Annotated in this window: 101 protein-coding genes, 2 tRNA genes and 1 pseudogene (1 of these 104 running past the window's edge); 57 read left to right on the forward strand and 47 right to left on the reverse strand. The window is 34.4% G+C overall.

Translation table 11 applies throughout. From position 1 onward, the window contains the following. Positions 1-258: 258 nt before the first annotated feature. From Q9Q97_RS15560 to Q9Q97_RS15580, 5 genes are all read right to left on the reverse strand, one after another. Positions 259-600 (reverse strand): cupin domain-containing protein, encoded by a 342-nt coding sequence (locus Q9Q97_RS15560; protein WP_306158702.1) that lies wholly within the window; start codon positions 598-600, stop codon positions 259-261. A gap of 2 nt (positions 601-602) precedes the next feature. Next, positions 603-1,508, reverse strand: coding sequence for a Zn-dependent protease (locus tag Q9Q97_RS15565; RefSeq protein ID WP_306158704.1), 906 nt, complete (start codon positions 1,506-1,508; stop codon positions 603-605). 9 nt (positions 1,509-1,517) lie between these two features. Further along, the gene (locus Q9Q97_RS15570; protein ID WP_306158706.1) at positions 1,518-2,390 is read right to left on the reverse strand and encodes a sugar phosphate isomerase/epimerase; all 873 of its coding nucleotides are present in this window, start codon (positions 2,388-2,390) and stop codon (positions 1,518-1,520) included. 31 nt (positions 2,391-2,421) lie between these two features. Continuing rightward, a complete protein-coding gene (locus Q9Q97_RS15575; RefSeq protein ID WP_306158708.1) occupies positions 2,422-2,958 on the reverse strand; it encodes an NADPH-dependent FMN reductase in 537 nt (178 codons plus the stop codon). 70 nt (positions 2,959-3,028) lie between these two features. Then, the gene (locus tag Q9Q97_RS15580) at positions 3,029-3,376 is read right to left on the reverse strand and encodes a hypothetical protein (RefSeq protein WP_306158710.1); all 348 of its coding nucleotides are present in this window, start codon (positions 3,374-3,376) and stop codon (positions 3,029-3,031) included. A gap of 182 nt (positions 3,377-3,558) precedes the next feature. Here Q9Q97_RS15580 and trmD point away from each other — a divergent pair, with 182 nt between their 5' ends. The 11 genes from trmD (at position 3,559) to rlmF (ending at position 15,305) form a co-directional block, all read left to right on the forward strand. Next, entirely contained in the window at positions 3,559-4,233 is a 675-nt protein-coding gene (trmD, locus tag Q9Q97_RS15585) for a tRNA (guanosine(37)-N1)-methyltransferase TrmD (RefSeq protein ID WP_306158925.1), read from the forward strand. 230 nt (positions 4,234-4,463) lie between these two features. Continuing rightward, positions 4,464-4,814, forward strand: coding sequence for a 50S ribosomal protein L19 (gene rplS / locus Q9Q97_RS15590; protein WP_306158712.1), 351 nt, complete (start codon positions 4,464-4,466; stop codon positions 4,812-4,814). Between the two features lie 271 nt (positions 4,815-5,085). After that, a complete protein-coding gene (locus tag Q9Q97_RS15595; RefSeq protein WP_306158714.1) occupies positions 5,086-5,853 on the forward strand; it encodes a hypothetical protein in 768 nt (255 codons plus the stop codon). Positions 5,854-6,170: 317 nt separating this feature from the next. Further along, positions 6,171-8,390, forward strand: a complete 2,220-nt coding sequence (locus Q9Q97_RS15600) for an NADP-dependent isocitrate dehydrogenase (RefSeq protein ID WP_306158715.1) — start codon at positions 6,171-6,173, stop codon at positions 8,388-8,390. 141 nt (positions 8,391-8,531) lie between these two features. Beyond that, a complete protein-coding gene (locus Q9Q97_RS15605; RefSeq protein ID WP_306158717.1) occupies positions 8,532-10,913 on the forward strand; it encodes a TonB-dependent receptor in 2,382 nt (793 codons plus the stop codon). A 29-nt stretch (positions 10,914-10,942) separates the two neighbouring features. After that, entirely contained in the window at positions 10,943-11,764 is an 822-nt protein-coding gene (locus tag Q9Q97_RS15610; protein ID WP_306158720.1) for a DUF4249 family protein, read from the forward strand. A gap of 2 nt (positions 11,765-11,766) precedes the next feature. Next, on the forward strand, positions 11,767-12,252 hold the full coding sequence (locus Q9Q97_RS15615) for a GyrI-like domain-containing protein (protein WP_306158721.1): 486 nt from the start codon (positions 11,767-11,769) through the stop codon (positions 12,250-12,252). Between the two features lie 15 nt (positions 12,253-12,267). After that, entirely contained in the window at positions 12,268-12,846 is a 579-nt protein-coding gene (locus tag Q9Q97_RS15620; RefSeq protein ID WP_306158723.1) for a hypothetical protein, read from the forward strand. Positions 12,847-12,858: 12 nt separating this feature from the next. Next, the gene (locus Q9Q97_RS15625) at positions 12,859-13,305 is read left to right on the forward strand and encodes a DinB family protein (protein WP_306158725.1); all 447 of its coding nucleotides are present in this window, start codon (positions 12,859-12,861) and stop codon (positions 13,303-13,305) included. 136 nt (positions 13,306-13,441) lie between these two features. After that, positions 13,442-14,104, forward strand: a complete 663-nt coding sequence (locus Q9Q97_RS15630; RefSeq protein WP_306158727.1) for a thiamine diphosphokinase — start codon at positions 13,442-13,444, stop codon at positions 14,102-14,104. Positions 14,105-14,354: 250 nt separating this feature from the next. Then, positions 14,355-15,305 (forward strand): 23S rRNA (adenine(1618)-N(6))-methyltransferase RlmF, encoded by a 951-nt coding sequence (rlmF, locus tag Q9Q97_RS15635; protein WP_306158729.1) that lies wholly within the window; start codon positions 14,355-14,357, stop codon positions 15,303-15,305. Between the two features lie 172 nt (positions 15,306-15,477). On the opposite strand, the gene Q9Q97_RS15640 is transcribed toward rlmF, so the two are convergent. Further along, complete coding sequence (locus Q9Q97_RS15640) at positions 15,478-15,603, reverse strand: hypothetical protein (RefSeq protein ID WP_306158731.1); 126 nt, start codon at positions 15,601-15,603, stop codon at positions 15,478-15,480. A gap of 15 nt (positions 15,604-15,618) precedes the next feature. Between Q9Q97_RS15640 and Q9Q97_RS15645 the strand changes: the two genes are divergently transcribed. The 3 genes from Q9Q97_RS15645 (at position 15,619) to uvrB (ending at position 19,265) form a co-directional block, all read left to right on the forward strand. Beyond that, on the forward strand, positions 15,619-15,849 hold the full coding sequence (locus tag Q9Q97_RS15645) for a uroporphyrinogen decarboxylase (protein WP_125721554.1): 231 nt from the start codon (positions 15,619-15,621) through the stop codon (positions 15,847-15,849). 90 nt (positions 15,850-15,939) lie between these two features. Further along, entirely contained in the window at positions 15,940-16,890 is a 951-nt protein-coding gene (locus Q9Q97_RS15650) for an alpha/beta fold hydrolase (RefSeq protein WP_306158733.1), read from the forward strand. A gap of 383 nt (positions 16,891-17,273) precedes the next feature. Beyond that, complete coding sequence (gene uvrB / locus Q9Q97_RS15655; RefSeq protein WP_306158735.1) at positions 17,274-19,265, forward strand: excinuclease ABC subunit UvrB; 1,992 nt, start codon at positions 17,274-17,276, stop codon at positions 19,263-19,265. Here the strand turns inward: uvrB and Q9Q97_RS15660 are convergent. Next, positions 19,262-19,663, reverse strand: coding sequence for a TerB family tellurite resistance protein (locus tag Q9Q97_RS15660; RefSeq protein WP_306158737.1), 402 nt, complete (start codon positions 19,661-19,663; stop codon positions 19,262-19,264). The two genes, uvrB and Q9Q97_RS15660, sit on opposite strands and share 4 nt — an antisense overlap. A gap of 57 nt (positions 19,664-19,720) precedes the next feature. Between Q9Q97_RS15660 and Q9Q97_RS15665 the strand changes: the two genes are divergently transcribed. From Q9Q97_RS15665 to Q9Q97_RS15680, 4 genes are all read left to right on the forward strand, one after another. Continuing rightward, entirely contained in the window at positions 19,721-20,518 is a 798-nt protein-coding gene (locus tag Q9Q97_RS15665) for an alpha/beta hydrolase (RefSeq protein WP_306158738.1), read from the forward strand. A 24-nt stretch (positions 20,519-20,542) separates the two neighbouring features. Next, entirely contained in the window at positions 20,543-21,553 is a 1,011-nt protein-coding gene (locus Q9Q97_RS15670) for a dipeptide epimerase (RefSeq protein WP_306158740.1), read from the forward strand. A 160-nt stretch (positions 21,554-21,713) separates the two neighbouring features. Continuing rightward, positions 21,714-22,733 (forward strand): aminotransferase class I/II-fold pyridoxal phosphate-dependent enzyme, encoded by a 1,020-nt coding sequence (locus Q9Q97_RS15675; protein WP_306158742.1) that lies wholly within the window; start codon positions 21,714-21,716, stop codon positions 22,731-22,733. Between the two features lie 233 nt (positions 22,734-22,966). Further along, positions 22,967-23,434, forward strand: coding sequence for a DUF1456 family protein (locus tag Q9Q97_RS15680; RefSeq protein ID WP_306158743.1), 468 nt, complete (start codon positions 22,967-22,969; stop codon positions 23,432-23,434). Positions 23,435-23,590: 156 nt separating this feature from the next. Here Q9Q97_RS15680 and Q9Q97_RS15685 read toward each other — a convergent pair whose 3' ends face one another. After that, positions 23,591-24,298, reverse strand: coding sequence for a LytTR family DNA-binding domain-containing protein (locus Q9Q97_RS15685; protein ID WP_306158745.1), 708 nt, complete (start codon positions 24,296-24,298; stop codon positions 23,591-23,593). 3 nt (positions 24,299-24,301) lie between these two features. Beyond that, positions 24,302-25,342 (reverse strand): sensor histidine kinase, encoded by a 1,041-nt coding sequence (locus Q9Q97_RS15690; RefSeq protein WP_306158746.1) that lies wholly within the window; start codon positions 25,340-25,342, stop codon positions 24,302-24,304. A 221-nt stretch (positions 25,343-25,563) separates the two neighbouring features. Between Q9Q97_RS15690 and Q9Q97_RS15695 the strand changes: the two genes are divergently transcribed. Beyond that, positions 25,564-26,361 carry a DUF5694 domain-containing protein gene (locus tag Q9Q97_RS15695; RefSeq protein ID WP_306158747.1) on the forward strand — a complete coding sequence of 266 codons (798 nt, stop codon included), beginning with the start codon at positions 25,564-25,566 and terminating at the stop codon, positions 26,359-26,361. 257 nt (positions 26,362-26,618) lie between these two features. On the opposite strand, the gene sucC is transcribed toward Q9Q97_RS15695, so the two are convergent. Beyond that, on the reverse strand, positions 26,619-27,812 hold the full coding sequence (gene sucC, locus Q9Q97_RS15700; RefSeq protein ID WP_306158749.1) for an ADP-forming succinate--CoA ligase subunit beta: 1,194 nt from the start codon (positions 27,810-27,812) through the stop codon (positions 26,619-26,621). Between the two features lie 415 nt (positions 27,813-28,227). Between sucC and gltB the strand changes: the two genes are divergently transcribed. The 13 genes from gltB (at position 28,228) to Q9Q97_RS15765 (ending at position 44,058) form a co-directional block, all read left to right on the forward strand. Further along, positions 28,228-32,745, forward strand: coding sequence for a glutamate synthase large subunit (gltB, locus tag Q9Q97_RS15705; RefSeq protein ID WP_306158751.1), 4,518 nt, complete (start codon positions 28,228-28,230; stop codon positions 32,743-32,745). Positions 32,746-32,867: 122 nt separating this feature from the next. Beyond that, positions 32,868-34,322 carry a glutamate synthase subunit beta gene (locus Q9Q97_RS15710; RefSeq protein WP_306158926.1) on the forward strand — a complete coding sequence of 485 codons (1,455 nt, stop codon included), beginning with the start codon at positions 32,868-32,870 and terminating at the stop codon, positions 34,320-34,322. 624 nt (positions 34,323-34,946) lie between these two features. After that, the gene (lysA, locus tag Q9Q97_RS15715) at positions 34,947-36,170 is read left to right on the forward strand and encodes a diaminopimelate decarboxylase (protein WP_306158754.1); all 1,224 of its coding nucleotides are present in this window, start codon (positions 34,947-34,949) and stop codon (positions 36,168-36,170) included. A 428-nt stretch (positions 36,171-36,598) separates the two neighbouring features. Continuing rightward, positions 36,599-37,051, forward strand: a complete 453-nt coding sequence (locus tag Q9Q97_RS15720) for a hypothetical protein (RefSeq protein WP_306158755.1) — start codon at positions 36,599-36,601, stop codon at positions 37,049-37,051. 15 nt (positions 37,052-37,066) lie between these two features. Continuing rightward, positions 37,067-37,603 (forward strand): hypothetical protein, encoded by a 537-nt coding sequence (locus Q9Q97_RS15725; RefSeq protein WP_306158757.1) that lies wholly within the window; start codon positions 37,067-37,069, stop codon positions 37,601-37,603. Positions 37,604-37,872: 269 nt separating this feature from the next. After that, a complete protein-coding gene (locus Q9Q97_RS15730) occupies positions 37,873-38,235 on the forward strand; it encodes a hypothetical protein (RefSeq protein ID WP_306158758.1) in 363 nt (120 codons plus the stop codon). Between the two features lie 229 nt (positions 38,236-38,464). Further along, positions 38,465-39,625 carry a DUF1624 domain-containing protein gene (locus Q9Q97_RS15735; protein WP_306158760.1) on the forward strand — a complete coding sequence of 387 codons (1,161 nt, stop codon included), beginning with the start codon at positions 38,465-38,467 and terminating at the stop codon, positions 39,623-39,625. An 80-nt stretch (positions 39,626-39,705) separates the two neighbouring features. Then, entirely contained in the window at positions 39,706-40,176 is a 471-nt protein-coding gene (locus Q9Q97_RS15740) for a DUF1572 domain-containing protein (protein WP_306158762.1), read from the forward strand. 225 nt (positions 40,177-40,401) lie between these two features. Next, positions 40,402-41,589: a hypothetical protein gene (locus tag Q9Q97_RS15745; protein ID WP_306158763.1), complete on the forward strand. Its 1,188-nt coding sequence runs from the start codon at positions 40,402-40,404 to the stop codon at positions 41,587-41,589. 154 nt (positions 41,590-41,743) lie between these two features. Continuing rightward, positions 41,744-42,070, forward strand: coding sequence for a helix-turn-helix transcriptional regulator (locus Q9Q97_RS15750; protein ID WP_306158766.1), 327 nt, complete (start codon positions 41,744-41,746; stop codon positions 42,068-42,070). Continuing rightward, a complete protein-coding gene (locus Q9Q97_RS15755) occupies positions 42,060-42,563 on the forward strand; it encodes an SRPBCC domain-containing protein (RefSeq protein ID WP_306158768.1) in 504 nt (167 codons plus the stop codon). Before Q9Q97_RS15750 ends, Q9Q97_RS15755 begins: the two co-directional genes overlap by 11 nt. Positions 42,564-42,592: 29 nt before the next feature. Further along, positions 42,593-43,093 carry an SRPBCC domain-containing protein gene (locus Q9Q97_RS15760; protein WP_306158770.1) on the forward strand — a complete coding sequence of 167 codons (501 nt, stop codon included), beginning with the start codon at positions 42,593-42,595 and terminating at the stop codon, positions 43,091-43,093. 95 nt (positions 43,094-43,188) lie between these two features. Then, entirely contained in the window at positions 43,189-44,058 is an 870-nt protein-coding gene (locus Q9Q97_RS15765) for an alpha/beta hydrolase (protein ID WP_306158772.1), read from the forward strand. Positions 44,059-44,142: 84 nt separating this feature from the next. On the opposite strand, the pseudogene Q9Q97_RS15770 reads toward Q9Q97_RS15765, so the two are convergent. The 3 genes and pseudogenes from Q9Q97_RS15770 to Q9Q97_RS15780 form a co-directional block, all read right to left on the reverse strand. After that, positions 44,143-45,677, reverse strand: a pseudogene (locus tag Q9Q97_RS15770) (YifB family Mg chelatase-like AAA ATPase). Between the two features lie 75 nt (positions 45,678-45,752). Then, entirely contained in the window at positions 45,753-46,163 is a 411-nt protein-coding gene (locus tag Q9Q97_RS15775) for a hypothetical protein (RefSeq protein ID WP_306158774.1), read from the reverse strand. A gap of 13 nt (positions 46,164-46,176) precedes the next feature. Further along, the gene (locus Q9Q97_RS15780; RefSeq protein ID WP_306158776.1) at positions 46,177-47,151 is read right to left on the reverse strand and encodes a Gfo/Idh/MocA family protein; all 975 of its coding nucleotides are present in this window, start codon (positions 47,149-47,151) and stop codon (positions 46,177-46,179) included. A 316-nt stretch (positions 47,152-47,467) separates the two neighbouring features. Between Q9Q97_RS15780 and Q9Q97_RS15785 the strand changes: the two genes are divergently transcribed. After that, on the forward strand, positions 47,468-48,784 hold the full coding sequence (locus Q9Q97_RS15785) for an ammonium transporter (protein WP_306158778.1): 1,317 nt from the start codon (positions 47,468-47,470) through the stop codon (positions 48,782-48,784). Between the two features lie 322 nt (positions 48,785-49,106). Here the strand turns inward: Q9Q97_RS15785 and Q9Q97_RS15790 are convergent, their stop codons facing one another. From Q9Q97_RS15790 to Q9Q97_RS15800, 3 genes are all read right to left on the reverse strand, one after another. Beyond that, positions 49,107-51,188, reverse strand: a complete 2,082-nt coding sequence (locus tag Q9Q97_RS15790; RefSeq protein WP_306158781.1) for a cytochrome c biogenesis protein CcdA — start codon at positions 51,186-51,188, stop codon at positions 49,107-49,109. Continuing rightward, the gene (tilS, locus tag Q9Q97_RS15795; protein WP_306158782.1) at positions 51,188-52,498 is read right to left on the reverse strand and encodes a tRNA lysidine(34) synthetase TilS; all 1,311 of its coding nucleotides are present in this window, start codon (positions 52,496-52,498) and stop codon (positions 51,188-51,190) included. The genes Q9Q97_RS15790 and tilS overlap by 1 nt, the downstream gene beginning before the upstream one ends. 278 nt (positions 52,499-52,776) lie before the next feature. After that, positions 52,777-54,063: an anthranilate synthase component I family protein gene (locus tag Q9Q97_RS15800; RefSeq protein WP_306158784.1), complete on the reverse strand. Its 1,287-nt coding sequence runs from the start codon at positions 54,061-54,063 to the stop codon at positions 52,777-52,779. Positions 54,064-54,362: 299 nt separating this feature from the next. On the opposite strand from Q9Q97_RS15800, the gene Q9Q97_RS15805 reads away from it, so the two are divergent. Further along, positions 54,363-54,737, forward strand: coding sequence for a DoxX family membrane protein (locus Q9Q97_RS15805; protein WP_306158786.1), 375 nt, complete (start codon positions 54,363-54,365; stop codon positions 54,735-54,737). A gap of 63 nt (positions 54,738-54,800) precedes the next feature. Here the strand turns inward: Q9Q97_RS15805 and Q9Q97_RS15810 are convergent, their stop codons facing one another. The 5 genes from Q9Q97_RS15810 to Q9Q97_RS15830 all read right to left on the reverse strand — a co-directional run bounded on the left by Q9Q97_RS15810 (position 54,801) and on the right by Q9Q97_RS15830 (position 58,591). Further along, the gene (locus Q9Q97_RS15810) at positions 54,801-55,343 is read right to left on the reverse strand and encodes a lipocalin family protein (protein ID WP_306158788.1); all 543 of its coding nucleotides are present in this window, start codon (positions 55,341-55,343) and stop codon (positions 54,801-54,803) included. A gap of 169 nt (positions 55,344-55,512) precedes the next feature. Next, the gene (gene lpdA / locus Q9Q97_RS15815; RefSeq protein ID WP_306158790.1) at positions 55,513-56,916 is read right to left on the reverse strand and encodes a dihydrolipoyl dehydrogenase; all 1,404 of its coding nucleotides are present in this window, start codon (positions 56,914-56,916) and stop codon (positions 55,513-55,515) included. 217 nt (positions 56,917-57,133) lie between these two features. Beyond that, positions 57,134-57,772, reverse strand: coding sequence for a hypothetical protein (locus tag Q9Q97_RS15820; RefSeq protein WP_306158792.1), 639 nt, complete (start codon positions 57,770-57,772; stop codon positions 57,134-57,136). Next, positions 57,765-57,914 carry a hypothetical protein gene (locus tag Q9Q97_RS15825; protein WP_306158794.1) on the reverse strand — a complete coding sequence of 50 codons (150 nt, stop codon included), beginning with the start codon at positions 57,912-57,914 and terminating at the stop codon, positions 57,765-57,767. The genes Q9Q97_RS15820 and Q9Q97_RS15825 overlap by 8 nt, the downstream gene beginning before the upstream one ends. Before the next feature lie 218 nt (positions 57,915-58,132). Further along, the gene (locus Q9Q97_RS15830; RefSeq protein ID WP_306158795.1) at positions 58,133-58,591 is read right to left on the reverse strand and encodes an Lrp/AsnC family transcriptional regulator; all 459 of its coding nucleotides are present in this window, start codon (positions 58,589-58,591) and stop codon (positions 58,133-58,135) included. A 475-nt stretch (positions 58,592-59,066) separates the two neighbouring features. On the opposite strand from Q9Q97_RS15830, the gene Q9Q97_RS15835 reads away from it, so the two are divergent. Continuing rightward, a complete protein-coding gene (locus Q9Q97_RS15835) occupies positions 59,067-60,293 on the forward strand; it encodes an aminotransferase class I/II-fold pyridoxal phosphate-dependent enzyme (protein WP_306158797.1) in 1,227 nt (408 codons plus the stop codon). 115 nt (positions 60,294-60,408) lie between these two features. On the opposite strand, the gene Q9Q97_RS15840 is transcribed toward Q9Q97_RS15835, so the two are convergent. Continuing rightward, positions 60,409-61,503 (reverse strand): DUF695 domain-containing protein, encoded by a 1,095-nt coding sequence (locus Q9Q97_RS15840; protein ID WP_306158799.1) that lies wholly within the window; start codon positions 61,501-61,503, stop codon positions 60,409-60,411. Between the two features lie 271 nt (positions 61,504-61,774). Continuing rightward, complete coding sequence (locus tag Q9Q97_RS15845; protein ID WP_306158801.1) at positions 61,775-63,709, reverse strand: amino acid permease; 1,935 nt, start codon at positions 63,707-63,709, stop codon at positions 61,775-61,777. Positions 63,710-64,701: 992 nt separating this feature from the next. Here Q9Q97_RS15845 and Q9Q97_RS15850 point away from each other — a divergent pair. Continuing rightward, the gene (locus Q9Q97_RS15850; protein ID WP_306158803.1) at positions 64,702-65,862 is read left to right on the forward strand and encodes a Gfo/Idh/MocA family protein; all 1,161 of its coding nucleotides are present in this window, start codon (positions 64,702-64,704) and stop codon (positions 65,860-65,862) included. A 351-nt stretch (positions 65,863-66,213) separates the two neighbouring features. Here Q9Q97_RS15850 and Q9Q97_RS15855 read toward each other — a convergent pair whose 3' ends face one another. After that, on the reverse strand, positions 66,214-69,123 hold the full coding sequence (locus Q9Q97_RS15855) for an FAD-binding and (Fe-S)-binding domain-containing protein (RefSeq protein ID WP_306158805.1): 2,910 nt from the start codon (positions 69,121-69,123) through the stop codon (positions 66,214-66,216). Positions 69,124-69,516: 393 nt separating this feature from the next. Between Q9Q97_RS15855 and Q9Q97_RS15860 the strand changes: the two genes are divergently transcribed. Further along, positions 69,517-70,329, forward strand: coding sequence for a mechanosensitive ion channel family protein (locus Q9Q97_RS15860; RefSeq protein WP_306158807.1), 813 nt, complete (start codon positions 69,517-69,519; stop codon positions 70,327-70,329). 258 nt (positions 70,330-70,587) lie between these two features. Here Q9Q97_RS15860 and Q9Q97_RS15865 read toward each other — a convergent pair whose 3' ends face one another. Together Q9Q97_RS15865 and Q9Q97_RS15870 are read right to left on the reverse strand one after the other, a co-directional pair. Further along, positions 70,588-71,136: a hypothetical protein gene (locus Q9Q97_RS15865; protein ID WP_306158809.1), complete on the reverse strand. Its 549-nt coding sequence runs from the start codon at positions 71,134-71,136 to the stop codon at positions 70,588-70,590. A gap of 13 nt (positions 71,137-71,149) precedes the next feature. After that, on the reverse strand, positions 71,150-71,590 hold the full coding sequence (locus Q9Q97_RS15870) for a hypothetical protein (protein WP_306158811.1): 441 nt from the start codon (positions 71,588-71,590) through the stop codon (positions 71,150-71,152). Between the two features lie 417 nt (positions 71,591-72,007). Between Q9Q97_RS15870 and Q9Q97_RS15875 the strand changes: the two genes are divergently transcribed. Next, a complete protein-coding gene (locus Q9Q97_RS15875) occupies positions 72,008-72,241 on the forward strand; it encodes a hypothetical protein (RefSeq protein ID WP_306158813.1) in 234 nt (77 codons plus the stop codon). A 106-nt stretch (positions 72,242-72,347) separates the two neighbouring features. Here Q9Q97_RS15875 and Q9Q97_RS15880 read toward each other — a convergent pair whose 3' ends face one another. From Q9Q97_RS15880 to Q9Q97_RS15890, 3 genes are all read right to left on the reverse strand, one after another. After that, the gene (locus Q9Q97_RS15880) at positions 72,348-72,806 is read right to left on the reverse strand and encodes a hypothetical protein (RefSeq protein WP_306158815.1); all 459 of its coding nucleotides are present in this window, start codon (positions 72,804-72,806) and stop codon (positions 72,348-72,350) included. A 95-nt stretch (positions 72,807-72,901) separates the two neighbouring features. Beyond that, positions 72,902-73,858 carry a DUF3137 domain-containing protein gene (locus tag Q9Q97_RS15885; protein ID WP_306158817.1) on the reverse strand — a complete coding sequence of 319 codons (957 nt, stop codon included), beginning with the start codon at positions 73,856-73,858 and terminating at the stop codon, positions 72,902-72,904. Continuing rightward, complete coding sequence (locus Q9Q97_RS15890; RefSeq protein WP_306158819.1) at positions 73,858-74,415, reverse strand: LemA family protein; 558 nt, start codon at positions 74,413-74,415, stop codon at positions 73,858-73,860. Before Q9Q97_RS15890 ends, Q9Q97_RS15885 begins: the two co-directional genes overlap by 1 nt. Positions 74,416-74,621: 206 nt before the next feature. On the opposite strand from Q9Q97_RS15890, the gene Q9Q97_RS15895 reads away from it, so the two are divergent. The 9 genes from Q9Q97_RS15895 (at position 74,622) to Q9Q97_RS15935 (ending at position 83,136) form a co-directional block, all read left to right on the forward strand. After that, positions 74,622-75,830, forward strand: a complete 1,209-nt coding sequence (locus Q9Q97_RS15895) for an anhydro-N-acetylmuramic acid kinase (protein WP_306158821.1) — start codon at positions 74,622-74,624, stop codon at positions 75,828-75,830. Positions 75,831-76,160: 330 nt separating this feature from the next. Further along, positions 76,161-77,732, forward strand: coding sequence for a glycoside hydrolase family 10 protein (locus Q9Q97_RS15900; protein ID WP_306158822.1), 1,572 nt, complete (start codon positions 76,161-76,163; stop codon positions 77,730-77,732). Further along, entirely contained in the window at positions 77,719-78,990 is a 1,272-nt protein-coding gene (locus Q9Q97_RS15905; protein WP_306158824.1) for an MFS transporter, read from the forward strand. Before Q9Q97_RS15900 ends, Q9Q97_RS15905 begins: the two co-directional genes overlap by 14 nt. A gap of 22 nt (positions 78,991-79,012) precedes the next feature. Further along, positions 79,013-79,354: a hypothetical protein gene (locus Q9Q97_RS15910; RefSeq protein WP_306158826.1), complete on the forward strand. Its 342-nt coding sequence runs from the start codon at positions 79,013-79,015 to the stop codon at positions 79,352-79,354. 138 nt (positions 79,355-79,492) lie between these two features. Then, positions 79,493-79,942: a GNAT family N-acetyltransferase gene (locus tag Q9Q97_RS15915; protein WP_306158828.1), complete on the forward strand. Its 450-nt coding sequence runs from the start codon at positions 79,493-79,495 to the stop codon at positions 79,940-79,942. 2 nt (positions 79,943-79,944) lie between these two features. Beyond that, on the forward strand, positions 79,945-81,558 hold the full coding sequence (locus tag Q9Q97_RS15920; protein ID WP_306158830.1) for a glycoside hydrolase family 3 protein: 1,614 nt from the start codon (positions 79,945-79,947) through the stop codon (positions 81,556-81,558). A 125-nt stretch (positions 81,559-81,683) separates the two neighbouring features. Beyond that, positions 81,684-82,322 (forward strand): peroxiredoxin, encoded by a 639-nt coding sequence (locus tag Q9Q97_RS15925; RefSeq protein WP_089054578.1) that lies wholly within the window; start codon positions 81,684-81,686, stop codon positions 82,320-82,322. A gap of 230 nt (positions 82,323-82,552) precedes the next feature. After that, positions 82,553-82,861, forward strand: coding sequence for a co-chaperone YbbN (locus Q9Q97_RS15930; protein WP_007805605.1), 309 nt, complete (start codon positions 82,553-82,555; stop codon positions 82,859-82,861). Between the two features lie 17 nt (positions 82,862-82,878). Then, complete coding sequence (locus Q9Q97_RS15935; RefSeq protein WP_008462029.1) at positions 82,879-83,136, forward strand: hypothetical protein; 258 nt, start codon at positions 82,879-82,881, stop codon at positions 83,134-83,136. A 550-nt stretch (positions 83,137-83,686) separates the two neighbouring features. Here the strand turns inward: Q9Q97_RS15935 and Q9Q97_RS15940 are convergent. Further along, a tRNA-Ser gene (locus Q9Q97_RS15940) sits at positions 83,687-83,771 on the reverse strand. A gap of 299 nt (positions 83,772-84,070) precedes the next feature. Between Q9Q97_RS15940 and Q9Q97_RS15945 the strand changes: the two genes are divergently transcribed. Continuing rightward, the gene (locus Q9Q97_RS15945; protein WP_306158928.1) at positions 84,071-84,268 is read left to right on the forward strand and encodes a YqaE/Pmp3 family membrane protein; all 198 of its coding nucleotides are present in this window, start codon (positions 84,071-84,073) and stop codon (positions 84,266-84,268) included. Positions 84,269-84,425: 157 nt separating this feature from the next. Here the strand turns inward: Q9Q97_RS15945 and Q9Q97_RS15950 are convergent. From Q9Q97_RS15950 to Q9Q97_RS16025, 16 genes are all read right to left on the reverse strand, one after another. After that, positions 84,426-84,510 (reverse strand) — tRNA-Ser (locus Q9Q97_RS15950). Positions 84,511-84,661: 151 nt separating this feature from the next. Beyond that, positions 84,662-85,060 carry an acyl-CoA thioesterase gene (locus Q9Q97_RS15955; protein ID WP_125721663.1) on the reverse strand — a complete coding sequence of 133 codons (399 nt, stop codon included), beginning with the start codon at positions 85,058-85,060 and terminating at the stop codon, positions 84,662-84,664. Position 85,061: 1 nt separating this feature from the next. After that, positions 85,062-86,195, reverse strand: a complete 1,134-nt coding sequence (gene ribB / locus Q9Q97_RS15960) for a 3,4-dihydroxy-2-butanone-4-phosphate synthase (RefSeq protein ID WP_306158852.1) — start codon at positions 86,193-86,195, stop codon at positions 85,062-85,064. Between the two features lie 5 nt (positions 86,196-86,200). After that, complete coding sequence (locus Q9Q97_RS15965) at positions 86,201-87,652, reverse strand: LptF/LptG family permease (protein ID WP_306158854.1); 1,452 nt, start codon at positions 87,650-87,652, stop codon at positions 86,201-86,203. A gap of 8 nt (positions 87,653-87,660) precedes the next feature. Beyond that, positions 87,661-88,353 carry an outer membrane lipoprotein carrier protein LolA gene (locus Q9Q97_RS15970; RefSeq protein ID WP_306158856.1) on the reverse strand — a complete coding sequence of 231 codons (693 nt, stop codon included), beginning with the start codon at positions 88,351-88,353 and terminating at the stop codon, positions 87,661-87,663. 7 nt (positions 88,354-88,360) lie between these two features. Continuing rightward, on the reverse strand, positions 88,361-90,817 hold the full coding sequence (locus Q9Q97_RS15975) for a DNA translocase FtsK (protein ID WP_306158858.1): 2,457 nt from the start codon (positions 90,815-90,817) through the stop codon (positions 88,361-88,363). Positions 90,818-90,835: 18 nt separating this feature from the next. Further along, positions 90,836-91,210, reverse strand: a complete 375-nt coding sequence (locus tag Q9Q97_RS15980; protein WP_125721653.1) for a diacylglycerol kinase family protein — start codon at positions 91,208-91,210, stop codon at positions 90,836-90,838. Positions 91,211-91,223: 13 nt separating this feature from the next. Then, positions 91,224-91,721 carry a thiol peroxidase gene (gene tpx, locus Q9Q97_RS15985; RefSeq protein ID WP_306158862.1) on the reverse strand — a complete coding sequence of 166 codons (498 nt, stop codon included), beginning with the start codon at positions 91,719-91,721 and terminating at the stop codon, positions 91,224-91,226. 260 nt (positions 91,722-91,981) lie between these two features. Continuing rightward, a complete protein-coding gene (locus Q9Q97_RS15990; RefSeq protein WP_306158865.1) occupies positions 91,982-92,881 on the reverse strand; it encodes an ROK family protein in 900 nt (299 codons plus the stop codon). A 22-nt stretch (positions 92,882-92,903) separates the two neighbouring features. Continuing rightward, positions 92,904-94,367 carry a glycoside hydrolase family 125 protein gene (locus Q9Q97_RS15995; protein ID WP_306158866.1) on the reverse strand — a complete coding sequence of 488 codons (1,464 nt, stop codon included), beginning with the start codon at positions 94,365-94,367 and terminating at the stop codon, positions 92,904-92,906. A 6-nt stretch (positions 94,368-94,373) separates the two neighbouring features. Beyond that, on the reverse strand, positions 94,374-96,656 hold the full coding sequence (locus tag Q9Q97_RS16000; RefSeq protein ID WP_306158868.1) for a GH92 family glycosyl hydrolase: 2,283 nt from the start codon (positions 96,654-96,656) through the stop codon (positions 94,374-94,376). Between the two features lie 144 nt (positions 96,657-96,800). Continuing rightward, the gene (locus Q9Q97_RS16005; RefSeq protein WP_306158870.1) at positions 96,801-99,068 is read right to left on the reverse strand and encodes a GH92 family glycosyl hydrolase; all 2,268 of its coding nucleotides are present in this window, start codon (positions 99,066-99,068) and stop codon (positions 96,801-96,803) included. Positions 99,069-99,432: 364 nt separating this feature from the next. Continuing rightward, positions 99,433-101,421 (reverse strand): glycoside hydrolase family 2 protein, encoded by a 1,989-nt coding sequence (locus Q9Q97_RS16010; protein WP_306158872.1) that lies wholly within the window; start codon positions 101,419-101,421, stop codon positions 99,433-99,435. A gap of 421 nt (positions 101,422-101,842) precedes the next feature. Continuing rightward, the gene (locus Q9Q97_RS16015; RefSeq protein ID WP_306158874.1) at positions 101,843-103,357 is read right to left on the reverse strand and encodes a SusD/RagB family nutrient-binding outer membrane lipoprotein; all 1,515 of its coding nucleotides are present in this window, start codon (positions 103,355-103,357) and stop codon (positions 101,843-101,845) included. A gap of 11 nt (positions 103,358-103,368) precedes the next feature. Beyond that, positions 103,369-106,461, reverse strand: coding sequence for a SusC/RagA family TonB-linked outer membrane protein (locus Q9Q97_RS16020; RefSeq protein WP_306158876.1), 3,093 nt, complete (start codon positions 106,459-106,461; stop codon positions 103,369-103,371). 200 nt (positions 106,462-106,661) lie between these two features. Beyond that, a complete protein-coding gene (locus Q9Q97_RS16025; RefSeq protein ID WP_306158878.1) occupies positions 106,662-107,672 on the reverse strand; it encodes a LacI family DNA-binding transcriptional regulator in 1,011 nt (336 codons plus the stop codon). Between the two features lie 652 nt (positions 107,673-108,324). Between Q9Q97_RS16025 and Q9Q97_RS16030 the strand changes: the two genes are divergently transcribed. Then, on the forward strand, positions 108,325-109,929 hold the full coding sequence (locus Q9Q97_RS16030; protein ID WP_306158880.1) for a class I SAM-dependent methyltransferase: 1,605 nt from the start codon (positions 108,325-108,327) through the stop codon (positions 109,927-109,929). A 64-nt stretch (positions 109,930-109,993) separates the two neighbouring features. On the opposite strand, the gene Q9Q97_RS16035 is transcribed toward Q9Q97_RS16030, so the two are convergent. Beyond that, positions 109,994-110,677 (reverse strand): S24 family peptidase, encoded by a 684-nt coding sequence (locus Q9Q97_RS16035; RefSeq protein ID WP_306158882.1) that lies wholly within the window; start codon positions 110,675-110,677, stop codon positions 109,994-109,996. Positions 110,678-110,977: 300 nt separating this feature from the next. Between Q9Q97_RS16035 and Q9Q97_RS16040 the strand changes: the two genes are divergently transcribed. From Q9Q97_RS16040 to Q9Q97_RS16075, 8 genes are all read left to right on the forward strand, one after another. After that, on the forward strand, positions 110,978-111,385 hold the full coding sequence (locus Q9Q97_RS16040; RefSeq protein ID WP_306158884.1) for a hypothetical protein: 408 nt from the start codon (positions 110,978-110,980) through the stop codon (positions 111,383-111,385). Positions 111,386-111,396: 11 nt separating this feature from the next. Beyond that, positions 111,397-112,107, forward strand: coding sequence for a DUF3164 family protein (locus Q9Q97_RS16045; protein WP_306158886.1), 711 nt, complete (start codon positions 111,397-111,399; stop codon positions 112,105-112,107). Between the two features lie 122 nt (positions 112,108-112,229). Beyond that, positions 112,230-112,430: a hypothetical protein gene (locus Q9Q97_RS16050; RefSeq protein ID WP_306158887.1), complete on the forward strand. Its 201-nt coding sequence runs from the start codon at positions 112,230-112,232 to the stop codon at positions 112,428-112,430. A gap of 404 nt (positions 112,431-112,834) precedes the next feature. Further along, positions 112,835-113,080, forward strand: coding sequence for a hypothetical protein (locus tag Q9Q97_RS16055; RefSeq protein WP_306158889.1), 246 nt, complete (start codon positions 112,835-112,837; stop codon positions 113,078-113,080). Between the two features lie 317 nt (positions 113,081-113,397). Then, entirely contained in the window at positions 113,398-113,685 is a 288-nt protein-coding gene (locus tag Q9Q97_RS16060; protein WP_057119681.1) for a methyl-accepting chemotaxis protein, read from the forward strand. Next, positions 113,682-114,134, forward strand: coding sequence for a CHAP domain-containing protein (locus tag Q9Q97_RS16065; RefSeq protein WP_306158891.1), 453 nt, complete (start codon positions 113,682-113,684; stop codon positions 114,132-114,134). Before Q9Q97_RS16060 ends, Q9Q97_RS16065 begins: the two co-directional genes overlap by 4 nt. A 25-nt stretch (positions 114,135-114,159) precedes the next feature. Next, on the forward strand, positions 114,160-114,663 hold the full coding sequence (locus Q9Q97_RS16070; RefSeq protein WP_306158893.1) for a hypothetical protein: 504 nt from the start codon (positions 114,160-114,162) through the stop codon (positions 114,661-114,663). A 26-nt stretch (positions 114,664-114,689) separates the two neighbouring features. Next, positions 114,690-115,343, forward strand: the start of a protein-coding gene (locus tag Q9Q97_RS16075; RefSeq protein WP_306158894.1) for a hypothetical protein. 1,530 nt of this gene lie beyond the right edge of the window; the window shows 654 of its 2,184 coding nt (coding positions 1-654); its start codon is at positions 114,690-114,692; the stop codon falls past the right edge of the window.

Consider the following 115,343-nt stretch of genomic DNA (forward strand, 5'->3'; position numbering starts at 1 on the left):
ACGTAAATGCTTTCTAAACCATATAAGCGATTTAAGTTCATTTAAATACAGCTTTCGTGAAAACCTAAATGTTTTTGTAAACCATATAAGTCATGTAAGTTCATTTAAAATAACTTTCATGAAAACCTAAATATTTCTGCAAACCATATAAGTCATGTAAGTTCATTTAAACAGAACAAAAACTTATATGATTTTAAAACATTAGCAGACACACTGCTTCTATTTTCTTATATCACTTATATGGTTCAAAAAAATTCCTTAATAGTTCAAAAAGTCTTCGCGTGCAGGGCTGAAAACATCGGTTAACATTCCAGTTTCTAGACAAACAACTCCATGCACTGCATGCGGCGGAATGTAGAAACTGTCTCCTTCTTTTAAAGTCTGTGTTACGCCACTTATGGTTACATCAAATTTTCCGCTTGCGATGTACGTAACCTGCGAATGATAATGATCGTGTAAAGTACCTATTCCGCCTTTTTCAAAATGCACATTTACTAGCATTACTTTTTCGTCAAAAGCCAAAATCTTACGTTTGATTCCTTCACCGACTACTTCCCACTCTATTTCGTCTCCTTTTATAAATTCTTTGCTTGTCGCCATTTTTATTTATTTTTTATTTTTTCAAGGTCTTTTTCCATCAATGCCAAACCTTCTGCAAGATTATTCTTTTCAAAGTAATTTTCTAGTTCTTTCAACCTTTTAACATTATCAAATTTAAATCCTGAATATAATTTTCTCTGGCAAAGAGAACACAATCTAATCCAATGCCGATCGGTCTCAGACATACTGTTAGTGCCGTTCATAACACAATTGGCTTCAATACAATGATGCAGACCAAACATATGACCTATTTCATGCGAACAGATTTTCAATAATCGATCTAAAGCTAAATTAAAATCAGCTTCTTTTTGCATTCTGTACATAGAACTTACGGCTATTTTATCTCGATAAGATGCCAAACCAAAAACATAATTCCATTCTGGTTTTGGATACAAATCTTTTTCTGTAATAGCCATTAAAGCAATTCCTTTCTCAGGTTTTTCTTTTTTTAGAACATCAGTTAAAATATATCCCGCTAAAAATTGTTCCTGCCCTACATCACCTATCCTTCTTGCATTATTTGGAATAATATCATTTGAAACACCTTCTAAAACTTTTGTTTCTAACTGAAAGAATATTGCTAAATACTGGCGTACTAATTCAATCTGTTTGATTTGAGAAGAATTAAAAGTTCCTATAGGCTGTAAATAGATAATATTCTCTTCTTTAGTTGGAACAATGTGTTTCGTTTTTATGAATTGCTCAAAACTCTGTCCTTCTTCGTTATGAGAAAACAACCAATCGCCAAAAGCGGGTTTTTCTAGCTTTACATCATTGACTTTAATATCCTCAAAATACGGCAAGGGTGTTAAATCGAGCTTTATATTTGAGCTCGAAACCGATTTTTGTTTTTTGTCTGATTGACAAGAACAAAAAATCACAAAAACCAAAAAAAGAAGTTTCTTCATAAAGAATAACTAGATTAAATTTTTCGAAATAAAATCAGAGCTTGATTTTATAGAATCAAAAGAATTCAGCGCAAAATTATTTTCCTGTTCTACAAAAAAATGAATCATTCCAGATTGTTTTGCGGCTGCGAATAAGGGTTTAAAATCTATTGTTCCAGACCCGACTTCTGTATTTAAATCATTATTCTTTTTGTCTTTATCTTTTATGTGCCACATTTTAAAACGCCCCGGATTTTCTTTAAATAATTTTAAAGGATCATTTCCAGAATGGATTACCCAATATAAATCCAATTCAAAATAAACCAGATCTTTGTCGGTTTCTTTTAATAGAATTTCGAAGCCTGTAACTCCATCGTGTTTTTGAAACTCAAAATCATGATTGTGATAAGCCAGTTTTAAACCCGCTTTTTTGCACATTTTTGCAGCTTCATTTACGCGCGCCGCAATCTTTTTATAATCTTCTATATTTCTTCTAAAAGGTTCATCAACCCAAGGAACTGTTAGAAATTCGCTTTTTAGAACTTTCGCAGCTTCAATTGAAGCAATTAATTCTGTAGTGTTGCCATCATACAAAAAACTTCCCAAATTATAATGTCCGCTGACTGCTTTTAAGCCGTTTTCGTCCAGAATCTTTTTCAATTCTTGAGGCGTTAATCCCCAAAACTGATCTTTGGTCGAAAAACCGTATGTCTCGACAGTGGTATATCCTGCTTTGGCAACTTTTTCTAATGTTCCTATTACATCTTTTGGAAGTTCGTCGCGAAGCGTGTACAGCTGTAAACCTATTTCTTTTTTATTCATAGAAAATGCAAATGATGGCGATGCCAAAACTGCTGTCGTGGCAAGACCTGTGGTTACGATAAAATTTCTTCTGCTAATCATTTTATGATATAAATTTCAGAAAGTAAATATATTATAAAAATTGATTCTTAAAGTTTTTGGCAAAATTTTGAAGTGCATTTTCCGTTTCTTCTGAAACAATTTCTCCATCTGCATTCACTTTTCCGCGCACTCCCTGAATGAGAAGCTGTGTTGAATCGTCAAATTTAGCTTCAAGGGTTTTCATAATCAACAGCAACTGTTCATGAGCCATTTCCCCAGAGGCAGAAGCGGTAATCAGACCCGTTTTTTTGTTTGAAAAAATGGTTGTCGAAACACACCATTCTAAAGCATTTTTTAAACTTCCCGGAAGGCTGAACACATATTCGGGCGTGCAAATCATAACGCCATCCGCATTTATGATTTTATCTCTAAAGGAAAGAATTTCTTGCGGAGGATGATCGGTATCTAAATCTGGATTAAAATGAGGAAGCATTTCTAAACCTTCAAATATTTCTACTTCAAATTCAGGTTTTAAGGAATTTGAAATGTATTTCAGAATTTTGAAGTTACTAGAATTATTTCTTGTACTGCCAGATATGGCTAGGATTTTTATTTTTGGTGAAGTCATTAAATAATCAATTCGTATTTTTAAATGGAATCTAAAAATACGAATTGTTTAAAATATCTAAGAAAAATATTTAGAAGTTAGCTGATAATCCTGATTGCTTTGCCGAATCAATTGCTTGCGGCGGATAATTTTGTTTTTCTTGACGTGTTGATGTGACTTTGCCTTCTTTATTTACATAGACAAAATTATAGCGCCAATAATTTGATCCTGCTATTGATGACGAGCCTTCGTCGGTAAAAACCTGATCTGCATAAACTAGAATTTCACCATTTTGATTATTATCTAACGTTCTTACCGGATTACCCAAGATTTTAAGCACTTTAGATTTGGATTCTCCCACAGCGACAGTGGTTGAACTGGTACTAGCACAAGAAATAAAAAGTGCGAGTAATGCAGGAATTAATATTGCTTTTTTCATAACTCAGTATTTAAATTTATGTTGGTGTTTTGGTGGTATTTGACTGATTTTTAACAATGTAATAATACCTAAAGTTAGAACATTAAATTTTACATAATTTATTAAGTATGTTATATAATTATTACCAAAAGACTGATTGGCATTATTTGTATCTTTGCACGCAAGAAAATTATCGAATAAAGATGCGAATTGACATTATTACTCTTTTACCTGAATTATTAAGAAGTCCGTTTGAGGCCTCAATTATGAAACGCGCCATTGATAAAGGTTTGGTCGAAGTGCATTTTCACAATCTTCGTGACTATAGCACCAACAGACAGAAAAGTGTAGACGATTATCCTTTTGGCGGAGGCGCGGGAATGGTAATGACAATTCAGCCTATTGATGATTGTATCACGCATTTGAAAAGTCAGCGTGAATATGACGAAGTGATTTATATGTCACCAGACGGCGAAACTTTAAACCAGAAAATGGCAAACAAAATGTCGATGTACCAAAACATTATCATTTTATGCGGGCATTATAAAGGTGTTGACCAAAGAGTGAGAGATCATTTTATTACAAAAGAAATTTCAATTGGCGATTATGTTTTGTCTGGAGGAGAATTGGGCGCCATCGTTTTGTCTGATGCGTTAATCCGATTAATTCCTGGTGTTTTGAGTGACGAAACCTCAGCACTGACAGATAGTTTTCAAGACAATTTATTATCAGGACCAATCTATACAAGACCAGCAGACTATAAAGGATGGAAAGTGCCAGAAGTTTTAACCAGCGGACACGCGGCAAAAATCGACAAATGGCGCGAAGACATGGCTTTTGAACATACTAAAAATAGAAGACCGGATCTTTTAGAATAAATTTTCTAAATTCCAATCTTTCAAATTCCAAATTCCAATTTGTAATGCACTGATCAATTGGAATTTGGAATTTTTATTTTCTTGGAATTTTAAATGTAAAAAAAATGGAATTTGGAATTTATTTTTATTGGAATTTACTTTTTTTTACCTACATTTGCACCCGAATTTGACCAACCTCTGGCGAGATCCGTGAATGTTGTTCTAATATAAAAACCATAATTTAAATTATCATGGCAGATTTATTAAAATTCGTTCAAGACGAATTCGTTGCTAAAAAAGATTTCCCAGATTTCGGAGCTGGAGACACAATCACTGTTTTCTACGAAATTAAAGAGGGTGAAAAAACAAGAACTCAGTTTTTTAAAGGAGTTGTTATTCAAAGAAGAGGTTCTGGTAACACAGAAACTTTTACTATTCGTAAAATGTCTGGAGCTATTGGAGTTGAGCGTATCTTCCCAGTTAACTTACCAGCTTTACAAAAAATTGAAATCAACAAGAAAGGTGCTGTTCGTAGAGCTAGAATTTTCTACTTCAGACAACTTACTGGTAAAAAAGCTAAGATTAAAGATAAAAGAAGATAATTTATTTTTTTTTCTAAAGTACAAAAGTCCCAAACTGATATTTTCAGATTTGGGATTTTTTTTTAAACTTATGGTAAATAAATTATAAAGTTTTTTTTATTTTTATTTCTATTAGAGCTGAAAAATATTTTTTTTTTACAAATAAATTTAATTCATAAAAACTTACTTACATTTGTTTTGCTAAGAAAAATTACACTAAGAACATTCAGATTTCAATATTGTTTTTTCAGAATATTATGAGGCATAACTATTTCAAAACAATATAATTAAGATGCTTCCAGAAATTTCAATATCACTTAGTAAAGCATCTAAAATTCTAAATACAAAAATGCTATTAAGCATTTTTGTATTCGGTGCATTTTTGTTAATTTCCACATCCTTTTCATCAAAAGATGAAATTAGTAAAACCTATCTAAGTTGTAGTTTTCCTTTATTTAAATCTGATACAATTTATCCTATACTTGATAGCGTTGCTGTAATTCATTATAGAGACTACGCGTTGTACGAATTTGAAGATATTCATACTGTTCAAAACGATTCAGCAATTATAGCTGAGAAAGCAATTAATAGATATTTTCTACTTAAAGGAAAAGAAAAATATGGCTACTATTATGACTTTTTAAATACCAAAAACGGTAAGAGAGTCAGTACAGATTCTATTCTGAGTAAAAAAGCGTATTATAATCAAACTTTTTTCATTCCATCTATTATGCAATTGATTAGTTCAAAAAAAGATCAAAATGGTTATAAACTAATAGAAAAATATAAATGTAAATCTAAAGTAGACCATACATATCCAGATACTATGATCGTATACTATTCAAACAAAATGAAAGGTATAAATTTCACTTTATCTAAAGATCTTGATTCTATAAAAAAAATGAAAGCAGTAAAATTAAGAGCTCTTTTTAACTCTCAATTCATTAAAGGATATCAAAAAAAAATTCCACAATACGAATATAAGTTTGAATTAAAAGAAGATTCAATTTCTAATCTTGAAAAATACAAACATTTTATCGAAGAAAAAATAAAAGAATAAGTCAAATTACTCTTGAAAAAACTATAGAAAAAGATAATCATTTATCTAAATGTTATAAAAAACTCGTTTCATACCGTTTGAAACGAGTTTTTTTTATGCCCTAATTTCAGCACTAAGAAAACCGTAATTTTTTAATATCAAAATCATCAATTTAGCAATTTAACAAGCTCGAAATAACAATCTGTTAATTTCATCTTTTCTCTTCAAAACTCAACCGTTTTCGTTGTGATTTTATTATATTTGCTCCGCTCATTTTGAGCCGAATATATCTTTTACATCGTTAACTCCTGACGATACGATTATAAAAAAAAAAGAAAATGACAAAATCAAAAATTTTTTACACCTTAACTGATGAGGCGCCGTTATTGGCAACTTACTCTTTGTTACCAATTGTTCAAGCTTTTACAGCAACAGCTGGAATTGAAATCGAAACCAGAGATATTTCGCTGGCTGGAAGAATCCTTTCAAACTTCCCAGATTCTTTGACAGATGCTCAAAAAACTGGAGATGCATTGGCAGAATTAGGCCAATTAGCAACGCAGCCAGAAGCAAACATTATCAAATTACCAAACATTTCTGCATCTGTACCGCAATTAAAAGCGGCAATTGCAGAATTACAATCGCACGGATACAACGTACCAAATTTCCCAGAAGATCCACAAAACGATGCTGAAAAGGAAATTAAAGCAAAATATGCAAAAGTTTTAGGTTCTGCTGTAAACCCAGTTTTACGTGAAGGAAACTCTGACCGTAGAGCTCCTAGAGCAGTTAAAAACTTTGCAAAAGCAAATCCGCACTCTATGGGTGCTTGGTCTGCTGACTCAAAAACTAAAGTGGCTTCTATGTCTAATGGTGATTTTTACGGAAGTGAAAAATCATTGACTGTAAACGAAGCAAATGATGTAAAAATCGAATTTGTTGCTAAAGACGGAACTACAACTGTTCTTAAAGCAAGCACTCCACTTAAAGCAGGTGAAATTATTGACAGCTCTGTTTTAAGCGTAAACAAATTAAAAGCTTTTGCTGCTGATGTAATCGCTGAAGCTAAAGCTGCAGGAGTTTTACTTTCTGTGCACTTGAAAGCTACAATGATGAAAGTTTCTGACCCAATTATCTTTGGCGCTATCGTTGAAGTATATTTTGCAGATGTTTTCAAAAAATACGAATCTTTATTCGCAGAATTAAATGTTGACACTAGAAACGGTTTAGGCGATATCTACGCTAAAATTGCTGGAAGACCTGAGCAAGCTGAAGTTGAAGCTGCTATTGATCAAGCAATTACAAACGGACCTGCATTAGCAATGGTTAATTCTGATAAAGGAATTACAAACTTACACGTTCCATCTGACGTAATTGTTGATGCTTCTATGCCAGCAATGATCCGTACTTCTGGACAAATGTGGAACAAAGAAGGAAAATCTCAAGATACATTTGCTGTTATTCCAGATCGTTCTTACGCTGGAGTTTATACTGCAACAATTGACTTCTGTAAAAAACACGGTGCTTTTGATCCTAAAACAATGGGAAGTGTTCCTAACGTTGGATTAATGGCTCAAAAAGCAGAAGAATACGGATCTCACGACAAAACTTTCCAAATTAAAGGAGACGGAGTTGTTCGCGTAGTTGATGCAAACGGAACTGTTTTAATGGAGCAAAACGTAGAAACTAACGATATTTTCAGAATGTGTCAGGCAAAAGACGCTCCTATCCAGGACTGGGTTAAATTGGCTGTAAACAGAGCTCGTTTATCTAGTACTCCTGCTGTTTTCTGGTTAGACGAAAACAGAGCACACGATAGAGAATTGATCGTAAAAGTTCAAAAATACCTTAAAGATTACGATACAACTAACTTAGACATCAGAATCTTAAACCCAATTGCCGCTACAGAATTTACTTTAGACAGAATCATCAAAGGTTTAGATACTATCTCTGTAACAGGAAACGTGTTACGTGACTACTTAACAGATTTATTCCCAATTTTAGAATTAGGAACTTCTGCTAAAATGCTTTCTATCGTTCCTTTAATGAACGGTGGCGGATTGTTCGAAACTGGTGCTGGAGGTTCTGCTCCTAAACACGTTGAGCAATTTACAGAAGAAGGATATTTACGTTGGGATTCTCTTGGAGAATTTTTAGCTCTTGGTGCTTCTTTAGAGCATTTAGGACAGACTTTAGACAATTCTAAAGCAATAGTTTTATCTGAAACTTTAGATCAGGCTAACGACAAATTCTTAGCAAACGATAAATCTCCAGCTCGTAAAGTTGGTCAGATTGACAACCGTGGTTCTCACTTCTATTTAGCATTCTACTGGGCTCAAGCATTAGCTGCTCAAACTAAAGATGCTGAATTACAAGCGATATTCGCGCCTATTGCTGCTGAATTTGAAGCTAACGAAGCTAAAATCGATGCAGAATTAATTGCTGCTCAAGGAAAAGCTCAGAACATTGGAGGTTACTACCAGCCAACTCCTGAGTTAGTAAGCAAAGCAATGCGTCCAAGTGAAACTTTCAACGCTATTGTTGCTAAAATCAAATAATTCAGAATACAACTGTATTTCTAAATAAACAAAAGGACAACTCACAAGGTTGTCCTTTTTTTATCTTAACTTATGTTTAACAAAAGTTCCGTAAGAATATGTAGTAAGAATTTGTTAACTATGTAAATCAAAATCAATATAATGATTACAAAAAATACCTGCACATTTTTTCTTTTTATTTTAACGATTTTCACTTCATTTGCTCAGGAAAAATTCACTCTAAGCGGAACAATCAGCGATAGCAAAAACAACGAAACTTTAATTGGAGTAAATATCTTTATTCCATCCTTAAAAATAGGAACCACAACAAACGAATACGGTTTTTATTCTCTTTCTGCTCCAAAGGGAGAATACGAAATTGAAATCAGCTATGTTGGTTACCAAACCATTCTAAAAAATATTGTTTTAAATCAGAATACAAAAAACAATTTCTCGATAAAAGAAGGCGGAGAAGAACTCCAAGAGGTAATCATTACAGAAAATAAAGGCAAAATAAATATCAAATCGCCAGAAATGAGCGTGAACAAACTGTCTATTTCGACCATAAAAAAAATGCCTGTCGTTTTAGGAGAAGTTGATGTTATAAAATCCATCTTATTGCTTCCAGGCGTTACCAATGCAGGTGAAGGCGCTTCTGGATTCAATGTTCGCGGAGGCGGTGCCGATCAGAACCTGATTCTTTTGGATGAAGCCACAATTTTTAATTCATCTCACGTTTTCGGATTCTTTTCTGTTTTTAATCCCGATGCCATTAAAGATCTAAAACTATACAAAGGAGGAATTCCGGCACGCTACGGCGGAAGAGCTTCTTCTGTTTTAGAAATTTATCAAAAAGACGGCAGCAGTAAAGATTTCCACATGAATGGCGGTATCGGATTAATTTCAAGCCGTCTTCTGGCTGAAGGTCCGATTGAAAAAGACAAAGGTTCTTTTTTAATTGGCGGAAGAGCTTCTTATGCGCATCTTTTTTTGAAACTCTCTGAAGACAATAAAAATAATGCCGCTTATTTTTATGATTTAAACACCAAATTAAGCTATAAACTCAACGACAATAACAGTCTCTACTTATCGGGTTATTTCGGCCGAGATGTTTTCAGATTAAATAAAAGTTTCACCAATACTTACGGAAACTCTACTTTAAATTTTAGATGGAATCATTTATACTCTGATAAACTGTTTTCAAATCTTTCCTTAATCTACAGCGATTATTACTATGGCTTAGACCTTGATTTTGTGGGATTTAAATGGGATTCTGGAATTAAAAACTACAATATTAAATACGATTTCAAGCATTATCTTTCAGATAAATTAAAACTGAATTATGGAGTAAACGGAATTTATTATCAATTCAATCCCGGAACGATTAAACCTTCTAGCGAAGATTCAGGAATTACCCCAGATCAATTGGATAAAAAATACGCTTTTGAACCTTCTGTTTATTTGGACGCAGAAAGTCAGCTTTCTAAAAAAATTACCGTCGCCTACGGATTACGTTACAGTTTATTTTATAGATTAGGCGCTTCTACTATTAATTATTACGATAATAATCAGGCAGTTGTCTATAATAGCAATATGCAGATTTACGAAAAAGGAACTCCAACTTCGACACAGTATTTTAGCAAAAACAAAGTTATTCAAAGCTACGATAATTTTGAACCGCGTTTTTCTATTTCTTACCAATTAAATGAAGATCAAGCCATAAAAGCCAGCTACAATAGAATGGCACAGTATCTTCAATTAATTTCTAATACTTCATCTCCGACTCCTTTAGACGTCTGGATGCCGAGCGATAATTACATCAAACCTCAGCTTGCAGATCAAGGGGCAATCGGATATTTTAGAAATATTTATAATGGTGATTATTCGCTAGAAGTCGAAACCTATTATAAAAAAATACAAAACAGGCTAGATTATATTGACGGAGCCGATTTAATTGCCAATAATGCCATTGAGCAAGTCATTTTAAATGGTCAAATGCGTGCGTATGGTTTAGAATTGATGATTAAGAAAAATAAAGGCAAATTTAACGGATGGATTTCATATACGATTTCCAAATCAGAACAGCAGACTCCTGGCAGAACTCCAGAAGAAATCGGAATTAATAACGGCCAATGGTACGCCTCAGCTTACGATAAAACACACAATTTAGCCATTACATCGGCATATAATTTAAACGAAAAGTGGTCTTTTGGCGCTAACTTTGCTTTGCAGTCAGGACAGCCTGTTACTTATCCGAATGGCCAATATGAATATTTAGGAATCACGGTGCCAAGTTACGGCCTTCGAAACGAGAACAGACTTCCTGCTTATCATCATTTGGATATTTCTGCAACTTTAACACCAACAAAAAATAAAGATAGAAATTGGAAAGGCGAATGGGTTTTCAGTATTTACAACGTTTACAATCGCATGAATGCTGCCTCAATCAATTTTCGTCAAAATGTCGATACAGGTGTAAATGAAGCCATTAAAACATCCATTTTCGGAATTGTTCCAGCGGTTAGTTATAATTTCAAATTCTAAAAAATCAATTAAAAACTAAAAATACAGATATGAAAAAATTAGTTTTTTTAATCGCATTTTTCACATCGCTACTCTTCATAAGCTGCGAAGAAGTGGTCGATGTTGATTTAGACACAGCGCCTCCAAAATTGGTGATCGAAGCTGCTATTAATTGGGAAAAAGGGACAAAAGGAAATGAGCAGACCATAACGCTGACGACTACAACGGGATATTTTGAAAACGTAATTCCAACCGTTTCTGGCGCCATTATTTATATAGAAGACAGTCACAAAGAGAGATTTAATTTTATCGAAATTAAAAAGACTGGTCAATATGCCTGCAGCAATTTTAAACCTGTTATCGACGAAGAATATACTTTAACTATAATTAGCAGAGGAAGTAGATATATCGGAACTGAAACTTTAAAATCAATTGCGCCCATCACGCGAATAGACCAAAATAATCAAGGCGGTTTTACTGGAAAAGATATCGAAATAAAAGCGTTTTATAATGATCCTGCCGATGCAGAAAATTACTATTTGTATAAATACTTATATCCTAATAGAGTCAAATCGATCTTTTATGTAGATGAAGATAAATTTTTTAATGGCAATGAATTCTTCAGTATTTCAGACGATGAAGATTTAGAAATTGGAAATGAAATCGAAATAACGCATTACGGAATTTCAAAACAATATTATAATTATATGAGTATCTTAGTTAGCATTGCCGGAAGCAATTTTGGAGGACCTTTTCAGTCTCCGCCAGCAACCGTAAAAGGAAATATGGTCAATGTAACTACAAAAGATAATTATCCGCTTGGATATTTTTCCTTAAGCGAAACCAGTACAAAAAAGTACAAAATCGAATAATCATGCGACCGATAATCAAAAACTTAACCGAGAAAAAACTCCTTGGGCATTTTATAGAAATGTCTTTTATTGAGAATAAAACTTTTCAATTATGGAGCGGTTTTATGCCACACCGAAAAGAAATAAAAAATGCAATTGGCGCTAATTTGTATTCTTTAGAAGTATATGCAGAAGACCATTTTGATAATTTTGATCCTAATGACAATTTCCAAAAATGGGCTGCCGTAGAAGTTTCAGATTACGAAAGTATTCCAGAAGGAATGCAAACCTTAGTTGTTCCTGATGGTTTATATGCCGTTTTTCTTCATTTAGGACCAGCTTCAGACGCGCACAAAACCTATCATTACATTTTTGCAGAATGGCTTCCAAATTCTGAATATACCGTAGACAATAGACCGCATTTTGCTGTTATGAATGAAAAATATAAAAAAGATGACGCGAATTCTGAAGAAGAAATCTGGATTCCGATAAAAAAGAGAGATAATTAGAAAATCCGATATCGAATGAATTATAAAAATTATTCCGATAAAGATCTTGAGGAAGCCTACATAAGTATGATTGATTACTCTGGAAAGGCCAGCAAGGAAATTCTTTTTGAAATTGATAACAGAGGAGGAATTGATGCTTTTTTATCAATGCTAGAATCTAATAAAATCAATAAAAAAGAAATACAGAGAATAACAAAAGAAGTCTATGACTTGTGTTATGATTATTCCGATTTGGACTTTATAAAACAATTTATAAAATCAGATATACTAGATTCCGACGAATTAGATAAATTAGTTAACTCAAAATTCAATGAGTATCAAGCAATTTTAAGCGATAGAGCAATTAATCAAAAAACAATTTATGGAAGTCTAATTGGAATGACAGTAGGAATTATAATCAGCTTGATGTTCTACGCTTTCATAATTAATCTATTTGGAAGATTTATATACTATCCAATAGTAGCCGTATATTTTATTTGCTACCTCACTATTAAACTCATAACCAAACAAACGCGAAATAATTCGTTTGTTTTTATCAGTTCGCTTATGGGAACTGTATTAACACTTCTCTGCCTCTACTTTTTTTATAATTAATCAAATATCACAATGTCAATACAAACCTTACAATCACTTTTTAATAGAGATTTAAACAAACTAAAATTTGAAATTGAATCTTACGAATTCGAAAAACAAATTTGGGCAGTCGATAAAAACATTTCGAATTCGGCGGGAAATCTATGTCTGCATTTAATTGGAAATCTAAACACCTACATTGGCGCAGAAATAGGAAAAACGGGTTACGTGCGAAATCGTCCTCTGGAATTTTCTTTAAAAGACATTCCAAAAACGGAATTAATTTCTAAAATCGAAAACACAATTGAAGTCGTCAATAATGCCTTAGATTTACTAACTGAAAAAGATTTAGAACAAATTTACCCGCAGATTGTTTTTGAAAAAGAAATGACAACTGGTTTCTTCCTTATTCATCTTTCAACACATTTAGCTTATCATTTAGGACAAATCAACTATCACAGAAGACTTCTAGATTTCTGATTTTAGAATGCAGATTGTAGATTGTAGATTGCAGATTGTAGATTTTAGATTTTAGATTCTTGATTGCTTTACATTATCTAATTATCTAATTTCTCAATTATCTCATTAACTTTGCACTTCATTCAAAAAAACGTACATGTCATCACATCATATAGTCCGCGACGATCAAGAACCCGCTTTAATAATTGCAAACGGCGCCGCCTGCGATGCTGAATTATTAGGACAATTGTTAGAATGGTCTCCGTTGGTTGTGGTTTTAGATTCGGCTATAGAAAGAGTGATCGAATTAGGCATCAAAGTCGACGTTTTGTTGGGAGATTTTGATCGCGGTTTAGATCCCGAAATTTACAAAACTTCTCAATTTCCGATAGAAATTGTCCATACTCCCGATCAAGATAAAACTGACTTAGAAAAGGCTTTTGATTATTTAATTGAAAGAAAAATTCCAGCCGTAAATGTAGTTTGGGCAACCGGAAGACGTGCCGATCATACCATTACCAATCTTACCAATATTGTAAGATATCGAAATCTGCTTAAAATCGTCATTTTAGACGATCATTCTAAAATATTCCTTCTGCCAACAAAATTTGAGAAATGGTATACGGCAAATACTCCAATTTCTCTTATCCCGATTGGAGTTGCAAACGGAATTTCGTCTACCAATTTAAAATACCAATTAAACAACGATACGCTCACTATGGGCTACAGAACCGGAAGCAGTAATTCCGTCGAAAAAGATGGAATTGTTTCTATTATTCATTCAGACGGCGATTTGCTTTTGATGGAATGTTTTGATTAAAAAAGACCATCGGCTCGAATAATTTTGTAGGCTCGGATTTTAATCCGAGGTATAATGATATACATCCACAATTTAGAGAACCAGAAGTTCGGCACATATCTTCAAAAATGAATCGTTCCTATGCAACTCATCTGAATATCATCAATCAAATTCAACGGATTAAAATCCGTTGCTACAAAATATAGATCATTCCTACGGAATTCTAATTCCAAAAAAGGAATACCTATCTTTGCAATCGAAATCAATGAAAATGAAAGCAAACGACAATTTAGAAAAAAGCAATTTACATCCAAGAAACCTTCATCGTTCCCGTTATGATTTTGAGCTTCTTATTTCAAATTGTCCTGAGTTAAAAGAATATGTTTCAATCAACAAATACCAAATTGAAACAATTGATTTTAGCGATCCAAAAGCAGTAAAAGTCCTAAATAAAGCCTTACTCAAAACTTATTATAATATTGGCTTTTGGAATATTCCTTTGCATTATCTCTGCCCTCCTATTCCCGGCCGTGCAGACTATATTCACTACATCGCCGATTTATTAGCAGAAAGCAATAACGGTGTAATTCCGAATAATGCTAGCGTTTTAGGCCTAGATATCGGAACAGGCGTAAATATGATCTATCCGATATTAGGAAACTCAATATACAATTGGAGCTTTGTTGCTACCGATATAGATAAAAAAGCAATCGAAAATTGCGGTAAAATTATTGAAGCAAATCCGCATCTTATAGATTCTATAAGTTTACAGCAACAAACAGAACCTCGATTCATCTTCAAAAATATTATAATTCCAGAAGACCGATTTTCTTTTACTATGTGTAATCCGCCCTTCCATGCCTCTGCCGAAGAAGCGGCTAAAGGCTCTTTAAGAAAAATCAAAAATCTTAATCCTAAGGACAAAAAAATCAATGCTCCCGTTTTAAATTTTGGAGGACAAAGCAACGAATTATGGTGCAATGGTGGTGAAATCGCTTTTATAACGCAAATGATTTATGAAAGTGCACATTACAAATCGCAATGTCTCTGGTTTACGACTTTGGTCTCAAAAAAAGAAAATCTTCCTGCTATTTATAAAACTTTGAAGAAAGTAAATACAGTTTCTGTTAAAACAATTGATATGGCACAAGGGCAAAAAAATAGTCGCATTGTCGCTTGGAGTTTTTTGAATGAACAGGAATCAAAGAGTTGGAAATTTTAAGAATTAAAAACATTTTGATTTTTGTAATAATTTAAAATGTGTCGCTCCTCCGGAGCTTTAGTCAATGCGCTTAGATTTCGCTATAAATATTTGGCTCCTCTGGAGCCTTAGCATTAATGAATGAAGCAATGTTGATATAGTCCCAGCGGGACGAAATATTTATAGAAGAATATTATCCCTCTTTTTCAAAGCCCCAGCGGGGCGAAATATTTTGATAAACTAAACCTTTTAAAATATCTGATTTCTGAACCCAAACCTTGATTTTATAATTTCCTTTTGTTATATTTATTGTAAACATTTCAAAATCAAGATTATGGCAGAATATATTGGTTATCTCGCGTCTGTTTTTATTGTTGGCGGTTTCTTGCTCAAAAACCTTAGAACAATTCGGTTCATTAATATGTTTGGCTGTATCTGCTTTGTCATTTATGGCATTTTTCTAAATGATTATCGAGATTTCAATCAATGGCTTTGGCCAGTTATTATTCCGAATGCTATTTTAGCTTTTGTGCAGATCTATTATCTCTCTTCGAAAAAGGAATAGACCTTAAAATTTTGATAGTTTAAACTAAAATTATATGACGCCTTAAATCTTCATCTGAAGTAATTTTAGGTATAAATCTAATTCACTATCATGCTTAAATCTGCTCTAAAAATTGCGGTTTTATTTTTATTTGTCGGTTGTTCTTCAACACAAAAATTCAGCGATTACAGCTTTAAAACCAAAAAAGACAAAGAATCTTATACAAAGGCTTACAATAATGCGCTTAAACTTTGGGATGTTCCCTACACCGAAGAAGATGTAAAAACTGATTTAGGAACTGCTCATGTTGTTATTGCAGGCCCTAAAAACGGTAAAAAACTGGTTTTACTTCACGGAATGGATGCCAGCTCAACAATGTGGTATCCAAACATTAAAGCTTTAGCCAAAAATCATCGTGTTTATGCTATCGATTTTTTAATGGAACCTAATAAATCCGTTTATACAAGAAACTCCATTTTTACTGGAATCTCTCCTTCTGCTAACGAAATTGTGAAATGGTACAACGAAATTTTCGACCATTATCAATTGAAGAAATTTGATATTGTTGCCGCTTCCCGCGGAGGCTGGGTTGCGACTTTATTAGCCACTCAAAAAGGAAATTCGATAAATAGAATTGTTTTATTGAGTCCCGCGCAGACTTTTAAATTTATTGATAAAATTGGAAAAACAAGTTCGGCTTTGATGCTAAAACTTTTTCCAAGCGAAAAGAAATTCGGAAAAACCTTAACCACATTTTCAACACACCCCGAAAAAATAAGCCCGCTTTACAAAAGACAATTTTATTTAGCAAATAAATATGCAAAATCAAATTCGAGTATGCTGAAAATGATGCCTTTTTCTGAGAAAGAATTAGAATCCATCCAAAATCCCGTTTTGATTTTAATTGGCGATCATGATGTTATTAATGGTGAAGAAAGCATCGAAAGAGCAAAGAAATATTTAGTCAACAGCGAAACCAGAGTCATAAAAGATGCTGGACATTTTCTTTCTATAGACCAATCCAAAATAGTCAATGATGCTATGGTTGACTTTTTGAAGTAATGCTTTTTTTTAGCCACTAATTACACTAATTTTATTTAATGCTGAATAATTTTTAGCCACTCCCGATAGCTATCGGGATTCACAGATTAAAAGAATTTGTCAAGCTAGCTTTAAAAATTAAAATATGAATTGCCTCCAGCTTTAGCTGGAGGTCCTAATTTAGTTTGATACTACAAGGCTTTAGCCAAATCTTAATATCATTGTTCGCTAAAAAAGTTTGGCTAAAGCCGCTTGTGATTTTTTTTAAGCTAACCTCCAGCTAAAGCTGGAGGCAATTTAATTTTAAAAAATTCGAGAAATTAGTGTAATTCGTGGCAAACCAAATCAAAAACAAAACCAATTAATCTTCGTATATTTACAATCCAAATTTTCAGCCCACGCAAATGAAATTTCAAGTTTCCTCAGAATATAGTCCAAAAGGAGATCAGCCGCAAGCCATACAAAAACTGGCACAAGGAGTGATCGACGGAGATAAATATCAAACTTTATTAGGAGTTACAGGCTCTGGAAAAACGTTTACCGTTGCCAATGTAATTCAGGAAGTACAAAGACCTACTTTGGTTTTGGCTCACAACAAAACTTTGGCTGCGCAATTGTATTCAGAGTTCAAACAATTCTTTCCGAATAATGCTGTTGAATACTTCGTTTCTTACTACGACTACTATCAGCCAGAAGCTTTTATGCCTGTAACGGGAGTTTTCATTGAAAAAGATTTATCTATCAATGAAGAATTGGAGAAAATGCGTTTGAGCACTACTTCTTCTCTCCTTTCGGGAAGACGTGATGTTTTGGTTGTAGCATCCGTTTCTTGTTTATACGGTATCGGAAACCCTGTTGAATTTCAGAAAAACGTAATCGAAATCAAAAGAGATCAGGTAATTTCGAGAACCAAATTATTGCATAGTTTAGTTCAGAGTTTATATGCCAGAACAGAAGCCGATTTTAATCCAGGAACTTTCAGAATTAAAGGAGACACTGTCGAAGTCTATCCGAGTTATGCTGATGATGCTTACAGAATCCATTTTTTTGGAGATGAAATCGAAGAAATCGAAGCGTTTGACGCCAAAACTTCTCAAGTAATAGAAAAATTTCAGCGTTTAACGATTTATCCTGCCAATATGTTTGTGACTTCGCCAGAAGTTTTGCAAGGTGCCATTTGGCAGATTCAGCAGGATTTGGTGAAACAAGTCGATTATTTTAAAGAAATTGGAAAACATCTCGAAGCGAAACGTTTGGAAGAAAGAACCAATTTCGATTTAGAAATGATTCGCGAATTAGGATATTGCTCTGGAATCGAAAACTACTCAAGATATCTTGACGGACGTGAAGCTGGAACAAGACCTTTCTGTTTATTAGATTATTTTCCAAGTGATTTTTTAATGGTTGTAGATGAAAGTCACGTGACCGTTTCGCAGGTTCATGCCATGTACGGAGGTGACCGAAGCAGAAAAGAAAACTTGGTAGAATATGGTTTCCGTTTGCCTGCCGCAATGGACAACCGACCGTTGAAATTTGAAGAATTTGAAGCATTGCAAAATCAGGTGATTTATGTTTCTGCAACTCCAGCCGATTATGAATTGCAAAAGTCAGATGGTATTTATGTCGAACAAATTATTCGTCCAACTGGATTATTAGATCCTGTGATTGAAGTCCGTCCGAGTTTGAACCAGATTGATGATTTGATTGAAGAAATTCAAGTTCGATGCGAATTAGACGAAAGAGTTTTGGTTACGACTTTAACCAAAAGAATGGCAGAAGAATTGGCTAAATATTTAACAAAAGTAAGCATTCGATGCCGTTATATACATTCTGAAGTCGACACCTTAGAACGTATCGAAATCATGCAGGATTTAAGAAAGGGACTTTTTGATGTTTTGATTGGAGTAAACTTACTTCGTGAAGGTTTAGATTTACCCGAAGTTTCTCTTGTTGCCATTCTAGATGCCGACAAAGAAGGTTTCTTACGTAACCGTAAATCGCTTACGCAAACTATTGGTCGTGCAGCTCGAAATGTAAACGGTAAAGCGATTATGTATGCAGATAAAATTACAGAAAGTATGCAGAGAACAATCGATGAAACCAATTACAGAAGAACCAAACAGATGAATTATAATGTGGAAAATAATATTGTTCCGCAGCCTTTAAATAAGAAAATCGAAAGCGCTTTCACTAAAAATCCTTTGGTAGAATACGAATTAGGACATCCAATTCCTGTGGCAGCAGAGCCAGAAACAGCTTATCTGTCTAAATCAGAATTGGAGAAAATGATTCGCGAAAAGCGCAAAACTATGGAAAAAGCAGCAAAAGAACTGGATTTCTTGCAAGCTGCTAAACTTCGTGACGAAATTAAAAAACTACAGGAACAGCTTGCTTAATTATGCTGTTCCTGAAAAATCTCCAGCAATGTAATTGGATTAATCATTGTATTTGGCGCTTTTTTCATCATTTCCAGAACTCGTTTTACCGCCGAAAGGTTTAATCCCATTTCTAAAGCAATTTGCTGAATAGCATTAAATTCTCTTTCGTGTAAAATGCCGTCTATATGCATTAATAAAGCCAGTCGGTAAAACTGATTGATACGCTGCATTTCTGATTTTATTGGAATTGTTTCGGTTTCCTGATGAAACAAATCTTGAAATTCTGCTTCGCTTATACTTAACTCTAAAGCTACAAGTCTTAAAAAATCAAGCTCACGTTTGTGCAAATGACCATCAACAGTGGCGAACATAATCATTTCTAAAAGTAAACTTCTTTTTTCTGCTTCTGTATTCATCAATTTATTATTTTTAGCTAAAATATTGCTTTTAAATAAAACTACAAAACACAGATAATGAAGAGGATTTTCTTAGCGGTTTTACTTCTGTTTACTCTTATTGGAAAAGCGCAAAGCACGGCTTCAAAAAATGTTTATACTTTTACAATTGAAGCGCCTCAGCTCCATACTTCAAAAAAAATCTGGATTTATCTTCCTGAAAATTATGCAAAAGATCTCAAGAAAAAATACAGCGTCATTTACATGCACGATGCACAGAATCTGTTTGACGCCAAAACTTCTTTTGTTGGCGAATGGAATATTGACGAAAAATTAGACAGCTTAAAAGCTTCCGTAATTGTTGTAGGAATTGAGCATGGAAACGAAAAACGTATCGATGAACTTACTCCTTTTAAAAACGAAAAATACGGCGGAGGAAATGCCGATAATTATTTAGAATTTATTGTAAAAACTCTAAAACCTCATATTGACCAAAATTACAGAACCAAAACAAAAGCTAAAAATACGATCATTTTCGGAAGTTCTCTTGGCGGATTGGTTTCGTATTATGGTGCTTTAAAATATCCTGATGTATTTGGTAAAGCGGGCGTTTTTTCTCCATCTTTTTGGTTTTCTAATGAAATTTACGCTTTCGCGGAAGAACAATCCAAAATAAAAACTAAAATCTATTTTTTATGTGGCGACAAAGAAAGTGATGATATGGTAAACGATTTAACCAAAATGAAACGTTTATTAGATACCAAACGCTGCTACTGTCTTCATTTGGATAAAACGAAAATTGTAAAAGGCGGAGAACATAATGAAAAACTGTGGCGCGATCATTTTGCTGAAGCGCTACTTTGGCTAGGCTACTAATTAAAAAATAAAAAATACCCCAAAATGAAACTTATTTTACGAGAATATAATCTCAAACTAAAGCACACTTTCACTATTTCTAGAGAATCTATTGATGTACAGCCTTCTCTAATTGTAGAATTGCAAAGCGATGGTTTTTCTGGTTTTGGAGAAGCCACTTCTAACCCGTATTATCATATTACGGTTCCAATGATGATTCAGGATTTAGAAAAAATTAGGGCCATTATTGAAAGCACCGAAAATGAAACTCCAGAAGTTTTTTGGGCAAAAATGCATCCGTATTTAAAAGACGATATGTTTGCATTATGCGCTTTAGATTTGGCTTATAATGATTTGTATGCTCGCAAAAAAGGCAAAAAATTATACGAGTTATGGAATTACAAAACCGATCATAATCCGATGACTGATTATACGATCGGAATTGATTCTATCGAAAAAATGGTTTTTAAAATGAAAGAACTGCCTTGGCCGATTTACAAAATTAAATTAGGCACAAAGGAAGACATTGCAATCGTAAAAGAACTTAGAAAACACACAAACTCCATTTTCAGAATTGATGCCAACTGTGGTTGGGGCGTTGATGAAACGATAAATAATGCTGTTGAATTAAAAAAACTAGGCGTCGAATTTCTAGAACAGCCTATGAAAGCTGATAATTGGGAAGCCCACAAAGAAGTATTCAAACATTCTGTACTTCCTGTTATTGCTGACGAAAGCTGTATTATTGAAGAAGATGTAGCAAAATGTTTCAATCATTTTCATGGCGTAAATGTAAAATTGGTAAAATGCGGCGGACTTACTCCTGGAAAACGCATGATCGAAGAAGCTAAAAAATTAGGTTTAAAAACTATGGTAGGCTGTATGACCGAATCTACCGTTGGAATTTCTGCGATTGCACATTTGCTTCCGCAATTGGATTATGTTGATATGGATGGCGCTTTGCTTTTGGCTGAAGATATTGCAACGGGAGTTACGATAAAAGATGGCGTTATAAGTTATTCAGATTTAAACGGAACGGGCGTTACATTACTGTAATTTTTTATTTAAACACATAGAAACATAGCCCTAGTTTATCTTAAAAGGCGTTTCACTTTTCATCAAAAAACATAGCTATGCGTGAGAAACTAGTTTCTTTTCACTTTTTTTTGTATTGAACTCTATGTTTCTATATGTTGCTTTTTAAACACAAAGCCGAATGATAGTCGAAAAATTTCCAGATCGAATCATTGAAATTGACCAAAAACAGTTTTTGTATTTTGGCGGTACAGCTTACTTAGGACTTCCTACAAATGCAGCATTTCAAGACTTAGTCGTTCAGAACATTTTAAAATGGGGAACCACTTACGGAAGTTCTAGAACTGCAAACATCAAATTAAGCGCATATATTGCGGGCGAAAAATTCTTGGCCCAACATATTGGTTCAGAAGATGCTGTTACGGTTTCTTCTGGAATGCTGGCTGGAAAATTGGTTTTAGAAAAATTAAAAAAAGAAACCGATTGTTTCTTTCATTTAAATGAAATTCATTCGGCTATCCAGATTGAAAACAGTCTTCCTGTATTTGTAAATGGAAAACTAAATGAGCGTTTATTAGATTCGAAATTTGAAAAAATAACGATTTTGACCGATGGCGTACCTTCGTTTCAAACCAAACCTGCTGATTTGTCTTTCATAAAACAGATATCAAATCACAAGGAAATTACATTGGTTGTGGATGAATCGCATTCGTTAGGAATTATCGGCAAAAATGGCTCTGGAATTTATTCGTCAATTAATTTTCCAATAAAAAGAAAAATACTCGTTTCGTCTCTAGGAAAAGCTTTCGGATTAACGGGCGGCGTAATTGCCTCAGATACTGAATTTATTCAAGAAATAAAAGAAATTGAAACTTTTACAAGCGCCGCGGGAATGAATCCTGCTTTTGTGCAGACACTTTCAGATGCTTCAGAAATTTATAAAAAACAGCACCAAAAACTGCTCGAAAATTTAAATTATATAGATTCGATTTTAGTCAAAAATGAGAATATTAAGTTTGACAAAAGTTATCCGCTAATTTATTTATTATCGAAAGAATTAGTTCATAAATTAAAAGAAGAAAACATCATTATTGCCAGTTTTAAATATACCAAAGAAGCCGAACCATTAAATCGCATTGTAATAACCGCAAACCACTTAAAAGAAGATTTAGATAAACTGGTTGGAGTTTTAAATAAATAAAAGTTGCCACGAATTGCACGAATTTTCGCGAATAAAATTTAATTTTTTGTTACTAATAATTGGTGGCAATTCGTGCAATTCATGGCAAAAAAAATTAATGTACACTCCACTTTTAAACGTATCTTTGCAAAACAAACCTTTGATTTGGAAGTGAGATTTTCAGGAACTTGAAACCTGACACGAGGCTTTAGCCGAATTGGCGAAGCAAACATTAAAAACTTGAAACAAATAATATGACAAATAACGATATACTTAAAAAACTTCGCGTGGCTTTGATGCTCCGTGATGATCAAATAGTTGAAATTTTAGAATTAGTAGATTTTAGAATTTCTAAATCAGAATTGGGTGCTTTTTTTAGAGCCGAAGACCATCCAAATTACATGGAATGTGGCGATCAGGTTTTACGTAATTTCCTAAACGGATTGGTAATTCATTTGAGAGGAACGAAAGAAAATCCTAAAAACCCAACAGATGTTTTAGCGAAGCATAAAGCTGAAATTCCGAAGAAAGAAAATACTGCTGAGAGAAAGGAATTTAAACCTGCTCCTAAAGATTCTGAAAGAGCAAGAGGCGATCAAAGTCCATCAAAATCAGGTTCATCAACTGGAAAACCTAAAAAGAAATCATTCCCAAAAGGAAATGGAAAACCAGTGGTTGTAGAAAAAGTAATTTTCAAAAACGGTAATAAGAAAAAATCTTGATTAGGTGATTTAACCGCAAAGGACGCAAGATTTTTTTACTCAGCGTACGCTTATAAACGCAAAGTTCGCAAAGCTATACAGATAAAGCTTTGCGAACTTTGCGTTTATATTTAGTCTTACGAGAAAAAAAACTTGCGTCCTTTGCGGTTAAAAAAACTAAATTTTATTTTCCTCAATCTTATCAAAAAAAGCATCTTTAAAAGTCGCTCCAATTGGTAGCTCTTTCTCATTTACAAAAACAGAAAAATTATCTGTTGATTCAATATGCTGTAAAGAAACCACATACGATTTATGTATCTGAATAAAATCAGTTGACGGAAGCGATTCAATTACATTTTTTAATGACGAATGTGTTATAATCTGCTGTTTAGAAGTGTGAATGCAAACATAATTCTGCAGACTTTCTACATACAAAATATCAGCCAAAAACACTTTTTGAAATTTATTCTTTCCATCGGTTTTTATAAAAATAAAATCTCGAGAATTTGGAGCAATTACAGTTTCTGATTTTGGTTCAGAATTTAATTTAGAAACAGCCTGATAAAAACGTTCAAATGAAATTGGTTTTAATAAATAATCAACAGCATTTAATTCAAATCCTTCCAAAGCAAAATCAGGATAAGCAGTTGTGAAAATCACTTTTATATTTTTTGAAATGATTTTAGAAAGCTGTAAACCTGTCAATTGCGGCATTTGAATATCCAGAAAAATAACATCTACAGATTTTGAATTTAGAAATTCTAATGCTTTTAGCGAATCATTAAAAACGCCCTCTTTTTCGAGAAAATTTACTTTCCCGATATAGTTTTCTAATATTCGAGTTGCTGGCGGTTCGTCGTCGACAATTATGCATTTAAAAGCCATAAATTACTTCTTTAGCGGTATTTTTAAGTAAGTTTTAAAGGTATTATTTTCTTCTGTTTTTTCAAGAATAAATTGGTCTTTATACGTGTATTCTAATCTTTTGGTCAAATTATCAAAACCAATTCCAGTTGAAGAATAATTTTCTCCTTCGTTAAAATAATTAAAAGTTGTAATCTCCAAAAAATCTTCTTTTATCCGAATTGAAATACTAGCCTTTTCTTCTTCTTTATTGAATTTTCCATGTTTGAAAACATTCTCCACAAAATGAATTAAAGCCGAAGAAAGAATCTTTTCATTTGAATAGTCACCTTCAACTGAAAAATCTAAAAACAGCTGATCTTCAAATCTTTTCTTTTGTAAATGAATATAGTTTTGAATAAACTGAATCTCTTTTGAAAGTATAGCTTCATCTTTATCTGTCTCAGTAATCACGTAACGAAGCAAGTCAGAAAGCACCAAAATATCATCAGCCATTTTATCGTCTTTCAAAATTAATTGACTATAAAAAGAATTCAAAGTATTAAACAAAAAATGCGGACTAACTTGCGCTTTTAGCATTTGAAATTCGGCTTTTTTATTCTCCAAAAGCAATTCCTGATTTTGATGTTGCGTCGTTTGATATTGCCAAAACAAAAAAGTCAATGCACTTAAAATTACAGCTGGCAATCCGAAGAAAAAATTATCTTTTATATAATATGTAATTTCTCTTGCTTCTTCGTAGTAGTTGTGCTCTCCAGTGATATTATACATTACTACTTCCTGTAAAAAATAACGAACAGCTGTAAAAAGCAATAACGAAACCGGAATACTAAGTAGGTAAAATAGTAATTTCTTCTTGTTTAAAAACCATTTACAAAAGAAATAAAAATTGAGAAGGTAAATACAAAACACAGCTAACATATACGTTACCGTTGTCCAATAATACATTCCGTTCATTACGATTTCTATTCTTCTGTCATTAAGTCCAATATCCCATAAAACATAGGTTAGAAGTAATAAAAAGAAAAAGACAATATGGTAATAAAAAGGAATTTTTGATTTCATAGTATTTTGATAATTAGCTCAAAAATACAATTAAGCCTTTAATAGAAAATTATATTTATTTAAAACATGCTTTTTTAGGGATGAACTAACAAAAATCTTATACGAAATAATTACCTCATAAATTTCATGTGTTTATAAAATGAAATCCTATGTTCATCAAAAACAAAAAATAGAGCTCAAAAGACACAATACATTTGCCCTAAATTTAAAACCAAAAAATCATGCAAAAAATCATTTTATTATTAGCTCTTATTACATTTAACATCGCTTCTTCTCAAACTAAGAAAAAGCAAATTTTATTGGTTGGGACTTTTCATTATGCCAATCCCGGTCTTGATGTGGCTCAAATAAATAGTTTCAATATCATGTCTGAAGAAAGCCAAAAGGAACTCGAAACAATGAGTGACAAAATCAAAAAATTTGGTCCGGATAAAATATTTGTCGAATGGGAATTTAAAAAACAAGCCGATTTAGACAAGTTTTACAATAAAAACACGGATAGTCTTTTAAAAACTAACAAAAGCGAAATAACTCAACTGGCGCTTCGTACAGCTAAAAAATTAAATCATAAAAAATTGTATGGGATGAATCTTTATACTCCTTTTCGATATGATAGTTTAATGATTGCAATGGAAAAAGCAAATCAAAAAGATTTAATAAAAAGAAATGATGAATCAACAAAAAATTTCGAAAAACAACATAACGAAAAAATCAAAAAAAGCACTTTACAAGAAATGATGTTATATTACAATACAAAAGAAGCCGAAAACGAAAATCTTCAGTGGTATTTGGAAGTTGCTAACAGAGCTGGAAATCCGGATGATTTTTCAGGACCATCTTTAGTATCCAATTGGTACAAGAGAAATTTGTATATGTATTCTTTAATTCAGAAATTAACTGAAAGTACTGATACTAAAATAATGGTTTTGGTCGGCGCTGGTCATGCTTCAATTATTCGGGAATTTATAATGCACGATCCTACATTTGAAATTGTAGAATTGTCGACAGTTTTGAAATAGCTTTTTTAACCGCAAAGGTTTTTAGCCACAAATTCACGAATTTTTATTATAAAGAGTAAAAATAATTCGTGAATTCGTGGCTATATTTTTTACACAAAATTTATTGTAGAGGCGCACCGCAGTGCGTCTTACGTTATGCAACCACAATGCTCAACTTTGTGTTAGACGCACTGCGGTGCGCCTCTACGTATCCTTTGAACATAAAAAAACCATTCCTTTCGAAATGGTTTTCTATATAATTGATTTTCTTATTTTAATTAAGAAAGTGCAGCTTTAACTTGGTCAGCAGCTTCTTGGAATTGAACAGCTGATAAAATTGGCATACCAGAATTATCGATTAATTCTTTTGCAATTTCAGCGTTTGTTCCTTGTAAACGTACAATGATTGGCACATTGATAGCGTCACCCATGTTTTTGTAAGCGTCAACAACACCTTGAGCAACACGGTCACAACGAACGATTCCTCCGAAGATGTTAATTAAGATCGCTTTTACGTTTGGATCTTTCAAGATAATTCTGAAAGCTGTTTCAACACGCTTAGCATCTGCAGTTCCTCCTACGTCAAGGAAGTTAGCAGGCTCAAAACCAGCGTATTTAATTAAGTCCATAGTTGCCATAGCAAGACCAGCTCCGTTTACCATACATCCTACAGTACCGTCAAGGTCAACGTAGTTAAGACCAACTTCTTTAGCTTCAACTTCGATTGGATTCTCCTCACGGATATCTCTCATTTCAGCATATTTAGGTTGTCTGTATAAAGCGTTATCGTCGATATTTACTTTAGCATCAACTGCTAATATTTTGTTGTCAGAAGTTTTAAGAACTGGGTTGATTTCGAACATAGAAGCATCAGAACCAATGTAAGCATTGTATAATGCGTCGATGAATTTCACCATTTCTTTGAAAGCGTTTCCAGAAAGACCTAAGTTGAAAGCAACTCTTCTAGCTTGGAAACCTTGCAATCCTACAGAAGGATCAATTTCCTCAGTAAAGATTAAGTGTGGAGTGTGCTCAGCAACTTCTTCGATATCCATTCCACCTTCAGTAGAATACATAATCATGTTGCGTCCTGTACCTCTATTCAATAAAACAGAAACATAAAATTCAGAAGTTTCGCTTTCTCCAGGATAGTAAACATCTTCAGCAACTAATACTTTGTTTACTTTTTTACCTTCTGGCGGAGTTTGAGGCGTAATCAACTGCATTCCGATGATTTGTTCTGCTAACTCTTCTACTTGTTGTAAATTTTTTGCCAGCTTAACTCCACCACCTTTTCCACGACCACCTGCGTGAATTTGTGCTTTAATTACATGCCATCCTGTTCCAGTTTCGGCAGTTAATTGTTTTGCAGCAGCCACAGCTTCAACTGCATTATTAGCCACGATTCCGCGTTGCACGCGTACTCCGTAACTCGCTAAAATTTCTTTTCCTTGATATTCGTGTATGTTCATAATATAGAATTTGTCTGGTCCTGAATTTATTTCAGAATAAAAGTGCGACAAAAGTAGCAAAATTCAACTTAAAAGTAAAATCTTTTTTAAATTAATAACTAGCCTTTAATTGATTCTTCACCTATTTAAATCGAAAGAAAAAAAATCATTAAACAATTGTATCTAAAAAGTTAACACAAAAACGCTAAAACGTTTGAGATTTAACAAAAACTTCACTGATATCAATACCTAAGCGACGATTTTTCTTAATATATTTTAATCGCAATTATGATTTTGATAATTCGCAATGCTTTATCTGATAATTTTATCATTTAAGAACCCTTTTTCTAATATTCCTATAAAAATGAAAGCGAATAGATAAATTCACTACATTATGTTTAACGAAATCTTTATTTTTGTAAAAAAAATATCAAGAATGAGAGTTAAAGAACAAGGGCTTTATCTGCCTGAATTTGAACACGACAATTGTGGTGCAGGATTTATTTGTAATTTGAATGGTATTAAGTCAAATGATATTATTCACAAAGCATTAGACATCTTAATTAAATTGGAACATCGTGGTGCCGTAAGTTCTGATGGAAGAACTGGTGACGGAGCCGGAATTTTATTCGACATTCCTCATGATTTTTTTAAGAAAGTATGTGACTTTGAAATCCCTGAAGCGCGTGAGTATGCAGTAGGAATGGTTTTTTTACCAAAAAGCAAAAACCAAGTTTCTTTCTGTATTAATGCATTTGAGGCAACTATTAAAGATCAAAACTTAAAAGTTTTAGGTTGGAGAGATGTGCCAGTTGACGTTGAAAATTTAGGTGAAATCGCCGCAGAAAAAGAACCAACTGTTAAACAAGTTTTCGTTTCTAAAAACGGACAGGATTTAACAGAACAAGAATTTAATGCAAAACTTTTTGCAGCTAGAAAAATTGCCGAACATGCCGTAAGAGGATCTAAAACTTCTGAAAGCCACATGTTTTATTTTACTAGTTTATCGACAACTACTATAATATATAAAGGTCTATTGATGCCAGAAGACATCAGCCGTTATTATATAGATTTAAAAGATCCAGACTTGGTAACTCGTCTTGCACTTGTACACCAGCGTTTCTCAACAAATACTTTCCCGTCTTGGGACTTAGCTCAGCCGTTTAGATACATGTGTCATAATGGTGAGATTAACACACTTCGCGGAAACGTAAGCCGTATGCGTGCTCGTGAAGAGCTTATGCAAAGCAAAGTTTTTGGCGATGATATCAAAAAATTATTCCCAATTATCTTAGAAGGAAAATCAGATTCTGCTTCTATGGATATGGTGGTTGAACTTTTATTAATGACTGGACGTTCTCTTCCAGAGGCAATGATGATGGTTGTTCCTGAAGCTTGGGAAAAACACCAAACTATGTCTGCTGAGAAAAGAGCTTTCTATGAGTACAATGCTTGTATCATGGAGCCTTGGGATGGTCCTGCTTCTATTCCGTTTACAGATGGAAACGTAATTGGAGCTTTACTAGACAGAAACGGACTTCGTCCTTCTCGTTATACTTTAACGAAAAGCGGATTCGTAATTATGTCATCTGAAATTGGTGTATTAGACATCGATCCAGAAGATGTAATTCAGCACGGACGTTTGGAACCAGGAAAAATGTTCTTAGTTGATATGAATGAAGGGCGTATCATCGAAGACGAAGAAGTTAAGAAAGCGATAGTTACAAAACGTCCTTACCAGCAATGGGTTGACGAAAACTTATTGCCATTGGCTAAAGTTCCTTACACCAACAACCCTACTCCTGTTGAAAAATTAGATTTCTTAACAAGACAGCGTTTGTTTGGCTATACAATTGAAGATTTAAAAACAATCATTAATCCAATGGGAAGCGACGGAGCTGAAGCAATCAGTTCTATGGGTAACGATACGCCTTTGGCGGTTTTATCAGATCAGCCTCAGTTGTTGTACAATTACTTCAAACAATTGTTTGCTCAGGTTACTAACCCTCCGTTGGATGGTATTCGCGAAGAAATCATCACAGATATCAGTTTAGCGATTGGAGGAGATTTCAATATTTTCGAAATCGAATCTAAACAATGTAAAAAATTAAAAATCCAAAATCCAGTTATTTCTAATGAGGATTTGGATAAAATTAGAAATATTGATCACGCAGATTTCAAATCGGCTACCATTTCTACTTTATACAAAATAGAAAAAGGAGTTAATGGTTTGGAGCGTGCTCTTGAAAAATGCGTTCAAGCGACTTTTAAAGCGGTTGAAGACGGATGCAACATCATTATCTTATCAGATAGAGGTGTTAGCGAAGAGTTGGCTCCAATTCCAATGTTATTGGCTTGTTCTTACATTCACCACTCTTTAAACATTTTACAAGTTCGTTCTAAATTTGGAATCATCATCGAATCTGCTGAACCACGTGAACCGCATCATTTTGCTTTATTGTTCGGATACGGCGCAAGTGCGATCAATCCTTACATGGTTAATGAAATTATTCACGATCAAGTGGAAAAAGGTTTCATTACGAAAGTAAAAGCAGATTATGCTGTTGTAAACTACAACAAAGCAATCGCAAAAGGAATTGTAAAAATCATGAACAAAATCGGTATCTCTACTTTACATTCATATAGAGCTGCTCAGATTTTCGAGATTTTAGGATTAAACAAAACATTTACATCTAAATATTTCCCTTACACTCCATCAAGAATTGAAGGAATCGGTTTAATGGAAGTAGAGAAAGAAGTGAAGAAACGTTTCCAAAAAGCTTTCCCAAATTCAAAAATTGCAAACTTGCTTTCTCTTGAAATTGGAGGTATTTACAGATGGAGACGTGGTGGTGAAAAACACATGTTTAACCCAACGACGATTTCTAAATTACAGCAAGCAGTTCGTTTAAACAGCCCAGAAAGCTATAAAGAATATGCAAACGCTGTAAACGAGCAAAGCTCAAACCTAATGACGATTAGAGGTTTATTTGAATTCAACAATTTAGATCCAATTTCTATTGACGAAGTAGAACCATGGACAGAAATCGTTAAGAAATTCAAAACTGGAGCAATGTCTTACGGTTCTATCAGCCAAGAAGCGCACGAGAACTTGGCGATTGCAATGAACAGAATTGGCGGAAAAAGTAACTCTGGAGAAGGTGGAGAAGATCCAAGACGTTTCCAGAAAGAAATTAACGGAGATTCTAGAAACTCAGCGATCAAACAAGTTGCTTCTGGACGTTTCGGGGTTTCGATCAACTATTTGACAAACGCTAGAGAAATCCAAATCAAAATGGCTCAGGGAGCAAAACCTGGAGAAGGTGGACAGTTACCTGGAGAAAAAGTAGTGCCTTGGATTGCCGAAACGAGAAACTCTACACCTTATGTAGGTTTGATTTCGCCTCCGCCTCACCACGATATCTACTCTATTGAGGATTTATCTCAGTTGATTTATGATTTGAAAAATGCAAACCGTGAAGCTCGTATCAACGTAAAACTAGTTTCTGAAGTTGGAGTTGGAACAATTGCTGCTGGTGTTGCAAAAGCAAAAGCTGACGTTATCTTAATCTCTGGTTATGATGGAGGAACGGGTGCTGCACCATTAACTTCATTACAGCACACAGGTATTCCATGGGAACTTGGTTTAGCTGAAGCGCAACAAACACTTATCTTGAACGACTTAAGAAGCCGTGTAGTTCTAGAATGTGACGGACAGTTAAAAACAGGACGTGACGTGGCGATAGCTGCTTTACTTGGTGCAGAAGAATTCGGATTTGCTACGGCTCCGCTTGTAGCTTCTGGATGTATCATGATGAGAGCTTGTCACTTAAATACTTGTCCAGTTGGTATTGCAACTCAGGATCCAGAATTGAGAAAAAATTTCAAAGGAACTCCAGAGCACGTAATCAACTTCATGTATTTTATTGCTGAGGAGTTAAGAGAAATCATGGCTCAGTTAGGTTTCAGAACATTAAAAGAAATGGTTGGTCAGTCTCAAAAATTAAACGTAGACAAAGCGATCAAACATTATAAAGCAAATGGTTTAGACTTATCAACTATTCTATACAAACCGGAAAAAGCGAAACATGTGCCAATTCACAATACAACAACTCAAGATCATGCTCTTGAAAACGTATTGGATTTCGACATCATCAAAGAAGCAATTCCATCTATCTATAGAAAAGAGAAAACGAGAGTTACCTTCAAAATTAAAAATACCGATCGTTCTGTAGGAGCGATTTTGAGTAACGAAATCTCAAAAATTTATGGCGCACAAGGATTACCAGATGACACTATTTTAGTTGATTTTGAAGGTTCTGCCGGACAAAGTTTTGGTGCATTTGCAACAAACGGATTGTCATTTAAAATTCACGGAAACTGTAATGACTATTTAGGAAAAGGTCTTTCTGGAGGAAAACTAATTGTAAAAGTACCTCCTACTGCAACTTTCAAACCTGAAGACAACATCATTATCGGAAACGTTGCCCTTTACGGAGCTATTACCGGAGAGGCTTATATTAATGGTATCGCAGGAGAGCGTTTCTGTGTGAGAAACTCTGGAGCAACAGCAGTTGTAGAAGGAATTGGAGATCACGGATGTGAGTACATGACAGGTGGTACAGTAGTAGTTTTAGGAAAAACAGGAAGAAACTTCGCAGCTGGTATGAGCGGTGGTGTGGCTTATGTTTACGATCCGAACAAGAAATTCGATTCAACAGTATGTAACATGGAAATGGTTGCATTTGATCCATTGGAAGAAGAGGACGTTACTAAACTAAGAAAACTGATCAAAAACCATTCATTGTACACGAGCAGTCCATTAGCAAAAAGAATTTTAGCAGACTGGGAAAATCAAACACAGCACTTCGTAAAAGTAATGCCGACAGATTACAAAAAAGCATTAAAACGAATTGCAGAAGAAAAACAAATAGAAGAATTAATAGCAGGTTAAATTTTAGATTTTAGAGTTCAGATTTTAGATTTCTTCACTATGTCTTCCTGAGCGGAGTCGAAGGATTTTGGAATTTGGAATTTAAAAAATTGGAATTTAAAATTGAAAATTATTTAAATGTCATGGGTAAAATAGGCGGATTTAAAGAATATAATAGAGCCGACGAAAGTAATTTAGCAGTTGCAGAACGTGTTGCCAACTACAACGAATTTACTATTCCGGTACCAAAAGATAAATTAAAAGAACAAGGATCAAGATGTATGGACTGTGGTATTCCTTTTTGCCACAGCGGATGTCCGTTAGGAAATTTAATTCCTGACTTCAACGACATGGTACATCAGGAAGAATGGCAGAGCGCATTAGAAATTTTGCAATCTACTAACAACTTCCCAGAATTTACAGGTCGTTTATGCCCTGCTCCATGTGAGAAATCATGTGTATTAGGAATCATCAAAGATCCGGTTTCTATCGAAAACATCGAAAAAAGCATCGTAGAAAGAGGTTTCGCTGAAGGATGGATTAAACCACAAGCACCAAAAACTAGAACTGGAAAAACAGTTGCGGTTATTGGTTCTGGACCTGCAGGTCTTGCAGCGGCTCAACAATTAAACAGAGCGGGTCACACCGTTACTGTTTTTGAAAGAGACAACGCAATTGGAGGTTTATTACGTTACGGAATTCCAAACTTCAAATTAGAAAAAGGAATTATCGACCGTCGTGTAGCGATTCTAGAAGCAGAAGGAATCACTTTCAAAACGAATGTAAATGTTGGTGTTAACTTCAGCGTTGAAGAATTAAACCAATTCGATTCTATCGTTTTATGCGGAGGAGCAACTGAAAGAAGAAGCTTGCCAACTAAAGGAATCGAAAGCAAAGGTGTTGTTCAGGCAATGGACTTCTTGACACAGCAGACTAAAGTTCTTTTCGGAGAATCTATTCCAGATCAAGTTAAAGCTACTGGTAAAGACGTAATCGTTATTGGTGGTGGAGATACTGGTTCTGACTGTATCGGAACTTCTAACAGACACGGAGCGAAATCGGTAACTAACTTTGAGATTTTACCAAAACCTCCAGTTGGAAGAAGCGAATCAACTCCATGGCCTTTCTGGCCGTTACAGTTAAAAACATCTTCTTCTCACGAAGAAGGTTGCGACAGAAACTGGTTAATCAATACTAAAGAATTCATTTCTAACGAAAAAGGCGAATTAACTGGATTAAAAACAGTTGAAGTTGCTTGGAAAATGACCCCAGGAAACAGACCAGAACTAATCGAAAAAGAAGGTTCTGAGAAAATCTGGCCTTGTGACTTAGCGTTATTAGCTCTTGGATTTACAGGTCCTGAGAAAACGTTAAGCGAGCAATTAGGAATTGAAACTGATATGAGAAGCAATTACAAAGCTCATAACTATCAGACAAATGTTCCTCATATCTTCACAGCTGGAGATATGCGCCGTGGACAATCATTAATCGTGTGGGCTATTTCAGAAGGTCGCGAAGCAGCAAGAGAAGTAGATTTATTCCTTATGGGATCTACAAACTTGCCTACTAAAGGAAAAGGAGATTTACCAAGTTTGTAAATTAAAGCTACTAAGGTGCTGAGATTCTAAGCTTCTAGTTTTTCTTTTAGCATCTTAAAAATCTTTATTCCGATAACAACATAACTACTACAACAAACCCTTGAATTTATATTCAGGGGTTTTGTTTTTTTGCAAAAATTTTTTCCGCCACGACCCGAGCGATAGCGAATAGACGAAGCAATTACACAGATTTCTGGTATTTTTTTTGAAAATCTTATTTCGAATTGTATTTCAAACATAGCCCACGGTTTCAACCGTGGGTACACAATGCAAATCCTCAACGATGCGCAACAATACTTTTCCCACGGTTGAAACCGTGGGCTATGTTCTTTAAAAAATTATGAAAATCATTTTTTAAAGAAAAAAAACTGTGTTAATCTGTGTAATCTGTAGCATAATTTAATTTTCAACAATATTTACAATTAGAAAAATTCGTGAATTAGTGCAAAAAAACTTAGTACCTTAGCATCTCAGAACCTTACCACCTTAAAAAAAGGTTACAAAATTCCAAAAACAGCAACTTTTTGTTCAAAATAAAACAATTTGTTATAATTTGTTATTTTTCTGCAAATTATTTGCGGATAGACAAAAGTGTAATACATTTGCTCAAAATAGTTTATAAAAATGCAAGCAAAAGATTTACTGCAGTTAGCAGACCAATTTGGAAGTCCATTGTATGTTTACGATGCTGAAAAAATCCAATCTCAGTACAACAGATTAACTAAAGCTTTCTCTAAGGTAGAAAACTTAAGAGTTAATTACGCCATGAAGGCATTGTCTAACGTTGCGATTCTACAGTTATTAAAGAACATGGGGTCTGGCTTAGATACTGTATCAATTCAGGAAGTTCAGTTAGGACTTCACGCTGGCTACGATCCTGACAAAATTTTCTTTACACCAAACGGCGTTTCTCTTGAAGAAATCGAAGAAGTTGCTGCTATGGGTGTTCAAATCAATATCGACAATTTATCAATTCTAGAGCAATTCGGAACCAAACATCCACATATTCCAGTTTGTATTCGTATCAATCCACACGTAATGGCGGGTGGAAATGCTAATATTTCTGTTGGACATATCGATAGTAAATTCGGGATTTCTGTACACCAGATTCCGCATATCTTGCGAATTGTTGAAAACACAAAAATGAGTATCGTTGGAATCCACATGCACACAGGATCTGATATCTTAGATATCGAAGTATTCTTGTATGCTGCCGAAATCTTGTTTGATACCGCAAAACACTTCAAAGATTTACAATTCTTAGATTTCGGAAGCGGATTCAAAGTTCCTTACAAAAAAGACGATATCGAAACAGACATCGAAGAATTAGGTAAAAAATTATCAAAAAGATTCAACGCTTTCTGTACTGAATACGGTAGAGATTTAACTTTAATTTTCGAACCAGGAAAATTCTTGGTGAGCGAAGCAGGTCATTTCTTAGTAAAAGTAAACGTAGTAAAACAAACAACTTCTACCGTTTTTGCTGGAGTAGATAGTGGTTTCAACCACTTAATTCGTCCAATGTTGTACGGATCTTCGCACCATATCGAAAATATTTCTAACCCAAAAGGAAAAGAGCGTTTCTATTCTGTTGTAGGTTACATTTGCGAAACCGATACTTTTGCAAACAACCGCAGAATTCCAGAAATCACAGAAGGTGATATTTTAGCTTTCCGTAACGCCGGAGCATATTGTTTCTCAATGTCTTCGAACTACAATTCAAGATACAAACCAGCTGAAGTTCTTTGGATGAACGGACAGGGAATCTTGATTCGTGCTCACGAAACATTCGAAGATTTACTTAAAAATCAAATTCCGTTGCCACAAGAAATTGCTGCAACAGTTTAAATAAAAAAAAAGAGAATATCTATTGAATCCCGTTTCTTAATTGAGGCGGGATTTTTTATTGTAGATTTCTGATTTTAGATTTTAGATTTTTTGAGTTGCGATTGTCAGGCTGAGCGAAGTCGAAGCCCACGCAAAGTTTGTCAATCCAAGTTTCCATCCAACTTTGTCATTTCGATCGAAGGGAGAAATCACACTAGAAACTCCACAAAAAACATCGCCAATCTTTGTCGACAAACTAGTGCGATTTCTCCCTTCGGTCGAAATGACAAACTGAACGAAAATATTATGATAAAATGATTATCCTATCCCCGATAGAAGTGCAAATCCTTTTTTATTTTTTCTTTAAAAATAAAAAAGATTGTAAAGGATAGCGGAATTAGCTCCTAAAAAATATATTTTAGCAGTACCAAATCAAACCCCAAAATAAAATGAAATTCACAATTACCTTATCAACTCTACTCCTACTATTCACAATAAACACTTTCAGCCAAACTATCGCTGATTTAAAATTAAAACCAAAAGAAATTCCGAAAGGCGGTTATATGGTAAGCGACGGAAATATTTGCATTACGCCTCAAGCTTGCACTTTTTACAATGATATCGAAACTTATGCGAACATTGTCGGAACGGTAAAAAGTAAATCTATTCAGAGTTTTAAAAGTAAAGCAGACCGCGGTTCTATTATGTATTTTGAGTTTGAACACGTTTTTAAAGGCGATAGATTCCTTCAAGGATTATTATGGGGAAAAACTGGCGAGCCAACAGCTGAACATCCAGAAGAATATCTGGCAAAAGGAAAATTTCTTGTTATTTGGAGTTTGCAGCCAGATAGTCCGCTAAAAGAGAAATCGGAAACTAAAGTTGAAGCAATTTTAAAATAAAAAATACTATTTAATATGAAAAAAACACTTCTTATTTTTATTTCTATTTTGGCAATAAGCTGTACCAATGACGATAAGACTCCTGAAACTGATAAGACTTCTATAAATCTCGTAACAGGAGTTAATTTTAGACAAACTACAGACGATATGGGATTAAAACTAGGAAACCCAAATACCCTTGTAAACAAAAAGTTTTTAATTTATCCTAATCCCGCGCGCAATAATAATATGCTTTATATTTCGGCGCAAGGAGACATTACAGAAATATGGTTTGTTCCTGCAACTCCAGAAAAAGTTTATCAAAGTGTTGACTTCAGCACTATTTTAAAAAACAACTTATATAGCGAACAATCTATTATATCAAGTTCCGAACTTTCTTTCAATGAATTATCTACAAGCAATCCTAAACTTGATATAAAAACTCTTGACAAAGGTTATTATAAAATTTTCGTTAAAATTGAAGGTACTATTTATTGGGATAATCTATATGTTTATACTGACGCTGAAGACAATGAGGAGGATTTTAACAAACTTCAGAATTTTTGGAAATAAAGAATTACTTCAAAAGTAGCCACTCACAATTATTTCTTTAATAAAGAAAAATATCCTAAAGGGCTTAAGCATTTTTTCGTAAAAACTTAAATAATAAATAGAGTATATAATGTAAAAAAACACCAAATACAATCATTAAAAACTGCCACATAAACAACCTAAAGCTGAAATCATTAATTAATTTATCCATAATTTTATCTTTTTTATGTTTTCATTTTCTAAAGTGTAAATAAAAGAAAAAAATCTTACAATTTTAAAAAATATTCAAAATGAAACCACAAGTACGAATTCTGTTTTACTCTATTTTATTCTTTTTATATTTAACTCTAACTCAATTTATATTATCATTGGGTGCAGTTATAAAAACAGATCCTTACATCACTTTAGGTTGTGGTTTTGCGGTTTTAAATCTTATTTACGCTTTTTTTGGTTTGAAATGGAAACCGCTTTTAAATATAATTTGTGCTGTCGGAATCGCAGCCTTATCTTTATTTCTGGCTTTGCAGTTTACCAATTTGCATTTGGTTATAGATTACGATCCGTATCAGGTAAAAACGGCCATATTTGCCAATGCTGTTTTTTCTATTATTTTTTGGGAGATTTTGTATCAGATAAAGGTAAGAAAACAATAATTTATTCAATTGCTGACAGCTTTAGCTGGCGGAAAAATACAGGACGAAATAGGCTTTAGCCAAAACTCTAAAAGTTTGGCTAAAGCCTTTTCTTTTTTCACTAACCACACCTCCAGCTAAAGCTGGAGTCAATTCACTTTTTTATTTACAACTTTATCGCTCTATTAGAATTAAATAAACTTAAAAAATAATTCATTAGTTTTACTTTAAGTATTTAAAAATCAAACTCATGAAACGACATCCATCAATAGACATTGTTCGCGGAATTGTAATGATTATTATGGCGCTGGATCATGTTCGGGATTTGATGCATGTCGATTCGATTACCCAAAGTCCGACCGATTTGGCGACAACTTCTCCATTATTATTTTTCACAAGATGGATTACACATCTGTGCGCGCCAATTTTTGTCTTTCTGGCAGGAACTTCGGTTTATCTTTCGCTTCAAAATAAAAATAATCTTGCTGAGAAAAGACAGGATTTAATTAAAAGAGGATTTTGGCTAATTTTCCTAGAATTTACCGTTGTCAATTTCGGATTGTTCTTTGATATTGGTTTTCATACACTATTATTTGAGGTCATCGCCGCGATAGGTTTTGGTTTTATAATCTTAGGGTTGTTACTAAAAATCAGTTCCAGAACATTAGGGATTATTGGCCTAATCATAATTGTTTGTCATAACCTTTTGCCTGTAATTCCGTTTGCCGAAAACTCGGTTGTAAAAGCTATTTTATCACCATTTTTTGCCCCAGTAGTTTTTCCTTTTTCAGAAAGAGCTTTTATAATGGGCTATCCTCCGATTCCCTGGCTCGGAATTATGCTGATTGGTTTTGCAACAGGAAAATTCTTTGCGTTGGAAGCAGAAAAGAGAAAACGACTTTTTATCAAAATAGGCCTAAGTTCATTGACGCTATTTGTTATCCTCAGATTGATTAATGTTTATGGCGATCCCGCATTATGGACTTCGCAGAAAGATTCGGTTTTTACCTTTTTGTCTTTTATGAACCTTACCAAATACCCACCTTCTCTTCTATTTTGCTTCGCCACTTTAGGAATAATGTTTTTACTTCTGGCTTTTGCAGAACAATTTCAAAACAGCATTAAAAAAGTGACTTTGGTTTACGGAAAAGTACCTTTGTTTTATTTCGTCATTCATTTTTATGTCATTCATATTCTCACGCTAATCATGCTTTTTGCCCAAGGTTTCAATTGGTCACAATTTGAATTTGCTTCGGGAACTTTTGGCAGACCTAAAAATTTAGAAAGCGGATTGCCTCTTTTGGCTATTTATTTGATCTGGATAGCCGTAGTGGCATTACTTTATAAACCTTGTGTCTGGTTTGGAAAATACAAAGCCGAAAATCAACATTGGTGGCTGAAATATGTTTAGATTTATATCTCGATATAAAATTTTATTTAAACTTAATGCAAATGGATTCAGCAGGTATAAACTTTTAAACTATTTTGAATATGAAAAGCACAACAGAAATTGCAAATCGTTTCAGAGAAGTCATTTTAAACGGAACTTGGATTGCAAATACCAATTTTAAAGATCAGCTTGAAAATCTAGATTGGAAAATTGCGGTGAGTCCGGTTGAGAATTTAAATACAATTGCGGTTTTGGCGCAGCATATTCATTATTACATCAACGGGATCAATCAGGTTTTTAAAGGTGGGACACTCGATATTAAAGACAAATTTAGTTTTGATTTTCCGCCAATTCATTCGCAAGAACAATGGAATGCTTTTCTGAATCAGTTTTGGAATGATGCCGAAGAATTTGCTTCGCTGGTAGAAAAAATGCCTGACGAAAAACTCGATGAAGGTTTTGTAGATGTTAAATATGGAACTTACAGAAGAAATATCGAAGCTATGATTGAGCACAGTTATTATCATTTAGGACAAATTGTTTTGATTAAAAAGTTATTGCTAAAAGCCTAAAGCTGTCGAAAGCCGTTGTTATGTTTCTTATAAAAAACAAAATTTATAATCTAGCCCCGATGGGAGCGGCATCCTTTTATGGCGGGGTTCGCCATAAAAGATATAGCGGACAGCGGGACAGGTGCTTCCTATGAAAAACAGCCTTTCTGCTCCTTAAATAAATTAGAAAAAGGCATAGTTGTTGAAAGTTAAAAAAGATATATTTACACCTTCAAAAAACAGACTATGCAAAAAATTACTTTTCTATTTTCTATATTGTTTTTGGCCTTTTCGTCTTGCGGGGTAAAAACAACACAATCAATGCTTAGCGACGGAAATTATGATGGCGCGATTGATCGTGCTGTTGAAGCGCTTCGCACCAAAAAGGATTCTAAAGGCAAACAAGATTATGTTTATTTACTGGAAGAGGCTTTTGCAAAAGCGAAAGATCGAGACACTCGTAATTTGGAAATGCTGAATAAAGAGAACAATCCTGCAAATGCTGAGCGTATTTATACTACTTATTTACAGCTTAATAACCGTCAGGAAAAAATTAGGCCGATTTTGCCTTTGCCTTTATTGAAGCAGGGGAAAAATGCGTATTTTCCTTTTGAAAATTATTCTGATGAGCTTGTAAACAGTAAAAATGCTCTTTCTAAATATTTGTACGAGAATGCTTCGGCTCTTTTGAAATCGAATAATAAAATGGATTTTAGAAAAGCTTACGATGATTTTGCTTATTTGGAAAGTATTAATCCAGGCTACAAAAACACAAAAAAGCTGATGGATGATGCGCTTTTTAAAGGGACTGATTTTGTAGACGTTTATGCTAAAAACGAAACGAATATGGTGATTCCGAAAGTCCTTCAAGAAGATTTATTGGATTTTAAAACCTACGGATTGAACGATAAATGGACAGTTTATCACAGTTCTAGACAAAAAAATGTGACATACGATTACAGTCTGATTCTGAGTTTTAGACAGATTGCTATTTCGCCAGAACAGATTAAGGAGAAGGAATTTATTAAAGAAAGACAGGTAAAAGACGGGGTAAAAACACTTTTGGACAGTCGCGGAAGGCCTGTAAAAGATAGTTTAGGCAAAGAAATTAAAGTAGATAATTATAAAACGCTTCGTGCAACGGTGTATGAATTCAGGCAATTTAAATCTTGTTTGGTAACGGCAAAAGTTGATTATATAGATTTAAAAAGCAATCAGTTAGTTCAGACTTTCCCAATTAGCAGCGAGTATGTTTTTGAAAATGTTTATTCGACTTACAAAGGAAACAGAGGTGCTTGCGACGATAATTATTTAGCTTATTTTGACAGACGTGCTGTTGCGTTTCCGAATAACGAACAGATGGTTTTTGATACAGGTGAAGACCTGAAAACCAAGCTAAAAGACATCATTGTAAAAAATAAATTTAGAAGATAATTATATAACACGCTTATAATAAAAAAGATGCATTTTTGATGCATCTTTTTTTGTTTAAGTTCTTTTCATTAAAAAAAATCTCAGTTTTAAATTGCGCAACCAAAAAGTTGCGTATATTTGCAACTGATTAGTTGCTAATTAATGTTTTAAAAAAATGAAAAGAGATATTTTTCAAGCAATTGCCGATCCGACGAGAAGGGCAATATTAGTTTTGATTTCTTCGAGTGCATTGACGCCAAATGCCATTGCGGAGCAGTTTCAAACTACAAGACAGGCTGTCTCTAAACACATTAAAATATTGAATGAATGTGATTTATTGGAAGAAAAGAAATTGGGCAGAGAAATTTATTATCAGCTCAAAATTGATAAAATGAAAGAAATCGATCAATGGTTGGAACAATTTAAGGCAATTTGGGAACAGCGTTTTAGTCAATTGGATCAAGTATTAATGAATTTAAAATCTAAAGAAAATGGAAAGTAATCTATTAATGAATTTTTCGATTGACAAGGAAAACAAAATGGTAAATATTAAACGAGAATTTGACGCTCCTCTTTCGGACGTATGGTCTGCATGGACAGAAGCCGAAATATTAGATCAGTGGTGGGCGCCGCTTCCGTTTAAATCTGAAACCAAAATAATGGAATTTAAAGAAGGCGGCAGAAGACTTTATGCAATGGTTGGACCAGAAGATCAAAAACGCTGGAGCACTTTTGACTACAGCTCAATATCGCCAAAAACAAACTTTAAATATGCTGCCACTTTTTGTGACGCTGACGGAAATCCCAATTCAGAATTTGGAAGTTCATATTGGGATATCAATTTTTCTGAAAAAGGTGAAAGAACAATTGTTGATATCGCCATAACCAGAGACAGTCTGGAAGATTTACTGAAAATAGTTGAGATGGGCTTTAAAGAAGGCATGACGGCAACTATGAAAACTTTGGATACTATTTTTGAAAGTAGAAAGAAATAAAATTAACGTCGAATTAAAATCTTAAGAATATGAAAAATAATCTTTTAATGGATTTTACCGTAAACAAAGAAACGAATACGGTACATGTAAAACGCGAATTTAATGCATCGCTGCCTCAAGTTTGGTCAGCGTGGACAGAACCTCAAATTCTGGATTTGTGGTGGGCGCCAGCTCCGTGGAAATCGGAAACAAAAAGCATGGAATTTAAGGAAGGCGGACGAAGATTATACGCAATGGTTGGTCCTGAAGGTGAAGAACATTGGGCACTTGCAGATTACACTTCGATAGATGCGAAAACAAATGTAAAATGGTTGGATGCTTTTTGCGACAGCGAAGGAAATTTAAACAACGAGTTGCCGCGTTCTGACTGGGATGTTACGTTCGCTGAAAAGGAAGGCTCTACTTTTGTTGATGTGGTAATTAAACATGAAAAACTTTCTGACCTGGAAGCGATCCTACAAATGGGCTTTAAAGAAGGTTTCACTATTGCTATGGAAGGTTTGGATAAAATTTTTGAAGAGAAAGCATAATTATTTCTGAAATCAAAAAAATAAAGGTCAGTGTAAAAAATTTGAACTGCTATTAAATTTGTATTTTCGTTAGATAAAATATTTATTTACTATCAATGAACAGATTTTTTGCTCTGATCTTTTTGCTTATTTGCCAAACTACGTTATTCAGCCAAAAGAATAAAACTAAAACCGTAGAAACTTCAAAACCTTTTGTACTAGGCGTTATTGACGAAATTCAATCGAAAGAATTAAACGAAAAAAGAATTCTAAACATTTATCTTCCTGAAGGTTATAATCCTGCTGAAGCTACAAAATATCCTGTTATTTATTTATTGGACGGTTCTGCCAATGAAGATTTTATCCATATTTCTGGACTAGTTCAGTTTAATAGTTTTGAATGGATCAATCAGGTTCCGAAATCTATTGTTGTGGGTATTGCAACCGTAGACCGCAGAAGAGATTTTACTTTTCCAACAACTGTTGAAAAGGACAAAAGTCGTTTTCCAACTACTGGCCATTCTGATCAGTTTATTGCTTTTATCGAAAAAGAATTACAGCCTTTTATGGATAAAAACTATAAAACCAATGAATCTAAAACCATAATTGGCCAATCTCTAGGCGGATTATTAGAGACTGAAATCTTGCTTAAAAAGCCATTTCTTTTTAATAAATATGTTATTGTGAGTCCGAGTTTGTGGTGGAATAACGGTTCAATATTGGATTTGGATTCAGAAATTCTAAAAGCGAATTTTAGTCAAAAAACAGAAATTTATGTCGCAGTAGGAAAAGAAGGTTTAGCTCCAACCGCAATGCCACGAGTTATGGAAGTTGACGCCAACTTACTGACAGAAAAACTAAAAGAATCTAAAAGTAAAAACATCAAAGTCTATTTTGATTATTTTCCTGAAGAAAACCACGGAACGATTCTGCATCCTGCTGTTGCCAATTCTTTTAAGTTCTTTTATCCAACAGTTAAAGAATAGATTTTTTTATTGTGAAATGTAAAATGTGAAAAGTAAAAGATCCCATTTTCACATTTTACATTTCACATTTTACATTTTACAATTTTACCCCAACCACCCTTCTCTATCCAAACTTCTATATTGAATCGCTTCGGCAATATGAGACGAAATAATATTTTCTGAATGATCTAAGTCGGCGATGGTTCTCGAAACTTTCAAAATCCTGTCATAAGCTCTTGCAGAAAGATTTAATCGTTCCATTGCGGTTTTCAATAATGCCTTTGAAGGTTCGTCTAAAACGCAAAACTCTCGAATCAATTTACTACTCATTTGAGCGTTGTAATGTACATTTTCGACCGTTTCAAATCTTTTGGTTTGGATTTCTCTCGCAGCCGTGACGCGTTTACGAATTTCTACACTGCTTTCTGCCTTTCGCTCTTCGGCTAATTTCTCAAACGGAACTGGCGTCACTTCGATATGAATATCTATTCGATCTAATAACGGACCCGAAATTTTACTCATATAACGCTGCATTTCGTGTGGCGAGGAAGTATTTGGCGCACTCGGATCGTTAAAGAATCCGCTCGGACTTGGATTCATACTCGCCACGAGCATAAAAGATGAAGGATAGGTAATAGTAAATTTAGCTCTCGAAATGGTTACTTCACGGTCTTCTAATGGCTGACGCATCACTTCTAAAACATCACGTTTAAATTCTGGCAATTCATCCAAAAACAAAACGCCATTATGTGCCATTGAGATTTCGCCAGGCTGCGGATAACTTCCTCCTCCAACCAACGCAACATTCGAAATAGTATATGCGGACTTCTAAATGGCCGTTGATTCATCAATCCGACTTCTTTTAATTTTCCGGCAACGCTATGAATTTTAGTCGTTTCCAAAGCTTCACGCAAAGTCATCGGTGGCAAAATACTCGGAACTCGTTTGGCCAACATGGTTTTTCCTGCTCCCGGCGGACCAATTAAAATAATATTATGTCCGCCCGCTGCAGCGATTTCCATGCACCGTTTGATGCTTTCTTGTCCGCGAACATCTGAAAAATCAAATTCTGGAAAGTCTAATGTTTTGTAGAATTCTGCTCTTGTATCGATAACTGTGGGTTGCAGTGTTCCTTTTCCCGAGAAAAAATCGATAATTTCTTTGAGATTTGAAACTCCATACACATCTAAACCTGCTACAATAGCCGCTTCTTTTACATTTTGAATCGGAAGAAAAAATCCTTTATAACCTTCTTCTTTGGCTTTTATGGCAATAGGCAAAGCACCGCGAATAGGCTGCAGACTTCCGTCTAAAGAAAGTTCGCCCATAATGATATACTGCTCAATTTCAGGAGCTTTGATCTGATCTGAACCGACCAGAATTCCCATTGTCAAAGTCAAATCATAAGAGGAACCTTCTTTGCGAAGATCTGCCGGAGCCATATTAATAGTAATTCGCTTTCCTGGCATCTTATAGCCATTATTTTTGAGCGCCGCCGCAATTCTAAAACTACTTTCTTTTATCGCACTATCTGGAAGACCAACTAAATGATATCCAATTCCTGCATCCATATGAACTTCAACTGTAATCGTTGTCGCCTCAACACCAAATACAGCACTTCCGTAAACTTTTGTTAACATAAATAAATAAATTCTTATAAAAAGTAAAAGTATTTAATTAAATACGAGTACAAAACATTTTTTGTAAATATTTTATTACTTTTTATTTAAATCATTTTCTATATCAAGCCATTTTTGATCTTCTAAATCTTTTTCATATTCAGACGTACCTTCAAAACCATATTCTTCAAGTTTTTTTAAATAAGGAGTATAATCAAAAAATGGTTCGTTCCATCCTTCTACTTCCCAAGTATCTTCAATTACTGTAGCTAGCCATCTTGGCGGAGGAGAATATTTCTTAAAATAATCTAGTTTTTGTTCCGTTGTTTTAAGATTCTCTACAAACCAAATGTAAAGACAGTCGCAAAATTCGTCACCACTTCCCATTCTCCAAAAAATACTATATGGATGTGAATCTTCTTTGAAAATCCATTGAGGAGGTACTTCTCCATATTTTTCAACAAACTCATTTATTTTATTTGCAAGATATTCTGTTTTCTCAATCATATAATTTTAATTATTAAAATGGTAACTCAATCTGATTCTTAACCTCCTCCATAATCCCACTCAAATCCAAACAATTCTGATGTGACCAAAACTCACTTTCAATTTGATTATTCAATATACAATTCTGGCATTCGATAATTTCATGAGAATATCCTTTTCCGAGAGTTGGTAAAGTGAAAACAGCTTCTTTTTCTTCATTTTTAAATAGAGAATAACCATCTGCAACAAACCACGGCGCGTTTAACTCTATTCGGCCTTCTGTTCCAGCAATAACGGCTTTCATGTCAGAATCTGAAACGATAGAAGCATGTAAGACCGATTGTGCCGATTCATATTGCAGAATCATCGAAGTCTGCAAATCAATATTGTTTTTATGTTTGATGGCGCTCGCTAAAATCTGTTTTGGATTTCCTAATACTATATAGGAGAGAAATAACGGATAAACACCAATATCAAATAAAGCGCCGCCACCCAATTCTTTATCAAAAAGCCTTTTATTTTCTATTTCACTTCCGTGAAAGGCAAAATCGGCTTTTATATAGTTGACGTTTCCAATTGCTCCATTATTGATTTTGTGCAAAACATCTTGAACCGATGGTATAAATCGTGTCCAAAATGCTTCCATAAAAAATGTATTGTGCTTTTTAGAAGCCTCAACCATTCTTTCTGCATCGTTATAAGATAATGCCATTGGCTTTTCGCATAAAACGTGTTTGCCATTTTCCATTGCTTTTATAGACAATTCGGCATGAGAATTATGAGGAGTTGCGATATAAACAATTTCAACTTCTGGATCTTCAAAAAGCAAATCATAGGAATTATACATTCTTAAAGCATTGAATTTTCCGCCAAACTGCTCTGCTTTAGAAAAATCTCTAGACGCAACTGCGGTCAATTCAGCATTTTCAATCAATAACAAATCTGATGCAAACTGTCTTGCAATATTTCCAAGTCCCACAATTCCCCATTTAATTTTTCTATTTTCCATTCTTATATAATAATCACCAAAATTGTTAAAAAGATTAAAAAATATTCTTTACAACAAACTCTAGACGTTTTTTAAACAACAAATATCTATTATCCTACAAAAAATAGCAATCAATTACCCCAAAAATTATCAAAAATGACGCTAAGTGAAAAAAGAATGTTGCTAAATTGTAAATTTTAAGTTTGTTTTAAGAAATCTACGCAAAATGATAGGGGTTAAATTTTAAATTTAACAAAAATTAAACACATACCCCCCATTTTTTTATGGGGTATCAAATCATTTTATACTTTTATAAAAAATTTAAAACTAAATAACTATGCGAAAAATTATTTTAAGTGTGATTCTTATCACGATTTTAGTACTAACCTTTATTTCGAACTTTATCATTGCAGACAACCCAATTCCTGCAGAAGCTGTAAAGTTTGATACAGGAGATACTGCCTGGATGATCGTTGCAACTGCATTTGTATTGTTAATGACACCTGGATTAGGATTTTTCTACGGAGGTATGGTAGGTAAGAAGAACGTAATTAGTACTATGCTTCAAAGTTTTATGGCAATGGTAATTGTTACTATTCTATGGACAGTTGTTGCTTTTGGATTGGCTTTTGGACCAACAATTGGAGGAATTATCGGAAACCCATCTTATAATTTATTCTTTGAAGGAGTTGGAACGAATACAGCATGGAGCCTTGCACCAACAATTCCATTTATTTTATTCGCATTATTTCAGGCAAAATTCGCCATCATTACTCCTGCATTAATCACTGGAGCATTTGCAGAACGTATCCGTTTCTGGGCTTATTTGCTATTTATGGTTTTATTCATATTATTGATATATACTCCACTTGCTCACATGACTTGGCATCCTGATGGAGTTTTCTTCAAGATGGGAGTTTTGGACTTTGCTGGAGGAACAGTGGTACACATGAGTGCTGGATGGGCTGCATTGGCTGGAGCTATTTTCTTAGGAAAAAGAAAAGTTCAAAAAGCAAATCCTGCTAGAATTACTTATGTATTACTAGGAACAGGTTTACTTTGGTTCGGATGGTTTGGTTTCAACGCGGGATCTGCTTTAGGTGCAAATGGTCTTGCTGCTCAAGCTTTAGGAACAACTACAGTTGCTGCCGCTGCCGCTGCAATGGCTTGGGTTTTCCTTGATAAAATTTTAGGACACAAATTATCTGCTCTTGGAGCTTGTATCGGAGCTGTTGTAGGTCTTGTTGCTATTACGCCTGCGGCCGGTTTCGTAAGTATATCTCACGCTATTTTCATCGGTTTATTCTCTGCAATTGTAAGTAACATTGTAGTAAGCAAATTCCCTAAAGGAAAAATCGACGATGCTCTTGATGTATTTGCTTGTCACGGTGTTGGTGGTATGGTAGGTATGCTTTTAACTGGAGTTTTCGCTTCAAAAGCAATCAATCCTGCTGTTGGAGATAACCAAGGTTTAATCTTCGGAACTCCAACATTATTCATCAACCAATTAACTGCTTTGGTTATCGTTTCAATCTTTGCCTTTGTAGCTTCTTACGCTTTATTTTTCATCGTTAACAAAATTACACCACTAAGAGTTTCTGAAGAAAAAGAAGAACTAGGATTAGACATCTCTCAACACGGAGAATTCTTATAAGAATAAATTCCCTTCTCACATTACTTGATAAATAAAAAAGCACTCTAAATTTGACTTAGAGTGCTTTTTGCTTTAATAGATTCCTTTAACACATTTTAAAAAGTATTACTAGTGCGATAATAAAAAATCTAGTAATACAGTTAGTTCCCTTTTTTGTCCCCCATAAAAAAACGCTCTAAATATTTAGAGCGTTTTTTGTTTGAATTAACCTTTTATTATTATTTTAAATTTTAGATTGTAGATTTCAGATTGCTATAGAGTGTTTAATATTCTATTTCTAATTTTCTAATTGACTAATTATCTAATTATCTAATTGACCCAATTACTTAAAATTAGCAATCCCTTCTTTCAACCATTTTAAATATTCATCAGCACTTACATAGCTTATTGTTGGTTTAGAAGCATTCATATTATTTCCTTCTAAATCTGTAATCACATATAAGGGCTGTGTATTGGTTTTATATTTAGAAATCATAAAATCAGTCCATTTGTCACCTATAGTTTCAATTTTATCACCTGCCGCAGTAACAAATTGCTCTTCTTTTGGCAATTCACGTTTATCATCAACATAAAGCGAAACTAGAACCACATCATTTTTTAGAATTGGTAAAATTGCTGGTTCAGACCAAACATTGTTTTCCATTTTTCTGCAATTTACACAGGCATAACCTGTAAAATCGAGCATAATGGGCTTATTGATTTCTTTTGCGTAAGCTAATCCATCTTTGTAATCATGGAAAACCATAATTCCGTGCGGACCTAATTCTGCCCCTTCAGGAAGACCTTTTATAGATCCAGCTGAAACTGCTCCGTTTCCTGATCCTCCAACTCCAAACGGACTTTCGCTATATTGCGGTGGCGGCGGGAATGCACTGATTAATTTTAAAGGTGCTCCCCAAAGCCCTGGAATTAAATACATAGTAAACACTAAAGTCAATAATCCTAAATAAAGTCTTCCAACTGAGATGTGATTTGTCGGACTATCGTGAGGCAATGTAATTTTTCCGAATAAATATAAAGTCAAAGCTCCGAAAATAGCGATCCAGATGGCAATAAACACTTCTCTTTCTAAGAAATGCAATTGTAAAACCAAATCGGCATTTGATAAAAATTTGAATGCTAAAGCCAATTCTAAAAATCCTAAAACGACTTTAACCGTATTCAACCATCCACCCGATTTTGGCAATGAATTTAACCAACCTGGGAACATAGCAAACAACATAAACGGAAGCGCTAATGCTAATGAGAAACCTAACATTCCAACAATTGGAGCTATTCCACCGTTTGAAGCTGCTTCAACTAATAATGTTCCAACAATTGGCCCTGTACAAGAAAAAGAGACAATTGCCAAAGCCAAAGCCATGAATAATATTCCGATTAAACCGCCTTTGTCGGCTTGCTGATCGGCTTTGTTTGCCCATGAATTTGGAAGCATAATTTCAAAAGCTCCCAAGAAAGAAGTAGCAAAAATGATTAAGATTACGAAGAAAATAAGATTGAACCAAACATCTGTAGACAACGCATTTAAGGCATCGGCGCCAAATATTTTAGTCACAATAAGACCTAAAACAACATAAATAGCAATAATAGAAAAACCGTAAATAATTGCATTTCTAATTCCTTTAGCACGGCTTTTACTTTGTTTCGTAAAGAAACTTACTGTCATCGGAATCATTGGGAAAACGCATGGTGTCAATAATGCCGCAAATCCTGATAAGAAAGCAATAAAAAAGATTGACCATAAACTTCTTGCAGGCGCTGGAGCAGGAATTTCTTCTTTTGCTGTTTCTGCTGTCTTTTCAACTTTTGGCTGAACTGCTTCTTCTGTTTTAACTGTGTCAACAGCCAAACCAACTACTTTAGTTTCATCGGCCTTAACTTCTGTCACAACTGGAACTTCACTCATTTTAAAAGTCGAAGGAACTGCGATAGAGAATTTCTTACTCGAATTGATACAAACTTCTTTACAAACCTGAAAATCAAAATCTACATCAACCGTTTTTAAGTTTGGGTTAATGATTTTAATTTCTTGCTCGATGTGTGCTTTTCCTTCAAAGAAAGTTTCATCTACGCCAAAAACATCATTAAAAGCGGTTCTGGTTTTGCCTTCTTTCGCTTTTCCAACCAGCTCATAATTTCCTTTTTGATTTTTAAAAGTGATTTCTAATGCTAAAGGTCCGCCGTCTGGTGTAAACTGCGAATACATGTGCCAGTCTTTTTCGATTGTTCCATCAAAAATCAAAATGGCATTGTTTCCTTTTTTCTCAATTTTAGAAGTCCATTTTACTGGCTCTAAAATTTGCGCATTACCTTTTGCAAAAGCAAAGAAAAACAAGAAAAGTAAAATGGTTTTAGTCCAAACGTTTTTTGACAAACTTGTCTGAAGATTTTGAGTAAAGTTCATTATTGTATTTCTATTTTAAGTATTTTATTTGTGGTTTTTTCTATTTTAAAACGTTCGTCCTGTCTCATTCCGACAACCCAGACTATCTCATTTTCAGAACATAAAATCCAAGTTTTTTCTTTTTCGATTAATGATAATTTTTCATCTTTAAAAAGCTTGCTTACTTTTTTAGATTTTCCATTCATTCCAAAAGGCTGAAAAACATCTCCTTCTTTCCATTTACGCAAAGTCAGAGGAAACTGGATTTTGTCGGAATCAACAAATATAACTTTATTTGATCCGAATGTTGTGTGACCTACGTTACAAAGACTCATTTTTAAGGGAAAATTAACTTCTGTATCGTTTTCACTAATTTCATATTCTTCCTTTTCTGACGTTTCAGAAAACGGACTCAAAATCAAAGTTTCTCTATTTTTTAGCAATCTAAATTCCTCTGAAAGAACTTGTTTTCCCGATTGCCCTTCAACCAGATCATAAATATCATTCCAAGCCGAAAAGCCAAATTCATTCAGCCATTGGTACAAATACGATTTATAATTGGGAAGTTTTTTTAATTGATTTAAATCGAAATGAATATCATCTCCAGCTTCTTTTGCCACTTGCTGATAAATCATAATCGAAGCATCTTCAACCATTTCTTTTGATTCTTGAAGAAAGGATTGCGTTTTCTGAAAAGCATCCAAAAAGTTAGGATTGATTTCTTTTAAAACAGGAACTAAATTATGGCGGATTTTATTTCGAAGATATTTAGTCGAAGCATTACTGCTGTCTTCACGCCATTCTATTTTATTTTCTTCTGCATATTTCAAAATTTCTTCTCTTGAAAAAGGCAAAAGCGGACGAATAATTTTATCGTTTTGTTCTGGAATTCCCGTCAAGCCTTCCAATCCCGTTCCTCGCGTTAAATTGATGATAAACGTTTCCAGATTATCATCTGCATGATGTGCTGTCAGAATATAATCGAAGTTTTTTTCTTCTAAAAGCTCGTAAAACCAACTGTAACGAAGTTCTCTCGCAGCAACTTGTGTTGATAATTTATAATCTTTAGCGAAAGCTTCAGTATCAAAATGAGTGGTAAAAATCGGAATATTGTTTTGTTCGCAATAGTTCTGAATAAATTCTTGATCGCCAAAACTTTCCAATCCGCGAAGTTGAAAATTGCAATGTAGAACTGCAATTTCATAAGGCAGTTTATTCAATAAATGCAATAAAACCATACTGTCTAACCCACCACTTACAGCCAGAAAAAGTTTTTTTTCGGCTAAAAATGGAAATCTCGAAACGATATGAGTTTGGAATTTTAAAAACATCTGATAAAAGTAAAGAATAAGTTTTGTTTATTTTTCAAACGAAATGTTAAGCGCGATATTTTTATTAGCCACGAATTCACGAATTATTTTTATGCTGATGGCGCATATTTTCTTTTGCCACAAATTACACAAATTCCCACAAATTATTTCTTCAACTAAATAGCTACATATTAAAAGAATTAAAATGATTTAAAATCTGTGGAAATCTTTTTAATCTGTGGCAAAAAAATATGTTCAATCTACGAAAAAAAATAATTCGTGAATTCGTGGCTATTTTTTTACTGCAAAACTTCATGCATTGCTTTCGCTTTCAGCAAGCATTCTTCATATTCTTTTTCGGGAATAGATTGTGCTGTAATCGCGCTTCCTACCGAAAAAGAAACATATTTATTTTCCTGATTGTATAAAATACTTCTGATTACAACATTAAAATCAAAATCTCCATCTGGTGTAAAATAGCCAACTGCACCACTGTACAATCCCCTTTTGGTTTCTTCCAGATTTTCGACAATTTCCATTACTGAAATCTTCGGCGCACCTGTCATGCTTCCCATTGGGAATGTTGTTTTTAAAACATCTACAGCAGAATATTGTGGATCTAATTTTGATGTAATTGTAGAAATCATTTGATGTACCTGCAAAAACGAATAGATGCCGCAGAGTTCTTCAACCTCAACAGAACCTTTTTGCGAAGTGTGCGACAAATCATTTCGAACCAAATCGGTTATCATGATATTTTCAGCTCTTTCTTTTGCGTCTATAGCTAAAGTACTCTTCGATTTTTCATCTTCAACCGGATCTGCAAAACGTCTCGAAGTTCCTTTAATTGGCTGCGAAATAATCTTCTCTCCTTCCTTTTTCAGATAACGTTCTGGTGAAGCCGAAAGCAGATAGTGTTTGTAATTTTTAAAGAAAACCGAAAAAGGAGGCTGCGAAATTTCATTTAATTTTTGAAACTTTTCTAACGGATTAATATTGGCATTTTCAGCATAAAATTCCATACAGAAATTGGCTTCGTACATATCTCCAATGTGAATATGTTCCAGCATTTTATTTACTTTCTGAATATACAATTCTTTGGAAATGCGTTGTTTCACTTCGACTCCGCTCAGTGTGACAAACGTTTCAGTTTGAGTTTTTACGATTTCCTCAAAATCATCTTCAACCTCATCATCGCAAAGCATTAAATATTGAATTTCAAGTTCATTTCCTTTCAAAATAAAAATCTTTTTAGGCTGAAAGAAAAACAAATCTGGAAAGTTCAAACCATCAAAATTATTGGATTGAAGTTTTTCTACATCATTCTTTAAATCATAAGAAAGATATCCAAAAAGCCAGTCTTTTGTATTTTGCTGATATTGTTTTAAATCTTCAAAAGCATTGTAATAATCGGTTTTTAAAGACGTAAAAGCATCTACTGCCAATATGCAGTCAAAACTCGAATACTGCTGCGGATAAGAATTGCTGTCTAAAAAAACGACTTCGCGAAATTGCTGCGCCCAACTTAAAAGCTGCTCCTTAAACAGTTTCGGATTGGCAATATTTTTATGGATGGAAACTCTCAAAAATGGTAATTTTAAAGGTCAAAATTACGACAAAATTATTTCATTAGCAGAAAGCAAAAAAAATAATCAAATGATTTGAATCTGATTGCAAAACTGTTAAAAAGACATACTTTTTATAAGAAAAAATTCGTTATATTTGATATACAATTAGATTAATCCTAAAACAGCCTTGATTTGATTGTAAAATCCTTAAAAAAGAACCTCAAAAAACATAATTTGTGATTCTACTTTGAGCTTTTAGATTGCATCTTTTCCAATAACTTAATTATATTTTTTAACCCTAAAAAATCCTAAGTATTATGAAAATTGCCACCATTATTGTCCGCGTTTTAATTGGCCTTTTGCTGCTTTTTGCCTCTATCAGTTACTTTTTTCACTTGATGCCTGAACCTGAAACTACAGGAAATTTTAAAGCTTTTAATGTAGGTTTAATGGCTGCGACTTATTTGATGCCTTTAGCAAAATCAATTGAGCTGCTTTGTGGAATTGCATTTGTAACTGGGCGTTATGTAACTTTAGCAAACGTCTTGATCTTACCTATTACGGTAAATATTTTGTTTATCAATTATTTTCTTGCACCCGAAGGCTTGCCTATTGCCGTACTTTTATTTCTAGGAAATTTATTTTTGATTTACAGATACTGGGATAATTATAAAAGTGTTTTTACAGCATAAATCATTTTTAAATAAAAACAAAAAGTCCGTTCCGATAGATTAACGGGACGGACTTTTTGTTTTCTAATTCATCTTATCGTGTTTCACCCAAACCAAATCGGTTACGTTATACCCAATTTCCTGAGCTTTGATAAGAAAATCTGCTTTTACACTTTCTGGAATTGTTTTTTCTCTAGAAAGTATCCACATGTATTTTAAACTTTCTCCGGCCACAAGCGCATATTTGTAATCAGGATCGATTGCAACGACATTGTAACCAGAATAAAAAGGACCAAAAAATGAGACTTTCAGCATACCAATATTGTCTTTTTTGACAAATCTAGCTTTCCCGACACTTTGTTCCCATTTGTCTTTTTTGACATTATAGCCCTTATTATCGACTTTTATAGTTTTATCTTCATTTAAAGAATACTCGGCTGTTACATTGTTCAAATCTCTTTCCCATTTGTAATCTAATCTGGCAATTTCGTACCATTTTCCGAGATATTTCGCGCTGTCAAAGTTTGTTACAGCTTTTGCATTTTTTGGAATTCCGCCTCCGCATGAGCTTAATGCGATCCCAATACCTGCTCCAATTAGAATTGGAACTATATATCTATTTTTCATAATCCTATCTTTTTAATAATCATAAAGATAGCACCAGAATTACACATCTAATTTACAAAATTATTTTTGATTATTATAAGATCCAAAGCTTAAATTTTAAGCACAAAAAAAACCGTCCCGTCTCGTCAAATTCTGACGAGACGGGACGGTTTATATATTTCTACGTATATTATACGTGTAAAGCTCTATTTTCTGTAGCTGCCAATGCTGCTTCTTTTACCGCTTCCGCGAAAGTCGGGTGCGCATGGCTCATTCTAGAAATATCTTCAGCAGAAGCTTTAAATTCCATTGCAGTAACTGCTTCAGCAATTAAATCTGCTGTACGCGCTCCAATCATGTGAACTCCTAAAACTTCGTCTGTTTTTTCGTCAGCCAAGATTTTTACGAATCCATCTAAGTCAGCACTTGCTCTTGCACGCCCTAAAGCTTTGAATGGGAAACTTCCAGATTTGTATTTCACTCCTGCAGCTTTCAATTGCTCTTCTGTTTGTCCAACAGCTGCAACCTCTGGCCAAGTGTAAACAACACCAGGAATTAAGTTATAATCGATATGCGGTTTTTGACCTGCTAAGATTTCAGCAACCATTACTCCTTCTTCTTCCGCTTTGTGCGCTAACATTGCTCCACGAACAACATCACCAATTGCGTAGATATTTGGAACACTAGTTTGTAAATGATCGTTTACCTCAACTTGTCCTCTGTCTGAAATTTTAACTCCTGCTTTGTCAGCATTTAGCCCGTCTGTGTACGGACGACGACCAACAGAAACTAATGAATAATCTCCTTCTAAAGTAATTTTTTCTCCTTTTGCATTTTCAGCTTGAACAACAACAGCATCACCGTTTCTTTCAACTGATTTTACTTTGTGAGAAACGTAGAATTTCATTCCTTGTTTTTTCAACACTTTAGTCAATTCTTTAGACAATGAACCGTCCATTCCTGGAATGATTCTGTCCATGAATTCAACCACAGAAACCTGAGCTCCTAAACGCAAGTAAACTTGTCCAAGCTCGATTCCGATAACTCCTCCTCCGATGATAACTAAGTGTTTTGGAACTTCTTTTAAAGCTAAAGCTTCAGTAGAAGTGATGATTCTTTCTTTATCAATTTTGATGAATGGTAAAGAAGATGGTTTTGATCCTGTAGCAATTACAGTATATTTTGCTTCGATAGTTTCTGATGTTCCGTCAGCTTTTGCAACAGCGATGTGCGTTGCGTCTACGAAAGAACCTAAACCATTGAAAACAGTAATTTTATTTTTATCCATTAAGTAGTTGATTCCACCTACGGTTTGATCTACAACGGCTTGCTTACGCGCAATCATTTTCTCTAAATTGATTTTTACATCACCAGAAACTTCGATTCCGTGATCTGCAAAATGAGCAATTTCAGCATAATGATGAGAAGATGATAATAATGCTTTTGAAGGAATACAACCTACGTTAAGGCAAGTTCCTCCTAATGAATTATATTTTTCTACAATAGCAGTTTTGAAACCTAATTGTGCGCAACGAATTGCTGATACATATCCGCCAGGACCTGAACCTATAATGACTACGTCAAATGAACTCATAGTTTATCTATTTTATTTTAAGCGTCACAAATTTAAGGAATAAAGTTTTGTTTAAAGTTTAAATTCCAATGTTTTTTGTGTGAAATTTTGAGGTTTTGTGGCGCAGAGATTAGCGGAGGTTTATCGCGAAGCTTCACAAAGTTTTTTGTTTGCATTGTGATTTTTTTTGCCACGAAGGCGCTAAGACGCAAAGTTTTTTACCCACGAATTCCCTAATTTACTTTCCTCCAATCCACACTATTCCTTTTGGAACATAATATAAATTATCCAGACCATCATCTGTATTCACTTCAATTTTAGTATAATTACTGTTTTTTAATTTTTGCAAAAATCTAATCGAATAATTGCAATCTTCCTTACCCGCATAATATTCTATTGATGTGAGCAATTCTTTTTCACTGTAAATAAAATCATCTGAATAGGATTCCCATATAAAATCACTATTTAACATCTTATGAAAATTTAAAATCTTTTTCGACACATCTATTCTTCTAAAATAATTTTCATAATACCCGATTTTATCTCCTATTGAGCAAATAACTTGTGACTTCGATATATTTGACTCAAATAAATATATTTTCAAAAAATATTCAATGCCAAGTTTGTCAAGCTCAATTTTCCAATTATTATAAATTTCTTCAAGACCCCAAATTATATCTTTTCTTGTTTTGCCTTTGGGTTCTGAAAAATTAGTATTTCCTATTGAAATATTACAATAAGGCTCAATATCTAAATAAACATAATCATATTGGTTTGCTAGAAAATCCGAAATATTTATATTTTTTTTCGACGCTGTCCATTTTTTAATTTTCCTTTGAATCCTTTTATGACCGCGTACTTTTGTTGTTCTAATCATATTTCGAATTTAGACGTTGTTCTACTTCTTCCCAAGAGCTTCCCTGAATTTCTCCAGACAAATATTTTTCTCGTACTTCAGCGATTAAATTATAATGTGAATCTGGAATGACTGACTCTTTTTCGTGATTATTTACTTCCATTTTATCCCTATTTAGATTCAAATTTAAAAATTTAATTAATCTAAAAGCACGAAGTGTATCCCAAAAGTCTGTCATTTCGACGAAGGAGAAATCTCCGCGAGTAGCTCCTCACAGAATTTCGCCAATCTTTGTAGAGTTTCTCGCGAAGATTTCTCGTTCCTCGAAATGACAAAAAATACGTTCAACACTACAAGAAAAAACCTTAGAATCTCAGCATCTTAGAAAGAAATCACCGTCGAATTCTTCACTTCGCTAATCATAAACATACTTTGTGTGCTTCCGATATGCTGAAGCGAAGTCAGTTTGGTCACTAAAAATTCTCTATATGCTTCCATATCTTTCACTAGAACTTTCAGGATATAATCGTAATCGCCGCTTACGTGATGGCATTCTAAAACTTCTGGAAGTTTGATGACTTCACTTTCAAATTTGGTAAGGAATTCTTTGGTATGCTGAATGAGTTTTAAATGGCAGAAAACCACAAATCCTTTTTCGATTTTGGATTTATCTACAAGGGCGGCATAGTTTTTTATTATGCCTTCACGTTCCAGTTTTTTGATTCTTTCATAAACTGCCGTTACAGATAAGTTAAGTTTTAATGACAATTCTTTGTTGGTCTTTTTACTATCGGTTTGAAGTAAAACGAGGAGTTTTTTATCTATTACGTCTAATGTCATGTTTGTTGTTTTTGGTTTGTTGTTTGTTGTTATGTAGCAAATCGGAAAAATCTTCTATAGAATCGTATATAATTAATCAAATTTAGATTAAAAATCATTAATAAACATATTTTTATAGTTTTAAAATCTAATTTTTAATTATACTGTTGTTTAATTTTCTAAACAAACCTTCCTTTGAATAAATTTTATTTTGAAAACTGGAGCCCTAGCCCTGATAGAAGTGGAAAGCCCGGAGTAAAAAAGGCAAAAATTTCTTGTTCTAAAAAAGCGACCAGCGGAAGCTCTTTGTAGGACACTAGAAATTTTGACTTTTTTGCGAGGACTTGAAACGGATAGCAGGAATAGCTTCTAAAAAATTCCAATAATGAAATTGCTTTGCCTATTCGCTAGCGCTCGGGTCCAAATTCCAAAAATTGGTTTAAAGTTCAAACAACGTGAAACTTGAAACCTGAAACAACAAAAAACAAAAAAACTTATGAAAGACTTTAACCCAGCAGATAAAATTCAGGATTTACAATACTTTGGCGAATTTGGCGGTGTGAATCCGTCGATTTCTGATTCTTCTACTTATACTTTTTTATCGGCTAAAACTATGTTTGATACTTTTGAGGGCAATATGGAAGGCTGTTATTTGTATTCGCGCCATTCTTCGCCCAGTAATTTGTATTTGGATCAGGCTTTGGCGGCGATGGAAGGAACGGAAACGGCCAATGTTTCGGCTTCGGGAATGGGCGCGATTACGCCTACTCTATTGCAGTTGTGTGGTACAGGCGATCATATTGTTTCGAGCCGAACGATTTATGGCGGAACGTATGCTTTTCTGAAAAATTTTACGCCTCGTTTTGGCATTGAAACGAGTTTTGTAGACATCACTAAATTGGATGTTGTGGAAGCCGCAATTACTTCTAAAACTAAAGTTTTGTATTGTGAAACGGTGAGTAATCCGCTTTTGGAAGTGGCTGACATTCGCGGTTTGGCAACAATTGCTAAAAGACATAATTTAAAACTGGTTGTCGATAATACGTTTTCGCCTTTATCGGTTTCTCCAGCAAAATTAGGCGCTGATATTGTAATTCATTCTTTAACCAAATACATTAACGGAAGCAGTGACACGGTTGGTGGTGTGACTTGCGCTTCGAAAGAATTTATTAATTCGCTTAAAAATGTAAATTCTGGCGCAAGCATGCTTTTGGGACCAACTATGGATAGTTTGCGTTCTGCAAGTGTGATGAAAAATCTTAGAACATTGCATATCAGAATTAAACAGCACAGCCATAATGCACATTTTCTGGCTGATCAATTTGAGAAAGACGGCTTAAAAACAGTTTATCCTGGATTGAAAAGTCACCCGAGTCATGAATTGTACAAAACGATGATAAATCCTGAATATGGCTTTGGCGGAATGCTGACGATTGATGTTGGCACTTTAGCGAAAGCAAATGAATTAATGGAGTTAATGCAGGAAAGAAATTTAGGTTATCTAGCGGTAAGTTTAGGCTTTTATAAAACATTATTCAGCGCACCAGGAACTTCAACTTCTAGCGAGATTCCGTTAGAAGAGCAGGCAGAAATGGGATTGACAGATGGTTTAATTCGTTTTTCTATTGGCTTAGACAACGACATTCAGCGCACTTACGAAATGATGAAGGATTGTATGACAGAGCTCGGAGTCTTAAAAAAAGAAACACTTCTCTATAAATAAATTTGCAAGATTTTTTAGTAGTTTGTTTGAATCCGCTAGAGATTTTCTCTAAGCGGATTTTTTTCTTCTAATTTCAACAAAAAAGCCATTCTGAATCCAGAACGGCTTTTGTACTTTATCTCGGCTCAAAATGTCTGAACGACTGCCAGTATTTGTCTTTATAAATTTCGTAGCTTATTTCAAAAACACCGCTGTATTTTTTAATTAATTCGTCAGCAGTTTGTGCTGGTTTTCTAAAATCTTTGCAGGTGAAAAAGATTTCTCTTTTGTTGTTTGCGGTTTCTCTACCTATATTTAAATAGCCTTCAGAATCTGGCAAACTGTATATTATTTCTTCTTCAATCTCGTCTAAGAGTTTGTATGTTTTTTCATCTGGCAATCCGCCATTATCGCAGTCGTCAAAAGGAACTGCCACTATAAAAACCCACGGATGCGATGCTTTTTTATCCCATTCTAAAATAGTCGTGTTAATTAAAGCCAAAACAATAGAGCCATCTTCCTTTTTACCTTCAAAATTGGCATAACCATCGTTTTCTGTATTGTGTCGGGTTCCTTCGTATTTCTCCACAAATTCTTTTTCTCTCCAAATTAAATAATCCTTTAATTTTTCGATTGGAATTAATTTTTCAGTAGTATCATTAGGTCCGATAACTACAAGATTATCAATTAAAGTTACAGAGTGCAGTTCGCCCAAATAATTGTCTAGGAAAATATATACGCCGTTGGTTACATTTGCTTTTTTTTCTTCAATAAAATGGTCGTAAACAATTACTAAATCTATTTCGTCAGGATATGCTTCGTGAATACGCGGGAAAAACTTTAAGTTTTCTTTTCTGAATTCAAAACCCTGATACGTGATACTAACATTATTGATATCTGAAGCGGGTTTTAAAGCTGTAAATCTCCAACCGTCGATTTTTGGAGCACTATTAACCAATTCTTCGATTACATAAATATTTCTGATTGCACCGTCTGGAGTTAGCACTAATTCGGCTGTTTGATCGTCAAACATTCCCGTAAGAAAATAAATTCCTTCATGCACTTCATCCAGCTTTGGAGCTAATCTGTCAAAAAAACCTTGGTGTATATTTTCTCCATTTTGAACGGTTTTAAAAAACTTCTTTTCATTCATTAAAAACCAATTCCAGAAATCAGTATAAGATTGTATTGGAGCTTCTTCCCTACCCAATATTTTATCAAGAAAACCCATGTATATCGACTATATTTTAAATTTTTACCGAAAACAAACTTAAGGAAAAGCTATTTTAAAACATAAGATTATTTGTATAAAAACGTAAGGTTTTTAAAACATATTGGAAGTAAATGAGTTACGCATATAATGTTTTGTTTCACGCAGATTTAAACAGATCTGGGCAGATTAATTTGATTTTTTTATTAGAAATCTTCTGTGACCTCTGTGTGAAACGAAAAAGCCGTTCCAGAGATACCCAGAACGCCTTTTTATTATATTTTTTAAACTTTTACGCTAAAGTTTCAGTATTCAGTTTACTATTTTTTCGGCTGTAGCCAAAATAAATCAGCAGTCCGATTATCAACCAAACGGTGAAATAAATCCAGTTCCAAACGCTTAATTCGGCCATCATATACAAACAGCAAATCAATCCTAAAAGCGGAATTAAAGAAAGGTTTTTTCTAAATGCCCAAACTGCTAACCCAACCAACACGAATAAGAAAATCCACATTGGAATTTTGTGTTTGAACAAACTGAAACCTGTTTCATATTTCAATGAATCACTGATCGGAAGTCCTTTTACAACTTCAGCATATTTTACCTCATCGTCTTGATATTGGCTTAATAAATGCTCTAAATCTGATGTTTCGGCAGTTTTATTATCGACATCGATACTCTCCAAATAATTGAAAACTTTTGCTGATTCTTCTTTATTTAATGATGTTACAATTGATGTTGCATCAAAAGTCTGCGCTTCATTATTGATAAATGCCATTGTTGCTTTATTGTTGAAAGCAAAGGCATAATACAAGCCTGCAATCATTAAAACAGGCAAAATATATTTTGAATTGATATAAGGCGTTTTGAATTTTCCTCTTGGAATTTCAGGTTTATTCTGTAAAACCAAAACTCCTGCACAAACCAATACAAAGGCAAATAAAGTTCCGATACTGCATAAATCGGTTACCATCGTCAAGTTTAAGAATAATGCTGGAACTGCAACCACAAATCCTGTTACAATTGTTGCAAAAGATGGTGTTTTGAATTTTGGGTGAACGGTTGAGAATTTCTTTGGCAATAATCCGTCACGACTCATACTCATCCAGATACGAGGCTGTCCCATTTGGAAAACCAATAAAACGCTTGCCATAGCTACAACTGCACTTACAGCAATAATTCCAGACATCCATTTTAAGTCTAATTTATCGAAAACAAATGCTAAAGGATCTCCAACATTTAGCTCGTGATATTTTACCATTCCAGTTAAAACCAAAGCAATGGCAATATAAAGAATCGTACAAATTATAATTGCCCACATCATTCCACGAGGTAAATCTCTTTGCGGATTTTTACATTCTTCTGCTGTTGTAGAAATGGCATCAAAACCAATATAAGCAAAGAATACGGCAGAAACTCCTTTTAAAACCCCGCTAACTCCATTTGGCGCAAACGGATCCCAATTGGCTGTATCTACATAAAACACTCCAACTGCAATAACTAAAAGAACGACGCAAAGTTTTACCACAACCATTAAGTTACTTGCGTTACGAGATTCTTTCATTCCTCTGTAAACCAAAGCCGTAATCAGAATAATAATAAATAAAGCTGGCAAATCTGTTACAAAGTGAAATGATCCTATTGTTGGTGCTGTTGTCCAAGCTGTGTGCGCTTGCTGTAAAGCTGTACTTAAATTTTCGAATGATTTTCCGCCTCGCATTAAGGCTTCTGCATCGTTAAATCCGTTTGAAGCGGTTAAATAATCCATCTGAATCCATTGCGGGAGATGAATTCCGCCACTCTGGAGCAGCCCCGTAAAATAATCACTCCACGATATGGCGACCGTTATATTTCCGACGGCATATTCCATGATTAAAGCCCATCCGATAATCCAAGCAATGATTTCACCAAAAGCGACATAAGAATAGGTATAAGCACTTCCTGAAACTGGAACCATCGAAGCAAATTCTGCGTAAGCAAAAGCGGCAAAACTACAGGCTAAAGCAGTAAATAAGAACAAGAAAATTACGGCTGGTCCACCGTCTGCACTGGCTTTTCCGATAGTACTAAAAATTCCCGCACCAACAATAGCCGCGATTCCGAAAGCTGTTAAGTCTTTAGTCGTCAAGTGCTTTCCCAACGCCTCATGTCCGTCTGCCTCATTTTTAGCAACTTGTTTTAAAATATCTTGTACCGTCTTTTTTCGGAATAAATTTGAAAATGCCATATAGTGCCTTGCGGTTAAATTAATTTAATATAGACTTAATGCTTTTATTTTGCAAATAATGCAAAAATTATCTTCATATCAAATATATAAAACGATTTTGTTTTATGGTGCTATTTTTTTGTTTGCCACGAAGACTCTAAGGCGTAAAGTTTTTTTGCCACGAATTCACTAATTTTCTCTAATTTTTATTTTGCTACTGATTACACAGATTTTTTTAAAATCTATGTCTAAATTATTTTTCGCGCAGATTTGGCAGATATAGCAGATTTTGATTGCGCTAAAAAGATTTACGCAGATCTTTTATAATTAGAATTTAAAAAAATCTGCTTAATCTGCTTCAATCTATTTAAATCTGCGTGAAACAAAAATCTTTTTAATTCTTTTAATCTGTGTCTAAATTATTTTTCACGCAGATTTAGCAGATAATGGAGATTTTGATTGCGCTAAAAAGATTTACGCAGATCTTTTATAATTAGAATTTAAAAAAATCTGCTTAAATCTATTTAAATCTGCGTGAAACAAAAATCTTCTTAATCCTTTTAATCTGTGGCTATATTTTTTCTCACGCAGATTTAGCAGATATAGCAGATTTTGATTGCACTAAAAAGATTTGCGCAGATTTTTTATAATTAGAATTTAAAAAAAATCTGCATTATCTCCATAATCTGTGCGAGAAATAAAAATCCTTTATAATCTGCTTTAATCTATTTAAATCTGCGTGAAACAAAAATCTTTCTAATCTTATAATCTGTGGCTATATTTTTTCTCACGCAGATTTGGCAGATATAGCAGATTTTGATTGCGTCAAAAGATTTCAGCAGATTTTTTATAATTAGAATTTAAAAAAAATCTGCTAAATCTCCATAATCTGCGAGAGACATAAAAAATCCTTTATAATCTGCGTGAAACAAAATAGCCAGCAAATCAATTGTAACATTTCTAAAAACTAATCTACTAATCTGTAAAATGTTTAATTTTTTAACGATTCACTTATGGAAAAAATTACAAGGCGCTCTTTTGTAAATAAATTTGGACTTGGCGTTGGAGCTTCGGTTGTCATGACTTCGCTTCCTTCTTTTATAACCGAAACAGAAAAGGTTCGAATTCCTTACACTGGAAAAAAATTAAACATTGCTTTATGCGGTTTAGGAAACTATGCTTCCTTATTGGCCGAAGGTCTTCAGGTTTCTGAATATTGCCAGCTTTCAGGAATAGTTACAGGAACGCCTTCTAAAGCAGAAAAATGGAAAAAGCAATATAATATTCCTGAAAAGAACATTTATAACTACGAAAATTTCGATGAAATTGTAAAAAATAAAGATATAGATTTGGTTTATGTGGTAACGCCAAATTCATTGCACAAAGAGTTTACAGTTCGCGCTGCAAAAGCAGGGAAACATGTTATTGTCGAAAAACCAATGGCTATTACTGTTGCAGATTGCGAAGAAATGATCAAAGTCTGCAATGATAATAATGTACAATTGGCAATGGGTTATCGTCTGCACTACGAACCGAATCATCTCGAAGTAAAACGATTGGGACAGGAAAAAGTTTTAGGACAGGTTCGTTATATCGAAACCGCTCTGGGCTACAGCACTTATGATTTTCGTGACGTTGATAAACCTGTAGATTTAACCGCTCGCAACGAATGGAGATTGACTAAAAAGTTTGCAGGGGGAGGAACTTTAATCAATTTAGGGGTTTATTGCATACAGGTTTCGCGTTATGTTTTGGGAGAAGAACCAATTGCTGTTACGGCTCAGTTTGGGACTATAAATAACAAAAACCGATTTAAAGAAGTAGAAGAAAATATTACCTGGCAAATGGAATTTCCAAGTGGCGCTGTAGCTAATTGCTGTAGTTCGTATGGTTTCGGTATCGATCGATTTCATGCTGCTGCCGATGAGGGTTTCTTCGAAATGAGTCCTGCCGTAAGTTATGGGCCTTTTATAGGAAAAAGATCTGACGGAAAACCGTTTAATTTTCCGGTTATCAATCAACAGCAAACACAAATGGATGAAATTTGTAAAGTGATCTTAGCCAACCAAAAACTCCCAAATCATATTACAGGTGAAGAAGGGATTAAAGATGTGAAAATCATAAACGCTATTTATAAAGCTGCTGAAACAGGTAAAAAAGTACGCTTGAAATAAGTTTTTTTTCGCCACGAATTCACGAATTATTTTTTATAATCTTTGGCTATACTTTTTTTTCACGCAGATTTAGCAGATAGTATAGATTTTGATTGCGCCGAAAAAATTTGCGCAGATCTTTAAAAATTAAATCTGTAGAATCTGCTCAAATCAGCAAAATCTGCAGGAAACTAAATCTTCTAATCATTTTAATCTGTGGCTTATATTTTTCTCTCGCAGATTTGGCAGATAGTGCAGATTTTGATTGCGCTGAAAAGATTTCCGCAGATCTTTAAAAATTAAATCTGTAGAATCTGCTCAAATCAGCAAAATCTGCGTGAAACATTTTTTTTAAAATTCGTGAATTCGTGGCTAACCTTTCAAACAGTTTCTCAAAATCGAAACAGGATGCTGTGCTTCTCTCTTCGTTCCGTCATAAATTTGATGACGGCATGAAGTTCCTGCAGCCGCGATTTTTACATTTTCGGCTGTATTTCTAACTTTTGGGAAAAGCGTATCCTCTCCCATTTGCATGCTCACCTGATAATGTTCTTTTTCGTAACCAAAAGAACCCGCCATTCCGCAACAGCCCGAATTGTAAATCGTAACCGTATTGTTTTTAGGAAGATTCAGCATGGCGAAAGTCGCTTCAACAGAACTTAAAGATTTCTGATGGCAATGTCCGTGGATTTTAATTTCCTTGGTTTCCTCAGAAAAAGAATTAGCTGTGATTTTACCGTCTATGATTTCTTTTTTGAAGAATTCTTCAATCGTAAAACAATCTCTAGATAATTTTTCTGCAGCTTCTTTATCATCGGCCAAACGCAAATATTCATCTCTAAAAGTTAGAATCGCCGAAGGTTCAATTCCGATTAAAGGCGCATTGGCTAAAACCAAATCTTTAAAAATATTCACATTATGATTGGCAATTTTCTTGGCTTCTTCCAAAAATCCTTTTGAAAGATACGTTCTGCCGCTTTCTTCATGATCGATTACCAAAACTTGATAACCTAATTTAGTAAACAATTCAAAAGCATCGATTCCGATATTGACATCATAATAATTCGTGAATTCGTCTACAAACAAATACAATCTTCCGTTTGGAAAATCTGTCGTTGAAGGTCTATTACTCGCGTACCATTTTCTAAACGTTTTTTTCGCCAAAAGCGGAACTTGTCTTTCTGGTGCAATTCCCATTGTTTTTTTAACCAAAGTTTGATTCGAAATAAAATTCGTAATCGACGGGAATTTACTTCCCATTTTATTCAATTTGGCGTTGTTGGCAAAAATCTTATTTCGCGTCGAAAATCCGTTTGCTTTTTGGTATTGATATAAAAATTCCGCTTTAAGAGTTGCAACATCTACATTACTCGGACATTCGCTGGCACAGGCTTTACAGCTTACGCACAACTCAAAAACTTCATATAATTCTTTCTGGTCAAATTTATTTTCTTTCTCCGAATAAGTCAAATATTCGCGTAAAGCGTTGGCTCTCGCACGAGTTGTTTCTTTTTCATTTTTAGTCGCACGATAACTCGGACACATTGCTCCTCCTGCCGACGGCAATTTTCTACAATCGCCAGAACCATTGCATTTTTCGGCCGCACGCAAAATTCCTAAACTGTCTGAGAAATCCTGAAACGTTTTAATATCTGGTTCAATTCTGCCAGAAACAACACGGTGGTTTTCGTCCATTTTGCCAGCATTTACAATCTTCCCGATATTCAAAACCGAATTCGGATCGAATGCCAATTTTATTCTTTTCAGTAATTCGTAATTCTTCTCGCCAATCATAAACGGAATAAACTCACCACGTACAATTCCGTCACCGTGTTCACCGCTCAGCGAACCTCTATATTTTTTCACCAAATGCGCTACTTCTGTAGCAATGGTTCTGAATAATTTTAAATCGGATGTTTTCTTCAAATTCAAAACCGGACGAAGGTGCAATTCACCCGCTCCCGCATGTGCGTAATAAATCGCTTCCTGTCCGTGACGCAGCATCATCGCCGAAAATTCTTCAATATAAGCAGGCAAATCGCTCAATTCAACCGCAGTATCTTCAATAGAATCGGCTGCTTTATCATCGCCTACAATACTTCCTAAAAGTCCAAGACCCGCTTTTCTCAGTTCGTTAGCTTTGTCAATATCGTTTCCATAAATTTTTACTTTAGCATAACCAAAATTGTTTTTCTCTAAATCGGCAATTAAAGCATCAGCTTGTTTTTCAGCATCTTCTAAAGTGTGCGAAGCGACTTCAAACAACATAATTGCTTTAGGTTCTCCAACCAAAAAGAAACGGTTTTTAACGTGCTCACGACTCGTTTTCGTGCAATCTAAAATCGTGTCGTCGATCATTTCGCAAGTGTACAAATGATGTTTCATCGCCACCACGACCGATTCTAAAGATTCCTGAATCGTGTGATAATGTCCAACAACCATAATGCTGTGAGGCGGCGGCAGATCGTCAACTTTTAGCGTAACTTCTGTTGTAAAAGCGAGTGTTCCTTCGCTTCCGCAAAGCAATTTTCCTAAATTAATTGTTGGTTCAGTTCCGCCAAATAATTCCGATTTCAGCAGAATATCAACCGCATAACCCGTATTTCTTCTGTGGATTTCTGGTTTCGGAAACTCTTTTACTATTTCTTCCTGAGCTGGTGCAACCGAAAGTTCGTCGTAAATCGTTTTGTATATTTTATTTTCTAAAGAATCGCCTTTTGTTTTTTCGATAAATTCAGCCGAAGTCAGGTCTTTAAAAACCACTTCAGAACCGTCGCTTAAAAGTGCTTTTACCTCAGCAATTTTATCTCTCGTAACACCGTATCGAATAGAAGTTGTTCCAGAAGAATTATTCCCCACCATTCCGCCAATCATCGCGCGGTTTGAGGTTGATGTAATTGGGGCAAAAAATACGCCGTGAGGTTTTAAGAATAAATTCAGCTCATCGCGAATTACGCCTGGCTGAACGGTTACTGTTTTCTGTTCGGCATTGTACGAAATAATTTTAGTAAAATTCTTCGACACATCAATCACCAATCCGTCTCCTACTGCCTGTCCTGCCAGCGAAGTTCCCGCAGTTCTAGGCGTAATCGACAGCTTATGTTCAGCTGCAAATTTGATCAGCTTGGCAATGTCTTCAGTCGTTTTAGGCAACGCCACCGCATTCGGTTTAATTCGGTACACCGAAGCATCTGTAGAATAAAGCGTTTTATGAAGCTCATCGAATAAAAGTGTGCCTTCGAGACTAGCGGCTAATTGCTCTAAATGAGATTGGATCAACATGTAAATGTGCTTTTTTATAAAAATATTTCCTGAAAAACTCAGATCACAAAGATAAAAATATCGCAAGGCAAAACCGTTCTATTTTATGAATTTATCTAACACTTCCGAAAGATTTTATAAAATTCTGAGAGAATCCTGTAAAGCGTTTCATCTACTAAAAAGCTAATTTTAAAATTTTGTGAAGTTGAATGAAATTTTTAAACACATAGAAACATAGATTTTAAATCTTAGACATGAGAATATTTGAAAAAATCTAGATTTTAACACATAGTATTGCTAACTAGCTATGTGAATTTAAATAAATGAAATGCCTTTAAGCGCATAGAAGAGCTATGATTCTATGTGTTTAAAAAATTTATTCAACGTGTTTAAACATTTTACGCCTTAATTATTATGGAAAATTTCTTTCAGGACGTCATCAACCATCTCGAAGGTTACTACAACAGCATTGTCGATCTTACGCCAAAATTCATTCTCGCCATATTGGTCATTCTCGTTTCCTGGTTCATTGCAAGCCGCGTGGGTATTTTTGCAGGAAACCGACTCAAAGCCAAAATGCACGATCGTCTTCTGGCGGTTTTTATTGCACGCTTAATTAAATCGGTTTTGATCATTATCGGAATCTTATTTATGTTCCGAATTATTGGTCTCGAAGGCGTGGCACAAAGTATGCTTGCTGGCGCCGGAATCTCGGCTTTTGTAATTGGTTTTGCGCTGAAAGATATTGGCGAAAATTTTCTCGCCGGAATTCTGCTGGCTTTCAAAAGACCTTTTTCTATTGGCGATATTATCGAAAGCAACGGCGTAAAAGGTGAAGTTATCAACCTCAACCTTCGCGATACCGAAGTCAAAAGCGATTCTAAGATTATTTATATTCCGAACGCGCTTCTTATAAAAAACACGCTCATTAACTATAATAGCGAAGGTTTTCTGCTCCAGACTTTCACCGTCGGACTCGAATATGGTTCTGATTATACCCGCGCCATCGAACTCGTAAAAGAAATTCTTGGAAACAGCGAAGAAGTGACCAAAAAAGACCACGAAAACGCCGCCGTAATTACCGATGTCATTGCTGGCGGAATTATTCAACTTAACATTCGATATTGGGTCAAAACCGCATCAACCACCGAAAATTCAGAATGCCGTTCTAAGATTATTGCTGCGGTTTTGAAAAAGCTGAAGGAGAATGAGTTTGTGTTGAAATAGAGGTTCTAAAGTGCTGAGATGCTAAGCTTCTGAGGTTTTTTTCTTTTTGGAGCTATTTCCAGCTGTCCGCTATATCTTTTGTGGTGAACCCCACCACAAAAGGATGCCGCTTCCATCTGGGCTAGAGCACTTGGTTTAATAAGAAGAAAATTGGATTACATTTACACAAAGAATCTCCTCAATCTTGTCATCGACGAAGTATATGTAAATCCGCTACTGGCAACATAAAGTTTAATTAGAAAAACAACATTTTTAAAACTATGATTTGCTGTAAGGTCTTTTCAAAAATAATTGGCAGACAAGTTCCAACTTTTCTCCTAAAGTTTCTAATTGAAATTTCTCATAATAGACTGTTTTTTCTAAGTCCTTAAAAATTGGTTCCATAACATAATCAAATAAAACATGTCCAGAATGTTCTAGTTTTATTTTATGATGAATAGAATATAACTCAAAAGACAACATATTTTTTAATCTAAATAATAAGAACTCTTGATCAGACATTTCTCCCATATTAAAAATCACAAAACCAACATCATCTAAAAACCTCATAATCAAAACAGAAAGTTCAATCACAGATTGTTCATATAAGATAATCAAATCTGAATGTAAATCTTTATGAACAGATTTTATAAGTAATGATTTCTTTCTTCGTTCTAGTTTTTCCTGATCAAAAAGTGTAGACCACTTGATCCTTTCTATTAAACCGTCAAAAATCTGTATTTCATAACTAAATGAACTGCTTTTATCATCCTTTGAAAGATAATATTCTTTTATTTCATCAATTTGCTTAATGTCATCAAATTTCATTCTTCTAATAATTTTAATCTAAAAATGATTCCTGAACAACTCTATAGCATTTAAAAACACAACCAAAAGGAGTTCCTTCAATTCCTTCAATTGTTAACCATTCTAAAATGCCTTTGTTTATAAGCTGAAACAATTCATATTCAATATAGTCTTCAGTATAATTTAATTTCTGATACTCTGGATGTGTTCTTATAAACTCTGTAAGTTTCCATTGCGAAAACTCGATAACATCTTTTTCAAAAAATGAAATATCATAAGCATAAATAATACCGTCTTTTTTAGCTGTGCATCCACTTCCATGAAAATGATATTCAATTCTGTCAATTGAGCCTACTCTTTCGAAAAAAGTACGAGAAAATGAACATGGATTTATGTCTTGCTGATATTTATCTTTTAATAAAGCTTCAAAGCTTCTGATAAATGTAACGTAGTCTTTTAATATTTTTTCGATCATAATTTGGAGTTCAAATCTAAATTGAAAAATGTTATTTTCCAAAGATACTCCCCAATCTTGTCATTTCGACGAAGGAGAAATCTTCGTTCGCTGAGCACGCACTGTTGCGGAGTTACTTGCGAAGATTTCTCCTTCGTCGAAATGACAAACTGTACGGAAACTGGACTGAGATTATCTTTTCTTCAAATAAACGTTTTATATTTACTTCACAGAAATAACTTATTTTAAAAAAAATAATATTTTTCTTACTTTTTGTTGTTTTTTTAATATATTTACAACTCTTAAACTACAACATTAAGAACGAAATAAGATTTGCCCTTGTATTATGTGTGCGGTATCGGAAACGACCGTAAGCGCTTTTGTAGGCGTTAGAAACACTAATTTGCAAGGGTTTTTTATTCTTAAACTACAACATTTATGAATGCAAACACAATCTCAAAAGAAACCGAAATCAAGCTTTTGAATTTCTTCAACGACAGAATCGATCCTGTTGAAATGGCTAAAACACTAAGGCAGGTAAATTTTACAATGGCTTTATGCGTTTTGAGCGAACACGAAACATTTCAAAGCGAAATTATCAAATTAAGAGACAGCTTTTACTGGCTCAATGAATTAGCAGAAACTTTAAATCCTTATTTGGAGTTGGAGTAAAAGTAAAGATGAAAACCCTCGATTTTTTTAAGTCGAGGGTTTTATTTTATATACGAATTTGTATTTGTTAATTATCAATCAAGTAACCAATCTTCAATCATTTTATTTATATTTGATCAAATAAATCAATTAGAGCTAATATTGTACAAAGAGTATGCGCAGGTCTTTCTGAATCTTTAAAATCACCATCAACAACAGAAAACCTTAAAATTTCGGCATTGTTATTACTAAAAACAGATAAAATCTTAATAAAATTTAAAATTTCAGGCTTAATATAATATTCGTATCCTTTTGGTAATTTTTGTTCTTCAACTTCCCATTTATAAGTATAGTTATTATATTTTGAATCATTTATGTTATCGAGATAATCATATTCTCTTATCTTTTTTATGATGTCTAAATCATTTTCTACATCTAATTTAATTTTAACTCTGCCATATCTTTCTGCAGTTATTTTATATATTTCTTTTTCTCCAAATAAAGGCAATTTCGATACATCGATTTTTTTTAATAATTTATCACTTATTTTAGAGTAAACACTTCTTGGGATAATTTCAATATCCATAATCTTAAATTGATATTTTAAACAAACATTTCTATCGTTAACATTAAAAATAAGTCAAAATTTATTAAAGACTTAAAATATTTTAAAGAAAAAACCTACTCCTTCCCCCAAATTCTAGTATTCAAATCCATTTCATGGACAATATCATGCATAAACTGAACAATAGAAAGATCACCAGTAAGCAAATCTGGAGCTAAAAGTGAAGAATGGATTGGCGCTTCGAAGTAATTATGAGATAACGGAAAAGCAATATACATTTTAGAATGTATAAACGAAACCGAAATTGTATCGTCAGATTTACTGTTTAGATCCAGAATTCTTTCCATCATGGCAGGCGTTAAAATGTAACGCGCTTCGATTTGATTTTTGGAATAGGTTGCAAATTTATCATCAAATTCCGTGTTTTCTAGCTGTACTACTTCACTGTTCCCAAAACTGAAAACATTTTTTGAAAACCATGAACCAATAGCAGCTGCCATACCTTTTGGACGTACAACAGTCGAAACATTGAAGTTTTTATTGAAATCAGCTACGAAAATAATGCCTTTAAAAATGGTGTGCCAAGTTGTTTTCGTTCCGTTTTTGTCACGAGTTTCTGTTTTATATTCAGCATGGACTTCGGCAAACCAAAAAGAAGTTTTATCAGCTGTTCCGCTAATTAAATCTTGCGTTTTATAACGATCTGGTCTTGTTTTAAAAAGTTCTGAGCTAATAAACTCATATTCTGGAAGTCCACTTTGTGGAGTAATAGTCAACGTTTGGTTAATGTCTTTTAGCGCCGCTCCAACAACGTTCATTTTATAAGCCACTTTGTATTTTACAGCATCTTCTTCTATTCTGAAATACATAACAATGGCAATAATTAAAGGAATCAGACAACCAATAATGCCCAACGGAACAAATCGGATGAATAGTCCAATAACTAAAATCAACACCGCAAGTCCAATTAAAATGTAACAGGTTTGATACGTTTCGGCTATCTTTTTTCGATCAACTTCTAAGGTATTTAGTACTTCCTGCAGATTGGCTTTCGAATTTATTTCTGAATCCATTAATTATTAAAAAGTTCTTTTGCACTAATATTTTTACGCTCTTCTTCTGGAGTTGCCAGCACATCAATTTTAGTGTAACCTAACATTCCTGCAAACATATTACCAGGAAACATCATAATTGCATTATTGTAATCAGTCACAACTGCATTGTATGTTCTTCTCGCAGCAGCAATTTGTTCTTCGCTTTCTATCCAAGTCGTTTGTAAGTTCAAGAAATTGGTATTGGCTTTCAAATCAGGATAATTTTCAACCGTAACCATTAAACCTTTTACAGCAGAGCTTAATTCGGTATCCAAACTCGCTTTTTCTTCATCGGTCAAATTTGCTGAAGTTGCTCTTGCGCGAAGCTCTACAATTTTAGTTAAAGTGCTTTGTTCATAGTTGGTGTATTGTTTTACAATTTCAACAAGATTCGGAATCAAATCGAAACGTTTTTTCAACATAACATCAATCGCTGAAAAAGCATTGGTAACCTGATTTCTTTTTCCGATAAGCGAATTGTAGATTACAATTCCGATAATAAAAAGGAAAACAAAAAGTCCTATAATAACTAACATGGTTTATATTTTTTGAATTGGTTATGGGCAAATATATAGAAAAGGCGTTAAGTTTGAATTTTAATTTTTAAGATTTATATCACAAATTTTCATTTATTGAAATGAAAGTTAAAAATAAAAATTATCCAAAATCTATAACTTTATATCCAAATTAATCCCATTTTAGCGTTATCAATAAACTGACTTCCATAAACCCCTCATTTTAGATGAATAAAAATATAACCACACTCTATACTATAGCTCAAAAACAAACACGAAAAATACTAGGTTTAATGTCTGGAACTTCTCTCGACGGACTTGATATTGCGCTTTGTGCTATTTCTGGATCTGGTGAAAATACAGACGTTAAAATCTTAGAATTTGAAACCATTTCTTATTCGGAAGACATTAAAAACGAAATCAGAAAAGTATTTGCTCAGAAAACAATCGATTTTCAGCATTTGGCTTTATTAAATGAATGGATCGGAATTTTGCATAGCGGCATGATTAACGATTGTCTTGAAAAATGGAATATTTCGTCAAGCGAAGTAGATTTAATTGCTTCTCACGGACAGACGGTTTTGCATGCTCCTAAGTTTTTGCACGGGCAGGAAAAATTTCCAAATGCGACTTTACAAATTGGCGACGGCGATCATATTGCGGTAAAAACGGGAATTATTACCCTTTCAGATTTCAGACAAAAACATGTTGCTGCGGGTGGCGAAGGCGCACCTTTGGCTGTTTACGGCGATTATCTGTTATTCGGAAAAAAAGGCGAAAACCGAATCATGCTCAACATGGGCGGAATCGGGAATTATACCTATCTCCCAGCTTCTCTAAACGCCGAAGAAGTTTTTGTAACCGATACAGGAACGGCAAATACGCTAATCGACATTTTCACCAAACATTATTTCCCTGAAAAAAGTTACGATAAAGATGCAGAAATCGCGCAACAGGGAACTATATATCAAGAGCTTTTAAGCGAACTGAAAAAAGATGATTTCTTCCAGAAAAGCTTTCCAAAATCGATTGGTCAGGAATTGTTTAATTTCAATTTTGTACAGTCGGCTTTAGTAAAATGCAATTTAGAAAACATTTCGGCATCAGATTTGCTGGCGACTTTAACACGTTTAAGTGCTGAAACTATTGCTGAAGCGATTTATTTCACCATAAAAAATACAACGGTTCGGGCAGAAGATTTTCATATTTATATGTCGGGAGGCGGAACAAATAACCCGTTACTAGTAAAATGGTTAAAAGAGTTATTGCCTTGCCAATTTCATACCAGTGACGATTTGGGTATTTTAAGCGATGCTAAAGAAGCGGTTTTATTTGCACTTTTAGCAAACGAAACGGTTGCCGGAGGCGATTATAATTTCGGAAACAGTAAAGGAATTCCATCGGTAACAATGGGGAAAATTTCGTTTCCTGATTAAAAAAGATAGCCACGAATTCACGAATTATTTTTTTTTTGCCACAGATTAAAATGATTTTAAGGATTAATCGTTTTAATTTTTCTAATCTGTGGCTAAAAAAATAGCCACCAATTACACGAATGGCACGAATTATTATTTATGCCACAGATTAAAGGATTTTTGGGATTAATCATTTTAATCTTTCTAATCTGTGGCTAAAAAAACAGCTCAGAATTACAAGAATTTTTACTAATTATTTTTTAAAAGAATAATTGAAAACAAAAATTAGTGCAATTAGTGTAATTCGTGGCAAAAACAAACTATTTTTGATTCCTGTTAAAAAACATTGAAATGCATAAAAATCAGCACATAATATTCTTTCTTTTATTTTCATTTTTCTCTATTTCGATTTCTACTGCGCAGGAAAAAAATATGCATCCTAAAAATGAATTTAGAGGTGTTTGGATTGCAACGGTTGTCAATATCGACTGGCCGAAAGCAAGCATCGATAATGTAGAGAAGGAAAAAGCCGATTATCTTGAAATTCTAGAAGCGTATAAAAAACTGAATTACAATGCTGTAATTGTACAAATTAGAAGCGTTGGTGATGCTATTTATCCTTCAGAATTTGCGCCTTGGTCACGATTTCTGACAGGAAAAGAAGGGCTGGCACCAAATCCTTATTATGATGCTTTAGAATGGATGATTGAACAGGCGCATAACAGAGGCTTTGAATTTCATGCTTGGCTGAATCCGTATCGCGCTACTTTCGATTTAAATAAAAACCTTTTAAGTCCAAATCACGATCTTTTCAAACATCCGGAATGGATGATCGAATACGGCGGAAAATGGTATTACGATCCGGCTTTACCAGAAGTTCAGGCTCATTTGACGAAAGTCGTTAAAGAAGTTGTAGACAAATACGACATCGATGCGATTCATTTTGATGATTATTTTTATCCGTATGCTGTTCCAGGAAAAACATTTAATGATAATGCTTCTTACCAAAAATATGGCGCAGGTTTAAGCCGTGCCGACTGGCGCCGCGCAAATGTGAGCAACTTTGTGCATTCTATTTCGGTAACTATAAAAGAAAGCAAACCTTGGGTTCAATTCGGAATTAGTCCGTTTGGAGTTTGGCGAAATAAATCGCAAGATCCAAAAGGTTCAGAAACCCAGTCCACTTCCAATTACGACGATCTTTATGCTGATCCAGTTTTATGGATGGACCAAAAATGGATCGATTATATTATGCCTCAATTGTATTGGAGTATGAATAATCCGAGAGCTTCATATTCTAAATTAGTAAAATGGTGGTCAGAAAACTCTAATAATACAGCCATTTATATTGGTCACGCTCCGTATAAAATTAGAGGCGATGGCGACAAAAGCTGGAATTTTGCAACTGAAATTCCAACACAGGTAGATTTTTTAAGAACTTTCAAAAATGTATCTGGAAGCGCTTATTTCAGTGCCAAATGGTTCATCGGTAAAAATTTTGATGTGGTGCGTTTGCTACAAGAAAACCAATATAAATATCCTGCGCTTCCTGCAGCGGTTCCCAATTTAAGACATGTTATTATTGATAAACCGCAAATTCTGGAATACAATAAAGACAGCATTAAATATAACTTTACATTCAAAAGTCCGCTTAATACAAAAGTTCGCTATATGGTGGTTTATGGAGGCGAGCATGTTTCTAAAATCGATATTAACGATGCTACAAAAATTATTGAAAAAGTAACGATAAAAGAAGTTGACGGAAACATCAATTTTGCGATTGCAGCTGGAAAACTAAATCTTTACAAAGCCTGCGCCGTAACTTTTATTGATTATTATGCTAATGAAAGTTCGCCAATCGCAATAGATCTAAAAAAGCCTTTAAAAACCTATATACCAGCTCAGCCAAATGAAAATAGATAATAAACCATGGTTTTGGATTCCGCTTCTTAACTTCGCTTCTGGATTGCCTTATGCAATAATTATCTCGGTTTCGGTAATTATGTATAAAAATCTCGGAATTTCTAATGAAGATATTGGCGTTTACACTAGTTTACTTTACTTGCCATGGGTTATTAAACCGCTTTGGAGTCCCCTTATTGAGTTAATTGGAACTAAAAGAAAATGGTTTTTATTAATGCAATTGATCATTTCTATTGCCTTTCTGCTGGTTGGATTTACGATTCCGACAAATGGATTTTTTATCATGACGCTTTCGATTTTCTGGGTTGCTGCTTTTGCTTCGGCTTCTAATGATATTGCCAGCGATGGCTTTTATTTATTGGTTTTGCCAGAAGACAAACAATCTTTCTTTATTGGTATCAGAAGCACTTTTTACAGGCTTTCTATGCTTGCAGGAAACGGACTAGTGGTGCTTTTTGCAGGTTATTTAGAACATAAATTTGGAGATAATACCAAAGCTTGGTCTTACACGATGATCTCGGTAGGCTTACTGATGGCTTTCATCACGGCTTACAATTTTATTTTTACACCAAAAAACGAAATTAATACTGTTGCTAATAAAGAAGCCAAACCTTCTCAAGATTTTGGTACAATTTTCATCAGTTTCTTTAAGAAAAAACAAATCGGATTAATTCTGACTTTTATTCTGATTTTCAGATTAGGAGAATCGCAATTGCTTAAAATGTTAAGTCCGTTTTTATTAGATCCTAAAGCATCTGGCGGAATGGGATTAGACACTGAAGCCGTTGGAATTATTTACGGAACTTGTGGCGTTGCAGCCTTAACTATTGGCGGAATTTTAGGCGGAATTGCAATCTCAAAACAAGGATTAACCAAATGGATGTTTCCGATGTTTCTGGCCATGCACCTTCCAATTTTAGGATTTATATTATTGGCTTTCTTTCATCCAACCTCAATTTATTATATTTATGCCGTTGTTATTGTAGAACAATTCGGTTATGGTTTTGGTTTTACGGCCTTTATGATGTATTTAATTCATGTTGCCGAAGGAGAATCAAAAACAGCACATTATGCACTTGCAACTGGTTTTATGGCATTAGGAATGATGCTTCCAGGAATGTTGAGCGGTTTTATACAAAAATATTTAGGCTATCAAAACTTCTTTATTTGGGTTTTCATAGCTACAATTCCAGGTCTTATTTTATCACGTTTTTTAACTTTCCCAAAAGATTTTGGGAAGAAATCAGAAGAAGTTTAAACCCCAAATCAAACTTTAACCTATGGAAATCAATGAAAATTTGCAGAACGAACGAAATCTGAAAGGAGCTGAGTTCGAGAAAAATGGAAATCTTGAAAAAGCGATTGAATTGTATGAAGAAAATGTTGCGGAAGGCTTTAAAGGAAATCATCCTTACGATCGATTGGCAACGATTTACAAAAACGAAAATGACCTCGAGAACGAAATTCGGGTTTTAGAAAAAGCAATTTTGGTTTACGAAATAATTACAATTGAAGACCGTTTGGAAGGATTGCCAAAACTTTTCCGTTTTAAAAACCGATTAGAAAAAGCTATTGAAACTAAGAAACAATTGGCAAAACAGAAAAAAGCTAAATTGAAATAAAAGAAATTTGCTCGCAAAGTCGCAAAGACGCAAAGGTTTATTAAAAGACTTATAAATATTACTTTGCGCCTCAGCGACTTTGCGAGATTAAATAAAATTGGCAGCTTGCCAAAGCTTTGCGCAAATAAACAGTACATCATGATCAACATAAAACGAACCAATTCCGACGATATTGATTTTATAAATCTGGTTGCTTTATTAGATCAGGATTTAGCAATTAGAGATGGTGAAGATCATGCGTTTTACAATCAGTTTAATAAAACCGACAAGATCAAACACACAATTGTTTATTATGAAAATGATGTTCCTGTAGGCTGTGGTGCTTTTCGTGAAAAAGAACCCGGAACTACAGAAATCAAACGAATGTATGTGCATCCAGACTATCGTAAAAAAGGAATCGCTTCTGCCATTTTAAATGAACTCGAAATCTGGGCAAAAGAAGTGGGTTATACTTATACTATTCTGGAAACAGGAAAAAACCAGCCTGAAGCCATCAACTTATATCAAAAATTAAATTATACCATCATACCCAATTATCCGCCTTACGAAAAGATGGAGAATAGTGTCTGCATGAAAAAGACTTTATAACAATGAAAATTACAGCCGAAGCATTAAAACAGAAAATAGGACAATCCTTTTTTCCTGCCGTATTCATCAACGATACCGAAGAAAATATTCAGGAAACCGAACGTTTAATAAAAGAACACAATATTGGCGGATTAACTTTTTTCCACAGCCGCGCAAGCGCAGCAACCAATTACGAAAGCAAGAAAAAAGTCGTTTTTAATGATGACAGCTACGAAAAAATCAAAGCGCTTATTGCTCGTTATCAAAAAGCCGCTTCTACTCCACTTTTAATCAGTATTGATGCCGAATGGGGATTGGCAATGCGTATTGAAAAAACACCTCAATATCCGTACGCAATTACGCTTGGCGCTTTACCTTCAACCAAATCTAATTTAGTTTACGAAGTTGGAAAACAAATTGGTTTAGATTTAAAAGCTGCCGGAATTCAGTACAATTTATCGCCTTTGGCAGACATCAATAATAATCCGAACAATCCAGTAATTGGATATCGCTCTTTTGGTGAAAACAAAGAAAAAGTAGCCGATTTTGCAATTGAATACTTAAAAGGTCAATCAGAAGTTGGCGTTTTAGGCTGTTTGAAACACTTTCCCGGACATGGAAATACCAATGTAGATTCGCATTTGGGATTACCGGTTTTAAAAGAAACTTTAGAAGAATTATTAGAAAACGAATTAGTTCCGTTCATAAAAGGAATTGAAAACAATGTCGATTCGATTATGATCGGTCATTTGGCCGTTCCGAGTTTAAATGATGGAAAAGATACATCGGCAACTTTATCAAAAGCTGTTATTCAAGATTTATTGAGAGATAAATTAGGTTATGATGGTTTAGTAATTTCTGATGCTTTAAACATGCACAGCGTTTCGAAATTATACGATGTAAAAGGACAATTAGAATGGGAAGCTTTTAATGCAGGAAATGACGTTTTATGTTTCGCAGAAAATGTTCCAGAAGGAATTGAGGCTATTTACAAAAATGCTTCGCCAGATCGTATTTTTGAAAGCTACAACAGAATTATTAAAGCTAAGGAAAAAGCAGGAATTCTATCTGGAGATACTGCTACTTCGGGCGAGTTAAACTTCGAAAAAACATCAGATTTAAATCTTGAAATTGCTCAAAATGCCATTACAAAAGTCATCGATAACGGAATTTCAGATTTAGCACTTGAATCTCAAAAAAACAACAAATTAGCTAAACTAAGCTTATATAAAAATACCGACAATACATTTTTCAAAACTTTAAATACACAATTGCCTTCAGCAGAATTTGCTATTGAAAATCTTGAAAATTCAAACATTCAAGAAACTGAAAGACAACTTGAAAATTTCGATACTATATTGATTGCTTTATTTCCGCCAAAAGCGAAACCATTGAATAATTTCGAAATTGACAATGAAGTTTTCAATTTGCTTTCAAACTTATTGCAAACCAAAAAATGCATCGTTTACGTTTTCGGAAATCCGTATGTTTTGCCTTTAATTCCAAACCTTAAAAAAGCTACAGGGCTTGTAGAAGCGTATCAAGATTTTAAAGAATTTCAAAAAACTGCAGGAATTCAATTTTTAGAAAAAAATAGTCTTGAAGGCGGCTTGCCTGTAAACATTGAAATTCAATAAGTTAGAATATTAAATAGTCAAAATTTATCAACTTATAAATTTTTATAATCACATCTTATTGTAAGAACATGGATTTCTGCCCTACTTTTGCACCAGAAATAAATTTTTAACGTAAAACGAAAAATATGTCTTTAGTAGGAAAAAAATTCCCAAGTATTGCAGTAGATGCTATCTCAGAAATGGGTGATAATTTAAAAATCAACATTTTTGAAGAAGCAGTAAACAACAACAAAAAAGTATTATTGTTCTGGTACCCAAAAGATTTTACTTTTGTTTGCCCAACTGAATTACACGCCTTTCAAGCTGCATTACCAGAATTTGAAAAAAGAAATACTATCGTAATCGGAGCTTCTTGTGATACTAACGAAGTACACTTCGCTTGGTTAAACACTCCAAAAAACAATGGTGGTATCGAAGGTGTAACTTACCCAATCTTAGCAGATACAAACCGTAACTTAGCTAACATTTTAGGTATTTTAGATATCGAATCTACAAGCTACAGCGAAGATACTGATTCAGTTATCATCGAAGGATCAAACGTAACTTACAGAGCTACTTACCTAATTGACGAAACTGGAAAAATCTTCCACGAAAGTGTTAACGACATGCCATTAGGACGTAACGTAAACGAATACTTAAGAATGGTTGACGCTTACACACACATCCAAACTAAAGGTGAAGTTTGTCCTGCAAACTGGGAAGCTGGTAAAGAAGCAATGTCTGCTGACAGACTTAGTACTGCTGAATACTTAAGCGCAAACTAAATTTTTTAAGCTTCTAAGCTACTGAGCCTCTAAGGCGCTAAGCTTTTGAAACTTAAAATACAATTCTACAATACAGTCATTGGGTTCTAAGATTAACACTTAGAATCTTAGAACCTGGATGACTTTAGATCTCAAAAAATAATTTTAACGTTAAGTCATTTTATGGGCTAAGGGCTAAAAAACTTAGAACCTTAGTACCTCAGCGGCTTAGCACCTTAAAAACAAAAAACATGTTAATCGACTTAAACGAAGATACGTTAGCAGATTTAGTTGCTAAAAACGAAAAAGTAGTAGTACAATATTCAGCTTCATGGTGTGGAAATTGCCGTATTATGAAACCAAAATTCAAAAAATTAGCAACAGAAAATGAAGCTATCACTTTTGTTTTGGTTGATGCAGAAAATTCTCCTGAATCAAGAAAATTAGCAAACGTAAGCAACCTGCCTACTTTCGCAACTTTCGTAAACGGACAATTGGTTGGCGAAACGCAAACTAATAAACAAGAAGTTTTAATCGATCTTGTAAACGCAATTGCTTAATTCATAAACTCCACAACATGAAATTACCAGTAATAAAGCATTTAACACAATTCATCGAAGAAAACGATCAGGATTATATCATTGAAACGATTGAAGTTCTAGAAGCGATGACCGAAATTCCTTCTCTTAAAGACGAAGAATTGGACGTAATCGGCGAATTGATCTCCAATATGTACGGCGCCCTTGAAGTTCAAAAATTAGTAGCTCAAGGAACCGACAAAAAAGAAGCTTTAAATACGTTCATGAAACGTGTTTTAGGTTCTATCGATAAGTAATCGACACCCTCCAAGATTAAATACAAAAAACAAGGCTAAGAAAGCGTTTCTACTTTTAGGGACGCTTTTTTTAGTGCCTAGCCCTTAGTTATTAGTTATTAGTCCTTAGTTATTAGTCCTTAGTTATTAGTCCTTAGTAATTGGTCCTTAGTAATTGGTCCTTAGTAGTTAGTTCTTAGCAAGTCTATTTTGTCACCCTGAACGAAGTCGAAGGGCGCAAAGTAGCTCCGCAATCCAAAATCTAAAATCTGCCTTCTAAAATCTAAAATAATAATTTGGGCGAGCCACCATCCCGATAAAAAGGGAAATTCTTTTTGCGCTTATACCCCTTTTTATCGGGAAGCTGTCGGGCTATCCGCTCCGCTGCGGCGGACTGCTCCTATCCCTCTCGCGGGACGGTTTCAAAAGATATTTTTATTTCTTTTCGGTGTTATCCTGAAAAGGAAGGATGACAAGATTGTGAATCTCTATGCCTTTAAAAGCAAAAGCCTCTTAATCGCAAGATTAAAAGGCTTTAGTTTTTTTTAATTTCCTTTGAAATTATTTTCAGCGGAGAAAGAGGGATTCGAACCCCCGGACCTGTTACAGTCAACAGTTTTCAAGACTGCCGCATTCGACCGCTCTGCCATTTCTCCAGTATGTCGCAATCGTTATCTGATTGCGAGTGCAAATATAATGCGTTTTTTCGATTGAGAAAACTTTTTTGAAACTATTTGCAAAGAAAATTACGTGCGTACAAAAAAGAAAATCTGCGATAAAGCTAAAGGTTTCAAAGTGAAGCAGAAACGGATAAAACGAAATAAAAAAGCCTTACATTTCTTTTTGCAAAATGCTTTATTTTTTTCTTTTAGATGGATAATTTTACTTTACAATGAGATTTTAAAGTAACAAATTATGAGATCTACGACATATAAAATAAACCGAAAATAAAATGATGACACTTATAGCAATATTTTTTCCTTGTATTTCCTTTGTTTTAAGAGGTAAAATTTTGACAGCATTACTCTGCTTAATTTTACAACTTACTTTAATCGGATGGGTGCCGGCTGCAATATGGGCTGTGATATCGCTTCAAAATTCAAGAGCGGACAGACGCAATGAGAAATTGATAAAAGCAATGCGAAATCGATAATTTAGCTATCTCTTCAAACTACTTCCCTAGCTTTCCTAAACTTTATTTTGCGATGGCAAATTTCATCCAAAATTCGAAATTAAATGCAAACTCAAAATTTTAAGAAAGTATTAAAAAAAGAAAAAACCCTTAACTAAGTTAAGGGTTTTAAAGTCTGCGGAGAAAGAGGGATTCGAACCCCCGGACCTATTACAGTCAACAGTTTTCAAGACTGCCGCATTCGACCGCTCTGCCATTTCTCCAGTATGTAGCTCTCATTGTCTGATTGCGGGTGCAAATATAAGACGGTTTTTCGGTTATCAAAACTTTTTTTAGAATTATTTTTGAACTTTTTTAAAATAATTCTCAAGTGTCTAGTTATCAATATTTCCGAAAATGAGATTTTTTCAAAAATTAATCCAAATCATCCAAAATTGGCGTTGGTTTTTTGTTTTCGTCAACAGCAACAAACGAAAAAGTTCCAGAAACTACCGTTTCGCGAAGTTCAGAATACATTTGTTCCATAAAAATATCGACATGAATTTTACAGCTTGTTCTTCCAACGCTGTCCACTTTTGCTACTAATTCAATTAGTGTTCCTGCCGGAATTGCTTTTTTAAAGTCAATCTGACCTGTTGAAATCGTAACTACTTTCTTACGACTGAAACGCGTAGCGCAGATAAAAGCAACTTCATCCATAAGGTGAAGGGCTGTTCCTCCAAATAAAGTGTCGTAATGATTGGTTGTGCTAGGGAAAACTGCTTTAAAAATTCGAGTTTCTGATTTTTGAATTCTTTCTTCTACTGTTCCCATATTAATAATTAACGTATTCTGTAATTTCAAGTCCGTATCCAATCATACCAACTCTTTTTGTTTGCTCTGTATTTGAAACCAATCTGATTTTAGAAATATCTATATCATGAAGAATTTGAGCTCCAATACCATAATCTTTGCTGTCGATAATAACTTTCGGAGCTTTTAATGTTCCGTTGGCCTGTAAATTTTTAAGCTCAGAAATTCGGTTTAAAAGGTTAACAGCTGTCATGTCTTGATTGATGAATATAACAGCGCCTTTTCCGTTCTCATTAATCACTTTAAACATATCGTCTAATTGCTGTTCTGCATTATTAGTCAATGTTCCTAGTAAATCATTATTTACTTGAGAAGAGTGAATTCTAGTTAAAATAGGTTCCCCAGAATTCCAAGTTCCTTTAGTTAAGGCAATATGAATCTGTTTATTTGTAGTCTGTTCGTAAGCTCTTAATCTAAAAGTTCCAAAACGGGTTTCGATATCAAAATCTTCTTTTTTAACAATCAGACTATCGTGCTGCATTCTATATGCGACTAAATCTTCGATTGAAACTAATTTTAAATCGAATTTTTTAGCCACTTTAATCAATTCTGGCAAACGAGACATTGTTCCGTCTTCGTTCAGAATTTCGCAGATTACTCCAGCAGGTTTAAACCCAGCTAGACGTGCGAAATCAATTGCGGCTTCAGTGTGTCCGGTTCTTCTTAAAACACCTCCTTGTTTTGCAATTAAAGGAAAAATATGTCCAGGACGAGCTAAATCGTGAGGTTTTGTATTGGGATCAACTAAAGACTGAACTGTTTTAGATCTGTCGGCTGCAGAAATACCAGTTGTAACTCCATTTCCTTTCAAATCAACAGAAACTGTAAATGCAGTTTCCATGTGATCTGTATTGTTTGTAACCATTGCGCGAAGATCTAATTCTTTGCATCGGCTTTCTGTAAGTGGCGTACAGATTAATCCGCGTCCGTGGGTGGCCATAAAGTTGATCATTTCTGGAGTTACTTTTTCGGCAGCAGCCAAAAAATCACCTTCGTTTTCGCGATCTTCATCATCGACTACAATGATTACTTTACCTTGACGGATATCTTCTATAGCTTCCTCAATGGTATTCAGTTGTATTTTTATTGTTGACATAATTATTATTGCTTTTGAGCAGGTGAAAACCGCTCAGAAATTTTTTGAAAAAACAGTGAAATCGGCGTTGTTATCGCATCAAAATTAATCAATCCGTTGTCGTTAGTGGCACGGTAGGTTAATAATACAGCTAACGGCGATAATATGAATGAAGACATCCAAGAGCCTAAAAACGGAGCCATTCCGCCTTCTTGAGACAGCCTTTTTCCGAAAGTATTGATGAAATGGAATGTAATGAAAATTAAAACAGCAAATACAATAGGGAGTCCAAGTCCTCCTTTTCTAATAATAGCACCTAGCGGAGCTCCGATAAAGAACATTAAGAAACAGGCAAAAGCAATAACGAATTTCTCATATAATGCATTGTAGTGTTTGTTGATTTCTCGCTGTTTGTCTTTTAGATCTCGCTGAGTTGTTTCGATCGAATAAATATTACTCGTAATATTGCTTCCAGCCATTTTTAAGATATCTACTTTATCTTTATTTGAATAAATAGACAAAACGTCGTTTGGAAGCGGTTTCTTTTTAATGTTTTTCTGAGAATCTTTAGCAAATCTTTTAATTCCAACTCTCTGATTAATGTTTTCAGAAAAAGAAGCGATTTCGTTGTCTAAATTTTTGTTTAATGAGTCTAAAGTATAGCCTAGCTCATTAACATTCAGCATTGCATTTGTTCCTGCAATACTTTCTTTACTGTCATCAACTTTGTTAAGTTCAGACAAATCGATATTGATGATCTGTTTTTTAAATTTTCCTTTTATAAAAGGCAATTTTGCACGATCCTCATATTTTTTCGGAGTAACGTCCTGATAGTAATAACCGTCATTTAAAACCAGTTTCAAAATGCTGGATTTCTCATTGCTGACCAATTCGCCGGTTTTAGCTTTAATTACGGTTTTGTTTTCACCCATAGTATTGGCCTTTTCGTGAATTGTCACGCCAGCCAGATGATTTCCGTTTTCGCCAGATTTTTTGTTAACCTTAATATTGTAAGTGCCAACATCGTTAAACTGACCTTCGGCAATAGCCATTGCAGGTTTTGCCTGTGCAATGTTTTTCCTAAAATTGACAAACTTATATTCGGCATACGGAATAACATTGTTTGCAAACCAAAATGCCACAATACTTAAAACGAAAATAAAAATAATCAAAACTCTCATTGCTCTTTGCAATGATATTCCTGAAGATTTCATGGCTGCAAACTCGTAATTTTCGGCTAGATTTCCGAAAGTCATAATCGAAGCCAATAACACCGAAAGCGGTAGCACAAGCGGGATAATACGAGGCATAGAAAAAAGCAGGAATTTCACGACCAATATTAAGTCGAGATCTTTACCTGCTAGTTCTGATATAAATAGCCATACTGTTTGAAGTATGAATATGAAAAATAAGATTACAAATACCGTAGTAAATGTAAATAAGAATGTTTTTAATAAGTATTTGTCTAGAATTTTCAACCTTCTGATTAATCTAATTTATTGATGTAGTATTTCGGGTATTTACTCGCTACAAAGGTAAATTGATTTTTTGATAATGGCTGATTGGTTTTAAAAGAATTAACGGTTAATGTTGTTTTTGTTCCGTTTTTTCCAGTTTCAATCAAATTATAGATGTGTTTTGTCTGAACGTCAATACCTAAAAGAATCTCTTTTCTTTGATCTTTTCCGCTTGTAGGAACCAATTTGATGTATTGAATTTTTCTTCCTTTTACATTCTGAACGATATCCATATTGTATTTGTAGCCAGAATTGAAGAAAGTAAGCATTTTAGAAGGAGTAATAGCGTTATCATCCTTTTCGTTTACTTTAGAAATAGTAACTTCTTCATCTTCAGGAACAATAGTGTACGTTTTTTGGCCGTCAAAAATTTTGGTAACGCCCATAAAATTCAAAACATATTGATTTCCTTTCATCGTCACGTTTCCTTTACTGTCTTGATTGATGTTTTCTTTGGCGTTATTCAAAGAATATTTAAAATCGATAACAATATTGTTGTAGCTTTTAATTTTAGAAGTTACTTCGTTCAATAAATCTTTCGCTTTTTTATCTTGAGCCTGACTAGAAGTGAAGCTCAAAAGCAATATAACTGCCATTTGAAAACACTTTTTAGTCATGTTTGTGATAGAATTGTTGTTGATTTCTTGAATTTTTGCTTTCATGATTGGATTAATTTTGTTCATTATTAAAAAATTGATCAAGAGCATTTAAATCTAAGATGTTTACACTGCGTGCTTTACTGCCTTCAAACGGACCAACAATACCTGCTGCCTCAAGTTGATCGATCAAACGACCAGCTCTGTTGTATCCTAATTTTAATTTTCGCTGCAATAAAGAAGCAGAACCTTGCTGTGCATTGACAATTATCTCTGCCGCTTCTCTAAATAAAGTATCTCTTTCGGAAATATCTATATCAAGATTGATGCCACTTTCTTCTCCAACGAACTCTGGAAGCAAATAAGCGTTAGGATACGCTTTTTGTCCGCCAATAAAATCTGTAATTTTTTCCACCTCTGGAGTGTCAATAAACGCGCACTGAACACGCACAACATCATTTCCATTAGTGTATAATAAATCCCCACGTCCAATAAGCTGATCTGCACCTTGCGTATCCAAAATGGTTCTCGAATCGATTTTAGAAGTTACTCTAAAGGCAATTCTAGCAGGGAAATTCGCTTTAATTAAACCTGTAATTACGTTTACAGAAGGTCTTTGTGTGGCAATAATCAAGTGAATACCAATAGCACGCGCTAACTGAGCCAGACGCGCAATCGGAACTTCGACTTCTTTTCCTGCAGTCATAATCAAATCGGCAAACTCATCGACAACCAAAACGATGTAAGGTAAAAATCGGTGACCCGCTTCTGGATTTAATTTTCTAGACTTAAATTTTTCGTTGTATTCTTTAATATTACGAACCATCGCATCTTTTAATAAAGAATAACGATTGTCCATTTCTGTACAAAGCGAATTTAAAGTATTAACAACTTTTGCATTGTCTGTAATAATAGCATCTTCTGTGTCTGGAAGCTTCGCTAAATAATGTCTTTCAATTTTATTGAAAAGTGTAAGCTCTACTTTTTTCGGGTCAACCAAAACAAATTTTACTTCCGCAGGATGTTTTTTGTATAAAAGCGAAGTTAAAACCGCATTCAATCCGACAGATTTACCTTGTCCCGTTGCTCCAGCCATCAATAAGTGAGGCATTTTTGCCAAATCGACTACAAAAGTTTCGTTAGAAATGGTTTTTCCTAATGCAATTGGCAATTCCATTTCAGCTTCTTGGAATTTTGCTGCTCCAATAACGCTTTTCATAGAAACCATAGTTGGGTTTTTGTTCGGAACCTCAATACCGATAGTACCTTTTCCTGGAATTGGTGCAATAATACGAATACCTAGTGCAGATAATGATAAAGCAATATCATCTTCTAAACTTTTAATTTTTGAAATTCTAATTCCTGCTTCAGGAACAATTTCGTATAAAGTAACCGATGGACCAACAGTTGCTTTAATCTGTGCAATTTCAATTTTGTAGTTACGAAGTGTGTCTACAATTCTATTTTTATTTTCTTCTAATTCTTCTTGATTGATTGTAATTCCGCCAGTCGAATATTCTTTTAATAAATCAATGGTTGGGAATTTGTAATTCGATAAATCCAAAGTCGGGTCAAAAAGTCCGAAATCGGCAACTAGACGAGAAGCTAAGTTTTCTTCGATTATATCTTCCTCCTCTGCTTTTTCAATAACAAAAGCTTCATCTGGAGTAGCAGTAACTTGCGTAACAGCTGGCTGAATTGGTTTTAGAATAGGATTTAATTCAATTTCAGACGAATGAGAAATAGTTGGTTTTAAAGCTTCTTTATTGATCTCGAATTGAGAATCTACAGTTTTAATATGAATGTTATCCAATTCAGGATCGTTTTCTTCCTCTTCTTCTTTAATAGAAAACTCTTCCAGATTATAAGCACTTTCTGGTTGTGCAACAGCTGGTTTTAATGTGTCTAATTCTGATTTTAATTCTTTTTTAGTCGAATCAAAATAAGACTGGATTTTTTCTGGAGATAATTTGATTTTGAAAATCAAGTATACAATTAAACCGAAAAGCAGCGTAAGCAAAGTACCTGTTTTTCCGATATAATCTTGAAGGAATATATTTAATTCGTAACCAATTGTACCTCCTAATTCTGGTGCAGAAGTTGCAAAGAAGCCAAATAAAACAGAAACGATAATGATGGCAAAAATATCCCAGAACCAAGTGTTTTTGAGTTTTTGGGTCGAAAGTTCCAATGCAAGGAACATTCCCGTAAGGAAAAATAAACGCACGAATATGAAAGAAGCAAGTCCGAAACCTCGATAGATAATCAAATCGGCAAGATAAGCTCCGAATTTGCCAAGCCAATTCTCAGCCACTTCAGTGCGATCGCCAAGCTGGTTTACAACGCTTTGATCGTTTTGCCATTGTCCGTTAACGTAAAAAGAAATAAATGCTACCAAAAGAGCAATAGAAAAAAGAACCAAAAGACATCCTAAAACAAATTTCTGTTGTTTAGACATCTTAAAAGATCTTTTATTTCCTTCTTGTTTATCGTTTTTTTTATCTACAGTTTCTTTTTTATTTTTTGCCATTCTTGCGTTTTCCTTTGCCTAAATAAATTTTGGAATATAAATAATCAAGCCTATTGCTATTGCAGTCATTGCAGCAAAAAATACTGCCCCTGCAGCGATATCTTTTATAAAACCGATTCGTCTGCTAAAATCGGGGTGGATAAAATCGGCTATTTTTTCAACTGCCGTATTTAATCCTTCAATGCTTAAAACAAAACCGATGGCTAATGTCTGACATAGCCATTCGGTTTGTGATATATGAAAATAGAACCCAGCGATGGTCATGATAATTCCCAGTGAGAATTGCACCATAATGCTGTGTTCGGTTTTTATTAATTTTACAGCTCCATTAAAAGCATATTTCATACTTTTTAAACGACCTGTAACAAAGGTATTATCTTTTTGAAACTCCATTTAAAGGAAAATATTATAGTACAGCTAAAGCAGCTTCGTAATTTGGTTCGTTTGCGATTTCAGCAACTTGTTCTGTGTGAAGAACTTTTCCATTTTCATCAACAACAATGATTACTCTTGAATGTAAACCTGCTAATGGTCCGTCAACAATTTCAAGTCCGTTTGCTTTACCAAAAGCACCAGTTTGGAAATCTGATAAGTTTACTACATTTTCTAAACCTTCAGCACCACAAAAACGTTTTTGAGCAAAAGGCAAATCTCTAGAGATACATAGAACAGTTGTGTTTTCTAATCCGCTTGCGCTTGCATTGAAAGTTCTAACCGATGTTGCACAAGTTCCTGTATCTACACTTGGGAAGATGTTTAAAACTAATTTTTTACCAGCGAAATTACTTAAAGAAGCAACTGATAAATCGTTTTGTACTAATTTGAAGTCAGCTAATTGCGATCCAACTGCTGGTAATTCGCCTGATGTATGAACTGGATTTCCTCCTAATGTGATAGATGCCATGATTTTTGTTTAAAATTAATGAGGCTCAAAAGTAAGGATTAAAATTTGAATCTAAAAGTATTTGTTATGGGTTTAAGGAGAGATTAAGAATGGTTTTGGGTAGCCACGAATTCACTAATTTACGTGTAGATAATTTGTCAAAGTTTAAAAATTTGACAAAGTTTTTCGATATAAATTGCCTCCAGCTTTAGCTAGTAGCACTTCAATCTAATGTATTATAAACAAAAACGGATGAGTTAATTTTCTCATCCGTCTTTATTTTAATCACAAAGAAAACTCACTGCTCCTAGTAAGGCGGCAATTTCATTATCGTTTGAAATGGAAACCTCAACTTTTAATCCTGATTCTTGAATCGTTTTATTAAATGATGCTAAAAACAAATCGCTAGCATTGGCAATTTTTCCGCCGATAATAATATGATCTGCTGTGAATTTTTGAATCCACGGAATAACAACTTTGGCTAAATCCTCCCCCATTCTTTCGAAAACTGAAATGGCCGACTGATCTCCACTTTTCGCTAAAGCATACAATTCTAAACCATTATTAAGATCTTCATTGCTTAAAGATTTATAATGTGACAAAAGACCTCTAACCGAAACATAATCTTCTGCCATACCTTCTTTATAAGGCAAATTATATATTTCTCCATCAGCTGGAACAGAATTGCCTGAACTGATTGATACTCCTTTATCAATAAAACAAGCACCTAATCCTGTGCCTAAGGTAACGGCCATTACTTTTTTAGAAAGATTTTCTTGCTGTTTAAAAACCTCCCCTTTTCCAAAACAAACGGCATCATTTTCAAAAAGAACCGGAAAATCTGCATTAAAACCAAGAGTTTCTAAAAGCAATTCTCTAATGTTTAATGCGTAAAAATGTTCGTATTTGGACTGGTCTTTAATCCAACAGATGCCGTTTTTATAATCAAATGGGCCAGGCATGCAAACTGCTATTCCCGTAATATTTTTAATTTTAGAATTTTCTATTGCAGTGCAGATTACTTTTTTCCAGATATTCATGACCTCAGATACGGACTTATTCGAATCGAAAGATTCTTTGCAGAGCGAAAAGTCCAAAACTTTCATATCGGTTTTATTGATAACCGCGGCAGTAATATGCGTTCCTCCTATATCTAGCCCAATGGCATGTGATGTATTCATTTTTACTTTTTTAGCTTTAGTACTAGATATTTTTATCTTTTAAAATTTGAGGATAATGAATATTGGTGTGCACAATCATTTCGCCGAATAATGTATTGGCCCAAGCAAACCATTTACGAGTAAATTTGTTCACATCGTCTTTATGAAATGATTCGTGCATAAATCCAGTATCGGCATTGGTTTTAATTAAATTGCTGATACAGGCTTTTATTTCTTTTTCGTCTACACTCGTAATCGCTCTTAAAACAATACTCATAGGCCAGATCGTATCGACTCCCGTGTGTGGACCTCCAATACCTTCTCCTGCTTTTCCTTTGTAGAAAAATGGATTGTTTTCTGATAGCACTACTTTTCTTGTATTCAAATACAAAGGGTCATTTGGAGCAATTGCGCCTAAATAAGGCAATGATAGTAACGAAGGCACATTGGCATCGTCCATCATATGGAAACTTCCGTATCCGTTTACTTCAAAAGCAATAATTTTTCCGAATTTTGGGTGATTGATGATTCCGTGTTCGTTAAGACCTTTTTGAACTTGATCTCTTAATTCTGTCGCCTTTGCCACTAAATCATCGTCTTTTAAAGCTGGAAGAGAGAAAATCTCAATCAGATATCCTAATATTTCAATGGCGAACATATTACTCGGAATCAAGTATCCAAACAAAGTAGAATCGTCACTTGGTCTAAAAGTCGACACAATTAATCCGCACGGTTTTACAGGATATCCGTAACCGCCTAACGGAACACCATCTGTTGCCCACGCCGTTTGACGCTGAAAACTGTAAGGTCCTCCTTTTCCGTCTAATCTTTGCTGTTCTTTAAAAGTTTGCAGAACTAATAGCATAGCTTCTTTCCATTTTGCATCAAATAAACTGATATCTCCTGTTTCTTTCCAATACCCGTGCGCTAAACGAACCGGATAACACAAACTGTCAATTTCCCATTTTCTTTCATGAATTCCGGGCTGCATTTTGGTAAGGTCATTTTTCCATTCGCTTTCCTTCGCAAAATCTTTATAAAAAGCATTCGCATACGGATCGAGCAGAATACATTTCGCTTGACGATTAATTACTCCTTTTACCAATTCTGCCAATTTTGGATCTTCTTTTACAAACGGAATATACGGCCAAATCTGCGCTGTACTGTCTCTAAGCCACATGGCATCGATATCTCCTGTAATGACATACGTATCTGGTTTTCCATCTATAATTTCAAAATCGACTGTGGTATCTAGTGTATTTGGAAAACAGTTTTCGAAAATCCATGCCAATTCTGGATTAGCGATTTGTTTTTTTACACGAACGATAGCAGCTTCGATTGCTTTACTTGTAAATTTTCTTTCGGCAACTGGAGGTCTTTTTGAAACAAAATCTTTTAAAGGAAATTGAAAAATATCTGAATTAAACCCGAAAGCTTCTGTTTGAATTGCCAATAATCCTGCTGAAAAAATGCCTGCGTTTTTTATAAATTTTCTACGTGACTGCATATCTTTTTATTTTGAATTTGAATAAGAATATGGGAATGCTTCTTTTGTTGTACCTCTTTTAAAATTAGGCGAATTGGTCATATCAAAATTTAATTCCCCGCCTTTTAACACCTCAAAATGATTGATATAATTTTTAGTATGAAGGGAATTATTCCATTGTAACTCGTTTACATATTTGTTGGTTTCCGAATTATTTGGCGCGTTGATAATAAGCTGTTTTCCGTTTTCTAATTGTAAGGTTGTTTTCTTAAATAAAGGCGCCCCCAAAACATATTCGTCTGTCGCCGGACAAACTGGATAAAATCCCATGGCAGAGAAAATATACCATGCAGAAGTCTGACCGTTATCTTCGTCTCCGCAATAGCCATCTGGCGTTGGTTTGTACAAACGATTCATTACTTCTCTCGACCAATATTGCGCTTTCCAAGGTTCTCCAGCATAATTGTACAAATAAATCATGTGTTGAATGGGCTGATTTCCGTGGGCATATTGCCCCATGTTCATGATCTGCATTTCGCGAATTTCATGAATCACGGCTCCGTAATAACTGTCATCAAAAATTGGAGGAGTCGTAAATACTGCATCTAATTTTGCTGTGAAATTTTTCTCTCCGCCCATTAAATCAATCAAACCTTGAATGTCATGAAAAACGCTCCAGCTGTAATGCCAGCTGTTTCCTTCGGTAAAGGCGTCTCCCCATTTAAACGGATTAAAGTTCGCTGGGAAACTGCCGTCTTTATTTCTTCCGCTCATTAAACCTACTGCTGGATTATAGAGTTTTTTATAATTCAGCATTCGTTTTTCATACAAACTAATTTCTTTTTTCGGGCGATTTAATGCTTTTGCCAATTTCCAAATCGTAAAATCATCATAAGCATATTCTAAAGTGCGAGCCGCATTTTCGTTGATTTTTACATCATACGGAACATATCCTAAAGTATTATAATACTCCACTCCTTTTCTCCCCACCGCTTCTAGCGGACCTTCGTTATTCGCTCCGTGCAGCAAAGCTCCGTACAAAGTATTGATGTCATAACCGCGTAATCCTTTTATGTAAGCATCAGAAACTACAGAAGCAGAATTGTTGCCTACCATTACATTTCTAAATCCTGGACTTGACCATTCTGGCAAGAATCCGCCTTCTTTATAATCGTTTATTAATCCTTCCTGCATTTCTTTATTTATAGACGGATAAACCAGATTTAGCAAAGGATATAAAGCACGAAAAGTATCCCAAAATCCAGTTCCTGCATACATATATCCCGGCAGCACTTTTCCGTTGTAGGGACTGTAGTGCACAATTTTTCCATCTTTATCAATTTCATATTGTTTTTGAGGAAAACAAACAGTTCGGTATAAACACGAATAAAAAGTCTTTAGCTGATCTGTATTGGTATCTTCTATAGCAATTTTTCCTAAAACTTTATTCCATTCTGCTTTAGATTGCGCAACGGTTTCTTCAAAAGTAGCTTCCCCCAATTCTTTTAAATTTAATTCGGCCTGTTCAAAACTTATAAAAGAAGAAGCCACTTTCACATTGACTTTCTCTCCTTTTTTGGTTTTAAATCCAATAACTGCACCGACATGATTCCCTTCTGATTCTAATTTATCAGCGGCTAAATCTTTATTCAGCCAAGTTGAATTCGCTTCAAACTTTTTATCAAACAACAAAACAAAATAGTTTTTAAAATTTTGAGGAACTCCGCCGCTGTTGCGTGTTGTATAACCAATTATTTTATTTTCTGAAGGAATTATTTTGATATAAGAACCTTTATCGAATGCATCAATTATAATGGAAGATTTTTCGTTTTCTGGAAATGTAATCTGAAAATGCGCTGCTCTTTCTGTTGTGGTAATTTCGGTGGTAACGTCATGATCAGCCAAATAAACGCTGTAATAATAGGGTTTTGAAACCTCAGCTTTATGACTGAACCAACTCGCGCGTTCGTCTTCGGCGAAAGCCAATTTACCCGTAACCGGCATAATCGAAAACTGACCGTAATCGTTCATCCACGGTGAAGGCTGATGCGTTTGCTTAAATCCTTTTATTTTCTCGGCAGTATACGTATAGGCCCAACCATCGCCCATTTTTCCAGTTTGAGGCGTCCAGAAATTCATTCCCCACGGTCGACAAACTGCAGGATACGTATTCCCGTTTGAAAGATTATGCAGCGATTGTGTTCCCATTAAAGGATTTACATATTCTACAGGATCTAAGTTTTTTACCTGTGCATTTAAGAAAAGGCAGGATTGCAATATTCCTAAAAAAATTAAACTCTTTATTTTCATATTATATGTGTTATCCTGCAAGGTTTCCAAAACCTTGTAGGTATTTATCTTTTTTGCGAAATTTAAATCTCATTTATCTAAACTTTAAATTATACCTACAAGGTTTTGGAAACCTTGCAGGAACGTGTAATCTAAAATCTAAAATTATTGAGGTCTATCTTCTTTTTTAACTCCCCAAGTCGTTGATGGTTTGTTTCCCATATATAATTTCAGTTCTCCCCCATTTACAATCATATCTTGTGTAATGTATGATTTTGTATAAGGTTTTCCGTTGAATTCTACTTTTTGAATATAGATATTTGAAGCGCTATTATTAACCGCATTTATTGTAAAAGAAACCTCTTTTGTATGATGAATCACGGCACTGTTTACCAACGGACTTCCTAAAACGTAAATTCCGTTTGCCGGATTAACCGAATAGAATCCCATAGAAGATAAAATATACCAAGCCGACATTTGCCCTAAATCTTCGTTACCGCATAATCCGTCTGGTTTTGTAGAATAAAATTTTTCATCGATTTCGCGAATTAATTTGGCGGTTTTCCAAGGCTGCCCAACATACGCATACAAATATGGAATATGATGATTCGGTTCGTTTCCATGTGCGTATTGACCAATTAAACCGCTGATATCTGGTGAAACATCTTCTCCTTCAACTTTATCAGTTAGTAAAAAAAGTGAATCTAATTTTGCGATAAATTTTTCTTCATTTCCAAACAATTCAATCAATCCGTACGGATCTTGAGGAACCAACCAAGTGTACTGCCACGCATTTCCTTCTACATAATCGTCTTTTCTATGTGCAGATGAAAGCGGATTAAACGGTGTTCTCCAATTTCCGTTGGTCAATTTTCCACGCATAAAAGTGGTTTCTTTATCGAAATACTGTTTGTATAAATTGGCTCTTTTGGTAAAGTAATTATAATCGTCTGTTTTGTTTAAAGATTTTGCCATTAAGGCGATACAATAATCATCAATGGCATATTCTAAAGCATTTCCAACAGATTCTAAGTGTTTATCGGCAGGAATATATTCGAGTTTTTGAACATAATCCATTCCGTCACGGGTCTGCATTGCCGTTTTTTTAATTGCTTCGTATGCTAAATTGGTATCGTAATCACGATATCCTTTTAAATACGCATCGACAATAACGGCTATAGAATGATTTCCGTTCATGGTATTGGTTTCGTTGCCCATTAAATGCCAGACTGGCAATCTGCCCTGCTGCTGATAAATCGCTAAAAATGATTTTACAATATCATTGATTTTTTCAGGTTGCACTATAGTATATAAAGGATGTAAACCTCTATAAGTATCCCAAAGCGAAAAAGTGGTGTAATTGGTAAAATTGGCTTTTTCATACACTTTTTTATCTGTTCCTCTGTAATCTCCATTGGCATCATTAAAAATAGAAGGCGCAAACATCGTGTGGTACAATGCTGTGTAGAAAACTTTCATTGTTTTTTCATTGGCTTTGATCTGAACTTTATTCAGTTCTTTATTCCATTTTGAATCTGCTAATTTTACAATCGCTTCGAAATTCCAATCTGGAATTTCTGCTTTTATATTCGCCGAGGCATTTTCTGTACTTACTGGAGAAATCCCGACTTTTACTAGAATCTGTTTGCTTTTTAAGGTTTTAAAATCTAAAACAGCTTTTATTTTTAAGCCTTCACCTTCTGTTCCTTTAACCACAGCTGTACTATCATAAACAGCCATATTGGTAATTGGTTCAGAGAATTCCATTGCAAAATAAATGCGCTGATCTGAAGCCCAACCTGCCGAATAACGATATCCTTCTATTTTATTTTCGCTGATTTTTTTAATGAATGTTTTTACAGGTCTGTCCCAGCCAATTCCGTCGGCAAGATCAATTAAAATATGAGAATCGCTTGTATTTTCGAAAGTATATTTATGAAAACCAACTCTTTCGCTGGCTGTTAATTCGGCTTTAACTTTATATTTATCTAAAAGAACGCTGTAATATCCAGGTTTTACCACTTCGTTTTTATGAGAGAAATACGAACCATAACCGTTTACCATATCTTCTTTTGTGCCTTTCGTCAAGCCGACTTTTCCGCTAACAGGAAGCACCAAAATATCATTTAAATCGCCAATTCCGGTTCCGCTTAAATGTGTATGCGTAAAGCCTAAAATCGTATTGCTTGCGTAGTTATATCCACTGCACCAATCCCAGCCTTCAAAAATATTTACCGGCCCCAGTTGAACCGCTCCAAAAGGAACATTAGCCCCCACAAAAACATGACCATGACCAGCAGATCCGATAATTGGATCGACATATTGCGTATAATTTGCCGTATTTTCTATTTTCTTTTTTTGAGAAAATGCAATACCGCCGCAAAACAGATTAAAAATTAAAACTCCGCTAAAAATTAGTTTGCTGTTTATCATTTGTAATTTTTTATTTTTTTTGAATTCATAAAGAATCCCTTCTTCTTTTATATAACCCTAGTAATAGAATAAAATCTTGTCTTCGTAAGGAGACGCACTGCGGTGCGTCTCTACATGAAAAATTTATAAAAACACCCAATAAAGGATAAATTATCGTCTTCATAAGGAGACGCACTGCGGTGCGTCTCTACATAAAAATTTATAAAAACACCCAATAAAAGATAGATTATCGTCTTCGTAAGGGAGACGCACTGCGGTGCGCCTCTACGGAAAAACTTTGTCTCTTTGTTTCTTTGTCTCTTTGTTTCTTTGTCTCTTTGTTTCTTTGTCTCTTTGCAACTTAGACCCTTAGCATCTCAGTACCTTAGTACCTACTCAAAACTTCATATAAAGAATAAATCTTAATATTTTCTTTCTTGACTTTTCCTTCAAACGAAATTATTTTTTCTTCTCCCGCTTGTAAATCAAAATAATTATCGCTCCATTTTCCGTTATACCCTTTGGCTGAGATGCAAATATATTTAGCTATTTTTTCTGCTTTTAGGATAATTGTGTTTCCTTTTATCTGCCAGTTTATTTTTGGATCTTCCAGTTTTAAATTTATCGGACGAGTAAAATCAATTTCTGGTTTGATATCGTCTCTGTAAGCTTCTCTTATAGCATACCATGCCGCTTTAGGCTGTCGGTTCTCGTAATCGGTAATGCTCCAACTTGCCACAGGCCAACAATCGTTTAATTGCCAGACCAAAGTTCCCATATTATACGGCGCTTTTGAACGATGGGTACCGACAATATTTTTTATAGAATAATAATGCAGACACTGACTCAAGTATGCATAATCTTCCAAATTCATCTTTTTTATTTTAGATGCATCTATAAAATATTTACCGAGATAGGAGTCTAACTTCTCAAAACCTTTACCCGCTTTTAAATGTACTTTTAGTATATCTGAATATAAATGACGATCTTCTTCTGAGGTAAAATTTTCAATTGAAGAATAATTAGGCAACGATAACATTCCATATTCGCTTACAAATCGTCCCGTTTTTTTTGTAACGGCTTCAATATCTTCCAATCCCCACCAAATGCCCCAATAGTGGCTATCTCCTTCTGTTACACTTTTAGGTTTTGACCAATGATATAATGGCGATGAACTTAAATAAGGACGTTTTCCGTCAACTTCTTTTACCCATTTCGGAATACTGTCGTGAAATAAACGCGTATAGTCTTTCCATAAACGAATCGAATCTTGTTTGGAAATTTTAAAACTTTTCATCCAACCCCAATTTTTAAAAGCTTCGTCAGATTCGTTGTTCCCGCACCATAAAACGATACTTGGATGATGGCGCAATCTCTTTACCTGATACTGCACTTCTTTTTTTACATTATCAAAAAAAGCATCGTCTCCAGGAACCATTGTGCCGGCAAACATAAAATCCTGCCAGACATTTATTCCGTATTTATCGCATAAATCGTAGAAATAATCATCTTCATAAATGCCTCCGCCCCAAACGCGAAGCATATTCATGTTGGCTTGTTTTGCCGATAAAACTATTTTTTCATATTCTTTTTTGGTTACTCTCGAAAGAAAAGCATCAGACGGAATGTAATTGGCTCCTTTCATGTACACTGGCTTTCCATCAATTTTAAAATAAAAAGATTTCCCAAGACTGTCTTTGTCTTGTATTAATTCAATCTTTCGATTTAAAACATACGGTTTCTCAGGCGCTTTTTCGTCATAAGCTTCTAATCTTGGCGTTTTCCATATTCCGCAAGTGGTGTATTTTGGTCCCCAATCCCAACCGAAATGATATTGCGCCTTGCGTACATAAGCTCTCGGATTGTCTGGAATTACAAATGGCTGATCTTTTTTAGCCAACGAATCGACTACATTTTGCGCCGATTGAAATACGATTCGCAAATCGTTATTTCCTGGTTTCAAGTTTTTTTTAACCTCAACACGCCATTGACGAAACATATTATCAGCTTTTAAAACCAGCTGATTGTTTACATATATGGATGCGTAAGTGTCTAATCCATCAAAAACTAATTCTGTATTTTTCTTTTTCAGCATTTTTGCAGTAACCTGAAAAACAGTTTTATATTCCCAGTTTTTACGTTCTATCCACTGCAAGTTTTTTTCGTTGTCTCTATAAAATGGATCAGGAATTAATTTATTGTTCAGCAAATCGGTATGAATTTCTCCCGGAACTGTTGCGGGATACCATTTTTGAGTTTTTTCTTCACGGTATGTCCAATTGTTTTTTAAATCGATTTGCTGTGCAAAAGCAATCGATGTAAAGCCTGCGAGGCATAAGCTCGTTAACCAGCGAAGTTTTTTGTGATGATTCATTTTTGGAGTACTATTTTATTACCTTCTAAAATTAGTAAAAAGGCACCTAATTTGGCAGTTTAGAGAAGGAAAGAACTGACCGTGTTATTCCTTCTCTGCAGAATTTATTCTTTGTTAGTAACTCTAAAATACAACTTGAAATATTTTCTTTACCACTGCCTATGTTTATTTTGGTTTTGATTTGTATTGTTTAAATTCAAATAATGAAATAAACTTTAAGTATATTTTTTTTAATGCTGAAAATAAATCCATCTTTTTCAGCAGAATACAATTTTGTTTTTCTGCGAAAAAAAAGCATTTGAATCTGCAAAATAACTTTCAATTACACTTTGGAGATCAATTCTTTATTTGGTTTAAAAATAAGCCGGGTATGCTCATTACCCGACTTATTTTAACTAACTAACCAACCAAATTTAAAATTCTATTTGTCCCACCAGATTCTTGTGGTCATTAAATCTAAACCTTGACGTTGAATTGCTTCTTTATAATTAGCCTCGTTTGTAATAAGCTCTGACTGATCATAAATTAATCTTCTCGGAATTGTTCCTTTTGTCTCTCCAGTTGGATCATTTACAGGAACTAAAACTGGGTAGCCTGTTCTTCTGTATTCTGAAAATGCTTCAAAACCATTAAACAATAACAAAATCCATTTTTGAGTGATAATCTGTTCGATTTTTTCTGCTTCTGTTCCTGCAGATTTGAACGGATAAGTAGTAATGTAAGTGGTATATTCTGCTGGTGAAACCAAAGGCACTTTGTCTCCAAAAATGGCTAAAATATTCATTGCCCCTCTTACTCCGTTTTCATAATACGTTTGAGCAGATCCTCCAACATTCCATCCTTTTACTGCAGCTTCTGCCAATAAATATTGAACCTCAGCATAAGACATAATTAGTGTTGGAGCATCATAACGCAATACGGTTGATGTATTTGGATCTGAGAAAAGTTTTTTGTCTCCTCCTGGAAATTCTTTTGCATCATTTGCCAAACCTTGCTGATTTGCAGGATTGTTATCTCCAGTTGCTTCTAGTTTTGCATAAATTCTTAAACGAGGATCGTTTGTGTTTTTCAATAAATCAATAAAAGTTTTACTGAATTTGATATTCGATTCTCCTCCATTCAAATCATTTCTAACCCATGAAGAAGTAATCGGATTTGTTTTTACTCCTGGAGGCCCTGCATCATGTCGCAAAACCAAACTGTCATCATTTGAAGTAAAAACGCCTTTAGCATAAGCTTTTTCTACAAATTCTTTTGCTTTTGCAGGATTTACTTTAGACAAACGCATGGCTACTCTTAACATTAAGGAGTTTGCCAGTTTTTTCCATCTTGCTACATCGCTTTGGTAAAATAAATCAGCATTTCCAACGAAAGGCTTTCCTGCGTCTAGCGCCGTTCCAGCTTCGTCCAATTCTTTTAAAAGATCATTATAAATAGCTTCTTGCGTATCGTATTTTGGAGAAAAAACGTTTCCGTTATATCCTTTTCCTGCTTCAAAATAAGGAACTTCACCATAAGTGTCGGTCAGTTTTTGAAACAAGAAAACTTTCATAATTCTGCAAGCTTGAATCATATTTGTATTTTCTGGCGTATCTTCTACTACAGATAATAATTGGAAAATCTGATTTAATCCTTTTCCGTACGTTTCTCCAAAAAGAGCAGCCGAATATTCAGAAGAATAGGCGTATTTCGAACCTGCGCCACTCGGTGACGAAAATTGCTGCACAATCTGCGCTGCGTAAATATTATTTCCTCTTGTGTTAGAAAAATCTTGTCCGTCAACATAAATTTCAGCAAGGGTAAACATCGATTTTACAGCTGGATCTGTTAAAGCGTTTGGATTCGTATTCATTTCTTCGAATCCTTTATCGCATGAAGCTAATGTCATAGCACTAACAATTGCGACACAAAATATTTTAATATATCTATTTTTCATCTTTTTTAGTATTAGAATTTGACATTAAGTGCAAAACCATAGTTTCTTGTCAATGGCATAGAAGCTCTCTCCATACCTTGCGCATTACTGTTTGAGTAATTGGATTCTGGATCTATGTTTGGAACTTTGTCATAGATAGTCCATAAATTATGTGCTGAAAAAGCTAAACTAACAGACTGAAATGGTGTTTTTTTCAAATATGCTTTTGGGAAATTATACGCAAAAGAAATGGCTCTCAACTTCACAAAATCGGCATCGTAAACAAAGTTTGAGGTTACATCGCTGTAACTTCTCCAGTAATCATAAGCCGAAACTGTTGTGTTAACAGGAGCTCCATTTACATCTGTTCCGCTTACTGCAACTCCGTTTTCACGACCTGGAAGCGTAATTTCACTTAATCCGTAACGAGTCCCTAACTGATTGGTAGCAGAATAGATTTCTCCTCCAAATTTAGCATCCATAAAAACAGAAAGAGTGAAATTTTTATAAGAGAAATCATTTGAGAATCCCATAGAAAGCGGTGCAACACCTTGTCCTGCAATGATTAAATCTCCTCTTAAAAATTTACCATTTGTATCTAAAACAATGTTTCCGTTTGTATCTCTTAAATAATCGTAAGCTTTAATAACTCCAAAAGGCTGTCCTTTTTCTAAAACTACATTAGCTCTTCCGTCTCTATTTCCTTCTAATGTTTTCGTTGTAATTTTATCCGAAAGATTCAGCACTTCACTATCATTATAAGCAAAATTATAACCTACGTTCCAAGTGAAACTTTCTGTTTTTACTGCTTTTACATTAATAGCAAACTCCACCCCTTTGTTTAGGATTTCCCCAACATTGATTTTCGTCGTTCTGTATCCAGAAGCTTGAGAAACATCGGCATCTGTAATATCATTTGTTGTTTTTTTGCTGTAGAATGTTAAGTCTGTGCTAACTCTATTATTGAAAAATGTGTTTTCAAAACCAAATTCAATTGTACTTACGTTGTACGGTTTTAAAGTTCTGTTTGGAATTGTTTCTCCATTTACACCCAAAATTGGCTGTCCTAAAGAATCTGTCTGTCCGTCTGGAGTGATATACGTTAAAGATAAAGCGTAAGCGTCTGGCAATGCACCTCCTACGTTACCCCAGCCTGCTCTAATCTTACCGTAAGAAATCCATTCTGGAAGACCGATCACTTCAGAATAAATAAAACTTGAACTTACAGAAGGATAAAAAGTACTATTGTTTGACGGATCTAAAGTAGAAAACCAATCTTCACGGCCTGTTAAGCTAAGAAATAAATAATCTTTGTATCCAATATCGGCAGAATAGAAAAGTGAGTTTACTTCGCTTTCTGAGAATAATTTTTCTGTTTTATCTGGCTGAGTATTTCCGTAGAAATATTTGAACGGAACAATAAAATTATTTCCTTTCATTTTAATACCGCTGTATCGGTTATGCTGACGGTTTGCACCAATAAAAGCATCTAGCGAAAGATCTTTAACAATATCTCCTTTGTAGCCTAAGAAACCAGAAGCATTCCATTCTGAACGTGACTCCACTCTGTTTTCGATAGATCCGCCTGGACTGTAGTTTATTCCAGTAGGTTCAATTTCAGTATACTCATAATTAATATCATCAATACCAATAACAGCTTTAGCATAAATTTTTTCTGTAATGTTATAATTTACTTTTGCAGATCCGATAAAACGCTTTCTAAGGTCGTCATTTAATGGCGATTTTGTAGCAAAATAAGGATTGGTATGATATACATTTGCTCCTAAATAATCTTCTTCGCCTCCGTTTGCATCATACGGATTGCTTAACCATCTAATATCTGTTCCCGGAGTCATGAAAGTAGTTGGGAAAGACGGGTTTCTTGGCGAATCGTTTAAATATGGACGGTTATGACTTTTCTCCGAAATATACTGCGCATTAGTTTCTACGCTGATTTTTTTATTTGGAGCCGAATTTAAGCTTAAAGCCACATTGTTTCTTCCAAAAGTAGTTTCAGGCAGAATAGATTCATCTTTGGTATTTCCGAAAGATAATCTAAAGTTTGTTGTTTCATTTCCACCAGAAATCGCTAAAGTATTACTGAAAGAATATCCCGTTCTATAGAAATTCTCCACATTGTCTTTTCCGTATGCCTGATAAGGTCTTGTAGCACCGTCAAGAGACAAAGAAGGTGTTCCGTCGTATTTATCTCCCCATGCAAAATAGTACGAATCTCTAAGTTCTTGCAAATTGGTAAATCTCGTTGGCACACCGCTCGCATTTGGAGCTCCAGCTCCATACTGATCTTGCCATTTTAAAAGGCTTGCAGGCGTATTAAAAGTAGAATTTGTACTAAAATCTACTCCTATTCCTGTACCGCTTTTCCCTTTTTTGGTCGTAATTAAGATAACACCATTTGAACCTCTGTACCCGTAAAGCGCAGAAGCGGCACTACCTTTCAAAACCGACATCGAAGCAATATCATCTGGGTTGAAAGAAGACATTCCATCTCCTTTATCAGCGCCTCCCCACATTCCTGCGTTTCCCTGCTGTGTATTATCAATCGGAATTCCGTCTACAACATACAGCGGCTGGTTCAATCCAGAAGCCGAAGTCGCTCCACGAATCACGACACGACTTGAACCTGATGGTCCCGTAACTGGCGCCGAAACATTTACACCGGCAATTTTGCCCTGCAAAGCATTTCCTAAATTAATTTCTTTATTTTTTGTCAGATCTTCGCCTTTTAACTCTCCAACGGCGTAACCTAAACTTTTCTTTTGTTTTTTAACTCCAAATGAAGTTACCACAACATCTTTCAATTCTTGTGTAGATTCAACCAGTGCAACAGTAACTCTGGTGTCTTTTTCCTGAAGCACAACGGTTTGTGACTGAAACCCTATAGAAGAAACAACAAGGGTAACTTTACCTTCTGGAACATTCATTCTAAATCGCCCTTCAGCATCTGTAACAGCACTAAATGGTTTTCCTTGAACTTCAATTGATGCAGCAACAACTCCCTTGTTCTCTGCATCTGTAACTATGCCGGTTATTAATCGATTTTGCGCGGCAGCACTTAAACTGCTAAGCAATATCACGCCTAACACTGCTAATATTTGTCTCATAAGCTTTTTTGGTTATTGGTTTTGACTTCGTTTTGTGTTTGTTCTACTCTGTTTGTTTTTAAATAATTAATAAAAAATTGTACTCTGTCTCAATGTCTCAGCGCCCATTTTTACTAAGGTTGCTGTTTTTGTTTTTAACTAAAACGTTTTAGTGAAATGACTAAAAAAAAGCCTAAACTCACTTTTCATTTTATATTTTTTTAAATTGATTCTCTTATAATTAAATTGCCTTTTTCGAGAACTTTTTCAATTTTAAAATCGTCCAGGTTTGTCATTTGACTCATTAGCAATTGTATGGATTTGACCGCTATCTGTTCTATCGGTTGGGCAACTACAGATATTGTGGGCGTATGCAGTTTGAAGCTGTCGTGATCATCAAAACTGATAACCGAAATGTCGTCTGGAATTTTGTATTTCAAATCTCGAAAAGCTTGAAGTCCCGCAAGTCCGAGATAATTGGCTAAAAAAAGAACGGCATCTATCTCTTTATTTTCTGTAAAGAAATTTATAATTGCGTCAATTCTGCTCTGTTCACTTGCGTGATAATCTAAATGGAGCGTATATTTTTCGTTATAAATTCCTTCTTCTTTTAAGGCTTCAACATATCCTTTTTCTCTCAATTTCATCTGAATCATTCCAGACTTATTATTCACGACTGCAATATTTTTTCGTCCTTTACTCATCAAAAATTTAGCAGCAGCGTAAGAACCTTCGTAATTATCCATCACAACATGACTTACTTTTTGATTGGCAAAATGTCTGTCAATAAGTACAACTGGTTTCTGGAGTTTTAAAAGCTGGCTTATTGTTTTTTCCAAATTTCGTGTTGGCGTAATAATAAAACCTTCCACATTTGCCTGCAAAAGACTTTGCACCAATTCTTCAGAACGGTCATTATCGTCATTTGTACTGCAATAAAAAACCCTATAGTTGATATTTTTTGCCTCGTCTTCGATCACTCTCGCCAAATCTGCAAAAAACTGATTGGATATATCTTCTACAATAAGTCCAATTGATCTCGTTTTTCCTGTCCGCAAACTGCTCGCAATCATACTTGGTTTGTATTGCAGTTTTTGTGCTACGTCCTGAACTTTTTTGATCACTGCCGGACTGATAGCCATTTTTTCACCCTTTCCGTTGATAACAAAAGACACAGTAGAAATAGAAACTTCAGCTTTTTTAGCAATATCTCTAATTGTAATCTTTTTCATCGGGTAATTATTTTATTGTTGCATATTTTAGTACATAGCAAATATATGTAAGTACAGCTTACAAAAACGTTTTAGTAAAATTTATTTTCAATAAAATGTTTTTTTATAGCTAAAAAATAACAAAATATTCAGTAATTACTAGATTTACCCCTGTTATTGTCATTCTGACTTTTAATATAGATTTTTATGTTTTTTGTATCAATTTGACTGGAAAATAATCTGTTTTTTAAAAAAATCCGCCGCTTTTCTATTCAAAAAAGCTGAGTAAAGTTTAAAAAACATTCGAAAGTTCTTTTTTATAGAATAATCAAAATTGCTTGAAATATTTCGAAAAAGTATATTTCCGAAAATCACTTTTATTCAATTTTTCTATATAAAAATTTAAACCAAATCCATTAGGCTTAATTCAAAAACAATAAATTTCAAAATAAAATTCGCCCATAAAGAATCCGAAGGATTCAAATATTTATAGAATTTTATGTCTCATCGTAGGTATGCCCCCTTCGGGGTCAAATATCTACGGCAGGAATCATTTGCTATACACATTTGAATCCTTCGGATTCTAATTCAAAATAAAATCTGCACCCTATAAAAGCAATATGCGTAGGAAAGAAAAAAATCACTATTTTTAACTAACCTTCATTTTTGCATTATGACCGATAAATCACAACTCTTAAGTTCCATTTTCAGGCATCTTGACGGCTTGGTTACTGCTCCTGTGGCAATTGCGCTAAAAAATAAATTTGTATTACCATTTATCTTAGACAAAAAGCAGACAACATTATCTGAACTTACAGCTGCTTTTAATGCCAATGAAGGTTATCTGAATGTCGCTTTGAGAGTTTTGGCTTCTCAAGGTTTTTTAGATTATGAAGTTGACAATAAAACGCAGATTATTACAATTTCTGTAAATGAGAAAACTGAAACCGCTTTTTCGCTGTTTTATCTCTACGAAGATGTTGTTACCTTACTTCAGCTCTCTATACAGTTTCATCCGCGTTTGTTTGAAGATACGCCTTTTGAAAAACTTAATGTAATTTTTGAAAAATATAAAAAAAGATACGGAATTGAGCCTTCCAACGATCCTCTAATCAATAGCATTCAGGAACAAATTTTAAAACATATTGAAGGCTATCTAATTGGTCCCACAATTGTGCGTCTGGCCATGAACGGAATGTTTCATAAATATTTTATGGAAACTTCTTTTAGACCCGAAGAATTTCATAAATCTCCTGAAAATTTTAAAAAGATTTTAGATTTTTTTGTGCATTTGGGCTGGTTTCTAGAAAAAAATGGAAATTATCAGTTTACAGAAGCAGGTTTATTTTTTGCTAAAAGAGCCAGTGCGTATGGTGTTACGGTTTCTTATTTACCAACATTTGCTAAAATTGAAGAATTAATTTTCGGCAATCCGGATGCCTTACGAACTGCTGAAGGCGAAAACGAAATTCATGTGGATCGTGAAATGAATGTTTGGGGAAGCGGCGGCGCTCACGACACTTATTTTAAAGTCGTGGACGAAATTCTAATCAAACTTTTTAACCTTCCTATTGAAGAACAGCCTAAAGGAATCCTGGATATGGGCTGCGGAAATGGCGCTTTTCTACAGCATATTTTTGAGGTAGTCGACAGACAGACTTTACGAGGAAAAATGCTCGATGAGTATCCGTTATTTATAGTTGGAGTAGATTACAATCAGACTGCTTTGAAAGTTACTCGAGCCAATCTTATCAATGCAGATATCTGGGCAAAAGTAATCTGGGGCGACATCGGCCGTCCTGATTTACTTGCCAACGATCTGAAAGAAAATTATAACATTGACCTAAAAGATCTTCTTAACGTAAGGACTTTTTTAGACCACAATAGAATCTGGCAGGAACCAAAACATATTAGTTCAAATAGAGTCAGTAGCTCTACCGGAGCGTTTGCTTACAGAGGAAAACGAATTAGCAACAATCAAGTTGAAGACAATCTTTTGGAACATTTGCAAAAATGGTCGCCTTATGTGCATAAATTTGGTTTGCTTCTAATAGAATTGCATACCATAAATCCGAAATTGACTGCCAACAATTTAGGCCGAACACCCGCAACAGCTTATGATGCAACTCACGGTTTTTCTGATCAGTATATTGTTGAAATCGATGTTTTTAATGCCATTGCAGCAGAGGCTGGTTTGTTTCCAGATAAATCTATTTTCAAGCGATTTCCAGATGCTGATACGGCGACGGTGAGTATAAATTTATTGAAAGGAAAATAAATTATGGAAGATTCCTAAAAGAATTACCAATCGTCCATAATTTATTTAAGATTTAAGGAAACAACTACATCATCGTATTAATACGAATACTTGCTTTTATAAGTGCCAAAGCAGATATTTTCGACACGTGAATATCTTTTGGCTGATGATGCGAATTCTGACTAACCAATTTCACAAATTCCTGGCCTTGATCTGATTTCTGAACATATTTTACGGTGATATATTCTTCCCAATCGTTCAGCTTTACACTTAAAAGATACATTTCGCCAAAAAAGATATTTTCAAATTCTGTTTCCTTATACAGAATAATATCTCCAGATTTCAATAACGGATACATACTATCTCCTGTTACAGAAATTGCGCCGTCACATTTTGGAAGATTCGGAATTTTTATCGTATCCAAAATTCTTTGCGGTTCTCCACTGCTAAACAATTCTCTTAAACCTGCAACCGCTTCTAAATCATATAAAGGAATTTCCTGAGTTGCATGCAGCGAATCGATTGTTTTTCTATCACTATTCATAATCATCACGCTAGTATTTTCTTCTTTAATCATCGGTCCGTTTCCTGTTAACAGCCACTCTGAATTTAGGTCCGGATAGTGATGTAATATTTTACACGCTTTATCTGTTCCCATATTGCTGCTATTGTCTAAAAACTTATTAGAAAAACCTAAATCATTACAAAACTTATACTTAGTAATCCCTTTATAATCAAGATATTCCCGCACTCTTTCCGTTGACCCCATAAAAAAGATGTATTATTTTACGTTAAAAATTTGTTTTAATGTATTATTTTACATTATATTTGCAAAGTAAAGAAAAATAAAATTGAAAAACAAGGGGTTAAGCCAGAAAATATATTTGAAACATAAATAAACAAAACCCAAAAACAAACACAATTAATTGATTTACAACAAACAAAACAACAAATACATGATACGTAAAAATTTTACCTTAAAATCCAAAAAAAATGTAAAATACTACGCATCTAAAATAATACTTAACTAGAATCAAAAAATAGCATTAATCTTTAATCCAAATCGAAAATGGAGACAAATCAAATCAAAGAAAAAATTCGGGAACTGGAAAATTGGCTTATTGAAAATCCAAATAGCCCCGAAAGGAGTTTAATCGAATCTGACATTAAAAAATTAAAAAATCAATTAGAAAAAAACATGAGTAAAGTACAAATCGAAGAACGTATTGCAACATTATATCTGGCACTTCAATACTGTTCTGAAAAAAAGAAAACTTTTACCGCCGGAGAAAGAATCTGTATTAATCAAGAACGTTTTCAGTGGATGCATATTCTGGATAATGAAGCCGCCACTCCCCGTCCTGTTTCAGCAAATATTGAGAATAAAATAAACGATGTCTTGAGACTCGCCTTACAGAACAATTTTAAACCGTATTACGGAGATCCTTTTAAAGAAGAAATTTTATTAAACGCCTAAAAACAAACCTTATGAACACTCCAACAGCAAACAATTTTAAAACTATGGACTTATCTCAATTTTCTGCTCAACAGTTAAAAGAAGCTTTAAATCAAATTGAAAATAAAAAATTGGAAGAAAGAGATGCTTATAAAAAATTAGTCGCAGAAACGATTCCGAAAGCACTTTCAAGATTGCACGAAACGTCTGAAATGATGCGAAATGCCAAAACGGAAACTTTTCAATTATTTGAAACTATTCTGGATTTAAAAAATCAGGTTTATGGTTTTAAAGAAAAACAAATGTCCCACACTTTCTCTAACGATAAGGAAGAAATTACCATTGGCTACCGCATTAATGAAGGTTGGGACGATACGGTAACTATTGGAATTGAGAAAGTTCAGAATTACATTTCGTCACTTTCTACGAATAAAGAAACAGCGTCGTTGGTAAAAATTGTTTTCAATCTTTTAAAAAAAGATGCTAAAGGAAACTTGAAAGGTTCTAGAGTCCTAGAACTTCAAAAACTGACTAAAGAATTTAATAACGAAGAATTTACAGATGGTGTAGAGATTATTGCTTCTTCTTTTAAACCTGTGCGTTCGAGCTGGTTTATTGAGGCTAGCAGAATTGACGAAAATGGCGTAAGAACTAATATTCCGCTTTCGATGTCTTCTGTCGATTTTTTACAAGGATACGCTTTTAATTTCTTTAACGAAAACAAACAAAATCATGCAGCTTAATCACGACATTTATTTATCGCTATTGCTCACTATCTTGTTAATATTGACCAATTTAAAACCAATACTTTTATTTAGAGAATGGTTTTATTTCAAATTAAAAACAACTTTTAAACAATATTTAAATGAGCGTAAAAATAAAGCCAATTACCGATCATGAAAGTTACCAAGTAAATGAACATACGATCGTTAAAGATAGACTTGGAAACTGGAACTGCGAGAATGATTTATCTACTAGAGAACGTCGCGCTTTTCTTCAGTACGAAAAGATTGTGATAAAAAATCCAAGATTCAAAAAGCATACAACAGCCACTTACAAAGGCTAAAACTGACCTTCTAACTTGCAGCCTAAAATGCAAGTAAAAAAATGGTTCCTGTTTCTTCTTCTTTCTGAAGCGAAACAGGAACCGGAAAAACGGGCGATTTCTGCCCTAATAAAATAACAGCCAAAACGCATTCTTTCTATTGGAATCTAAACCTATAAAGGTTTGGAAACAGGATTGTCATGCGGAGTTTGCTGACCTGAATTGTTAAATAAAATCTTTAACAAATACCTCAGAACGAGGTTTACAATAAAATGGCATTTGAGGAGTAAAACCATTCATAAAAAATGATCAAATGGTTTTGGCTGTCTTAAATATGATGTCGTCGCTTATACAAGCAATTCACTTTTTCAAACTTCGTTCTTCTTAAAACTTTTCTTTTTTCTATCATTCAAAATATATTTCTCATGCCTATATCTTCAAACAGAAGCCTCGGAATTCAAAAAAATAAATTAATGCGTTATAAACTCATTAAAGAACTATATCAAAAACACAAAACAGAAGACATTCCCACTACTGTGGTGTGGCGCAAATATGTGTATCCAGTATACCCGATTTCTAGAACCACTTTATATGAAATTCTGTGTACACCTATCACTTCTGAACTAAAAAAAATCGAAGAACTTCTGAGCAATCAGAATCGAATTTCATAATTAATACAAAAGAAAAATTATTCTTTTTTTAATCTTCAAAAACATCCTTTTTGCTATGCAAAGATGAGTCATTTACTCTATCTAAAACGACTTCTGTTCGCTTTCCTTACAACTCTGTAAAGCCCTAGAATACAAATGTTCGCAGACCTTGCAATCATTTTTTTTAGGGCTTTTTTCACCCAATCTTTGCAATCTCAAAAGGAAACAGCTCACTCCAAAAACGGGAGCAAATTTCTGGTTTTGTTTCTCCAAAAAATGGCTTCCAGGCTGTTTGCCAAAGACAATTTAATCACACACTCAAATCGCAATAACACAAAATGGAACAATTTCTATACCCCTCGCTGACGGCTTTTTTTGCCGCCTTTATTACTTGGTTTTTCTCTATGCGAAAATCATTGGCACAAGATCGTGCCGCCGAACTAGACAATGCTGTAAGTGCCGTAAAATATTACCGTGATCTGCTAGATGACATTACGGCTCGCCTTACCGCTGCCACCGAAACCATCAAAAAAATGGAAATACAACACAAAGAACTCATGCTCATCAATCAGCAATTGGTTGACGAATTACAAAAATTTAAACAGCTAAACGGAAAAACATCATGACACTTGCTCAAAAAACTTTAGAAATCGCCACTGCCCAGATTGGCGTGGAAGAGATTCCGAGAAACAGCAACGCTGGCCCAGAAGTAGAAATCTATTTAAAAAGCGTAGGTCTTGGCAAAGGTTATGCCTGGTGCATGGCTTTTATTTACTGGTGCACACAAAGAGCTTCGGCTCACGTTAACACAAAAAACCCTTTAAAGAAAACTGGTGGCGTTTTAGACCAGTACAATTCCAGACCTCTTTTGGCAAAAAAAATACCTCAGCCTGGAGATGTTTTTATTATGGACTTTAACAACGGTACAGGCCACGCTGGATTTGTAGAAAAAATAGTAGGAAACACTCTTTATACTATTGAAGGCAACACCAATGATTCTGGAGGACGAGAAGGCTATAAAGTCGCTCGAAGAAAACGAGATATCAAAAGCATTAAAGGTTTTTTGCGCCTTTAAAAACAAAATTTATAAACCCGAAATAATGATGATAAAAAACTTAAAAGCTCTGATTTTTTCAATTGCCATTTTCTTAGTGGTGATTTCATGCCGAAGTCCGAAACCGGTGCAAAACGAAAATAGAATTCAGACGATAACTGTTACCGAAACTCTACACGACACCATTTTTAAGATTGCGAAAGACAGCAGTTCTTACAATGCATTACTGGAATGCTTGAATGGAAAAGTCATTCTTAAAAATGTTATTCAAGCCGAACCAGGGCGCACATTAAAAAGCCCAAGGGTTCGACTGGATAACAATACATTAAGCGTTGACTGCAACTTAAAAGAACAGGAACTCTACGCTGCCTGGAAATCGAAACAGGTTAAAGACGTTCAAGAAAAAACCATCACCATTACCAAATTTATCAACTATTTGACTTTTTGGCAAAAAGTACAGATTTGGCTAGGGAGAATCCTTCTTGTTTTACTGCTTTTTCTAATTGGACAATTCGTCTATAAACTCTACAAGCCTTTTGGGTTCAAATAAAAATTTTATTAAATAACACTTAAAATATGTCCGCACAGTCTCATTTTTTTATAGAGTCAGGGGGATTTCCGCAACAGCAGCCAGCTCAGGGTTTTGGTCCTAAGTCTGAAACTGTTTTCAACCTGACTTCTCGATTTACATTGGATACTCCAAAAAAAGCATTCTCCATCTGCAAAGGAGTAGTTTTAGTACAGCCTCAAACAGGCAATGATGATAAAGTAAATCTTATTCTTCGCCCTTACAAACAGCCTTTTCCTGGATTAAACATTAAATATTTTGTTTATAGAGGATTGAAAAAAAGTGATTTTTTTCATAAAGACTCAAATGACAACAATTTGGTTACCCAAAAGACTTCCTCATCTTCTGATTTTATTACTAAAATAAACGATGATTTTGAAGACTTTTATAACGAAAACACTTCAATTGAAAAACCTCTATTTAAAAGCGGATTTATTGGTTACAATGAACCTGCGCAGGATCCCGATCCAAACAACCTTGCTCTACTACTATCAACTCCTTTATCTGATTTCTTTTTTAAAGAATCGAAGTTTGAAACGAAAGATAACACCGAAGAAGAACAGCATCCTTTTGAACTTCCACTAATTGATAGCGGTGAAACGTTAGGAAGCTTTGCAGAAGGTGTATGCGGAATTGATGTCGTTTTAAACTATGGCGATTAC

The organism is Flavobacterium sp. DG2-3 (assembly GCF_030730925.1).
Lineage (GTDB): Bacteria > Bacteroidota > Bacteroidia > Flavobacteriales > Flavobacteriaceae > Flavobacterium.

Bases quoted from the DNA above. Each gene is read 5' to 3' on its own strand.
- Q9Q97_RS15560 (WP_306158702.1), bottom strand. From the start codon at position 600: ATGGCGACAAGCAAAGAATTTATAAAAGGAGACGAAATAGAGTGGGAA.
- Q9Q97_RS15565 (WP_306158704.1), bottom strand. From the start codon at position 1,508: ATGAAGAAACTTCTTTTTTTGGTTTTTGTGATTTTTTGTTCTTGTCAA.
- Q9Q97_RS15570 (WP_306158706.1), bottom strand. From the start codon at position 2,390: ATGATTAGCAGAAGAAATTTTATCGTAACCACAGGTCTTGCCACGACA.
- Q9Q97_RS15575 (WP_306158708.1), bottom strand. From the start codon at position 2,958: ATGACTTCACCAAAAATAAAAATCCTAGCCATATCTGGCAGTACAAGA.
- Q9Q97_RS15580 (WP_306158710.1), bottom strand. From the start codon at position 3,376: ATGAAAAAAGCAATATTAATTCCTGCATTACTCGCACTTTTTATTTCT.
- trmD (WP_306158925.1), top strand. From the start codon at position 3,559: ATGCGAATTGACATTATTACTCTTTTACCTGAATTATTAAGAAGTCCG.
- rplS (WP_306158712.1), top strand. From the start codon at position 4,464: ATGGCAGATTTATTAAAATTCGTTCAAGACGAATTCGTTGCTAAAAAA.
- Q9Q97_RS15595 (WP_306158714.1), top strand. From the start codon at position 5,086: ATGCTTCCAGAAATTTCAATATCACTTAGTAAAGCATCTAAAATTCTA.
- Q9Q97_RS15600 (WP_306158715.1), top strand. From the start codon at position 6,171: ATGACAAAATCAAAAATTTTTTACACCTTAACTGATGAGGCGCCGTTA.
- Q9Q97_RS15605 (WP_306158717.1), top strand. From the start codon at position 8,532: ATGATTACAAAAAATACCTGCACATTTTTTCTTTTTATTTTAACGATT.
- Q9Q97_RS15610 (WP_306158720.1), top strand. From the start codon at position 10,943: ATGAAAAAATTAGTTTTTTTAATCGCATTTTTCACATCGCTACTCTTC.
- Q9Q97_RS15615 (WP_306158721.1), top strand. From the start codon at position 11,767: ATGCGACCGATAATCAAAAACTTAACCGAGAAAAAACTCCTTGGGCAT.
- Q9Q97_RS15620 (WP_306158723.1), top strand. From the start codon at position 12,268: ATGAATTATAAAAATTATTCCGATAAAGATCTTGAGGAAGCCTACATA.
- Q9Q97_RS15625 (WP_306158725.1), top strand. From the start codon at position 12,859: ATGTCAATACAAACCTTACAATCACTTTTTAATAGAGATTTAAACAAA.
- Q9Q97_RS15630 (WP_306158727.1), top strand. From the start codon at position 13,442: ATGTCATCACATCATATAGTCCGCGACGATCAAGAACCCGCTTTAATA.
- rlmF (WP_306158729.1), top strand. From the start codon at position 14,355: ATGAAAGCAAACGACAATTTAGAAAAAAGCAATTTACATCCAAGAAAC.
- Q9Q97_RS15640 (WP_306158731.1), bottom strand. From the start codon at position 15,603: ATGTTTACAATAAATATAACAAAAGGAAATTATAAAATCAAGGTTTGG.
- Q9Q97_RS15645 (WP_125721554.1), top strand. From the start codon at position 15,619: ATGGCAGAATATATTGGTTATCTCGCGTCTGTTTTTATTGTTGGCGGT.
- Q9Q97_RS15650 (WP_306158733.1), top strand. From the start codon at position 15,940: ATGCTTAAATCTGCTCTAAAAATTGCGGTTTTATTTTTATTTGTCGGT.
- uvrB (WP_306158735.1), top strand. From the start codon at position 17,274: ATGAAATTTCAAGTTTCCTCAGAATATAGTCCAAAAGGAGATCAGCCG.
- Q9Q97_RS15660 (WP_306158737.1), bottom strand. From the start codon at position 19,663: ATGAATACAGAAGCAGAAAAAAGAAGTTTACTTTTAGAAATGATTATG.
- Q9Q97_RS15665 (WP_306158738.1), top strand. From the start codon at position 19,721: ATGAAGAGGATTTTCTTAGCGGTTTTACTTCTGTTTACTCTTATTGGA.
- Q9Q97_RS15670 (WP_306158740.1), top strand. From the start codon at position 20,543: ATGAAACTTATTTTACGAGAATATAATCTCAAACTAAAGCACACTTTC.
- Q9Q97_RS15675 (WP_306158742.1), top strand. From the start codon at position 21,714: ATGATAGTCGAAAAATTTCCAGATCGAATCATTGAAATTGACCAAAAA.
- Q9Q97_RS15680 (WP_306158743.1), top strand. From the start codon at position 22,967: ATGACAAATAACGATATACTTAAAAAACTTCGCGTGGCTTTGATGCTC.
- Q9Q97_RS15685 (WP_306158745.1), bottom strand. From the start codon at position 24,298: ATGGCTTTTAAATGCATAATTGTCGACGACGAACCGCCAGCAACTCGA.
- Q9Q97_RS15690 (WP_306158746.1), bottom strand. From the start codon at position 25,342: ATGAAATCAAAAATTCCTTTTTATTACCATATTGTCTTTTTCTTTTTA.
- Q9Q97_RS15695 (WP_306158747.1), top strand. From the start codon at position 25,564: ATGCAAAAAATCATTTTATTATTAGCTCTTATTACATTTAACATCGCT.
- sucC (WP_306158749.1), bottom strand. From the start codon at position 27,812: ATGAACATACACGAATATCAAGGAAAAGAAATTTTAGCGAGTTACGGA.
- gltB (WP_306158751.1), top strand. From the start codon at position 28,228: ATGAGAGTTAAAGAACAAGGGCTTTATCTGCCTGAATTTGAACACGAC.
- Q9Q97_RS15710 (WP_306158926.1), top strand. From the start codon at position 32,868: ATGGGTAAAATAGGCGGATTTAAAGAATATAATAGAGCCGACGAAAGT.
- lysA (WP_306158754.1), top strand. From the start codon at position 34,947: ATGCAAGCAAAAGATTTACTGCAGTTAGCAGACCAATTTGGAAGTCCA.
- Q9Q97_RS15720 (WP_306158755.1), top strand. From the start codon at position 36,599: ATGAAATTCACAATTACCTTATCAACTCTACTCCTACTATTCACAATA.
- Q9Q97_RS15725 (WP_306158757.1), top strand. From the start codon at position 37,067: ATGAAAAAAACACTTCTTATTTTTATTTCTATTTTGGCAATAAGCTGT.
- Q9Q97_RS15730 (WP_306158758.1), top strand. From the start codon at position 37,873: ATGAAACCACAAGTACGAATTCTGTTTTACTCTATTTTATTCTTTTTA.
- Q9Q97_RS15735 (WP_306158760.1), top strand. From the start codon at position 38,465: ATGAAACGACATCCATCAATAGACATTGTTCGCGGAATTGTAATGATT.
- Q9Q97_RS15740 (WP_306158762.1), top strand. From the start codon at position 39,706: ATGAAAAGCACAACAGAAATTGCAAATCGTTTCAGAGAAGTCATTTTA.
- Q9Q97_RS15745 (WP_306158763.1), top strand. From the start codon at position 40,402: ATGCAAAAAATTACTTTTCTATTTTCTATATTGTTTTTGGCCTTTTCG.
- Q9Q97_RS15750 (WP_306158766.1), top strand. From the start codon at position 41,744: ATGAAAAGAGATATTTTTCAAGCAATTGCCGATCCGACGAGAAGGGCA.
- Q9Q97_RS15755 (WP_306158768.1), top strand. From the start codon at position 42,060: ATGGAAAGTAATCTATTAATGAATTTTTCGATTGACAAGGAAAACAAA.
- Q9Q97_RS15760 (WP_306158770.1), top strand. From the start codon at position 42,593: ATGAAAAATAATCTTTTAATGGATTTTACCGTAAACAAAGAAACGAAT.
- Q9Q97_RS15765 (WP_306158772.1), top strand. From the start codon at position 43,189: ATGAACAGATTTTTTGCTCTGATCTTTTTGCTTATTTGCCAAACTACG.
- Q9Q97_RS15775 (WP_306158774.1), bottom strand. From the start codon at position 46,163: ATGATTGAGAAAACAGAATATCTTGCAAATAAAATAAATGAGTTTGTT.
- Q9Q97_RS15780 (WP_306158776.1), bottom strand. From the start codon at position 47,151: ATGGAAAATAGAAAAATTAAATGGGGAATTGTGGGACTTGGAAATATT.
- Q9Q97_RS15785 (WP_306158778.1), top strand. From the start codon at position 47,468: ATGCGAAAAATTATTTTAAGTGTGATTCTTATCACGATTTTAGTACTA.
- Q9Q97_RS15790 (WP_306158781.1), bottom strand. From the start codon at position 51,188: ATGAACTTTACTCAAAATCTTCAGACAAGTTTGTCAAAAAACGTTTGG.
- tilS (WP_306158782.1), bottom strand. From the start codon at position 52,498: ATGTTTTTAAAATTCCAAACTCATATCGTTTCGAGATTTCCATTTTTA.
- Q9Q97_RS15805 (WP_306158786.1), top strand. From the start codon at position 54,363: ATGAAAATTGCCACCATTATTGTCCGCGTTTTAATTGGCCTTTTGCTG.
- Q9Q97_RS15810 (WP_306158788.1), bottom strand. From the start codon at position 55,343: ATGAAAAATAGATATATAGTTCCAATTCTAATTGGAGCAGGTATTGGG.
- lpdA (WP_306158790.1), bottom strand. From the start codon at position 56,916: ATGAGTTCATTTGACGTAGTCATTATAGGTTCAGGTCCTGGCGGATAT.
- Q9Q97_RS15820 (WP_306158792.1), bottom strand. From the start codon at position 57,772: ATGATTAGAACAACAAAAGTACGCGGTCATAAAAGGATTCAAAGGAAA.
- Q9Q97_RS15825 (WP_306158794.1), bottom strand. From the start codon at position 57,914: ATGGAAGTAAATAATCACGAAAAAGAGTCAGTCATTCCAGATTCACAT.
- Q9Q97_RS15830 (WP_306158795.1), bottom strand. From the start codon at position 58,591: ATGACATTAGACGTAATAGATAAAAAACTCCTCGTTTTACTTCAAACC.
- Q9Q97_RS15835 (WP_306158797.1), top strand. From the start codon at position 59,067: ATGAAAGACTTTAACCCAGCAGATAAAATTCAGGATTTACAATACTTT.
- Q9Q97_RS15840 (WP_306158799.1), bottom strand. From the start codon at position 61,503: ATGGGTTTTCTTGATAAAATATTGGGTAGGGAAGAAGCTCCAATACAA.
- Q9Q97_RS15845 (WP_306158801.1), bottom strand. From the start codon at position 63,709: ATGGCATTTTCAAATTTATTCCGAAAAAAGACGGTACAAGATATTTTA.
- Q9Q97_RS15850 (WP_306158803.1), top strand. From the start codon at position 64,702: ATGGAAAAAATTACAAGGCGCTCTTTTGTAAATAAATTTGGACTTGGC.
- Q9Q97_RS15855 (WP_306158805.1), bottom strand. From the start codon at position 69,123: ATGTTGATCCAATCTCATTTAGAGCAATTAGCCGCTAGTCTCGAAGGC.
- Q9Q97_RS15860 (WP_306158807.1), top strand. From the start codon at position 69,517: ATGGAAAATTTCTTTCAGGACGTCATCAACCATCTCGAAGGTTACTAC.
- Q9Q97_RS15865 (WP_306158809.1), bottom strand. From the start codon at position 71,136: ATGAAATTTGATGACATTAAGCAAATTGATGAAATAAAAGAATATTAT.
- Q9Q97_RS15870 (WP_306158811.1), bottom strand. From the start codon at position 71,590: ATGATCGAAAAAATATTAAAAGACTACGTTACATTTATCAGAAGCTTT.
- Q9Q97_RS15875 (WP_306158813.1), top strand. From the start codon at position 72,008: ATGAATGCAAACACAATCTCAAAAGAAACCGAAATCAAGCTTTTGAAT.
- Q9Q97_RS15880 (WP_306158815.1), bottom strand. From the start codon at position 72,806: ATGGATATTGAAATTATCCCAAGAAGTGTTTACTCTAAAATAAGTGAT.
- Q9Q97_RS15885 (WP_306158817.1), bottom strand. From the start codon at position 73,858: ATGGATTCAGAAATAAATTCGAAAGCCAATCTGCAGGAAGTACTAAAT.
- Q9Q97_RS15890 (WP_306158819.1), bottom strand. From the start codon at position 74,415: ATGTTAGTTATTATAGGACTTTTTGTTTTCCTTTTTATTATCGGAATT.
- Q9Q97_RS15895 (WP_306158821.1), top strand. From the start codon at position 74,622: ATGAATAAAAATATAACCACACTCTATACTATAGCTCAAAAACAAACA.
- Q9Q97_RS15900 (WP_306158822.1), top strand. From the start codon at position 76,161: ATGCATAAAAATCAGCACATAATATTCTTTCTTTTATTTTCATTTTTC.
- Q9Q97_RS15905 (WP_306158824.1), top strand. From the start codon at position 77,719: ATGAAAATAGATAATAAACCATGGTTTTGGATTCCGCTTCTTAACTTC.
- Q9Q97_RS15910 (WP_306158826.1), top strand. From the start codon at position 79,013: ATGGAAATCAATGAAAATTTGCAGAACGAACGAAATCTGAAAGGAGCT.
- Q9Q97_RS15915 (WP_306158828.1), top strand. From the start codon at position 79,493: ATGATCAACATAAAACGAACCAATTCCGACGATATTGATTTTATAAAT.
- Q9Q97_RS15920 (WP_306158830.1), top strand. From the start codon at position 79,945: ATGAAAATTACAGCCGAAGCATTAAAACAGAAAATAGGACAATCCTTT.
- Q9Q97_RS15925 (WP_089054578.1), top strand. From the start codon at position 81,684: ATGTCTTTAGTAGGAAAAAAATTCCCAAGTATTGCAGTAGATGCTATC.
- Q9Q97_RS15930 (WP_007805605.1), top strand. From the start codon at position 82,553: ATGTTAATCGACTTAAACGAAGATACGTTAGCAGATTTAGTTGCTAAA.
- Q9Q97_RS15935 (WP_008462029.1), top strand. From the start codon at position 82,879: ATGAAATTACCAGTAATAAAGCATTTAACACAATTCATCGAAGAAAAC.
- Q9Q97_RS15945 (WP_306158928.1), top strand. From the start codon at position 84,071: ATGACACTTATAGCAATATTTTTTCCTTGTATTTCCTTTGTTTTAAGA.
- Q9Q97_RS15955 (WP_125721663.1), bottom strand. From the start codon at position 85,060: ATGGGAACAGTAGAAGAAAGAATTCAAAAATCAGAAACTCGAATTTTT.
- ribB (WP_306158852.1), bottom strand. From the start codon at position 86,195: ATGTCAACAATAAAAATACAACTGAATACCATTGAGGAAGCTATAGAA.
- Q9Q97_RS15970 (WP_306158856.1), bottom strand. From the start codon at position 88,353: ATGAAAGCAAAAATTCAAGAAATCAACAACAATTCTATCACAAACATG.
- Q9Q97_RS15975 (WP_306158858.1), bottom strand. From the start codon at position 90,817: ATGGCAAAAAATAAAAAAGAAACTGTAGATAAAAAAAACGATAAACAA.
- Q9Q97_RS15980 (WP_125721653.1), bottom strand. From the start codon at position 91,210: ATGGAGTTTCAAAAAGATAATACCTTTGTTACAGGTCGTTTAAAAAGT.
- tpx (WP_306158862.1), bottom strand. From the start codon at position 91,721: ATGGCATCTATCACATTAGGAGGAAATCCAGTTCATACATCAGGCGAA.
- Q9Q97_RS15990 (WP_306158865.1), bottom strand. From the start codon at position 92,881: ATGAATACATCACATGCCATTGGGCTAGATATAGGAGGAACGCATATT.
- Q9Q97_RS15995 (WP_306158866.1), bottom strand. From the start codon at position 94,367: ATGCAGTCACGTAGAAAATTTATAAAAAACGCAGGCATTTTTTCAGCA.
- Q9Q97_RS16000 (WP_306158868.1), bottom strand. From the start codon at position 96,656: ATGAAAATAAAGAGTTTAATTTTTTTAGGAATATTGCAATCCTGCCTT.
- Q9Q97_RS16005 (WP_306158870.1), bottom strand. From the start codon at position 99,068: ATGATAAACAGCAAACTAATTTTTAGCGGAGTTTTAATTTTTAATCTG.
- Q9Q97_RS16010 (WP_306158872.1), bottom strand. From the start codon at position 101,421: ATGAATCATCACAAAAAACTTCGCTGGTTAACGAGCTTATGCCTCGCA.
- Q9Q97_RS16015 (WP_306158874.1), bottom strand. From the start codon at position 103,357: ATGAAAAATAGATATATTAAAATATTTTGTGTCGCAATTGTTAGTGCT.
- Q9Q97_RS16020 (WP_306158876.1), bottom strand. From the start codon at position 106,461: ATGAGACAAATATTAGCAGTGTTAGGCGTGATATTGCTTAGCAGTTTA.
- Q9Q97_RS16025 (WP_306158878.1), bottom strand. From the start codon at position 107,672: ATGAAAAAGATTACAATTAGAGATATTGCTAAAAAAGCTGAAGTTTCT.
- Q9Q97_RS16030 (WP_306158880.1), top strand. From the start codon at position 108,325: ATGACCGATAAATCACAACTCTTAAGTTCCATTTTCAGGCATCTTGAC.
- Q9Q97_RS16035 (WP_306158882.1), bottom strand. From the start codon at position 110,677: ATGGGGTCAACGGAAAGAGTGCGGGAATATCTTGATTATAAAGGGATT.
- Q9Q97_RS16040 (WP_306158884.1), top strand. From the start codon at position 110,978: ATGGAGACAAATCAAATCAAAGAAAAAATTCGGGAACTGGAAAATTGG.
- Q9Q97_RS16045 (WP_306158886.1), top strand. From the start codon at position 111,397: ATGAACACTCCAACAGCAAACAATTTTAAAACTATGGACTTATCTCAA.
- Q9Q97_RS16050 (WP_306158887.1), top strand. From the start codon at position 112,230: ATGAGCGTAAAAATAAAGCCAATTACCGATCATGAAAGTTACCAAGTA.
- Q9Q97_RS16055 (WP_306158889.1), top strand. From the start codon at position 112,835: ATGCCTATATCTTCAAACAGAAGCCTCGGAATTCAAAAAAATAAATTA.
- Q9Q97_RS16060 (WP_057119681.1), top strand. From the start codon at position 113,398: ATGGAACAATTTCTATACCCCTCGCTGACGGCTTTTTTTGCCGCCTTT.
- Q9Q97_RS16065 (WP_306158891.1), top strand. From the start codon at position 113,682: ATGACACTTGCTCAAAAAACTTTAGAAATCGCCACTGCCCAGATTGGC.
- Q9Q97_RS16070 (WP_306158893.1), top strand. From the start codon at position 114,160: ATGATGATAAAAAACTTAAAAGCTCTGATTTTTTCAATTGCCATTTTC.